We start from the raw sequence: 111094 nt of genomic DNA on the forward strand, positions 1-111094 counted from the left end.
TTGGCCAAGCCAGGCACGATCACCCCACACACAGGCTTTAGCGCTGAGGTGTATGTGTTGAGCAAAGAAGAAGGTGGTCGTCACACCCCATTCTTTAACAACTACCGTCCGCAGTTCTACTTCCGTACAACGGACGTGACAGGTTCCATCAGCTTGCCAGCGGACAAAGAAATGGTGCTGCCAGGCGACAACGTGTCGATCAATGTTGAACTGATCGCCCCGATTGCGATGGAAGAAGGTCTGCGTTTTGCGATCCGCGAAGGTGGTCGTACCGTAGGCGCCGGCGTGGTTGCCAAGATCACCAAGTAACTTGTGTTACTAGGGCAATAGCTCAACTGGCAGAGCGTCGGTCTCCAAAACCGAAGGTTGGGGGTTCGATTCCCTCTTGCCCTGCCAAATTTGGTAGGAGTGTCGCCGCTGAATACCCTCAGCGGCGGCTTACATTTTAAGAATATGGCTCAAAACGACATTCAAACCGTATCCACTGGTCAAGACAAGCTAATGCTTGCCTTGGCAGTTGTATTTGCAATTGGTGGTGCGGTGGCTTATCAGGTGCTGGCAAGCGAAGACTTCTTCATCCGTTTGGGTGTGGTGCTTGCGGGTGTTGTGCTCGCCTTGGTTAGTTTCCTGCTGTCGCAAACGGGCAAGCGGTTCGTGGCTTTCGCCAAAGACTCCGTCAACGAGGCCAAGCGTGTGGTTTGGCCAACACGAAAAGAGGCCACTCAAATGACTGGCGTGGTCTTCGTGTTTGTGCTGATCATGGCGATCTACCTGCTCGCAGTCGATAAAACGCTGGAGTGGGTGTTCTACGACCTGATTTTAGGGTGGACAATATAATGTCAAAACGCTGGTACGTGGTGCACGCCTACTCGGGTCTCGAGAAGAGTGTGCAGCGGGCACTACAGGAGCGCATTGACCGTTCCGAATTTTCCGATTTATTTGGCCAAATCCTTGTTCCCTCCGAAGAAGTGGTAGAGATCAAGGGTGGCCAAAAATCCATTTCAGAACGCAGGTTCTTCCCTGGGTATGTGTTGGTCGAAATGGAAATGACCGACGACTCTTGGCACCTTGTAAAAAACACCCCCAAGGTTACCGGCTTTGTGGGTGGTACGGGCAATCGTCCCACGCCGATTTCTCAAAAGGAAGTCGACAAAATCATGCAACAAATGCAAGAAGGCGCTGAAAAGCCGCGTCCCAAGGTGTTGTATGAGGTTGGTGAAATGGTGCGCGTTAAAGAGGGCCCATTTGCAGATTTCAACGGCAACGTCGAAGAAATCAACTACGAGAAAAGCAAATTGCGCGTGTCCGTGACCATTTTCGGTCGTGCCACGCCCGTTGAACTCGACTTCCATCAAGTCGAAAAAGTTTAAGTTTTTTGGCCCCTGTTTTAATTGCTGGCAGGATGCAGGTCAGGTAAGCAATACGAGGAGCAGCTTTCGGGCTGCGTTTGAACTCACGGAGAAATTCAATGGCAAAGAAAATCATCGGCTTTATCAAGCTGCAGGTGCCTGCAGGTAAAGCCAACCCGTCTCCCCCCATTGGCCCAGCGCTGGGTCAGCGTGGTTTGAACATCATGGAATTCTGCAAGGCCTTTAATGCCCAAACTCAGGGCATGGAACCTGGTCTGCCAATTCCTGTGGTGATCACTGCATTTGCGGACAAGTCTTTCACATTCATCATGAAGACGCCGCCTGCAACCACCTTGATCAAAAAGGCTGCCAAGATCACCAAGGGGTCTCCACGTCCTCACCTGGACAAAGTGGGCAAGATCACCCGTGAGCAGGCTGAAGAAATTGCAAAAACAAAAATGCCCGACCTGACTGCAGCCGACATGGAAGCCGCTGTGCGTACCATCGCTGGTTCCGCTCGCAGCATGGGTATCGTGGTGGAGGGTCTCTAATCATGGCTAAATTGTCCAAGCGCACTCAGGCACTGCGTGCAAAAATTGATCGCAATGCGGTGTATGCAGTAGATCAGGCTCTGTCTCTGGTCAAAGAAACCGCCACCGCCAAATTTGATGAGTCTGTAGATGCAGCCATCCAGCTCGGCGTAGATGCGCGCAAATCTGACCAAGTGGTTCGTGGTTCTGTAGTATTGCCCGCCGGCACCGGTAAAACTGTTCGTGTGGCTGTGTTTGCACAAGGTGCCAAGGCTGAGGAAGCCAAGGCCGCTGGCGCAGACATCGTGGGCATGGAAGACCTCGCCGCTGAAGTCAAGGCTGGCAACATCAACTTCGATGTGGTGATTGCCTCCCCTGACACCATGCGCATTGTGGGTACCTTGGGCCAAATCTTGGGCCCACGTGGTTTGATGCCCAACCCCAAGGTTGGCACCGTCACTCCCGATGTGGCCACTGCGGTCAAAAATGCCAAGGCTGGTCAGGTGCAGTATCGCACCGACAAGGCAGGCATCATCCACTGCACCATTGGTCGTGCCTCTTTTGACGTTGAAAAGCTGAAGACCAACCTTTCCGCCTTGGTGGAAGCGTTGAACAAATCCAAGCCAGCATCGTCCAAAGGCATTTACCTAAGAAAGATTGCCGTATCCAGCACGATGGGTGGTGGTGTACGGGTAGACTCCGCATCCGTGTTGGGTCAATAAGAACTTTGGGCTGTCGCCTCGGCCTTCGGGCCGTGGTGGCAGGTTGTCAAAGACCGTTGGAAACCTTGCAGCAGTAGGGCTGGTTTTAAAAAGTCATCCAACGTAGATGGCGGTCCCGAAGAAAAGTAATGAATGTGAGTTCAAAGCTTGATTTCGGTCGCCTGTTTTAAACAGTGCAATAAGCGCTTCTTTTTGGAGAAAGACCGTGGCTTTAAATCGCCAAGAAAAAGCAGCAGTCATTGAAGAGATCGCCAGCCAGTTGGCCGGTGCTCAAGCAGTGGTTGTTGCGGAATATCGTGGTCTGTCTGTAGAAAGTGTGACGCAGCTCCGCAAGGAAGCTCGTGCAGCAGGTGTTTATTTGCGTGTTCTAAAGAACACTTTGGCCAAACGAGCCATTGCCGGTACAGCCTTCGAGGGCTTGTCCGACAAAATGGCTGGCCCCCTCATCTACGCGATCAGTGCTGATCCCGTGGCTGCGGCCAAAGTGGTTGTTAACTTCGCGAAAAGCAACGACAAGCTCGTGCTGACCGGCGGTTCTCTGCCTGGTCAAGTCATGGGCGCCGATGGTGTGAAGGCCCTGGCCACCATGCCAAGTCGTGAAGAGCTGCTCTCGAAGTTGCTGGGCACGATGCAAGCACCGATCGCAACATTTGTTCGTACACTCAACGAAGTGCCTACGAAGTTTGTGCGTGGTCTGGCTGCTGTTCGTGATCAGAAAGAATCGCAAGCTGCTTAACTTTTTACCGATTAGCCGAATCAAACTTTTAACTGGAGAAATACCATGGCAACTAAAGCCGAAATCCTCGACGCCATCGCTGGCATGACCGTACTCGAATTGTCCGAACTGATCAAAGAAATGGAAGAGAAGTTTGGCGTTTCCGCAGCTGCTGCAGCCGTGGCTGTTGCTGCTCCTGCCGCCGCTGGTGGTGGTGCTGCTGCCGCTGAAGAGAAGACAGAGTTCGACGTAATCCTGTCTGCCGCTGGCGAAAGCAAAGTAAACGTCATTAAAGTTGTTCGTGCACTGACTGGTCTGGGCCTGAAAGAAGCCAAAGACCTGGTAGATGGCGCACCCAAGCCCGTGAAAGAAGGCGTGTCCAAAGCTGAAGCTGAAGACGTGAAGAAGCAACTTGAAGAAGCTGGTGCCAAAGTCGAAGTTAAGTAATTTCGATTTTTGAATTGCCCGGAGGTTTTTGCGCCTCCGGGCTTTTTGCGCTTCAGCATTGCTGTGTTTTTGCAGTGTAGAAACCTTTCGAAACCTGAGTGTTTTAAGCCATGTGTAGCCCACATGCATATCGCTTAATCCGCTCGACATCAGGACAGAAAATATGTCTTACTCTGCCACCGAGAAAAAACGCATACGCAAAAGCTTTGCGAAACGGCCTCCAGTTCTGGATGTTCCGTACCTTCTCACCACTCAACTAGACTCTTACACGGAATTTCTTCAACTGGGCACCTCAGTTGATAAGCGCCAAGACAAAGGGTTGCAGGCGGCATTTCAGTCTGTGTTCCCAATCGTGTCCCACAATGGGTATGCGCGTCTGGAATTTGTGCAGTATGCATTGGGCGAACCCGCCTTTGACGTCAAAGAATGTCAACAGCGTGGCCTGACCTTCTGCTCACCACTGCGTGCTCGCGTGCGCTTGGTGTTGCTCGACCGTGAGGCCAGCAAGCCCACCGTCAAGGAAGTCAAGGAGCAGGAAGTCTACATGGGCGAGTTGCCTCTGATGACTCAAAATGGCTCCTTTGTGATTAACGGCACCGAGCGCGTGATCGTGTCTCAGCTGCACCGCTCGCCCGGCGTGTTTTTTGAGCATGACCGTGGCAAAACACACAGCTCGGGCAAGCTGCTGTTTTCGGCGCGTATTATTCCCTACCGTGGCTCTTGGCTCGATTTCGAATTCGATCCCAAAGACATCTTGTATTTCCGCGTCGACCGCCGTCGCAAAATGCCAGTCACCATCCTGCTCAAGGCCATTGGCATGAACAATGAGCAAATTTTGCAAACCTTCTTTGATTTCGACCAGTTCGAAATCAAATCCGAGGGCGCGCAGATGGAGTTGGTGACAGCGCGATTGAAGGGTGAAGTGGCCAAGTTCGACATCGTCGACAAGGCTGGCAAGGTGTTGGTCCAGAAAGACAAGCGCATCAATGCCAAAAACATTCGCGACATCGAAGCTGCTGGCCTGAAGAAAATCTCTGTGCCAGAAGAGTTTTTGATTGGGCGTACATTGGCCAAGAACATCATCGACCCCAGCACAGGCGAAGTGGTGGCCAATGCCAATGACGAAATCACCGAAGAAATCATGGGCAAAATCCGTGACGCCGGTGTGAAGTCCATCGATACCATTTTCACCAACGAGCTCGACCACGGCGCCTACATCTCTCAAACGCTGAGAACCGACGAAACTGTGGATCAGACGGCCGCGCGCGTGGCCATCTACCGCATGATGCGCCCCGGGGAGCCGCCCACAGAAGAAGCTGTTGAAATGCTGTTCAACCGCCTGTTCTACAGCGAAGACTCTTACGATTTGTCTCGCGTGGGTCGCATGAAGTTTAACCGCCGCGTGGGTCGCCCCGAGGTAGAAGGCCCCATGGTCCTCACCGACGATGACATTCTTGCTGTCATTAAAATCCTGGTGGATTTGCGCAATGGCAACGGCGAAATCGACGACATCGATCACCTGGGTAACCGTCGTGTACGCTGCGTGGGCGAACTTGCAGAAAACCAGTTCCGTGCCGGTTTGGTGCGTGTTGAGCGTGCCGTTAAAGAGCGCCTGGGGCAGGCCGAGGCTGAGAACCTCATGCCTCACGACCTTATCAACTCCAAGCCCATTTCAGCGGCCATCAAAGAGTTCTTTGGTTCATCACAGCTCTCGCAGGTCATGGATCAAACCAACCCGCTGTCTGAAATCACGCACAAGCGCCGTGTGTCTGCCTTGGGCCCCGGTGGTCTTACCCGTGAACGTGCCGGCTTTGAAGTGCGTGACGTTCACACCACCCACTACGGTCGTGTGTGTCCAATCGAGACACCCGAAGGTCCGAACATTGGTCTGATCAACTCCATGGCCATGTACGCACGGTTGAACGAGTATGGCTTCCTTGAAACCCCATACCGCAAAGTAGACAGCGGCGTGGTGTCCGACGAAATCGTTTACCTGTCGGCCATTGAAGAGGGCCGCTATGTGATCGCTCAGGCCAACGCTGAAGTTGACGACAAAAAGCGACTGGTTGGTGACTTGGTGTCTTGCCGGGTGGCTGGTGAATTCGAACTCATCAACCCCGCTGAAGTCCAGCTCATGGACGTTGCTCCTGGTCAAATCGTGTCTGTGGCTGCCTCGCTCATTCCATTCCTTGAGCACGACGATGCGAACCGCGCCTTGATGGGTGCCAACATGCAGCGTCAGGCCGTGCCCTGTTTGCGCCCCGAGAAGCCGTTTGCTGGCACCGGCATCGAACGAACTGTGGCGGTCGACTCCGGCACTGTAATTGTTGCTGATCATGGCGGCGTGGTCGACTACGTCGATGCCAACCGTATTGTGATTCGCGTGAATGACAACGAAGTTGAAACTGGCTCTGTGGGTGTGGATATTTATAACCTCACCAAGTACACCCGTTCCAACCAGAACACCAACATCAACCAGCGTCCAATTGTTAACAAGGGCGATGTGATTGCCAAAGGCGATGTCATCGCCGACGGTGCATCCACCGACCTCGGCGAATTGGCTCTGGGTCAAAACATGTTGGTCGCTTTCATGCCTTGGAACGGCTACAACTTCGAAGACTCCATCCTCATTTCCGAGCGTGTGGTGGCCGAAGACCGTTACACCTCCATCCACATTGAAGAACTGTCGGTGGTGGCTCGCGACACCAAGCTCGGTTCCGAAGAAATTACCCGGGACATTTCCAACCTGTCTGAAGCACAGCTGTCTCGCTTGGATGAGTCTGGCATTGTGTACATCGGTGCTGAAGTACAAGCTGGCGATGTGTTGGTGGGCAAAGTGACGCCAAAAGGCGAAACCCAACTCACACCCGAAGAAAAACTGTTGCGTGCCATCTTTGGTGAAAAAGCCTCAGACGTCAAAGACACTTCCCTGCGCGTGCCCTCTGGCATGACAGGCACGGTCATCGATGTGCAGGTGTTCACCCGCGAAGGCATTGTGCGTGACAAGCGCGCGCAGTCCATCATTGACGATGAGCTCAAGCGCTACCGCTTAGACCTCAACGACCAAATGCGCATCGTGGAAGCCGACACATTCAGCCGTATCGAGCGCTTCCTGGTGGGCAAGGTGGCCAATGGTGGTCCGGCCAAGCTGGCCAAAGGCAGCAAGATCACAGCCGAATACCTCAAAGAAGTGGATCATCACCACTGGTTTGACATTCGTTTGGCCGAGGAAGATGCCGCTACTCAGCTTGAAACACTGAAGAAGTCCATTGAAGACAAGCGTCACCAGTTCGACCTTGCCTTCGAAGAGAAGCGGAAAAAGCTCACCCAGGGTGACGAGTTGCCTCCAGGCGTGTTGAAAATGGTCAAGGTGTATTTGGCCGTTAAACGTCGCTTGCAGCCGGGCGACAAAATGGCTGGTCGTCACGGTAACAAGGGTGTGGTTTCTAAGATCGTACCCGTGGAAGACCTGCCGCACATGGCCGATGGTCGCCCTGTGGACATCGTGCTCAACCCCCTGGGCGTGCCCTCGCGTATGAACGTGGGTCAGATCCTTGAAACCCACCTGGGTTGGGCGGCTCGCGGCATTGGTGATCGCATCAACGAGATGCTGCAACAGCAAAATGCTGTGGCTCGCCTTCGTGAGTACCTGGACCGTGTGTATAACCGCACTGGCACCCCAGTCGACCTGGCGTCACTCACCGATGACGAAATCATCAAAATGGCACGCAATTTGTCCAAAGGCATGCCCTTTGCAACGCCAGTGTTTGATGGTGCGAACGAGAAAGACATTCTCGACATGCTTGAGCTGGCGTACCCCAGCGACGATCCCCGCATGCAGGCGCTTGGTTTCAATGACCACAAAACACAGATCACGCTGTTCGATGGCCGCACCGGCGAAGCCTTCGACCGCAAGGTCACCGTCGGTTACATGCACGTACTCAAGCTGCACCACTTGGTGGACGACAAGATGCACGCACGTTCCACCGGCCCATACTCGCTGGTAACCCAGCAGCCATTGGGTGGTAAGGCGCAGTTTGGTGGCCAGCGTTTCGGTGAGATGGAGGTGTGGGCGCTGGAGGCGTATGGCGCATCCTACGTGCTGCAAGAAATGTTGACCGTGAAGTCCGATGATGTGAACGGCCGAACCAAAGTGTACGAAAACCTGGTCAAGGGTGATCACACCATTGATGCCGGTATGCCGGAGTCTTTCAACGTGTTGGTGAAAGAAATCCGCTCCTTGGGCATTGACATTGATCTGGACCGTTACTGATCGGTCGCGACGGAGGTATTGAAATGAAAGCACTATTAGATCTGTTTAAGCAGGTCCAGCAGGACGAGCAATTTGATGCAATCAAAATTGCGATTGCTTCGCCTGACAAAATCCGTTCGTGGTCATTCGGTGAGGTAAAAAAGCCCGAGACCATCAACTATCGAACCTTTAAGCCCGAGCGCGATGGTCTGTTCTGTGCCAAGATTTTTGGCCCAATCAAAGACTATGAATGCTTGTGTGGCAAATACAAGCGTTTGAAGCATCGCGGTGTCATTTGCGAGAAGTGCGGCGTTGAGGTTACTTTGGCGAAGGTGCGTCGTGAGCGCATGGGTCACATCGACCTGGCCTCGCCCGTGGCCCACATTTGGTTCTTGAAGTCCCTGCCCTCCCGCTTGGGCATGGTGCTTGACATGACCCTTCGCGACATCGAGCGTGTGTTGTACTTTGAAGGCTTTGTGGTCGTTGAGCCCGGCATGACGCCCTTGAAGCGCGGCCAATTGCTGACCGAAGAAGATTATCTGGCCAAACAAGAAGAATATGGCGACGACTTTGTGGCGTTCATGGGTGCTGAGGGCATCAAAGAATTGCTGAAGTCCATCGACATCGATCGCGAGGTGCAAACCCTGCGAGACGAACTATCCGCCACCAATTCTGAAGCCAAAATCAAGAAAATCGCCAAGCGCCTGAAGGTGCTGGAAGGCTTCCAGAAATCTGGTATCAAGCCGGAGTGGATGATTCTCGAGGTGTTGCCCGTGTTGCCACCCGAGTTGCGTCCTTTGGTGCCGCTGGATGGTGGTCGCTTCGCCACCTCCGTCCTGAACGACCTTTATCTTCGAGTGATCAACCGAAACAACCGCTTGAAGCGCCTGCTTGAGTTGAACGCTCCTGACATCATCGTGCGCAACGAAAAGCGCATGCTTCAGGAAGCAGTGGACTCCTTGTTGGACAACGGTCGTCGCGGCAAAGCCATGACCGGCGCCAACAAGCGCCCATTGAAGTCTTTGGCCGACATGATCAAAGGCAAGGGCGGTCGTTTCCGTCAAAACCTGTTGGGCAAGCGCGTCGACTACTCCGGTCGTTCCGTGATTGTGGTGGGTCCACAGCTCAAGCTGCACCAGTGCGGTTTGCCCAAGCTGATGGCGCTCGAGTTGTTTAAACCCTTCATTTTCAACCGCTTGGAAGTGATGGGCATTGCAACCACCATCAAGCAAGCCAAGAAATTCGTCGAAAACCAAGAACCCATCGTGTGGGATATCTTGGAAGAAGTGATTCGCGAGCATCCCGTGCTGTTGAACCGTGCGCCAACACTGCACCGTTTGGGCATTCAGGCTTTCGAACCTGTGCTCATCGAAGGCAAGGCCATCCAGCTTCACCCTCTGGTGTGTGCCGCTTTCAACGCCGACTTTGACGGCGACCAAATGGCTGTGCACGTTCCCTTGTCACTGGAAGCGCAAATTGAAGCTCGCACCCTGATGCTTGCTTCAAACAACGTGCTGTTCCCCGCCAACGGTGACCCGTCGATTGTGCCCTCCCAAGACATCGTGTTGGGCTTGTACTACACCACACGCGACAAGGTGAATGGCAAAAACGAAGGTCTGATTTTCGCCGATGTCGGTGAAGTCAACCGCGCCTACGACAACAAAGAAGTTGAGCTGGCCACGCGCATCACCGTTCGAATCACCGAATTTGATGTGAACCCCGAAACCGGCGAAAAGACGCCCAAAGTGACCCGTTACGACACCACCGTTGGGCGTGCTTTGTTGTCCGAAATTTTGCCACCGGGCCTGCCTTTCTCTTTCATTGATCGTCCTTTGAAAAAGAAAGAAATTTCTCGCCTCATCAACGCGTCGTTCCGCCGCTGCGGTCTGCGTGAAACCGTGATTTTTGCCGACAAATTGATGCAGACCGGTTTCCGCCTTGCCACTCGTGGGGGCATTTCAATTGCCATGGGCGACATGGTGGTGCCAGCTCAAAAGCACACCATCATTGCCGCTGCTGAAGCAGAAGTAAAAGAAATCCAGGCGCAATACACCTCGGGTTTGGTCACCCAGGGTGAGCGTTATAACAAAGTGGTTGACATCTGGGGTCGCGCAGGCGACCAGGTGGGCAAGGCCATGATGGAACAATTGGCCACCGAGCCAGTAATCGATCGCAACGGTAAAGAAGTTCGCCAGGAGTCGTTTAATGCCATTTACATGATGGCTGACTCCGGTGCGCGAGGTTCTGCAGCCCAAATTCGCCAATTGGCGGGTATGCGTGGCCTGATGGCCAAACCCGATGGCTCCATCATCGAGACGCCGATTATCGCGAACTTCCGCGAAGGTCTGAACGTGTTGCAGTACTTCATTTCAACCCACGGTGCCCGTAAGGGTCTGGCCGATACGGCGCTGAAAACAGCGAACTCGGGTTATCTCACACGCCGTTTGGTGGATGTGACCCAAGACCTCGTGGTTGTGGAAGACGATTGCGGCACCACCAATGGTGTGGCCATGAAGGCTCTCGTTGAGGGCGGTGAAGTAATTGAAGCCTTGCGTGACCGAATTTTGGGTCGCGTCGTGGTGGCCGATGTGGTCAACCCCGAAACCCAGGAAACTGTGTTCGAGCCAGGCAAGCTGCTGGATGAAGCCGCAGTCGAGTTGATCGACCAATTGGGCATCGACGAAGTGCGGGTACGCACGCCTCTGTCATGCGAAACCCGTTACGGCCTGTGCGCCAAGTGTTACGGTCGTGATCTTGGCCGCGGCACCTTGGTCAACAACGGTGAAGCGGTTGGTGTAATCGCTGCCCAGTCCATCGGCGAACCCGGCACTCAGCTGACCATGCGCACATTCCACATCGGTGGTGCGGCCTCTCGTGCAGCAGTGGTGTCGAGCATTGAAGCCAAGTCCAACGGCATCATTCGCTTCACAGCCACCATGCGCTACGTCACCAACGGCAAGGGCGAACAAATCGTCATCTCCCGTTCTGGCGAGGTTCTCATCACTGACGACTTCGGTCGTGAGCGCGAGCGTCACAAAGTGCCCTACGGCGCCACTTTGTCCGTGCTCGATGGCAATCAGGTCAAGGCGGGTGCGCTCATCGCCACCTGGGATCCATTGACTCGTCCAATCGTGACCGAATACGCTGGCAAGATCCGCTTCGAAAACATCGAAGAAGGCGTCACAGTGGCCAAGCAGATTGATGACGTCACTGGTTTGTCCACCTTGGTGGTCATCGACGCCAAGCGTCGTACCTCGGGTGGCAAAGGCGAGCGTCCTCAAGTGAAGCTGATCGATCCACAAGGCAATGAAGTCAAGATTGCAGGCTCGGATCACTCGGTGAACATCAGCTTCCCTGTGGGTGCACTGATCACCGTGCGCGACGGTCAGGATGTGTCTGTGGGCGAAGTGCTTGCTCGTATTCCTCAAGAAAGCCAGAAAACCCGCGACATTACCGGCGGTTTGCCCCGTGTGGCAGAGCTGTTCGAAGCCCGTTCACCCAAAGACGCCGGCATGTTGGCCGAAGTCACTGGCACGGTCTCTTTCGGTAAGGACACCAAGGGCAAGCAGCGCCTGGTGATCACCGATCTCGATGGCGTCTCACACGAATTCCTGATCCCCAAAGACAAACACGTGCTGGTGCACGATGGCCAGGTGGTCAACAAAGGCGAATCCATCGTGGATGGCCCGGCAGATCCTCACGACATCCTTCGACTCTTGGGCATCGAAGCTCTGGCTCGCTACATCGTGGACGAGGTGCAAGACGTTTACCGCCTGCAGGGTGTAAAAATCAACGACAAGCACATTGAAGTAATTGTTCGTCAAATGTTGCGTCGCGTCATTGTGGATGATCCAGGCGAGACCGGTTTCATCCCCGGTGAGCAAGTTGAGCGCTCCGAACTGTTGGATGCGAACGACAAAATGCGTGCGGAGAACAAGCGTGAGGCCTCCTACCAGAACATTCTGTTGGGCATCACCAAGGCCTCCCTGTCGACTGATTCGTTCATTTCTGCGGCTTCCTTCCAGGAAACCACCCGCGTGTTGACCGAAGCGGCCATCATGGGCAAACGCGACGATTTGCGCGGCTTAAAAGAAAACGTCATTGTGGGCCGCCTGATCCCTGCAGGCACAGGATTGGCCTATCACAAGGCGCGCAAAGAAAAAGAAGGTCGGGAAGCGGAAGAACTCCGCTTGCTGGAGGCCGAGCAGGACCCCCGCGCTCAAGCGGAAGCCCTGTTCAATATGCCCACTAGCGAGGGCACCGAAGAAGCCTAAGTTATTGCTTTCTTTGAACTAGGATTGACCTGCGATTGTATTTCAGAATACAATCGCGGGCTAAATGGGCTGCGGGCATGCCCGTAGCCCTTTTGTTTTTTCTAACACCGGAACTGGAACTCTGCCAACCATCAATCAACTCGTGCGTAAGCCACGCACCAGTGTGACCATGAAGAGCAAGAGCCCTGCGCTTGAGGATTGCCCTCAAAAGCGTGGCGTTTGCACCCGTGTTTACACCACAACTCCTAAAAAACCAAACTCTGCGCTGCGTAAAGTGGCCAAAGTTCGCCTCACGAACGGCTTCGAAGTGATTTCCTACATCGGTGGTGAAGGCCACAACCTGCAGGAACACTCCGTGGTGCTCATTCGTGGCGGTCGTGTAAAAGACTTGCCCGGTGTGCGTTACCACATCGTTCGCGGTTCGCTCGACCTGCAAGGCGTTAAAGACCGTAAGCAGGCGCGCTCCAAGTACGGTAGCAAGCGTCCCAAGGCCGGCGCCGCCGCTGGCAAGAAGTAATCAACAAACAGCATTCCGTGCGGCTCACATGGGTGGGTCGAGTAAGCAGATGCAATAGTGGAATAGTCCACGCTGAAGATAAGGAATATCAAGATGCCACGTCGTCGCGAAGTGCAGCGCAGAGAAGTGCTGCCAGATCCAAAGTTTCAAAGCACCGAAGTTGCCAAGTTCATGAACGTGATCATGCTCTCTGGTAAAAAAGCGGTTGCTGAGCGCATTATTTACGGTGCTTTTGACAGCATCGCAACCAAAGCTGGCAAAGACCCTCTCGAGGTGTTCAACAATGCCATCAACAACGTCAAGCCAGTGGTGGAAGTTAAATCCCGCCGCGTGGGTGGCGCGAACTACCAAGTTCCGGTGGAAGTTCGCCCCTCCCGTCGTCTGGCCCTGGCCATGCGTTGGGTTCGCGAAGCCGCCAAAAAGCGCAGCGAAAAATCCATGGATCTCCGTCTGGCAGGCGAACTGCTGGAAGCTGCGGAAGGTCGCGGTGGTGCGATGAAGAAGCGTGATGAAGTACACCGCATGGCCGAAGCCAACAAGGCCTTCTCGCATTTCCGTTTCTAAATTTTACTGGAGTAGCAAATGGCTCGTAAGACGCCCATTGAGCGATATCGAAACATTGGTATTTCCGCGCACATCGATGCCGGCAAAACCACGACGACTGAGCGTATTCTGTTTTACACAGGCGTAAGTCACAAAATTGGTGAAGTGCACGATGGTGCAGCCACCATGGACTGGATGGAGCAAGAGCAAGAGCGTGGTATTACCATCACCTCGGCGGCCACCACCTGTTTCTGGAAGGGCATGGACAACTCCTACCCTGAGCACCGCTTCAACATCATCGACACCCCGGGGCACGTGGACTTCACCATCGAAGTGGAGCGTTCCATGCGTGTTCTGGATGGCGCTTGCATGGTGTACTGTGCCGTGGGTGGTGTTCAGCCCCAGTCTGAAACCGTTTGGCGTCAGGCCAATAAGTACAAGGTGCCACGCCTGGCCTTTGTAAACAAAATGGACCGCACTGGCGCAAACTTCTTCAAAGTGGTTGAGCAGATGAAAACCCGTCTGCGCGCCAATCCTGTGCCCATCGTGATTCCAATCGGTGCCGAAGAAAAATTCGTGGGTGTGGTTGACCTCATCAAGATGAAGGCCATCTACTGGGACGAAGCCTCTCAGGGCATGAAGTTTGACTACCGCGACATTCCTGCTGACCTTCAGGCTGATGCTGAGAAGTGGCGCGAGCAAATGGTTGAGGCGGCTGCCGAAGCCAGCGAAGAGCTCATGAATAAGTACCTCGAAGAAGGCGACTTGTCCGAGGAAGAAATCAAGCTGGGTTTGCGCACTCGCACCATTTCAACTGAAATTCAACCAATGCTGTGCGGTACTGCCTTTAAAAACAAAGGTGTACAGCGCATGCTGGACGCTGTAATCGATTTCCTGCCATCGCCGGTGGACATTCCTCCTGTGGCTGGTACCGACGAAGACGAGCAGCCAGCTGTTCGCCAGGCGAGCGACGAAGAAAAACTGTCTGCCCTGGCATTCAAGTTGATGACCGATCCCTTTGTTGGTCAATTGACTTTCGTGCGCGTTTATTCTGGCGTGCTCACCAAGGGCGACTCTGTTTACAACCCTGTGAAAGGCAAGAAAGAGCGTATTGGTCGTATTGTGCAAATGCATGCGAACAATCGTCAGGAGGTCGAAGAAATTCGCGCCGGCGACATCGCCGCTTGCGTGGGTTTGAAGGAAGTGACCACTGGTGAGACCCTGTGCGATCCATCTGCCATCATTACCCTTGAGCGCATGGTGTTCCCTGAGCCTGTAATCGCGCAGGCCGTTGAGCCCAAAACCAAAACCGACCAAGAGAAAATGGGCATCGCCCTGGGTCGTCTGGCCGCAGAAGACCCGTCATTCCGTGTTCGCACAGACGAAGAGTCCGGTCAGACCATCATTGCAGGTATGGGTGAGCTACACCTTGAAATCATTATCGACCGCATGAAGCGAGAGTTTGGTGTAGAGGCCAACGTGGGTAAGCCACAGGTTGCTTACCGCGAAACTATTCGTTCAACCGTCAACGAAGTCGAGGGCAAGTTTGTTCGCCAGTCGGGTGGTCGCGGTCAGTACGGACACGTGGTTTTGCGCGTGGAACCCAACGAGCCTGGCAAAGGCTTTGAGTTCCTCGATGAAATCAAGGGTGGTGTGGTGCCTCGCGAATACATCCCGGCAGTACAAAAGGGTGTTGAAGAAGCACTCACCAGCGGTGTTATGGCCGGTTATCCAGTGGTTGATGTCAAAGTCGCGCTGCATTTCGGTTCGTACCACGACGTGGACTCCAACGAAACAGCATTTAAGATCGCTGCATCGATGGGTTTCAAAGAGGGCATGCGCCGCGCCAATCCCGTGCTGCTCGAGCCAACCATGGCTGTGGAAGTTGAAACACCGGAAGACTACGCCGGTACAGTGATGGGCGATTTGTCCTCACGTCGTGGTGTGGTGCAGGGCATGGACGACATCCCTGGTGGTGGAAAAACCATCAAGGCCGAGGTTCCGCTTGCAGAAATGTTTGGCTACTCCACCACGTTGCGTTCCCTCACACAGGGCCGCGCAACGTACACCATGGAGTTCAAGCATTACAGTGAAGCCCCCAAAAACGTTGCGGACGCAGTGATCAGCGCCCGCGCCAAGTAATTGAAATTCAAGAACTGAAGAGGTATTTGCAATGGCAAAAGAAAAGTTTGAGCGTAAGAAGCCGCACGTAAACGTTGGGACGATTGGTCACGTGGACCATGGCAAGACAACCCTGACAGCGGCGATCACCACTGTTCTGGCGCGCCTGATTGGTGGCGAGGCCAAGGGTTACGACCAGATTGACGCGGCGCCTGAAGAGAAGGCACGTGGTATTACGATTAACACAGCGCACGTGGAGTACGAGACTGAGACTCGCCACTACGCGCACGTGGACTGCCCAGGCCACGCTGACTACGTGAAGAACATGATCACGGGTGCGGCGCAGATGGATGGCGCCATTTTGGTGTGTTCGGCTGCTGACGGCCCCATGCCCCAGACCCGCGAGCACATTCTGTTGGCCCGTCAGGTTGGTGTGCCTTACATCATCGTGTTCCTGAACAAGTGCGACATGGTGGATGATGCCGAGCTGCTGGAACTGGTTGAAATGGAAGTGCGTGAATTGCTGTCTTCCTACGACTTCCCAGGCGATGACGTGCCCATCATCAAGGGTTCTGCGAAGCTGGCCCTGGAAGGCGATGCAGGCGAGTTGGGTGAGCAGGCCATCAAGGCGCTGGCCGCCGCACTGGACAGCTACATTCCCACGCCTGAGCGTGCGGTGGATGGCACCTTCCTGATGCCCATCGAAGACGTGTTCTCCATCTCTGGTCGCGGTACCGTGGTAACCGGTCGTATTGAGCGTGGTGTGGTGAAGGTTGGCGAAGAAATCGAAATCGTGGGTATCAAGGACACCGCCAAGACCACCTGCACGGGCGTGGAAATGTTCCGTAAGCTGCTCGACCAGGGTCAGGCTGGTGACAACGTTGGCGTGTTGCTGCGTGGTACCAAGCGTGAAGAAGTGGAGCGTGGTCAAGTGTTGGCCAAGCCAGGCACGATCACCCCACACACAGGCTTTAGCGCTGAGGTGTATGTGTTGAGCAAAGAAGAAGGTGGTCGTCACACCCCATTCTTTAACAACTACCGTCCGCAGTTCTATTTCCGTACAACGGACGTGACAGGTTCCATCAGCTTGCCAGCGGACAAAGAAATGGTGCTGCCAGGCGACAACGTGTCGATCAATGTTGAACTGATCGCCCCGATTGCGATGGCAGAAGGTCTGCGTTTTGCGATCCGCGAAGGTGGTCGTACCGTAGGCGCCGGCGTGGTTGCCAAGATCACCAAGTAATTGGTGTGGAACCCGTGGTGTTGTCAAAACACCACGGGCATCAACGAGGTGAGTTGGCGTGAAGGCTGATCACACTCATTTAGCTCTTTTGGAAATATCATGAATAATCAAAAAATTCGCATCCGCTTGAAGGCTTTTGACTACAAGTTGATTGACCAGTCTGCCCTGGAAATCGTTGAAACTGCCAAGCGAACTGGCGCTGTGGTCAAGGGTCCCGTCCCTCTGCCCACTCGCATGAAGCGTTTCGACATTCTTCGCTCGCCGCACGTGAACAAGACATCGCGCGACCAGTTTGAAATTCGCACTCACCAGCGCCTAATGGATATCGTGGACCCCACCGACAAAACTGTGGACGCACTGATGAAGTTGGATCTGCCTGCTGGTGTGGATGTAGAAATCAAGTTGCAATAAATTCGACTTAAGTCTATAATCGCTGGCTAACCTTTTCAAAGGTTAATCAGCGAATTTTATCATTCGGCCAATCGTAGCCGAAATTGGAGAAATCATGAGTCTAGGCCTTATTGGTCGCAAGATCGGCATGATGCGCATCTTTAACGAGGCGGGTGTTTCTATTCCCGTGACCGTTGTGGATGTGTCATCCAACCGTGTTGCGCAGCTCAAAACACTCGAAAAGGACGGCTACACGGCCGTCCAGTTGGCCTACGGTGCCCGCCGCGCTTCACGTGTGGCCAAAGCGCAGGCAGGTCACTTTGCCGCTGCTTCCATCGAAGCGGCTTCTTCCCTTGTTGAATTCCGCGTTGAAGCTGGCAAGTTGGCCGAGCTTCAAGTTGGCGCGCCTGTATCCGTGGAGATCTTCTCTGCTGGCCAAAAGGTCGATGTTAGTGGTGTAACCCAGGGTAAAGGGTTTGCTGGTTCCATCAAGCGCCATAATTTCAGCTCCCAGCGTGCCTCTCACGGTAACTCTGTGTCTCACAATGCGCCTGGTTCCATTGGTATGGCGCAAGATCCGGGTCGCGTGTTTCCAGGCAAGCGCATGGCTGGTCAGATGGGTAACGTTAATCGCACCACCCAAAACCTTGAGGTTGTTCGCGTGGACACCGAGCGTGGTCTGCTGCTGATCAAGGGTGCTGTTCCTGGCTCAAAAGGCGGGCAGTTGTTGGTCAAGCCGGCCGTTAAGGCAAAGGCATAAGGGGAACCAGATGGAATTGAAAGTCATTACAGATTCTGGGCAGTCCTCTCAAACTGTTCAGGTTTCCGACGTGGTGTTTGGTCGTGAGTACAATGAGCCGCTGATTCACCAGTTGGTTGTTGCTTACCAAGCCAATGCGCGTCAGGGTACACGTGCGCAGAAAGACCGCTCCGAAGTGCGTGCCTCCACACGCAAGCCATGGAAGCAAAAGGGCACCGGTCGTGCTCGTGCTGGCGCGGTTTCTAGCCCATTGTGGCGTGGGGGTGGTAAAACCTTCCCCAATTCTCCAGAAGAGAATTTCACTCAAAAGCTGAACAAAAAAATGTTCCGTGCGGGTGTGTGTTCCATTCTGTCCCAATTGGGTCGTGAGGATCGTCTTGTTGTGGTGGAGTCCATGCAGCTTGAGGCTCCCAAAACCAAATTGCTCGATCAGAAAATGAAGGGCATGGGTTTGGAGTCGGTGTTGATCATTGTTGACTCTCTCGACGAGAACCTTTACCTGGCCTCTCGTAACCTGCCCAATGTGGCTGTGGTTGAGCCCCGCTATGCCGACCCCCTCTCCTTGATCTATTTCAAGAAAGTGGTTGTTACACGCGCTGCGCTCGACAAACTGCAGGAGATGTACGCATGAACAACCAGCGTCTTATGAAGATTTTGTTGGCCCCTATCGTGTCCGAAAAAAGCACGATGCTGGCTGATAAGCACGAGCAAATTGCATTCAAGGTTTGCTCGACCGCCACCAAGCAGGAAATCAAGGCAGCTGTTGAACTGTTGTTCAAGGTTGAAGTTGAGTCCGTGCGCGTGATCAACCAGGCTGGCAAGCAGAAGCGCTTCGGCCGCACCATGGGTCGCCGTTCCGATACGCGCAAGGCCTATGTGGCGTTGAAGGCCGGTCAGGAAATTAATTTCTCGGAGGCTGCGTAACATGCCACTCGTTAAACTAAAACCAACTTCGCCCGGTCGCCGTGCGATGGTCAAGGTGGTTCATCCACACTTGCACAAGGGTGAGCCCTACGCACCGCTGCTGGAGAAAAAATCCAAGACCGCTGGTCGCAACAATAATGGTCATATCACCACCCGTCACATCGGTGGTGGTCACAAGCAGCACTATCGTGTGGTCGATTTCAAGCGAACCAAGGATGGAATTCCTGCCAAGGTAGAGCGCATCGAATACGATCCAAACAGAACCGCGCATATTGCGCTCATCTGTTACGCTGACGGCGAGCGCGCATACATCATCGCTCCTCGCGGTCTGCAGGTTGGTCAAACCTTGTTGAATGGTTCTGAGGCTCCCATTAAGGTGGGTAACACATTGCCAATTCGCAACATTCCTGTGGGCACCACTGTGCATTGCATCGAGCTGTTGCCTGGTAAGGGCGCGCAGTTGGCGCGTTCTGCTGGTGGTTCTGCCATGCTGATGGCCCGTGAAGGCACTTATGCCCAAATGCGCCTGCGTTCTGGTGAAATTCGCCGTGTGCACATTGAGTGCCGAGCTACCATTGGTGAAGTCAGTAACGAAGAAAACAGTCTGAAGAAAGTGGGTAAAGCCGGTGCCACCCGTTGGAAGGGCATTCGTCCAACCGTGCGCGGTACAGCCATGAACCCAGTGGATCACCCGCATGGTGGTGGCGAGGGCAAGACGGGCGAAGGTCGTGTGCCTGTCAGTCCATGGGGTCAGCCGACCAAGGGTTATCGCACTCGCAAGAACAAGCGCACCGATACCATGATTGTTCAGCGTCGTCACAAGCGTTAAGTGGGGTAAGCAAATATGTCTCGTTCATTGAAAAAAGGTCCTTTTTGCGACGCCCACTTGATCAAAAAAGTGGAGGCTGCTGTTGCTGCCAAGGACAAGCGCCCGATCAAAACCTGGTCACGTCGTTCTACCGTACTGCCAGAATTCATCGGTTTGACCATTGCTGTGCACAACGGCCGTCAGCACGTGCCTGTGTACATCAACGAAAACATGGTCGGTCACAAGCTCGGCGAATTTGCGTTGACTCGCACATTCAAAGGGCATGCGGCCGACAAGAAGGCCAAGCGATAAGGGGTAATAAATGGAAACTCGTGCAATTTTGAAGGGTGTTCGCTTGTCGCCTCAGCGTGGTCGTCAGGTTGCTGACCTGATCCGTGGCAAAAAAGTCGATCAAGCCCTGAACATTTTGGCTTTCTCTCCACAGAAGGCCGCATTCATCGTCAAGAAGGTTCTGGAGAGTGCAATCGCCAACGCGGAGCACAACGACGGCGCTGATGTCGATGAGTTGAAGGTGAAAACCATTCATGTGGAAGAAGGTCCCGTGCTCAAGCGCTTTACAGCGCGTGCCAAGGGTCGCGGCAACCGTATCGTTAAGAAAACCAGTCACATTTATGTGACGGTTGGCAATTAAGGGGGTTACATGGGTCAGAAGATTAACCCTACCGGATTCCGTCTGGCAGTTTCCCGCAATTGGGCCTCTCGTTGGTATGCATCCAATCGCGATTTCTCCAAGATGTTAATTGAGGACATTCAGGTCCGCGATTTTTTGAAGAAGAAGCTGAAGAATGCCTCCGTTGGTCGTGTGCTCATCGAGCGCCCAGCCAAAAATGCCCGTGTCACCATCTACTCGGCTCGTCCTGGTGTGGTAATTGGCAAGAAGGGTGAAGACATCGAGTTGTTGAAGGCTAGCCTTCAAAAGCTGGTGGGTGTGCCTGTGCATGTGAACATCGAAGAAGTTCGCAAGCCAGAGATCGACGCTCAGTTGATCGCAGATGGCATTGCACAGCAGCTTGAGCGCCGAATCATGTTCCGTCGAGCCATGAAGCGCGCAATGCAGAACGCGATGCGCATGGGGGCACAAGGGATCAAGATTATGTCTTCGGGTCGCTTGAACGGCATCGAGATCGCCCGCACAGAGTGGTACCGCGAGGGGCGTGTGCCCCTGCACACCCTGCGTGCCGATATCGATTACGCCACCAGCGAAGCCTCAACCACCTACGGCATCATCGGTATCAAGGTGTGGGTGTATAAGGGTGACAACCTGGGCCGCGGTGAAGTGGCTGCTCCAGCAGAAGTTGAAAAAGAAGAGCGTCGCCCACGTCGTCCTTCCACACGCCCCGCCGGTGCACGCAAGGCTCGTAAGTCTGACGGTGCAAGTGGTTCCAACAAAGAGGAAGCATCCGCTGGATCTTCCTCCGAACAGTAATTAGGAGCGCATGATGTTACAGCCATCACCTCGCAAATACAGAAAAGAGCACAAAGGCCGCAACACCGGCTTGGCCACTCGTGGTGCAAGCGTGTCGTTCGGTGTGTATGGGTTGAAGTCGACAGGTCGTGGTCGTTTGACTGCGCGTCAAATTGAATCCGCACGTCGCGCCATGGTCCGTCACATCAAGCGTGGCGGCAAGATCTGGATTCGCGTATTTCCGGACAAACCAATCACCAACAAGCCTGCTGAAGTCCGTATGGGTAACGGTAAGGGTAACGTGGAGTACTACGTGGCTGAAATTCAGCCAGGCAAGGTGCTTTACGAGATGGATGGTGTAAGCGAAGAGCTGGCACGTGAGGCTTTCCGCCTCGCAGCTGCCAAGTTGCCTCTTCCGTGTGTGTTCGTAACGCGCCAAATTGGGGGTTAACAATGAAAGCTTCTGAATTGCGCGGAAAGAGCGCAGCAGATTTAACAAAAGAATTGGAAGAGTTGCTGCGTGCGCAGTTTTCCTTGCGCATGCAGGCTGCCACCCAGCAATTGAGTAACAGTTCTCAGTTGGCCAAAGTCCGCAAAGACATCGCCCGCGTGAAAACTGTGATGACAGAATTGAAGAGGTCCGCATGAGCACCGAGGCGAAAGTAAGTTTGAAGCGCACCCTGGTTGGACGCGTTGTGAGCGACAAAATGACCAAGTCGGTGGTTGTTGCGGTTGAAAACCGCATCAAGCACCCGATTTACGGCAAATACATTGTGAAAACCCACAAGTACACCGCTCATGACGAAAGCAATGAAGTGGGTGAGGGCGATCTGGTTGAAATCAGCGAAGGCCGGCCAATTTCCAAGACGAAGTCTTGGAGTGTTACAAAAGTGTTGGAGAAAGCAAAAATCATCTGATTTTGCTTGATCAAGTGGTACAAGCCTGCTAATATAGCAGGCTATCTTTTCAACCCATGCGGGACCAAAACTGGTTACTCAGGTAATTAAGTTGGTTTGACAATCCATGATACAAATGCAATCACGGCTCGATGTGGCCGATAACACGGGTGCGCGTTCAGTAATGTGCATCAAGGTTCTTGGTGGGTCCAAGCGCCGCTACGCCGGCATTGGCGACATCATCAAGGTGTCAATTAAAGATGCGGCTCCGCGCGGCCGTGTCAAAAAGGGTGAGATTTATAACGCCGTGGTTGTTCGTACAGCCAAGGGCGTGCGTCGCCCCGATGGTGCTTTGATCAAGTTTGATGGCAATGCAGCAGTTTTGTTGAATGCCAAGCTTGAGCCGATCGGTACCCGTATTTTTGGGCCTGTTACACGCGAACTTCGTAACGAAAAGTTTATGAAGATTGTGTCGTTGGCACCAGAAGTTCTGTGAGGTCAATATGAACAAAATTCGCAAAGGCGATGAAGTCCTGGTGCTCAACGGCAAATTCAAGGGCAAAAAAGGTGTGGTGCTTTCTCGCGTGAACGACGAATACCTGTTGGTTGAAGGCGTAAACGTGGTTAAAAAGCATCAAAAGCCCAATCCCATGAAGGGCGAGGTTGGTGGTGTGGTCGATAAAACCATGCCCATTCACCAGTCCAATGTCAGCTTGTTTGACAAAGAGACCGGTAAGCCATCTCGCGTGGCCATCAAGGAAGTGGATGGCAAATCCGTGCGCGTGCTGGTGAAGACCGGCGCGCAGTTGGCAAACTAAGGGGGCCGTCGTGTCACGTTTTCAAGAATTTTATAAGTCTGAGGTGGTTGGTCAGTTGACCAAGCAGTTCGGTTACAAGTCGGTCATGGAAGTGCCTCGCATCACCAAAATCACTCTGAACATGGGTGTGGGTGAGGCAGTGAATGACAAAAAAATTATCGAGAACGCCGTTGGCGACCTCACCAAGATTGCTGGTCAAAAGCCGGTGGTAACACGCGCTAAAAAAGCCATTGCTGGTTTCAAAATCCGTGAGGGTTATCCGGTTGGTTGTATGGTTACGCTGCGCGGCGAGCGGATGTATGAATTTCTGGACCGTTTGGTGACCATTGCTTTCCCGCGCGTTCGGGATTTTCGCGGTGTTTCCGGCAAGTCCTTTGATGGCCGTGGTAACTACAACATCGGCATTAAAGAACAAATCATCTTCCCTGAAATCGAATACGACAAGATCGACACCCTGCGTGGTTTGAACATCAGCGTAACGACAACAGCGAAGACCAACGAGGAAGCGAAAGCGCTGTTGTCTGCTTTCAAATTCCCCTTCCGTAACTGAGGTGCAACGTGGCAAAACTAGCTTTGATTAACCGTGAGAAAAAGCGCGCAAGCCTGGTGAAGAAGTATGCCGCCAAGCGTGAGGCCCTCAACAAAATCGTGAAGGATCAGTCTGTGAGCGAAGCCGAGCGTTACGAAGCTCGCTTGAAGTTGCAGGCTCTGCCTCGTAACGCCAACCCAACCCGCATGCGTAATCGCTGTGAGTTGACAGGCCGTCCCCGTGGCACATTCCGTCTGTTTGGTCTGGCCCGTAACAAGATCCGTGAAATTGCCATGCGTGGTGAGATTCCTGGAATCACTAAGGCAAGCTGGTAAGGGGTTCGTAGAATGAGTATGAGTGATCCAATCGCCGATATGTTGACACGCATCCGCAATGCGCAGGGTGTCGACAAGGTTTCGGTTGAAATGCCTTCTTCGAAGGTGAAGGTTGCTATTGCGCAGGTGCTGAAGGATGAAGGCTACATCGAGAGCTTCTCGATTGTGGGTGAAACTGCGAAGCCTGTGTTGAGCATCGAATTGAAGTATTACGCTGGCAAGCCTGTGATTGAAAAAATCGAGCGCGTTTCAAAGCCTGGACTTCGTATTTACAAAGGTAAAAACGAGATTCCTCAGGTGATGAACGGTTTGGGCGTGGCCATTGTTTCAACATCCAAAGGCGTGATGACTGACCGCAAAGCCCGCTCCAGCGGCATTGGCGGTGAAGTGATCTGCTACGTGGCATAAGGGGCGAAGACATGTCTAGAGTAGGTAAGGCTCCCATTAAAGTGCCCGCTGGTGTTCAGGTTACGGTGACCGGCCAGCAAGTGGCTGTTAAAGGTTCCAGCGCCGAATTGAAGTTGAGCGTTAATTCCTTGGTTAAGCCCAAGTTTGAAGACGGCGTGTTGTCGGTTCAGCCTGTCAATGATTCGACCGATGCGAATGCGCAAAGCGGAACTGCCCGTGCACTATTGGCCAACATGGTCCAAGGTGTGAGCAAGGGCTTCGAGCGCAAGCTTCAGTTGGTTGGTGTGGGTTACAAAGCGGCCGTACAGGGCGACTCCCTCAACCTCGCCTTGGGCTTTTCTCACCCTGTGATCCACAAGCTTCCTGCTGGTGTGAAGGCTGAAACGCCGACGCCGACCGAGATTATTGTGAAGGGTGCCGACAAACAAGTGGTTGGTCAGACCGCTGCGGAAATCCGTGCTTACCGTCCGCCCGAGCCATACAAGGGCAAGGGTGTGCGTTACGCCGATGAGCGTGTGGTTATCAAAGAGACCAAGAAGAAATAAGGCGCCAAGAGGTAAATCATGGAAACTAAAAGAGAAGCACGTCTGCGTCGTGCAAAGCAAACAAGACGTCGCATCGCGCTTGCCCGCGCGACACGTCTGTGTGTGTTCCGTACCAACAGCCACATTTACGCTGCGGTTCATTCTGCTGATGGTTCGCAAGTTTTGGCTGCTGCCTCAACTGCTGACAAAGAGTTGCGCGCAAGCCTTGCAGGTAAGTCTGGGTCCAACAAAGCGGCCGCCGCTTTGGTGGGCGCAGAAATTGCGAAGCGTGCCTTGGCTGCCGGCATCACAGAAGTGGCATTTGACCGGTCTGGTTTTGCATACCACGGCCGCGTAAAAGAACTCGCTGACGCGGCCCGTGAAGCCGGTCTGAAATTCTAAGGAGTGATCATGGCAAGAATGCAAGGTAAGAATGCTGCACCTGAAGCGCGTGATGACGGCCTGAAGGAAAAGATGATTGCGGTAAACCGCGTAACCAAAGTGGTTAAGGGCGGTCGTATTCTGGGTTTTGCTGCCCTCACCGTGGTTGGTGATGGCGACGGTCGTGTCGGTATGGGCAAGGGTAAATCCCGTGAAGTGCCGGTGGCTGTTCAAAAGGCCATGGAGCAAGCCCGTCGTCAAATGGAACAGGTTTCTTTGCGGGATGGCACCATCCATCACACCGTTTTCGGTCGCCATGGTGCGTCGAAGGTGTTTTTGGCGCCAGCTCAGGAAGGTACCGGTATTATCGCAGGCGGCCCAATGCGTGCTGTTCTGGAAGTGGTGGGCGTTCGCAACATTGTGGCCAAGAGCCACGGTTCGTCCAATCCCTACAACTTGGTACGCGCCACATTGGATGCGTTGACCAAGCTGCAAACACCCGCTGAAATTGCTGCCAAGCGTGGCCTGTCAGTGGAAAAGCTTTTTGAGGCTTGATCATGAGCGGACAAGTAAAAGTAACACTGGTGAAAAGCATCATCGGCACCAAAGAATCACACCGCGCCACCGTGCGAGGTCTGGGTCTTCGTCGATTGAACCACACACGCGTGTTGGTGGATACACCCGAGGTGCGTGGAATGATTAACAAGGTTTCGTACCTGCTCAAAGTTGAGGCTGCATAATGGAACTCAATACAATTGCGCCAGCCCCAGGTAGTAAGTTTCCCAAGAAGCGCGTCGGTCGCGGCATCGGTTCTGGTTGGGGAAAAACTGCTGGTCGTGGTCACAAGGGTCAAAAGTCTCGCAGTGGTGGTTTCCACAAAGTGGGATTTGAAGGTGGCCAGATGCCAATGCATCGTCGTCTTCCGAAGCGTGGTTTTACCTCCCGCACAGCTCCTTTTAGCGCTCAGATTCGCCTAAGCGATCTTCAAGCGTTGGCTGTTGACACCGTGGACATTCTGACCCTGAAGCAGGCGGGTGTTGTTCCCGCTGGTACGCAGCAGGTCAAAGTTATTCTCGCTGGTGAAATCAAGCGCGCTGTTGTCCTAAATGGCATTAAGGCCACCAAGGGTGCAGCTGAGGCAATCGCCGCTGCTGGCGGCTCGATCAATGCTTAAGTGAGTGTAGAGCGTGGCATTTAACCCATCGACCCTGGCTTCTTCCAACAAATTCACCGACCTTCGCAAACGTCTGGTGTTTCTGTTGTTGGCCTTGATCGTGTATCGAATCGGTGCCCACATTCCCGTGCCAGGCATTGATCCGGTCCAGCTCAAGCAGCTCTTTGATTCGCAACAGGGCGGCATTCTTGGCATGTTTAACATGTTCTCGGGTGGTGCTCTGTCACGTTTCACGGTGTTTGCCTTGGGAATCATGCCTTACATTTCTGCATCCATCGTGATGCAGCTTGCTAGCGTGGTTGTGCCCCAGCTGGAGGCGTTGAAGAAGGAAGGCGAGGCAGGTCGGAGAAAGATCACCCAATACACCCGTTACGGCACATTTTTCCTGGCTACCTTTCAGGCGATCGGTATTTCGATCGCGCTGGAGTCACAGCAAGGCTTGGTGATTGACCCAGGCCTGGCATTCCGTTTCACAACGGCTGTTTCTCTGGTCACGGGTACCATGTTTTTGATGTGGTTGGGCGAGCAAATCACCGAGCGTGGTCTTGGTAACGGCATCTCGATCCTCATCTTTGCTGGCATTGCCGCTGGGTTGCCCGGTGCGATCGGTGGTTTGTTTGAGCTGGTTCGGACCGGTGCCATGAGTGCGCTCATTGCTGTGATGATCTGTGTTTTGGCTGTGGCTGTAACCTACCTGGTTGTGTTTGTTGAGCGTGGCCAGCGCAAGATTACGGTGAATTATGCCAAGCGGCAGGTCGGTAACCGCGTGTATGCTGGTCAAACATCGCATTTGCCCCTGAAGCTGAACATGGCAGGTGTTATTCCTCCCATTTTTGCTTCGAGCATCATCTTGTTGCCAGCCACGTTGACCAGTTGGTTTGGCTCGGGTGATGGTGCTGTGGTCGGATTTCTGAGAGAAGTGTCTCAGACTCTTTCTCCGGGGCATCCGCTGTACATGTTGTTGTATGCGGCGGCAATTGTGTTTTTCTGTTTTTTCTACACAGCTTTGGTGTTCAACAGCCGAGAAACTGCAGACAATCTCAAGAAGAGTGGGGCTTTTCTGCCTGGAATCCGCCCCGGCGAGCAGACTTCGCGTTACATCGACAAGGTGCTCACTCGCTTGACGCTCATCGGTGCTGCATACATCACGCTTGTGTGTTTATTGCCTGAATTCCTGGTCTTGGGTTTGAGTGTGCCCTTTTATTTCGGTGGCACGTCTTTATTGATTATTGTTGTGGTTGCCATGGATTTTATGGCGCAGGTGCAGGCCTACGTCATGTCCCAGCAGTACGACAGCCTCTTGAAGAAGTCAAGCTTCAAGGGTTCCGGTTTAACGAGGTAGTGATTGTCTAAAGACGACGTTATCCAGATGCAGGGTGAGGTTGTGGAAAACCTGCCCAACGCCACTTTCCGGGTGAAATTGGAAAATGGTCACGTGGTGCTTGGTCATATCTCTGGAAAGATGCGCATGAACTACATCCGTATTCTTCCCGGGGACAAAGTAACGGTTGAATTAACGCCCTACGATTTGTCCAGAGCACGAATTGTTTTTCGAGCCAAATAAGTTGGTTCTTTTTGGAGTTCGCCATGAAAGTTCAGGCTTCAGTAAAAAAGATTTGTAGAAAGTGCAAAGTGATCAAGCGCAACGGCGTGGTACGCGTCATTTGTTCAGATGCGCGTCACAAGCAGCGTCAAGGTTAATAAAAGGGGATTTCAATGGCTCGTATTGCCGGCATTAACATTCCAAGCCATCAGCACACCGTCATTGGTTTGACGGCCATCTACGGCATTGGTCGCTCCACAGCCAAAAAGATCTGCGCTGTAACATCCATCGCCGAAAACAAGAAGGTGAAGGATCTGGACGACACCGATCTGGAAAAGCTGCGTGATGAAGTGGCGAAGTATTTGACTGAAGGCGATTTGCGCCGTGAAGTTACCATGAACATCAAGCGTTTGATGGACCTTGGCTGCTACCGTGGCTTCCGTCATCGCAAGGGCTTGCCTGTTCGTGGTCAGCGTACCCGCACAAATGCTCGCACTCGCAAGGGTCCAAAGCGTGCCGGTATCGCACTGAAGAAATAATCAGGACATCATAGGAAGGTAGCCAAATGGCCAAAGCTCAAGCGAATAACCGTGGTCGCAAAAAAGTCAAAAAGAATATTTCTGACGGTATTGCGCACGTACACGCCTCGTTCAACAACACCATCATCACCATCACTGACCGTCAGGGCAACGCCTTGGCTTGGTCTACATCGGGTGCACAGGGTTTCAAGGGCTCTCGCAAGTCCACCCCCTTTGCTGCTCAGGTGGCGGCTGAAGTGGCTGGTAAGGCTGCTCAGGAATGTGGCATTAAAACTGTTGAAGTGCTCATCAAGGGACCTGGCCCAGGCCGTGAGTCCAGCGTTCGTGCACTGAACGCCCTCGGAATCAAGGTGACCAGTATTTCTGACATCACCCCAATTCCACACAACGGATGTCGTCCTCCCAAGCGTCGTCGCATCTAATTTTTTTAAGACCATTGTTCGTCGTTTTTGCGGCGGACTGAAGCGGTTTAACCCGCGTAATGAAAGAGGTTTCAAGTGGCTAGATATACAGGTCCAAAGTGTAAGCTTTCTCGCCGTGAAGGCACAGATCTCGGTCTGAAGAGCACACGTCGCAGTCTCGATTCCAAGTGCAAACTGGATTCAAAACCCGGCCAGCATGGCCGCACTTCTGGCGCACGCACGTCTGACTACGGTCAGCAGTTGCGCGAAAAACAGAAAGTGAAGCGCATGTACGGTGTGCTTGAAAAGCAATTCCGCCGTTATTTTGCTGAAGCGTCTCGTCGCAAGGGCAACACTGGTGAGACCCTGTTGCAATTGCTGGAGTCCCGCCTGGATAACGTGGTGTATCGCATGGGTTTTGGTGCCACACGCGCTGAAGCTCGTCAGCTGGTTAGCCACAAGGCAATTTTGGTCAACGGCAAGGCAGTGAATATTCCTTCCTACGCCGTGAAAGTGAACGATGTGATTTCCGTTCGCGAAAAGTCCAAGACACAAGCCCGTATTCTGGAAGCGGTTGGTTTGGCCGAGCAAAATGGTTTCCCCCTGTGGGTGTCTGTCGATGCCAAAAAACTGGAAGGTTCGCTCAAGAGCGTGCCAGACCGTGCAGACCTTTCCCAAGAGATCAACGAAAGCTTGATCGTGGAATTGTACTCACGCTGATTTTGTTCCACCAATCCACAGCCTTATCGGTGTAACGAGCCGAGGGTATTGAAAAGGATGTTGAATGTTTAATGCCAGTTTGTTGAAACCCCGCATTGTTGAAGTTGAAACAATCGGTCCCCACAGTGCAAAAGTGGTGATGGAGCCCTTCGAGCGTGGCTACGGCCACACCCTGGGCAATGCCTTGCGCCGCGTGTTGTTGTCCTCAATGATTGGTTACGCACCCACTGAGGTGTCCATAGCCGGTGTGGTGCATGAATACTCCACCCTCGATGGCGTTCAGGAAGACGTGGTTGATCTGTTGCTGAACCTCAAGGGGATCGTATTCAAGTTGGAGTCACGCGATGTGGTGACCGTCACCTTGAAGCGCGAGGTGGAAGGTGTTGTCACGGCCGGTGACATCGAGCTGCCGCACGACGTTGAGATCATCAACCCCGACCACGTGATTGCTCATTTGTCGCAGGGCGGCAAACTTGACATGCAAATCAAGGTGGAAAAAGGCCGTGGCTACGTGCCTGGTTCGGTTCGTCGTTTCCCCGATGAGCCAAGCAAGGCGATTGGTCGCATCGTGTTGGATGCCTCTTTCAGCCCTGTGAAGCGTGTGTCTTACGCCGTAGAAAGCGCCCGTGTTGAGCAGCGTACCGACTTGGACCGTTTGGTGATGTCGATTGAAACCAATGGCGTGTTGTCGCCAGAGGAATCGATTCGTCTGGCGGCCCGCATCTTGGTTGAGCAGCTGTCGGTGTTCGCGGCGTTGGAGAACACCGCTGAGCCCGAAGTGGCTTCGCGTGCGCCTCAGGTTGATCCAATCCTGCTGCGCCCCGTGGACGACTTGGAGTTGACCGTTCGTTCGGCCAACTGCTTGAAGGCAGAAAATATTTATTACATCGGTGATCTGATTCAGCGTACCGAAAATGAGTTGCTCAAGACCCCGAACCTGGGTCGCAAGTCACTCAATGAAATCAAGGAGGTGTTGGCCGCACGCGGTTTGACACTCGGCATGAAACTGGAAAACTGGCCACCCGCTGGTCTCGATAAGCCCTGAGCTTAGCGTTTGTTAGATTGAAGGATAATTAAAATGCGTCACCGTCACGGATTGCGTAAGCTGAATCGCACCAGCAGCCACCGTTTGGCAATGTTCAGAAACATGACCAACGCTTTGTTGCGTCATGAAGTGATCAAGACCACTCTGCCCAAAGCCAAGGAATTGCGCAAAATTGCAGAGCCCATTATCACCTTGGGCAAGACACCTTCCCTGGCCAACAAGCGCTTGGCGTTTGCCCGCCTGCGCGATCGCGACATGGTTGTGAAGTTGTTCGACGAAATCGGACCGCGCTACGCCACTCGTCCCGGTGGTTACATGCGTGTGTTGAAGTTTGGGTTCCGCAAGGGTGACAACGCGCCAATGGCGCTGGTTGAACTGGTCGATCGCCCAGAAACAGCCGAAGCAGTTGAGGTTGCTGAAGAGCAAGCTTAAATTCGGTTTTGCCCACGGTTTGCCCGGGCAAGATCTGCAAAGGACTTGCTCTTTTGCATTCAAACACTCAAGAAAGCCGTGGGAGCTTTGTGCTGCCTCGGCTTTTTTGTATGCTAGAAGGCCATTTGTCAAATAGGCGTCGGTTGTTGTGCGCTCTTTGTTTGCTTCGCCCCAGGCGGCCTCCCAAGATTCATCCGTGCTAACCCTCAAGGGTGTTGCCAAAACTTTCGGAGGGCGCGCTGTTCTGCAGGGCCTTGATTTCATACTCCAGGCCGGGGAGTGTGTGGCCCTGTTGGGGCCCAATGGTGCCGGTAAATCCACCACGATTTCCATTGCCTTGGGTCTTGATCACCCCACCGACGGCCAGGCAAGCCTACTTGGGCATGTGCTGCCTGCAGGTGGGCATTTGGCTCGGGCCAAGGTGGGCGTGGTGCCGCAGTACGACGCCCTAGATCCGGATTTTACGGTTCTTGAGAATCTTCTGGTGTTTGGGCGTTACTTCGGCATTCCGAAGTCCGTATTAGAGCGTCGTGCATCAGAGCTCCTGGAATTTACCTCCCTAGATGGCCGCGCGAAGGATTCCGTCTCTACTTTGTCGGGCGGTATGCGGCGCAGGCTGGTGCTTGCCCGCGCTCTGATTAATCAACCCACCGTTTTGTTTTTGGATGAACCCACCACTGGCCTGGACCCCCAGGCCAAACATGTGATGTGGGACCGTCTGCTGGATTTAAAACGTCAAGGCATGGCCATGCTGCTCACCACCCACTACATGGACGAGGCCCAGCGTTTGGCCGACCGCGTCGCCGTGTTGGACCACGGAAAATTGGTGGATTGCCAGCCACCGCAGGCCTTGATTGATGGGGTGGTTGGGCGCGCGGTGTTGGAGGTGTGGGGCGCTGGGGCCTCTACTTGGTTGTGCAGCCAAGGGGTGTTGGAGAGCATTGATCGGCGAGGAGATACTTTTTATTGCCGTTTGCCAGTGGCAGAGGCGTTGCTTAAAACTTTGCAAGCGCAAGCCGTGCCCGATGTGACCTATCTATATCGGCCTGGCAATTTGGAAGACGTGTATTTTGGATTAACAGGCAAGGCGCTGCGAGATGATTAGATGGCATGCAGTGTTGCAGGTGTGGCGGCGAAATTTGATGGTGTGGCGCAAGTTGGCCGTGGCGTCTTTGTTGGGCAACGTGGTGGATCCAGTAATGGCTTTGATGGCTTTCGGCTTGGGCTTGGGATCCATGTTGCCCAGCATACAGGGCCAGCCTTACCTCAATTACCTTGCGGTGGGCGCATTGTGTATTAGTGCCATGAACGCGCCAACCTTTGAGTCGCTGTACTCGGCTTTCTCGCGGATGCACACACAAAAAACCTGGCATGCCATCATGAATTCTCCGGTTCGCCTCAGGGAAATCGTGGTAGGCGAATGTTTGTGGGCCATGAGCAAAGGCATGATCAGCACTGCTGCGATGATGTTGGTGGTGGCCCTGCTGGGTATTGGGAGCTTTGGGTTTTGGGTTTCAGCCTGGCTGGTGCTGGCGCTGGTGTGCTTGATGTTTGCGGCCTTTGGATTGTGTATGAATGCCAGGGCGCCGAGTTATGATTTTTTTATGTTTTATTTCACGCTGGTGGTGACGCCGATGACTTTTTTGTCGGGGGCGTTTTTTCCGCGGAGCCAGTTGCCGTCCTGGCTTGAGAGGGTGGCAGACCATTTGCCTTTGTCCCTTGCGGTGGATGCTCTGCGGGGCATGTACATGGGGTCTTGGTCGCATTTGCCGGCACTTTTGCTACCGATGATGGTCTACGCAGGAGCGGCGTTAATTTGCGCAATCTGGATGACAGAGCGCCGTTTTAAGCACAAGGATTGAGCAGCCATGCAAGGTAAAGTGCCCACGGAGGTCTGGCTGGCTTACTGCACGTGGCCGGCACGAAATTTGGCAGATCAATTTGCCGCCAATCTGGTGGAACGTGGTTTGGCTGCCTGCGCGGCTGTGAGTGGGCCGATCAGTTCCCATTACTTGTGGCAAGGCCAGGTCGAGCAATCGGAGGAGTGGCTGGTGACCATCAAGTGTTGTTCCTCTCAACGTGAAGCCTTGAAAGCGTATACGCAGGAGTGTCACCCTTATGAGGTGCCTGAGTTGTTGATGGTGGAAGTTGGCGATGGTTTGCCGGAATACCTACAGTGGGTGCGCGACAGCGCGGGCAATGCGTAGGCACACATAATGACATTGGAAATGATGATGCGAGATGGATTAAGGAACCTAATTTTCGCGCTGGCCGCATGGTTGGTGGCAGGGGCGGCCATGGCTCAGGATTTCTTGCCGCCCGAGGAAGCCTTCCAGTTTGAGTTGCAGGTGCAGGACCCCGCATGCAAAGAGAATTGCTTGATGGATGTTCGAGCCAAGGTCGCGCCGGGTTACTACTTGTACCGGGAGCGATTCGGGTTGGAGAACAGCGGTGGCCTGGCTGAGTTGGCCTGGGTGGAGTTGCCCCGAGGGGAGCGAAAATTCGATGAGTTTCTGAACCAGGACATTGAGGCTTTGCGTGGCGAGCTGGCTTTTCAGATTCGTTACAGTTTGGGCAATCAGGCCCCTCACCTGGCCAGTGCGAAGATGATCTCTCAGGGATGTGCCGACGCAGGCCTTTGCTATCCACCCATGACCACGCCCTTGAAATTTGTCGAGGGCGGCACACTGGGCCGCCTGTTGCATGGCACGGGCTTGGGGGCGTTTTTTGAGAGCAAGTCTGCCAATGGCGCAGGCAATTCAAGCGCGCCTGGCATGGTCGAGGGGAGCATTGCTCTGGGAGGGGGGGCTACCGCGGCTCAGACCGGAGTGATTGATGAGGCGGCTGGGCTGGCGGGTCGTTTGAGTGGTCAATCGGCCTGGGTGGTGCTGCCTGTGTTTTTTGGTTTGGGGCTGCTGTTGGCCTTTACGCCTTGCACTTTGCCCATGCTTCCCATTGTCAGCAGTTTGGTTGTGGGGCAGCAGGGGCAAGGCGCCGCAGCCCACAGCAAAGCACGACCCATGGCGCTGGCCCTGGTGTATGTGTTGGGCATGGCGCTGACCTATGCGGTCTTGGGCGTGTTGGCCGGTTTAAGTGGGTCCAGCCTGGTGATGGCCATGCAGCAACCAGGCGTACTCTGGAGTTTTTCCGGGGTGTTGGCGCTGTTGGGTGTGGCCCTTTTGTTGGGCTATTCGCTTCAACTGCCCACTGGAATTCAAACCTGGCTGCAAAATAAAACGGGCCGTTTAAAAGGTGGCCAGTTTGCCCCAGTGCTGGTGATGGGCATGTTGTCGGCCCTGTTGTTGGGGCCCTGCGTAGCTCCGCCACTGGCTGGTGCATTGCTGTACATCGGGCAGACCGGGAATGCTGCAATCGGCGGTGCAGCCTTGTTTTTGCTTGCGCTGGGCATGGGTTTGCCGCTGGTGTTGTTTGCCGCCGGGGCTGGAACGCTGCTGCCCAAGGCTGGAGCCTGGATGCACTGGGTGTCGGCCACCTTTGGGTTTTTGTTGCTGGCTGTGGCCATTTGGATTGCAACGCCTGTGACACCAGTGTGGCTGGTGATGGCTCTGTGGGCGGTGTTGGCCTGTGCAGTGTCGGCCGCGCTGTTTCACGGTGCGAGCCACACCGTCGGCCTGGCTGAGCGTGGGCGGGTGCTTGGCAAGGCCTTGGGGTTGGTGTTTGCGATGTTAGCGGCGGTTTACACTGTGGGCGTATTTTCCGGAAGCGGTAGCCTGCTGCGACCCTTGGCTGGGTTGGCAGGCCAGGGCGTTGTGGTGGGTGCCGTGCAGCCCACGGCCCTCGCGGCCGGTAAAGCGCCATTTGAGCGCATGCCCAGCGCTCAGGTGGCTGGTATGTTGGCCACCAGCGGGCAACCGGTGATGCTTGATTTTTATGCAGACTGGTGTGTGAGCTGTAAAGAGTTCGAGCTGTTTACCTTGACTGACGACTCGGTCAAGAACAAATTGCAGGGCATACGTTTGGTGCAGGTGGATGTGACAGACAACACGCCGGAGGACCAAGCGCTATTGAAACGATACCGCTTGTTTGGCCCGCCTGCGATGCTGTTTTTCCCACCTCGAGCAGACGAGGAGGTGGCCCGTGTGATTGGCTTTGAAAACGCAGCAAAGTTTTCTAGCACCTTGGATACTGTTCGCCCGCGATTGGGTTTGTTGCCCTAGCGCTTGACGGATTGCCTGCCGCGGATCAACACAATAATCAGCGCCGAGATGCCAGCTGAAATCGCCATGAGGCCGACGCTAATCCAAAAGCCCGATGCGTGATGCAGAAAGGGCATGTTCTCGAAGTTCATGCCAAAAAGCCCGGTGATCAGGGTGAGTGGCATAAAAATGGCGGTGAGCATGGTCAGCACCGTCACAATTTCATTCGTTTTGTGCGCTGTGGCCGAAAAATGAAGTTGCACGGCGGCCTCGGTGTTGCTGCCCAAGCGTTGAGTTAGACCAATGATGCGCTCCAGATGCTCCATGGTGTCGCGAAGGTTCACCTGCAGGGCTGGGGAGAGTGAATGCTCTCGTTGCCGGTCGTCCTCAAAGTCAACCAGGGCGTCACGTTGGTCTTGGGCCACCGCTTCAAAACGGTTCAGTTCGTTGCGGGCCGCCAGCAAGGCATTCCAGTCTTCGAAGCGTTTGCGGGGGTTTAGCAGGTCTCGTTGCCAGCGGTCCAGCCGGTCAGAAATATCGGCTCGGGTTTCTAAAAAGCGGTCGACCAGGTTGCTGACAATTTGTACAGCCAGCTCGTCGGGGCAGGCTGGCAGTTTTTTGAAGTTCAGAAACTGTTCAAGGTCTGCCCGTGGGGCTTGGGTGCAACTTGCTGCAAATGCTCTGGCTTTCTCAAAGGTGCGGCTGTCCTTTGAGCGGTAGGTGACCAACAATCGGTCTGCAATCAAAAAATAGCAGGGGCGTGTGCGGATGTTCAGGCGGTTGAAGTCATCAAACAGCGGTTTGCTCGATAGCGATCGAATAATGAGCACACTGTAGCCATCCCCATTGTCAAAGTGGCTGGGGTGAAGCGGGTTGGCCAGGTCTTCAAGGTGCAACTCGTCGATGGGCTTGCCCAGCAGGCGTTCGACAGCTGGTGTCCAGGCCAGACCCTCGTCCAGTTGGGCGTCTACCCAAAGAAACCCTTCATCGGGGAGGGCGTTTGGGGCTTGTTCAAGCTCGCGAATTTCGGTGTTGCTCAGCAGTGTCCACCGGCTCATGGCCCCTCCTGTGTGGCTTGTCGGGTTTTATTGTTTCTTGAGCGCTCGTGCAGCATCCAGTGCAAAGTAGGTCAAAATGCCATCGGCACCCGCGCGTTTAAAGGCCAGTAAGGCTTCCAGCATGACCGCTTCCTCATTGAGCCAACCGTTTTGGGCGGCGGCTTTGATCATGGCGTATTCGCCGCTGACCTGATAGGCGAAGGTGGGTCTGGCATATTCTTGTTTGATGCGCCACAGGATATCGAGGTAAGGCATGCCGGGTTTGACCATGACCATGTCGGCGCCTTCTTCCAGATCGAGCCCCGCCTCCAGCAAGGCTTCATCGGTGTTGGCGGGGTTCATTTGGTAAACCTTTTTGTTGCTTTTGCCAAGGTTGCCACTTGAGCCCACTGCATCCCTGAAAGGACCGTAGAAAGCCGAGGCATATTTGGCCGAGTAAGCCATGATGCTGGTGTGGATGAGGCCGTTGGACTCCAGGGTGTTGCGGATGGCGCCAATTCGGCCATCCATCATGTCGCTGGGGGCCACGATGTCTACCCCAGCTTGCGCTTGAACCAGAGCCTGTTGCTGCAGAACTTCGACGGTTTCATCATTAAGCACATAGCCCGATTCGTCGATGAGGCCGTCTTGCCCATGGGTGGTAAAAGGGTCGAGTGCCACATCGGTGAGTAGCATCAGTTCGGGAAACCGCTGTTTGAGTGCTTGTACCACCGTAGGCACCAGACCCTCGGGGTTGGTGGCTTCATGGCCATTGGCGGTTTTTTTCTGCGCTTCAATGACTGGAAACAAGGCCATGACTGGCACCCCCAGCTTGACGCATTCTTCGGCTTTGTGCAGCAGCAGATCCAGTGACAATCGCTCGACCCCTGGCATGGAAGGCACCGATTGGCGTTGCTCTGAACCCGGCACCACAAACACGGGGTAGATGAGGTCACTGGGGCTTAAGGAAGACTCAGCCACCAGACGGCGCAGCGCCTCGGTTCGGCGGAGACGTCGGGGGCGAGTGGGCAGGTGTTGGCTCATGTTGTTTGACCCTCGGGCGGGTTGTCGGGCAAGGCGGGGCGAATCCACGCTTGCAGTTGGTTTTCAAGCTCGGGTAGGCCGGTTTTTTTAAGGGCTGACCACAGTTGAATGCTGATGTTATGGCCAGTTGCCCTGTGGTTTTCCACCGCTTTGTTGGCGGCTCGCAGAGCAAGCACTTGTTCCTGGCGGTTGAATTTGTCGGACTTGGAAAGCAGGATGTGCACAGGCAGCTTGCGTTTGCTCACCCATTCAATGAGAGCGTGGTCAAGCTCGAGCAGGCCGCGCCGGCTGTCCACAATCAGCACGCAGCCGCGAAGGCTGGGGCGTTCGGCCAGGTAGCCACCGAGTTCTTTGTCCCAGGTGCTTTGGCTGCTTTGGGCCAGTTGGGCAAAGCCGTAACCAGGCAGATCCACCAGGCGCGCGATCGGCTCGCCTTGTTCCAGAACATGGAAGAAGTTTAGCAACTGGGTGCGGCCTGGGGTTTTGCTGGCAAAAGCCAATTGGCGCTGCTTGCACAGGGTGTTGACCGCCGTGGACTTGCCGGCATTGGAGCGCCCGGCGAATACGATTTCGGGCACACTGGCCCCCGGGCATTCGATGAGCCGCGAGGCGGATATTTCGAAATGTGTGTTGTGGAAATTGATTGTCATCGCCACATTTTAGATGCATTGACCCGATTTGCGCGTTTATAATCTAGGGTTTGTGAAAATCTTTGTTTACACCTCGGTTTTCGACCGCCCTACAACTACTGGATGGGTTTGACCATGCTACGTGTTTCTTCTCTGTTTGCCGCGCTTATTTTGTCTGTTTCCGCCGTTCAGGCTGCCGAGCCCGGCAAAGCCCCCACCGTCGATCTGGCCAAGGGCAAGGAAATCATGCAGCAGTGTGTGGCGTGTCACGGTGCCGATGGCAATAGCTCGGCCACCATTTACCCCAAGATTGCGGGTCAGCATGCAGAGTATCTGTACAAGCAGTTGCAAAATTTCAAAGTGGCTCCAGGCGCTGACAAGGCCCTTCGCGAAAACGCAGTGATGGCTGGGTTTGCCGCTATGCTGTCTGACCAGGACATGCGCGATGTGTCCGCTTATCTGGCTGCCCAAAAACAAACACTGGGGCAGGCTCAAAATAAAGAAACCCTGGCCCTGGGCGAGCAGATTTACCGCGGTGGAATTGCCGAGAAGAAAATCCCCGCCTGTGCCGGTTGCCACAGCCCCAATGGCGCGGGCATTCCTGCGCAGTACCCCCGCTTGGGAGGTCAGCATGCCGACTACACGGCCGCGCAGTTGGTGGCCTTCCGCGATGGAGTGCGCCGCAACAGCGAGCAAATGACCGCCATTTCCCTGAAGATGTCAGACAAAGAAATGAAAGCCGTGGCCGATTACATCGCTGGCTTGCGTTGAACAAATCGCTGCGGGTGATGTCAAAAAGGGGCTCGGTGGGCCCCTTTTTTTTCGAGCCGCCAGCGCACAATAAATCTGGAGACAAAGCAATTGAGTAGTGCCATAGACCGCCTGAAATCCCGCACCCCGCCGGGCGGTGCTGCGGGCCAGTCGCTGTGGGCCAGTTGGCTGGAGCTGCTGGGCTCCATGCGATTTGCCATCAGCTTGCTCACCTTGATCTGTATTGCGTCGGCCATTGGTACCGTGGTTGGGCAAAACGATCCCTGGGTGAATTATGTGAACCAGTTTGGGCCGTTCTGGGCGTCTTTTTTTGAGCCCATGGGGCTGTTCAGGATATACAACGCCCCGTGGTTTATCGCTGTGATGGCCTTTTTGGTCGCCTCCACCTCCCTGTGCGTGTGGCGCAATACCCCAAAGATGATTCGCGAAATGCGGGTGTTTCGGGAGAACATTCGTGAGGGTAGCCTCAGGGCCTTCGGTCATCGCTGGGAAGGGGAGTTTGATGAAAAGCCTTCCAAGCTGCCCAACGTGATCACGGAGTGGCTGGAGCACAAGGGCTTTAAGGTTAAGCAGTCGGTGCGAAGCAATGGCACCATGGTGGCGGCCAAGGCGGGAAGCGCCAACCGGTTTGGTTACATTGCGACCCACTTGTCGATCGTGGTGATTTGCGTGGGTGGTTTGCTCGACAGTGGCGTGCCCCTGAAAGTTGCGGTGTGGGCCACAGGCAAGACGCCAGTCAATGGGGCGCAAATGGCCGACGGCATTCCCGAACAAGCTCGCTTGGCGGCCAGTAACCCAAGCTACCGGGCCAACTTGTTGCTGCCCGAGGGAGAGACGAGCCGCGTGGCAGTGTTAAACACCGACGATGGTTTGTTGGTGCAAGACTTGCCCTTCGAGCTTACTTTGAAGCAGTTCCGCATCGATTTTTACAGCACGGGCATGCCCAAGTTGTTTGCCAGCGACGTGCAGGTGTTTGACCCGGAAAGCGGTGAGCGGTTTGATGCCACCATTGAGGTGAACAAGCCGCTGATTTACAAAGGGGTGACGGTGTACCAGTCAAGCTTTGACGACGGCGGTACGCGCGTTCAGCTCAAAGGCATGCCGCTGAGCGGTGAGCGAGACTACCGGTTTGATTTTGATGGGGTGATCGGCGGCTCCAAAGACCTGGAACGGGTGGGGCAAAACCTGAAAATTGAATTCACCGGGTTCAAATCAATCAATGTGGAAGCCATGCCGGTTAACCGGGATGAGGCTGACGTGAGCGATTTGGCCTTGGGCAATGCCGATGAGTTGGGTGCCTTCCAAACCAACCTGGCCAGCGTGTTGGGCCCCGGGGTCAAAGAAAACAAAGACACCCGGTTCACCAACATTGGCCCGAGCATCACCTACAAGCTGCGCGATGAGGCAGGTCAGGCTCGGGAGTTTCACAACTACATGTTGCCCATTCGCCTGGATGGTGGCGTGTACTACCTGGCCGGGGTGCGCGACACCCCGGCCGACAGTTTTAAATATTTGCGCATCCCTGTGGATGAGAACGGGCAGATTGACGGTTTTATGCGCTACCGGGCTGCCTTGCAGAACGAGACCGTGCGAGCAGCGGCGGCTCAGCGATTTGCCCAGCAGGCCTTTGGTGATCGTGAAGACGGCGCCCAGTTGGTAAGCAGCGTGGCCGATAGCGCCAAGCGCGCTCTTGACCGGTTCGCTGGCACGGAAGGCCAGTTGTCTGGTTTGCCTGCCATTGCACAGTTTATTGAAGCCACTGTGCCAGAGGCAGAGCGTGAGCGCGCCAGCGATGTGGTGGTGCGTTTGTTGCAAGGGGCCATGTGGGAGGTTTACCAGTTCTCCCGGGAGGGGGCTGGCTTGCCACGCGCTCAGCCCGATGAGGTGCATGGCCGTTTTGTGCAAGATGCCCAGATCGCGCTGTCGGATTTGTCTTTGTACGCCGCTCCGGTGATGTTCCAGCTTGATCAGTTTGAGGAAGTGAAAGCCAGCGTGTTTCAATTGGCCAAGGCGCCGGGCCAGTGGGTGGTTTACTTGGGTTGTCTGTTTTTGTGCATCGGGGTATTTTCGATGTTCTACATTCGGGAACGCAGGGTATTCTTTTGGGTGACCGAATCCAACGGCGGCTCACGGGTGTTGATGGGCATGTCGACCACGCGTAAAACCATGGATTTTGAAAAAGAATACGCGCAGTTTGTTAGTGAATTGAACAGCAGGTCCCGCCCCGGGGGCGGCGCGCCAGCAGGAGAGCAAGCATGAGCAGCACTTGGGTGAATCAGGGGGCGAGCCCCGGCCAGTCTGGCCAAATTCCAAGCCGAAAGGCGGGCGTGTTTTCAAAGCCCATCACTTGGAAAGATGTGGTCTTCACGCTGCTGCTGGTGCTGGGCGCTGCTTATGCTTCGTCCGAGTATCACAGTTTCATGGACATCTACGAAATTTCTATTTTGTGGAGTTGTGTGCCGGTGACCGCCTACATGGCCTATCGTTGGGAGGCGCTCAAGTGGCTGCTGTTGGCGGTGGCTGGGCTGAGTTTGCTGTCCATTGCCTCGTATGGAGGCAATTTGCAGGCCGCTGAGCAAAAGTTTTTTCTGAAGTATTTGTTGTCCAGCCAATCGGCCATTTTGTGGATGGGCGTGATGTTTGTGGTGGCCACTCTGTCCTACTGGATCGGCTTGTTGGGCCGCTCGCCCACGTCCCTGTTTGTGGGCACGGCGCTCACTTGGGGGGCGGTGTTGATGGGCTTTGCCGGCATGATGATTCGCTGGTATGAGAGCTACTTGGTCGGCCCCGATGTGGGCCACATCCCCGTGTCCAATTTGTACGAAGTGTTTGTGCTGTTTGCCATCATCACAGGGATTTATTACCTGTACTACGAGCAGGTGTACAAAACCCGCCAGTTGGGTGCCTTTGTGATGCTGGTGGTGGTGGCTGCTGTGGGCTTTTTGGCCTGGTATGGCATTGAACGCGAGGCCTACGCCATTCAGCCCCTGGTGCCTGCCTTGCAAAGCTGGTGGATGAAAATCCATGTGCCAGCCAACTTCATTGGCTACGGCACCTTCTCGCTGGCGGCCATGGTGGCTTTTGCATACTTGCTCAAAGTGTATGCGCATGCGCCCAGCATCAAGGCTTTGCTGCCCACCGGTCTTTTGGGTGTGCTGATGTTCATGGAGCCACTGGTGTTTCGCACCGACCAAGTGAGCCTGTATTGGGCCCTGTATTTTGGAATTGGGTGCGTGGTGGTGGGAGCAATTTTGTTGGCCCGCAAACGCATCGCAGACGCCCTGCCAAGCCTGGAGGTTTTGGATGATGTGATGTACAAATCCATTGCTGTGGGTTTTGCGTTTTTTACAGTCGCCACCATTTTGGGCGCTTTGTGGGCGGCTGAAGCCTGGGGCGCGTATTGGCAGTGGGACCCCAAAGAGACCTGGGCCTTGGTGGTGTGGTTGAACTATGCAGCCTGGCTTCACATGCGTCTGGTCAAAGGGCTGCGTGGTGTTGTGGCCTCATACTGGGCGCTAGTGGGCCTGTTGGTCACTGGCTTTGCTTTCCTGGGTGTGAACATGTTTTTGTCGGGTTTGCATTCTTACGGCGAACTTTAATTGCACTTACAGGCCAAATTGGCCTGAACGATTTGGCCTTGTGCCAGACTAACCCTCAAGTTGGTTTTACTTGGGGGTTTTTTCATGGGCAAACGCGATTGGGATGTGTTGAAGGATTGTGACGTAACACCCGAGCCCTTGTTCATGCAGCGGCGCAAGATTATGAAAGCATTTGCCGCGGGGGCGCTCGCAGGGCCCACGCAGAGTGCCTCTGCTTTAATGCAGGCTGGGTTGAAGTTGGGCGCAGGGGCCGGGCTGGCAATTGCTGGCGGGCAGGCCTTGGCAACGCCGAATTCCACCAGTTCAACCTCCCTGGACAAAATGGCTTTGTTGCCAGCGCGTCGCTGGCGCGGTTCGGCCATTGAGCCGCCCACCGACCCTCAACTGGTGACCACCTACAATAATTTTTACGAGTTCGGCACCGACAAAAGCGATCCGCACCGCCATGCGGGCAGCCTGAAAACACGCCCCTGGACCGTGGTGGTGGAGGGCGAGTGCGCCAAGCCACGCAGTTTTGGCATTGAGGAGTTGCTCAAGTTGGCCCCCATGGAAGAGCGTATTTATCGATTCCGCTGTGTGGAGGCTTGGTCCATGGTGGTGCCATGGATCGGCTACCCTTTGAGTGCCTTGTTGAAAAAGGTGGAACCCACCTCGAAGGCGAAGTTTGTGGCTTTTGAAACCCTGGCCGACCCCGCTCAAATGCCGGGTCTGCGTAGCCCGGTGCTCGACTGGCCTTACAAAGAGGGCTTGCGCATGGATGAGGCCATGCACGATTTGACCCTGTTGACTTTTGGCCAGTATGGGCGCTTGTTGCCCAACCAGTCTGGCGCGCCAGTGCGCTTGATGGTGCCCTGGAAATACGGCTTTAAGAGCGCCAAGTCGATTGTGCGTATTCGGCTGACGGAACGACAGCCTGTGACCAGTTGGAATGAAAGCGCTCCCAGTGAATACGGGTTCTATAGCAATGTGAATCCCAATGTGAACCACCCGCGTTGGAGCCAAGGTAGTGAGCGGCGTTTGGGCGAGGGGGCTTTGGGGGGATTGTTTGCCCCGCGCCGCCGCACTGAACTGTTCAATGGCTACACCGAGGAGGTGCAAGCCTTGTATGCGGGAATGGACCTAAAAAAATGGTACTGAGCGCGTGGCGGTGAACATCACAGCCCAGCGGCTCAGGCAACTGGCGTGGCTGGCTTGCGCATTGCCTGCGGTGTATTTGACCCAACAGGCCTTGACCCTCAGTCTGGGTGCCAATCCGGTTGAAAAACTTGAGCATGAAACCGGCAGTTGGGCCTTGTTGCTGCTGTTGTGCTGCCTTGCGGTTACGCCCTTGAGGCAACTGACAGGCTGGAACACCCTGGCCCCCTTGCGCCGCACGTTTGGATTGTTTGCCTTTGCGTATGCCTGTGTGCATGTGCTGGTGTATGCAGTGCTGGACCGCAGCCTGCTGTGGAGCGAGTTGTTGCTTGACCTCACCAAGCGCCCGTATGTCATGCTGGGGGCTGCGGCCTTTCTGGCCTTGGCCGTGCTGGCCGCCACCTCCCCCAAGGTCATGGTCAAAAAACTGGGCGCATCCGCCTGGAAGCGTCTTCACACCCTGGTGTATGCAGCCGGGGTGCTGGCAGTTGCCCATTTTGCCTGGTTGAAATGGGACAAAAACCTGTTGGACCGCCCAGCCATGTACGGCGCTGTGCTTGCTTTGTTGCTGGCGTGGCGGCTTTGGTTTGTTTACAGGTCCAGTTCGGGGCGAAGTTGATCTTCGATGGTTTCTCGCCTGCGAATAAGGCGCGCCTTGCCCTGCTCAATGATGACTTCGGCGGCGCGCCCGCGGCTGTTGTAGTTTGAGGCCATGGTTTGCCCGTAGGCACCGGCTGACATGATGGCCAGTTTGTCGCCAGCCTGGATGCGCAATGCCCGGTCTTTGGCCAGCCAGTCCCCGGACTCACACACAGGTCCAACCACGTCATAATGTTGGGCCTGGCCTTGCGTGCGCTCCACCAAAGGCGCAATGGCATGAAACGCCTTGTACATGGCAGGACGCATGAGGTCGTTCATGGCCGCATTCACAATGGCAAAGTGTTTGCCTTCGTTCACCTTTAAAAACTCCACCTCGGTGAGCAGTACTCCGGCATTGCCCACAATGGAGCGGCCAGGCTCGAAGCTCAGGCTGGGCATGGCGCGTTTGCGTTGCTGTGCCCAATCTTTGACACGTCCGATCAGTTTGGGAAGTACATCGGCTGGGGTAGGGGGGGTTTCGTTCAAATAGCGAATGCCAATGCCGCCGCCAAGGTCGAGGTGGTTGATGTGTATGCCTTGTGAGGCAAGCTGGTCGAGCAGCGCTAACACGCGGTCAAGTGCGTCAAAATATGGGCTGGCGTCAGTCAATTGAGAGCCAATGTGACAGTCGATGCCGTGCACATCCAGCCAAGGGTGCTGGTTTGCAAAGGCATACACCTGTGGCGCCAACGTCATCGACACGCCAAATTTGTTTTCCTTCAGGCCCGTTGAAATATAGGGGTGGGTTTTGGCGTCCACATCGGGGTTGACGCGCAAGCTTACCTTGGCCTTGGTTTGAAGGCGCTGCGCCACGTCGGCAATGCGGGCCATTTCAGCCTCAGATTCGACGTTGAAACACCCCACACCCTGGCCCAGGGCGTATTCGATTTCTTGCACCGATTTGCCCACGCCTGCAAACACGGCTTTGCTGGCCAGGCCCCCTGCAGCAATGACGCGAGCCAGTTCGCCGGCCGATACGATGTCAAACCCGGCTCCAGCCTGAGCCAATTTACGCAGAATATGAATGTTGGAGTTGGCTTTGACTGCGTAGCAAATGGTTGTATTGGCCAGTCCCTCGCAGGCTTTGGCATAGGCATGGTAGGCCTCTAGTATGGCTGCACTGGAGTAAACGTACAGCGGTGTGCCAAACTCTTCAGCCAGTGCCTGCAGGTTGGCGCCTTCGAAGTACAAATGGCCATCATCGGTGTTGCGTTGCAGGTGGGCGCACAGGTCGCTGGGGTTCACGGTGGTGTTTTGCACGGTACAATCTTTCAAGGTTGGGGTTTTTTGTGGCCGGTGTCCTCATAGCCTTGCGGCTTGGGCATTGGCGCCGGGGGCTCTGGCAAATACAGGGGGCCGCGTTGCCCACATGCACTCAAGCCCAGCATCAACAGCATGGCGGTGGCCAGCATTTTAAGTGGTGTAATTTTCATGACGGACTCGGAATTTCATGCGGTGGTGGACGCCACCTTGGTTCAAGTAGAAGAGTATATTGAAACTCTGGTGGACTCACTGGATATTGATGCAGATTCAAGCCGCTCGGGCAATGTGCTTACGCTTGATTTTGAAGACAAAGGCAAGATGATCCTGAATAGCCAGGTGGCCAACCACGAGTTGTGGCTGGCCGCAAAATCGGGCGGATTTCACTATGTGCACAAAGATGGGCAGTGGGTGGACACCCGCAGCAAAACTCCTTTTGCTGACCATTTTGTGGCCTTGTTAAGCGGGCAATTGGGTGTCTCATGCCCGCCACTTCATAGCCAATAAAACCGGATTTGTTAATTGTTGCCAAACAGCCGCTCGATGTCGTCTTGTGGCGCTTCTCTGGGTCGGCTGTTGCCTCTTGGTGCCACATGACTGGTGCCATCGCCACTGCTAGTGGGGGCAGCCCCCTGTGATCCACCCTCAAGCATGCCGCCCAAGCCTTTCAAGAAGTTGAACAGGCTGGGAATGTCGTTGTTTGATCCGCCCACGTCGATTCGGGCAATGCCTTGCCCCGGGGTGTATTCCGTGTAGTAATAGTTGCCGTCGACGAAGTCAATGCCGGGTGGCACAGCCTGCGGCTTTTCAGGGCGATCAGCCAAGGCCACTCGCATGTAGTCTATCCAGATGGGCAAGGCCAAGCCGCCACCGGTTTCGCGTGCGCCCAAGTTGCGGGGCTGGTCGTAGCCCACCCACGCCACCGCAGAAATGTCGGGGTTGTAGCCGGCAAACCATGCATCGTGGCTGTCGTTCGTGGTGCCGGTTTTTCCAACAATATCGCCACGGTTGAGTACTTTGGCGCGGGTGGCCGTGCCACGCTCCACCACTTCGCGCAGGAGACGAGTGGTTAAAAACGCATTGCGAGCATCAATGACGCGGTTGGCCTCTTCGCCAGCCACAGCAGGCCGGGCTCGCGCCACAATTCGGCCGCTGCCGTCTTCAATTTTCTCGATCAGATAGGGCTTGATGCGATAGCCCCCGTTGGAAAACACAGCGTACGCGCTGGCCATTTGCAGGGGGTTGGTGGTGACAGCCCCCAGGGCCATGGTGAGGTAGGCGGGCACGTTCTCAACCGGGAAGCCAAACTGCGTGGCCCAGCGTTGGGCGAATTGGGGTGTAACCTCTTGCAGCACGCGGATGGAGACCATGTTTTTGGATTTGGCCAAACCCTCTTTGAGCACCATGGGGCCATCGTATTTGCCATCGTAGTTTTTGGGGCTCCAGTCTTTGCCACCCGGGGTGTCTGCAGGTACAAAAATTGGTTCGTCAGCCACCAGGGTGGTGGGGGTGACGCCTTTTTCAAGCGCAGCAGAGTACACAAAGGGCTTGAAGGCCGAACCCGGTTGCCGGGTGGCTTGGGTGACGTGGTTAAACTTGTTTCGAGAAAATTCAAACCCCCCCGCCAGGGCACGAATTGCACCATCGCTGGAGTTGATGGCCACGAAAGCCGCTTCCACCTCGGGCAATTGCGTGAGCATGGGGGGCTGGTCTTTGCGCTTTAATATGCGCACCACAGCACCGCGTTTGAGGCGCTTGTTGGCCGGTGCGCGTGGGTTGAGCCAGCTCTCAGCAGGCTTTAAGCTGGTGCCTGTGAGCACCAGTGGTTCGCCTGCGCCCTGTGAAACCACCACTTCTTTGTCGGTGGCAGACAATACCACAGCACTTTGCAAAAAGCCATAGTCGGGGTAGTCGGAGATGTTGTCCTGGATGACTTCTTCGGCCTTGGCGGGTTCGCTGGGCAGTTCAATGAAGCCTTCCGGGCCGCGGAAATACTGGCGCAATTCGTAGTCCATCACGCTGTTGCGCAGCGCGCGCTGGGCTGCACGCTGTTCGTTGGCGATCAGCGTGGTGGTGACTGTGATGCCCGACGTGTACGCTTCTTCGCCATACAGTTCCACGGCGGCCATGCGGGCCATTTCCGCTGCGTAGTCTGCGATGGCCAGCCCGCTGATGGTTTCAACTTCTTCGCCGTTGGCACGGCGGTTGCGGTAGACCAGTTCGGTGGTCAGCGCCTCGTCGAGTTCGTCTTTGGTGATGTAGTCGTTTTCGTACATGCGGCGAAGCACGTATTGTTGACGAACTTTGGCACGACTGGGGTTCACAATCGGATTGTAGGCCGAGGGGGCTTTGGGAAGGCCTGCCAACATGGCGGCTTCCGCGGCGTTCAGGTCGCGAAGCCGCTTGCCAAAATACACCTGCGCTGCAGATTGGAAGCCATAGGCGCGCTGACCAAGATAAATCTGGTTGATGTAGAGCTCAAGAATTTCGTCTTTGGTGAGCTTGTCCTCGATTTTGTAGGCCAATAGCACCTCGTACAGCTTACGCGTCCAGGTTTTGTCACGGGTTAAGAAGAAGTTGCGTGCCACCTGCATGGTGATGGTGCTGGCCCCCTGCGTGCGCCCGCCTGAGGTGATGTTGGTGACAAAAGCGCGGGCCACGCCCATGAAATCGACCCCGCCATGTTTGTAAAAACGGTCATCTTCAGCGGCCAGTATGGCCTGCTGCAGGACCAGGGGCACCTCGCTGATGTCCACGGGGCGGCGGCGCTCCTCACCAAACTCGCCAATCAGAACTCCATCGGATGTGAGCACCCGAAGGGGCACCTTGGGGCGGTAGTCCACCAGAGTGTCTAGCTCGGGCAGCTTGGGGAAGATTAGCGCCAGGGCAACACTGACCAGCAAGGCGCCAGAGACGGCCAAACCGGCCAACACCAGCAGTGCGGTTGCGATGAATCCCTTGTTCGATTGTTTGGACATGCGTTTTGATTGGCTCACAGGCTTGGGGATGGGGTTACGTTTGGCTACATTGTATCCGCCAACGCACCGCAAAACCTGAGCGTTGACTCCAGCCGGGGGGGCAAGACCTCCCCCTTGTGGTTAGACCCTCGAAAGAGGGTTAGCCACGGCTCTTGGAGCCCCTAATCTGAAGGTCTGCCAAACGGAGGGCGTATGAGCAAATTCAAATGGACTTGGCCAAGCTGGATGCGCGTCTACGCGCCTCGGGAACACGGTCTCTCCCTGGCCATTGGCGAGCATCACTGCAGTTGGGTTTACGGCGAGGTTCAGCGTGGTGCCTGTTTGCGCTTCAGCAGCATATTGGCCCACGGCGCAGTGCCGGTTGAGACGGCGTCTGACCGTCAGCAGTGGGTGACCCGTGAGGCGTTGTGTGGCTTGTATCGCCAGGCTGTCGCTACGCTGCCCGCAGGGTCGCCGCGCCCAAGATTGTGGGTGGTGTGTCTGCCTGCCAGGCATGCTTATATGGGTGAAATGGTGGTGCCTGAGGGCGAGGACGAGGCCCTTATTGAATTTCAGATTCAGGAAATGATGGAGGCGGCGGCAGGCAACTCGCAGCGCGAGGCCGCCTATGACTGGCAAGTGAAGTCTCGTTTGTCGGATGGCAATTTGACCCTGGCTGTGGCGGGGCTGGACCAAGCGCAAGTGGACGAAGTGCTGGCGGCCAGTCAAAGCCTGCGCTTGGCTTGTGGGGGCATCACCCTCGACAGTGTTGCTTCTCTCAATGGGTATTTGCAAATGCTTCCCCACGCCGACAGCTTAAATGGCGTTCGGTTTTTGTTGCATGGCGAAATGAATCGACATCGGATTCGCTTGGCGGTTTTTTCTCAAGGGGTGCTGTTTCACGAAAGTTCGGAACACAGCGAGGAAGGCTTTTCGCTGGTTCAGTCAATTTCTGCGCTGGAGCGTTTGGTGTCTTCCTGGGCCAGAGATGGCGCCATGGAGGAGGCTGGTTCGGTGCGGTTGGTGCTGGGCGGCGACACCATGAACGCCAAGGGCTGTGAGGCCACGGTGCGCCGAAGCCAGGTGTTGGCCAGCAGGTTGCTCGACGTGCGGCCCCGCCGCGAGTTGGCAGATGGGTGGCATCGCAGTGTGGTGGCCTACGGCGCACTGGAGGCCTTGCCATGCGCGTGATTCTATTCAACCTCTTTCCTTATCGCGAACGTCGCAATGAGGCTACGCGACGCATGGTGCTGTGCCAAATCGGCGTGAGTGCCGTCTTGGCCCTTGTGGTGGCTGGACTGGTCAATGCTGAGTTTCAACGTCGCTATTCGATTCAAGATGAGTATTTGATGCGCTTGGGGCGACTTGAAGAAGATTTGACGCGCAAGGTGGCCCAAGTGCAGCAGCAAAGAGACCGTGTGCTTGAGCTAAAGCGACAAATAAAGGCTTTGGAAGACGTTGAGGCCCAATCTGTGGTGGCCAGTGAGTTGATGGCCTTTCTGGACGAAAGCCTGCCCATGCCTGTGGGGCTGAACCGCCTCGTGCTGCGCGAGGGGGAACTGGCGGTCGAGGGCTACACCTCGAGCGTCTCGGAGTTGGCCGCGTGGGTGGCGCGCCTGGAGCTCGAGGACGAGCTGTTTCATACCGTGGATTTGGTGTACGTGCGGACCACGCCTTCAGAAGATCAAGATGGCAGGCCTTCAGGCATGCATCAATTTGAGATTAAGGCGGTGTTGAAGGGAGGGGCAAATGGCACTTCAACTGGACGAATTTGATTTGAAAAATCTGTGGGGTCGGCTGCACACCGTGCAACTGCGACACAAGGTGGCGATCGGCCTAGCCATCTGGGCGTTGGTTTTACTCGGCTTTTTTATGCTGTCTTGGCGGGGGCTGATCATGCAGATGCACACCAACCATGCGGAGATTGCTGACAGACACCAGCGCTTGGATGCCCAATCGGCTTTGTTGGTGAACCGAGTGGCGATACAGCAGGAGCTGCTGGCGTTAGAGGCTCGTCTGCCAGCCTTGCAGCGCGCCCTGCCGACTGATCGGGAGATGGCCTCACTGCTGGACAAAATCAATCAAATGCTGCGTAAGCAGAGTTTGGTCTTGAACGACTTCACTCCCAAATCGATGCAAGACCAAGAGGTGATGCGATTGCTGCCAGTGACCTTGAGCGCGGATGGTCGGGGGCCTGACATGGCCCGAGTGCCGCTGAACCTGGCCCGCTTGAGCCGCCAGGTTCGACTGGCCAATTTTGAAATGGTGGAGCAGCCAAACACAGGCCAGTGGCGATTAACAGGCGAGCTGCATGCCTTCGCCCAGCTTGGCCCTGTGGCAACAAAGCCCGCATCGCAGGAGGGAAATCCCGATGATTGAATGGTTGGTTTCGATGTTTTTGGTGCCTTTGTTCCCGGCGCTTGAGAGTCCGCAGGCGGTACACGGTGCAACGCTTGCTCAATTGATGGATCGTTTGGAGCAGTCGGACCTGCCAACAACGGCCCTGGAACGACCCGCAGACAGCCCGGTGAAACAGGTCAAGTTGCCAGCCGTGAGCGGGCGCGCCCTTGAGCGGCGAAGCGAGGCCCTGGCAAGTGTGGGCGGGGAATCCGCAACAGACGCGATAGCGGGCTTGTCATTAACGGGTGTTGTAGAAAGCGCTGGGCGACGGTTTGCGATCGTCACCCACGGACCCGATGACCATGTGGTGGCAGAAGGTAGCCATGTGCTGGGCGTGGCCAAAGTGATTCAGGTTAAAGAAGACAGCCTAACCCTGAAGACGCACACAGGGCCTGAGGCTGGAAAAACCATACAGCTTCATTTGAGAGGCACGCAGACTGAGGGTGCTCAACCATGATCCAAACGTTTTTCAACAATAGACGCGCGTGGCGGGCCCTTGGTGTGATGGTCATGCTGACGGTGAGCAGCGGCGCAGCCCAAGCCCTGTCGATTGTGGGGGGTGTGGTCAAAGATCAAGCCGATCAGTCGGTGCTTACGCTTACCCTCGACGAGCCCTTGGTCGCAAGGGTGCCGATGTTCAGAATGTCCGGGCCAGATCGACATGTGCTGGATTTTCCGGTGCGGCTGGAGGGGACTAACCTGGACTTGAATTTGCCCAAGGGCAGTCGCATACGCTCCGCGCAACTGATCCATGCCAGTGGCAAAAGTCGATTGGTGATCGGTTTGCATGGGCCTTATGAGGTCAGCCAGTCGCTTGATGGGCAGCAGGTCAAGCTGGTTTTTTCTGGGCCAGCTCCATATTTGCCAAGCAGCATCCTCGCTGCCAGAGCGTCTGCGGACAGTGCCCTTCAACATGACATCAAAAACAGCTTGGGCGGTGTGGTGCTGCAAGAGCAGTTTGCTCGATTGCAGTCAGTGAGTGTGCAGCAACAGGGGCGCAGTGAAATTATTCGCTTTTCTTTTGATGGCGCCAAACTGCTGGCCGATGCTCGGCTGGATGGCAACACCCTCACGCTGCGGTTTGGGCAGGCGGTGGCCAGCCCTGAGGTTCTGAAAAGTGCGGCCTTGGCAGGATTGAGTTTTGCCAGCGACCCACAACTGCAGTCTGGTGACCACACGGTGAGCCTTCGCCTAAACTTGCGCAATGCCACGCATACCATTCGCCAGAGTGGTGGGCAGGTTGATCTGGAGTTGCAGGGCCGCGATGCCCCTTTGGCGGTTCCGCGGGCGTTCGACACCAAAAGCGTCAAACCCCTCTCGCCCAGCGAGAGCAGCGCTGCCCGATATGCCGGCCGACCCATTTCATTGGATTTCAAGAATGCCGATATTCGCACCGTGATGCAGGTGTTCGCAGACTTCACCAAAATGAATCTTGTGCTGAGCGACAGTGTGCAGGGCAAGGTGACCGTTTACTTAAAGGATGTGCCTTGGGACCAGGCTTTGGACATCGTGATGCGATCCAAAGGCTTGGTGTCGAGCCAGTCTGGCAATGTGTTGTTGGTGTCCACGCTGGCGGATGTGATGAACGATCAATTGGAAAATGCCAAGCGCCAGGCTCAAGATGGGTTGGAGCCTTTGGTGTCGCGGGTGTTTCAGGTGAGTTACCAAAAAACAGCGGATCTGGTGGCCTTGATTAAAGCCGATGATGCGGGTTTGCTCTCCAGTCGTGGCACTTTGATTGCCGATGAGCGAACCAGCCAGATTTTTGTGCGCGATACGCCTTCCCGCCTGGAGCGTATTGAGGCCATTGTGACCGGGTTGGACAAACCTGTGAAGCAAGTGTTGATTGAGGCTCGGGTGGTGTTGGCAGACACCTCGGTGTCCAAGGAGCTGGGGGTTCGTCTACGTGGTTCATCGGCGCGTGGTGAGGCATTTGCCGAAATTGGTGACCAGTTTGGCAGTGGTGGTTTTGTTGACACAGGGGCAGGCGCTGCAGCCAATTTTGCCTACACCCTGTTTAATGCCAATTCAACGCGATTGATTAATTTGCAGTTACGTGCCCTGGAAACCAGCAATCGGATTCGTACGGTGTCCAATCCAAGGGTGATCACCTCCAACAAAGAGGCCGCAAGCATTGAGCAGGGCACGGAAATACCTTACCAAATGGCCACCAGCAGTGGCGCAACAGCCATTGAGTTTAAAGAGGCCAACCTGAAGCTGGATGTGACGCCTCAGATTACCCCCGACGGCACGGTGTTGTTGGAGGTGGATGTGGCCAAAGATTCGATCGGAATTACCACCGCCGCCGGGCCTGCGATTGACACACGCCGCGTTAAAACCAAAGTGTTGGTGGCCGATGGGGGCACCGTGGTGTTGGGCGGCATCTTTGAGGAAGGCGACAACCTGCGCGATGACAAAGTCCCCTTGCTGGGCGATGTGCCCGTGGTGGGGCACCTGTTCAAAGGCAAAACCGACAATCGGCGTCGCGCCGAGTTGCTAATCTTTCTGACGCCTGTGGTGCTTTCCAGCCTTTGATGAGCGCTTTACCGTACAATGCTTTGATTGTTCACAAGGTTTTACTTCAACGTGGTAAATCAATGCATTGTGCTGGTGGGCATGATGGGTGCCGGCAAAAGCACAGTCGGCAAGGCCTTGGCCAAGCATCTGTCCTGGGAATTTACAGACACTGACCACCTGATCGAACAGCAAACAGGGGTTAGCATACCGGTGATCTTCGAAATTGAAGGGGAGGCCGGCTTTCGTCGCCGCGAGTCCCAGGTGTTGGCCAACTTTGCCGGCAAGCAAGCCCAGGTGTTGGCCACCGGGGGCGGTATTGTGCTTCTTGAAGAAAACCGCAAGCTGCTCAAGCAAATTGGGCCGGTGGTGTACCTGAGTGCGTCGCCGGGCGAGCTTTACCAACGCACCAAGCTGGACAAAAACCGCCCCTTGCTGCGCGGCCCCAACCCCAGAAAAAAAATTGAAGAGCTGCTTCAGGCGCGTTTGCCCCTGTACAAAGCCTGTGCAGACCTTGTGGTTGAAACTGGCCGGCAGCCGGTCTATCAAATTGTTAATAAAATTGTGCAGTCCCTGCACCTGACCAATGTGCCGGGCCAAGCTGAGCACAATGCTTTGGGTTCATCATGAGTACATACGATCTGCAAGTTGATTTGGGTGAGCGCAGCTATGCCATCCACATTGGAAGCGGGCTGCTCGACCGGTCTGAGCTGTTTTCGCCCCACGTGAAGGGCAAGGTGGTCATGATTTGTACCAACACCACCGTGGGGCCACTGTACGCCGACAGGCTTCAACACACCCTGCTTGATGCCGGCGCCAAGCGCGTGCACACCGTGAACTTGCCCGATGGTGAAGAGTACAAAGACTGGCCCACCCTGCAGCGGGTCTTTGATGCACTGCTGCAAAACCACTGCGACCGCAAAACCGTGTTGGTGGCCTTGGGCGGTGGCGTGATCGGCGACATGGGTGGTTTTGCTGCTTCGGCCTTCATGCGAGGCATTCCCTTTATTCAGGTGCCCACCACCTTGTTGAGCCAGGTGGACAGTTCGGTGGGCGGTAAAACCGGCATCAATCACCCCTTGGGTAAAAATATGATCGGGGCGTTTTATCAGCCTCAAATGGTGGTGACCGACATTGCGACCCTGAACACCTTGCCAGATCGAGAACTGAGCTGTGGTCTGGCTGAGATCATCAAGCACGGCGCCATCGCCGACACCGCCTACCTTGACATGGTCGAGTCCAACATGGCGGCCTTGCTCAACCGTGATCCAGACCTGTTGGCCCTAGTGGTTAAGCGGTCTTGTGAGATCAAAGCCGAGGTGGTGAGCCAAGACGAGCGCGAGGGGGGTATACGCGCCATTTTGAATTTTGGTCACACCTTTGGCCACGCCATTGAAGCGGGCATGGGCTATGGCCAGTGGTTCCATGGTGAAGCGGTGGGTTGTGGCATGGTGATTGCAGCCGAGGTTTGCCGCAGAATGGGGCGCTTAAGCGCTGAAGAATCCGCGCGTCTTAAGAAAATCGTGATTGATGCCCGCTTGCCTGCCATTCCGCCACGCTTGGGCGTCGATCAATTCATGGCCCTGATGGCGCACGACAAAAAAGCAGATTCAGGCGCCATTAAGTACGTGTTGCTCAATGGTTTGGGCAGCGCCTCCACCTCGCCTGCAGACGAGGCGCTGGTGCGCCAGACCTTGCAAGAACTCGGGGCTGGGGAGTGATTTGATGCGGGACTTCGAAGCCAATTTGGTCCCGTACGCTGTGAGCAGCCGCAATACCCGCGGCAGAGTGCACCAAGAAGCCGCACCCTTGGGTCGAACACAGTTTGAGCGCGACCGCGACCGCATCATTCACAGTGCGGCTTTTCGCAGGTTGGAATACAAAACGCAGGTGTTTGTAAACACCGAGGGCGATCTGTACCGAACCCGCCTCACCCACAGCCTGGAGGTGGCTCAAATTGCGCGGAGTATTTCTCGCAACCTTGGCCTGAATGAAGAGCTAACCGAGGCGGTGGCCTTGGCGCATGATTTGGGCCACACCCCCTTTGGCCACGCTGGGCAAGATGCGCTGAACGAATGCATGGCGCCCCACGGTGGTTTTGAGCACAACCTTCAAAGCCTGCGGGTCGTCGATGAGCTTGAAGAAAAGTATGCCTCATTCAATGGTCTGAACCTTTGTTTTGAAACCCGCGAGAGCATCTTGAAACACTGTTCACGCCCCAATGCCGAAATGCTGGGCGAGGTGGCTGACCGGTTTTTGAGCAATCGACGCCCGGTGCTGGAGGCCCAGGTTACCAACCTGGCCGACGAGATCGCCTACAACAACCACGACATCGACGATGGTTTGCGCTCTGGCTTGATCACCCTGGAACAGGCTGCGGAGGTGCCTTTGTTTAAAATCCATCTGGATCGCGTGATGGCACGCCACCCCGGCATCGAGGGTCGACGGTTGATTCACGAAACCGTGCGCGGCATCATCAATGCGCTGATTCAAGACCTGCTTTGCGAGTCGGAGCGGCGCATTGCCAAGGCCAAGCCTGCCAGTGTGGGCGATGTGCAGCAGGCCCCTGCCTTGATTGGCTTCAGTGATGAAATGCGCGAACTTAACCACGCGCTCAAGGTGTTTTTGCGCAAAGACCTTTATCAACACTACCAGGTGTTGCGCGCCACCTTAAAAGCCCGGCGGGTGGTTCAAGAGTTGTTTGGCATTTTTATGAGCGACCCACGCCTGCTGCCCCCTCAGTTTTATCGCCGTGCAGAAAACAACGTGCCCCGCGCCATTGCAGACTACATTGCCGGCATGACCGATCGCTACGCCATGAAAGAGCACCAGCGCCTTACCGTGCCCGGCGTCTCCACCTAAGGCAGGCCGTCATGGCTCGGCAGGCAAGGCTGTTTATACCCGATTGCCCCATGTTGCTGGCACTGCAGGGCTTGGCGGGCCAGCGCGTTTTCAAAACCCGCGAGGCGTTTGCGCTGTTTCATCGTTTGTTACCAGAAAGTGCCCAAGCCGAGGGGGTGGCTTTGCATGCATACTGCCTGGTGCCCGACTCTGTGATGTTGCTGCTCTCGGCGGGTGAGGCCAACCAAGCGGGGCGTTTTGTGCAACACCTGAACCGGCATTTTTCCCCGGCGGTGCGGGCCTTGCAAACCATTGAGTACAACGCGCTGTGGGAAGCGCGTTTTAAATCGACCGTGGTTCAACCGGGCCCCAGGGCGCTGAAGGCATGCCTGTACGTGGAGCAATTGGCGATTCGGCAGGCGGGTGCGCACGACTTGGCCACTTACCCTTGGAGCAGTTTTGCTGCCCATGCAGGCGTCGTGAACGAGCCATGGCTGAGCGATCTTCCCCTGTACTGGCAACTGGGCAATACGCCGTTTGAACGGCAAACCCGATACCGCCAATTCAGTGAGCATGGTCTGGGTCAAGACGAGCAAATCGAATTGCAAGCCTGCCTCAACAAAGGTTGGTTGTGGAGCGACGATGCCTTTTGTGCTCAGGTTCAAGACCTGGCCAACCGCCCGGTTCGTCCACGGCCTCGCGGCAGACCTTCTTCAAAATCAAACAATTGCACTGCTTAGGTGCATTTGTTGTTGGTGTGTCCCTATTTATTGTCCCCGCCAAACCTGGGGCTTTTGAAAATAGGGTCAGACCCCTTTTATTTTTCTTGAGTCCATCGCCGCAGTGCAGTAAAGTGTGCAACGACCTGAAATCGGGGGTTTGTTGCGCCTTGTTGGCTTGCCGCCCCCTCATTGGAGAATGCAGATGCAAGACATTCGAACACTGGCCGAACAAAAAGGCATGTACTCCGCCGCCAACGAACACGACGCTTGCGGCGTGGGTTTTGTGGCGCACATCAAGGGCAAGCGTACTCACGAAATCGTCGAGGGCGGCCTAAAGATTCTTGAAAACCTGGACCACCGGGGTGCTGTCGGTGCAGACCCCTTGATGGGCGACGGTGCCGGTATCCTGATTCAGATTCCCGACGCATTTTTCCGCGAAGAAATGGCCAAGCAGGGCGTGGCGTTGCCGCCGGCTGGTGAATATGGCGTGGGCATGTTGTTCCTGCCCAAAGAAACCGCTTCGCGTATTGCCTGCGAGCAGGAAATTGAGCGTGCAATCAAAGCCGAAGGCCAGGTGTTGCTGGGCTGGCGCGATGTGCCTGTAAACCGCGACATGCCCATGAGCCCCACGGTGCGCGCCAAAGAGCCCGTGATTCGCCAGGTGTTTGTGGGCCGTGGTCGCGACATCATGGTGACCGATGCCCTGGAGCGCAAGCTGTACGTCATCCGCAAGCGCGCAGTGCACGCCATCAAAAACCTGAACCTGGCGCACGGCACCGAATATTTCAGCCCCTCCATGAGCGCCCGCACCATTGTGTACAAAGGCCTGTTGCTGGCCAACCAGGTGGGCGAATACTACATGGACCTGCAAGACAAGCGCTGCGTGTCCGCTCTGGCCTTGGTGCACCAGCGTTTTTCGACCAACACCTTCCCAGAGTGGCCTTTGGCCCACCCCTACCGCATGCTGGCCCACAACGGCGAAATCAACACCGTGAAGGGCAACTTTAACTGGATGCGCGCGCGTGAAGGCGTCATGAAGAGCGCCGTGCTGGGCGACGATCTTCAAAAACTCTACCCCTTGATTTTCGAAGGCCAGTCCGACACGGCCTGTTTCGACAACTGTCTGGAATTGCTGGTGATGGCCGGCTACCCCATTGCACAGGCCATGATGATGATGGTGCCTGAGGCCTGGGAACAGCACACCCTGATGGACGACAACCGCCGCGCCTTCTACGAGTACCACGCTGCGATGATGGAGCCCTGGGATGGCCCCGCCGCCATGGCATTCACTGACGGCAAACAGATTGGTGCCACGCTGGACCGAAACGGTTTGCGCCCAGCCCGTTACATCGTGACCGAGGACGACCTGGTTGTGATGGCATCGGAATCTGGCACCTTGCCCATTCCCGAAAGCAAGATTGTGAAGAAGTGGCGTCTGCAGCCAGGCAAAATGTTCCTGATCGACATGGAAGCTGGCCGCATCATCAACGACGACGAGCTGAAGAGCCAACTGGCCAACGCCAAGCCTTACAAGCAGTGGATCGACACCATTCGCATCAAGCTCGATGAAGTGGATGGTCAGCCCGAGCCTGTGCAGCCCACCGAGACCTTGCTGGACCGCCAGCAGGCCTTTGGTTACACCCAGGAAGACCTGAAGTTTTTGATGGCCCCCATGCTGCAAAACGGCGAAGAGGCCACGGGCTCCATGGGCAACGACAGCCCATTGGCGGTGATGTCCAACAAGCTCAAGCCCCTGTATAACTACTTCAAACAGTTGTTTGCCCAGGTAACCAACCCACCGATCGACCCGATCCGTGAAAACCTGGTGATGAGCCTGAACAGCTTTATTGGCCCCAAGCCCAACTTGCTGGATTTGAACAACATCAACCCGCCCATGCGCCTTGAAGTGGCACAGCCCGTGCTCACCTCCAAAGACATGGCCAAGATCCGCAACATTGAAGAATTCACGGGTGGCAAGTTCAAGAGCCACGAGCTGAACATTTGTTACCCCGTGGCCTGGGGCAAAGAAGGCATTGAGGCCCGCATTGCCTCCCTGTGTGCCGAAGCTCGCGATGCTGTCAAGAACGGTGTGAACATTTTGATCATCACCGACCGCCACATGAACCGCGACAACGTGGCCATTCCTGCTTTGTTGGCCCTGTCGGCCATTCACCAGCACCTGGTGAAAGTGGGCCTGCGCACCAGCACTGGCTTGGTGGTAGAAACCGGCTCTGCCCGTGAAGTGCATCACTTTGCCTTGCTGGCGGGTTATGGTGCCGAGGCAGTGCACCCCTACCTGGCCATGGAAACCATTGCCGACATGAGCAAAGGCCTGCCAGGCGAGTTGAGCCCCGAGAAGGCGGTGTACAACTACATCAAGGCTGTGGGCAAAGGCCTCATGAAAGTGATGTCCAAAATGGGCATCTCCACTTACATGAGCTACACCGGCGCGCAAATTTTTGAAGCCGTGGGCCTGAACCAATCGTTTGTAGACGCCTACTTTGGCGGCACTCCCACCAAGGTGGAAGGCATTGGCGTGTTTGAAGTGGCTGACGAAGCCATTCGCATTCACCAAGCTGCATTCAGCCCCGACCCTGTGTTGGCCGGTGCCCTGGATGCAGGTGGCGAGTACGCTTGGCGCACCCGCGGTGAAGAGCACATGTGGACCCCCGATGCGATTGCAAAGTTGCAGCACTCCACACGCAGCGGCACCTACAACACCTACAAAGAGTACGCGCAGATCATCAACGACCAAAGCAAGCGCCACATGACCCTGCGCGGCTTGTTTGAATTCAAGATTGACCCCAGCAAGGCCATTCCCATTGAGGAAGTAGAGCCCGCTGAAGAAATCGTGAAGCGCTTTGCAACGGGTGCAATGTCTTTGGGTTCCATTTCAACCGAAGCACACTCCACCCTGGCCGTGGCCATGAACCGCATTGGCGGCAAGAGCAACACCGGTGAAGGTGGCGAAGACCAAAAGCGCTACGTCACCGAACTGCGGGCTGGCTTGGACAAATTTGGTCCCGGCAACGGCCCCATCAAAGAAGGCGCCACACTCAAGAGCGAGCTGGGCGATGTGGTGGTGGCAGACTTCCCCCTGAAAAAGGGCGACAGCCTGCGTTCCCGCATCAAACAAGTGGCCTCAGGCCGCTTTGGTGTAACCGCTGAATACCTCACCTCGGCCGATCAAATCCAGATCAAAATGGCCCAAGGTGCCAAGCCCGGTGAGGGCGGTCAGCTGCCCGGTGGCAAGGTGTCTGAGTACATTGGCAAGTTGCGTTACTCCGTGCCTGGCGTGGGCCTCATCTCCCCACCCCCGCACCACGACATCTACTCCATCGAAGACCTGGCCCAACTGATTCACGACCTGAAAAACGTGAACAGCCAGGCATCGATTTCGGTCAAGCTGGTGTCTGAAGTGGGTGTGGGCACCATTGCTGCCGGTGTGTCCAAGGCCAAGGCCGATCACCTGGTGATCGCTGGGCAAGACGGTGGTACAGGTGCATCGCCTGTGTCTTCCATCAAGCACGCAGGCACCAACTGGGAACTCGGCTTGGCCGAAACCCAGCAAACCCTGGTATTGAACGGCTTGCGTGGTCGCATCCGCGTTCAAGTGGATGGTCAAATGAAGACCGGCCGCGACGTGGTGATTGGTGCCATGTTGGGTGCAGATGAATTTGGCTTTGCCACCGCACCGCTGGTGGTTGAGGGCTGCATCATGATGCGCAAGTGCCACTTGAACACCTGCCCCGTCGGTGTGGCCACCCAAAACCCAGAGCTTCGCAAGAAGTTCACCGGCAAGCCAGAACATGTGGTGAACTACTTCTTCTTCGTGGCCAATGAAGTGCGTGAAATCATGGCGCAGCTGGGCATTCGCAGCTTCAACGAGCTGGTGGGCCGCGCCGACCTGCTGGACATGAAGAAAGGCATCACCCACTGGAAAGCCAAGGGCCTGGACTTCAGCCGTCTGCTGTGGGTGCCCACCGGCACCACCGAGCCGCTGTACCACACCGGTGAGCAAGACCACGGCTTGGACAAAGCCCTTGACCAGAAGCTCATCAGCATGGCCAAGCCAGCGCTGGACAAAGGCGAGCGCGTGTCCTTCATTACCCCAATCAAGAACGTGAACCGCACCGTGGGTGCCATGTTGTCGGGCGAAGTGGCCAAGAAATATGGCCACGAAGGTTTGCCAGACGACACCATCCACATTCAGTTCACCGGCACGGCCGGACAATCGTTTGGTGCCTTCCTGGCCCACGGCATCACGGCCGATTTGGTGGGCGAAGGCAACGACTATGTGGGCAAGGGTTTGAGTGGTGGCCGAATTATTGTGCGACCCACCAACGACTTCCGTGGCGCAGCCGAAGAAAACATGATCGTGGGCAACACCGTGCTGTACGGCGCGATTGCCGGTGAGGCATTTTTGAGCGGCGTGGCTGGAGAGCGTTTTGCCGTGCGCAACTCGGGTGCTGCAGCCGTGATCGAGGGCACTGGTGACCACGGATGTGAATACATGACCGGCGGCACCGTGGTGGTGCTGGGTGAAACCGGCCGTAACTTTGCCGCAGGCATGAGCGGCGGCATTGCCTATGTGTACGACATCGATGGCCTGTTTGCCAAGCGCTGCAACCTGGCGCAGGTGGAGCTGGAGGCCGTGGTGCCCGCCAACGAGCAAGAAGCCCTGGGCAATAAAGAAATTTGGCACAGCCTGGCCCGTGGCAGTGAACGCCAGCCTGATGAAGTGATTCTGAAAGGTTTGGTCGAACGCCATGCCCGCTACACCGGTAGCGAGCGTGCCAAGGAAATTCTTGAAAACTGGTCAACCGAACGCAAAAAGTTTGTGAAGGTGTTCCCAAGTGAATACCGCCGCGCACTGAAAGAACTGTACGTGGCCGCACAAACCAAAGCAGAAGTTGCAGCCTGATCACAACCTGGCACATCGCCTGAGTATGAGGATTTAAGAAATGGGAAAAGTCACAGGTTTTATGGAATTTGAACGCTTGAAGGAGGCCAGCGAGGCCCCCGAAAAGCGCGTAAAACATTACAAAGAGTTCGTGATCACGCTGAGCGACGACGAAGCGAAGATACAAGGTGCACGTTGCATGGACTGCGGCATTCCGTTTTGCAACAACGGCTGCCCGGTCAACAACATCATCCCTGACTTCAATGACCTGGTGTACAAGCAAGACTGGAAAAATGCCCTGGCCACGCTGCACAGCACCAACAACTTCCCGGAGTTCACCGGCCGCATTTGCCCGGCACCCTGCGAAGCCGCTTGCACCTTGGGCATTCACGAAGAGCCCGTTGGCATCAAAAGCATTGAGCACGCCATCATCGACAAAGGCTGGGAAAACAACTGGGTGGTGCCTCAAGTACCAGCCCAAAAAACCGGCAAGAAAGTGGCCATTGTGGGCTCTGGCCCTGCAGGCATGGCCGCTGCGCAACAGTTGGCCCGCGTGGGGCACGATGTGACCGTGTTCGAAAAGAACGACCGCATCGGTGGCCTGCTGCGCTACGGCATCCCCGATTTCAAGATGGAAAAGCATCACATCGACCGCCGCGTTGAGCAAATGCAAGCCGAGGGCGTGACCTTTAAAACGGGCGTGTTTGTGGGCGAAAAACTGGCCGAAGGCGGCATCACCAACCTGGCCAAAGAAACAGTGACCCCCAAAGAATTGCTCAAGCAGTTTGATGCGGTCATTTTGACCGGTGGGTCTGAAGTGCCGCGTGATTTGCCCGTGCCTGGTCGCGAGCTGAAAGGCGTGCACTTTGCCATGGAGTTTTTGCCCCTGCAAAACCGGGTGAATGCGGGTGACAAGCTGAAAGATCAAATTCTGGCCACCAAGAAGAATGTGCTGGTGATCGGTGGTGGTGACACAGGTTCTGACTGCGTGGGCACCTCCAACCGCCACGGTGCCAAGCAAGTGGTGCAAATTGAACTCATGCCCCAGCCGCCCGAGCAAGAAAACAAGCCTTTGGTTTGGCCCTACTGGCCCATGAAGATGCGCACTTCTTCTTCTCATGAGGAAGGCGTGGAACGCGATTGGGCGGTGACCACCAAGAAGTTCATCGACGATGGCAAGGGCAATGTAAAAGCTGCCCTGTGTGCCAGAGTGGAATGGGTCAAAGACGACGCCACCGGTCAAATGAAGATGCAAGAAATTGCAGGTTCTGAGTTTGAGATCCCTGCGGACCTGGTTTTGTTTGCCATGGGCTTTACCAACCCAGCCAAGAGCGTTCTGGACGCTTTTGGGGTGGAAAAAGACAACCGCGGCAACGCCAAGGCCACCACCGATGGTGAGGGCTGCTACCGCACCAACGTTGACAAAGTATTTGCTGCAGGCGACATGCGTCGTGGGCAATCTTTGGTGGTGTGGGCCATTCGCGAAGGCCGCCAGGCTGCGCGCGAAGTGGACGAGTACCTGATGGGTGCCACGGTGCTGCCGCGTTAAACAGCAGCACCGACGTGTCTGGAGCAACTGCCCAGACACAAAAAAGCCGCTGTAAATACAGCGGCTTTTTTTATGGGTACAACCCAGGTTTTACGCCTTGCTGCCCTCGATTTTGGCGGGCTCTGCATCACCTCGATACAGCGTGAGGTGGGGGAAGGGGATTTCAATGCCCACTTTGTCAAACGCAGCTTTAATTCGTTTGAAGTATTCGCGGCGCAAGGCCCACTGGTCACCCGGAGTGGTTTTGAAACGCACGCGAAGCGTCACAGCCGAGTCGGCGAGCGCTTGAACGCCCATCACGGAGATCGGCTCCAGGATCTTGGATTTCAATTCTTCATCCTCCGCCATTTGCTCGCCAACGGTTTGCATCACTTTGAGCGCTGAATCCACATCTTCTTTGTAGGCGATGCCAACCTCAATCAAAGCGTAAGCAAAATCCATGGTGGAGTTTGTCACAGAGCTGATTTGACCGTTGGGTACAAAATGCACATTGCCCTGTGCATCACGCAGACGAACGTAGCGAAGCGTCACGTTTTCCACGGTGCCGGACTTACCACCGATTTCAACAAAGTCCCCAGCGCGAATTTGGTTTTCAATCAGCAGCACCACACCGGTGAAGTAATCCTTCACCAGGCTTTGTGCACCAAAACCCACAGCCAAACCGACCACACCGGCAGCAGCCAGCACGGGTGCAATCGAAATTCCAATCGTACCCAGCGCAATCAAAGCACCCAGCAGCAAAATCACCACGTTGGCAATGTATTTCAGCACGCGGGTGAGCGTTTCAACACGCTTCTGGTCGTCCAGTGTTTTGCCACGGCTTTGCATGCGGCCGCCCACGCGGTCGATGGCCGCTTTAACAATGCGCAACACCACAAGGGCAGCAATGATCACCACAACGAATTTGGTGGCTTGCAGGCCCAGCTCCAACAATTTGGATGGTTCGATGTACTTAAAGAGTGTTTCGAGTTGTTCGTTCATGGTACTCCCACAGCTATGATGAACCCCCTATTGTACACGACCCAATTTTTAGGCTCTTTTCGACGGTTTTTCGCGCGGTTTGGCTGGTTTTTCGTCGTTAATAAAACGAGCCAAAAATTTGCCTGTGTGGCTTTCGGGGTTGCCTGCAATGTCGGCCGGGGTGCCCTGTGCAATCAGTTGGCCTCCGTTGTCGCCACCCTCGGGGCCCATGTCCAAAATCCAGTCGGCACATTTGATCACATCCAGGTTGTGTTCAATCACCAGCACGGTGTTGCCTTGTTCCACCAGTGGGTTGAGCACTTTTAGAAGCATGGCAATGTCGTGGAAATGCAGGCCCGTGGTGGGCTCATCCAAAATGTAGAGGGTTTTGCCGGTGTCGCGCTTGGACAGTTCAAGCGACAGCTTCACCCGTTGCGCTTCCCCGCCAGACAAGGTCGTCGCGGATTGGCCCAGGCGAATGTAGCCCAGCCCAACATCGATCAAGGTTTGAAGTTTTCGGGCAATCGTGGGCACCGCGGCAAACACGGCCAAGGCTTGTTCCACTGTGAGCTCAAGCACCTCGGCGATGTTTTTTCCGCGGTATTGAATCTCCAGGGTTTCGCGGTTGTAGCGTTTGCCATGGCACACGTCGCAGGGCACGTACAGATCGGGCAAGAAGTGCATTTCCACCTTGACCACGCCATCGCCCTGGCAGGCTTCGCAGCGGCCACCCTTCACATTGAAGGAGAAGCGCCCCACGTCGTAGCCTCGCTCGCGGGCGGCAGGCACGCCGGCAAACAATTCTCGAATGGGGGTGAACAAACCTGTGTAGGTGGCCGGGTTGCTGCGTGGGGTGCGGCCAATCGGGCTTTGGTCCACTGCGATCACCTTGTCGAAGTGCTCCAGGCCACTGATGTGGCTGTGAGGGGCGGCTTCGCTGTGGGCGCGGTTCAATTGCCGGGCGGCCTCGGCCAGCAGCGTGTCATTGATCAGAGTGGACTTGCCCGAACCAGACACGCCCGTGACGCATACAAACAGCCCCACAGGGATACTCGCTGTGACGTCTTTCAGGTTGTTGCCTGTGGCATGGTGAATGGTCAACATTCGCGCGGGGTCAGCTTGGCGCAGCGGGCTTAAGCGTTCAATGCGACGCTTGCCACTGAGGTATTGGCCGGTCAGGGATTCCGGGCTGGCCAGTATTTCTGCCGGCGTGCCCTGTGCCACCACCAAACCCCCATGCTCGCCCGCGCCAGGCCCCATGTCGACCACGTAATCCGCGCAGCGTATGGCGTCCTCATCGTGCTCCACCACCAGCACCGTGTTACCCAATTGCTTGAGCCGCAACAGCGTGTGTATCAGCCGATCATTGTCGCGTTGATGCAGGCCAATTGAGGGCTCATCCAGCACATACATCACGCCGGTCAGGCCCGAGCCTATTTGGCTGGCCAGGCGAATGCGCTGGCTTTCCCCGCCGCTGAGCGTATCTGCGCTGCGGTTCAAGGTGAGGTAATTCAGGCCCACATCGTTCAAAAACTGAAGCCGGGCTTTGATTTCGCTCACGATTTTTTCTGCAATTTGCCCCTTGGCCCCTTGCATGTGAAGAGTGCTGAAATACTCCAGGGCCTTTTGAATGGGCAGCTCGGTGATGTGGTGCAGGGCTTTGCGCTGCTCACCGTCACCCACAAACACATGGCGCGCGCCTGGCTTCAAGCGTGATCCACCACAGGCCTGGCATGGCCGCACCGACAGCATTTTGCCCAGCTCCTCGCGCACCGCTTGTGAATCGGTGTCGCGGTGGCGGCGGGCCAGGTTGTTGGCGATGCCCTCAAAGGCGTGGGTTTTGGCCACCGGTTTGCTGCGTTCGCTCAGGTAGGTGAATGTAATTTCTTCACTCCCCGAGCCATAAAGCACCACCTGTTGCACGTCTTCAGGCAATTCCTTCCAGGGCGTTTCGAGGTCGAAGCCATAGTGCGCCGCCAGGCTTTGCATCATTTGGTGGTAAAGGGCGTTGCGCCTGTCCCAACCACTGATGGCGCCTGCCGCCAGTGACACATCCGGGTGGGCGACCACCTTGTGGGGGTCAAAAAAACTTTCATGGCCAAGGCCATCGCACACCGGGCAGGCCCCGGCCGGGTTGTTGAACGAAAACAAGCGCGGCTCAAGTTCAGTCAGGCTGTAGTCACACACAGGGCAGGCAAATCGGCTAGAGAACACCGTCTCCACGCCGGTGTCCATGTTCACCGCCACGGCCTTGCCATCGCTTAAGCGAAGCGCGGTCTCAAAGCTTTCAGCCAGGCGTTGCCGAGCATCGGGGCGCACCTTCAGGCGGTCGATGACCACATCCAGACTGTGCTTGTGGTGTTTATCCAAGCCCTGTAGCCGGTCAAGTTCCATTACCTGGGCCTCGCTTTGGCCAGATGCTTTCAGACGAATCCGCACAAAGCCTTGGGCGCGCAGGTCGTTGAGCAGCTCGCTGTGTTCGCCTTTGCGTTGGTTAAGCACAGGGGCCAGCACCATCACCTTGCTTTCCTCGGGCCAGGCCAGCACCGTGTCCACCATTTGGCTCACGGTTTGAACACTCAGTTCTTCGTCATGTTCCGGGCAGCGTGGCGTACCAGCCCGCGCAAACAGCAAACGCAGGTAGTCATGAATTTCGGTCACCGTGCCCACGGTGGAGCGCGGGTTGTGGCTGGTGGCCTTTTGCTCGATCGAAATTGCGGGAGACAGGCCCTCGATCAAATCCACATCCGGTTTTTCCATGAGCTGCAAAAACTGGCGGGCGTAGGCCGACAGGCTCTCGACATAGCGGCGCTGGCCTTCAGCGTAGAGTGTGTCAAAGGCCAAGCTGGATTTGCCCGAGCCAGACAAACCGGTGAGCACCACCAAGCTGTCTCGAGGCAGGTCCAGAGAAATGTTTTTCAGGTTGTGCGTGCGTGCGCCACGAATGCGAATGGAGTTCATGCGGTGCTACTTCGGTTAACTGCGGCCAACCTGATACTATAGACGGTTTCCGGTTTTCACGCATTTGGTTTGGCCTAAGCTTGGCCAACGCTTGCCCGTACAGTCTTCAGCCCATGCGCAGTTCCACCAACCCAGCCAACCCCTTTGCCATGCTGCCCGCCGAGCGGCGAGCCGCTGGCTGGCTGGCCAGCATTTACGCGCTTCGCATGTTCGGCATGTTCATGATCCTGCCCGTGTTTGCCTTGCATGCGGCTGGCATGCCCGGGGGCGACAACCTCAGCCTGGTGGGCTTGGCCATGGGCATTTACGGGTTGGCGCAGGCCTGCATGCAAATTCCACTGGGCTGGGCCTCCGATCGCGTGGGGCGCAAACCCATCATTGTGGCTGGTTTGTTGCTGTTTGCTGCAGGGTGTTGGTTGGGTTATGTGGCCACCACCGTGGAGCAGTTGGTGTGGGCCCGGGCGCTTCAAGGGGCAGGGGCCATTTCGGCGGCTTTGTCGGCGCTGCTGGCCGATGTCACCCGCGATGAAGTGCGCTCAAAAGGCATGGCCATGATTGGTGCATCCATTGGGGTCACGTTTGCTTTGTCGCTGGTGCTGGCGCCGGTGCTTTACCAGTGGCTTGGTTTGAGCGGTTTGTTTGGCATCACCGGCGTGCTCAGTTTGCTGGCCATTGCCGTGGTGTTGCGTTTGTTGCCCACGCCCGCCTTGCATGCCCAAGTGCCCAAGTTGCAAGGGGGATGGCAGGCCACGCGCGCGGTGTTGCTTCAGCCTGATTTGCTGCGGCTTAATTTGGGCATTTTTACTTTGCACCTCACGCAGATGGCCTTGTTTGTGGTCGTGCCCAGCCTCTTGGTCAGCGGCTTGGGCTTGCCTTTGGCCCAGCACTGGAAGGTGTATTTGCCCGTGGTGGTGGGGTCATTTGTGCTCATGGTGCCCCTCATGGTGTGGGCCGAAAAGCAAGCCAAAACAAAGCTCGTAAAATTGGGCGCCATCGCTTTGATGGCCTTGGTGATGTTGGGTTTGGTGCTCGCCAACCAGCATGGCTGGGCCGTGGTGGCGCTGCTGTTGGCCTACTTCGTGGGGTTCAATCTCCTGGAGGCCACGCTTCCCTCGTGGGTGTCACGAGTGGCACCCCTCACTCACCGGGGTTTGGCGCTCGGTGTATATAATACTTCTCAAGCGTTGGGGCTTTTTGCCGGTGGCGCCCTGGGTGGTTTGGCATACCGCCATTTGGGTGCGCAAGGCGTGTTCGAAGGCGTGCTGCTGCTGGTGGTGTTGTGGTTTTTGCTGGTGCGTGGCATTGCCGCGTTGCCGCCCCGCAGCGCCAACACCCCGCCCGCGTCCCCCAGCCCCACTTCAACCCAACACAGCATTTAGGAGCAATTCACACATGGCCTCTGTTAACAAAGTCATTCTGGTCGGCAATCTCGGTAAAGACCCAGACGTGCGTTACCTGCCCGATGGTGGCGCCGTGGTCAATTTGGCCTTGGCCACCTCCAGCAACTGGAAAGACAAAAACACAGGCGAGAAGCGCGAAGAAACCGAATGGCACCGCATCGTGATGTACGGGCGATTGGCTGAAATCGCAGGCGAATACTGCAAAAAAGGCCGCTCCATTTATGTGGAAGGCCGCTTAAAAACCCGCAAGTGGCAAGACCAGCAAGGTGTAGACCGTTACACCACCGAGATTGTGGCCGACCAAATGCAACTGCTGGGCGGCCGCGATAGCGGCGGAAGCGGTGGCGGTGGCGGTTCTTATGGTGGTGGCGACGATTTTGAGTCTTCTCCAGCCCCGGCCCGTTCCTCGGGTGGTGGCATGCGTTCTACGCCACAGCGCCAGGCGCCCCAAAGCGTGGCCGACTTGGATGACGACATTCCGTTCTGATTTAATTCGCTTGTTTTTTGGTGTCCCTCAAAAGCAGCCCCATTTTTAGGCTAACCCCAACAAGCCCGCCACTTTTTAAGTGATGCATCTTCCCTTTTGAATCTGGAACTCTTTGAGTAATGGCATTCAAAAGGAGCTCATCATGGACGATGCTGAATGTCGCCAAATTTCAGCCAGCGAGCTTGAAATGGTCAAGGCCATTGCCCGCAAAGTGGCTTGGTGCACGGGGTTTGCAGACCTGAAAGAAGATTTTATTCAAGAGGGGCTGATGGGGCTTCTGGAGGCCAAAGCCCGCTATTCGCCCAAACAAGGGTGCCTTTTTGAAACCTACGCATCCCATCGAGTGCGGGGCGCCATGTTTGACTATCTTCGTCACCAAGACCACTTAAGCCGGGGTGCGCGGTGCGTCCTTAAACAGGTCGATCGGGCTCGAAGCAAGCTTCAGCACACAGCGCTTAGAAGTGCAACATCCAAAGAAATAGCGGCGGCCTTGGGGGTTTCTGTTAACTCTCTTGGCAGGTCACTGTCGCAAACGTCCATTCACCTGGTTTCAAAAGATCAACAAGACTTTGATCAACTCGGCGATGTTGATTTTGACGGGTCGCCAGATACCTTGGATTCGGTGGAGTGCCAGATGTTGAAGACCGAAATTCAGCGCAAAATAAAGCTCTTGGACAACCGAGAACAACAGGTGCTGGCCTTACGCTACTGGGAAGACATCAGCTACGTTGCAATGTCGGAAAAGCTCAACATAAGCCCATCGAAATGCCAGCAATTGCACAACCGGGCTTTGGGTAAAATACGCCAGTCAGTCAACCACTGCGACGCTGGTGCACCCGTTTTGTCAATCAATGATGGCAGCAATTCAAAGCGTGTAGCACACTAGGGGCGTTGCATTCTTTGGAGCTCATTCATGGCCCACGTTGCCTTGCATGCCAGCCAGACCCGCGCCGTTGAAGTGCGCAACATTTATTGCATCGGTCGCAATTACGCGGCTCACATTGCCGAGTTGGGCAATCGCCCCGAGGAAGACCCGGTGGTGTTCATCAAACCCACGTCGGCCCTGCACATTCCCGGGCATCCCATCCGTTTGCCCAAACATTCTAATGAGGTGCATTACGAGGCCGAGTTGGTGCTGCTGATTGGGCAGGGCGGCAAGCATATTGCTGAGGAAGATGCTTTGGCCCACGTGGCGGGGTATGGGCTGGGGCTAGACCTCACTGCGCGTGACCTGCAAACCAAGGCCAAAAAAGGCGGCCTGCCATGGGCTGTGGCCAAGGGTTTTGATTGTGCCGCCACAGTGACCTCGTTTGTGGCCACAGATCACATTGGTCAGCCGCAGCACATGGAGTTTCAGATGTATTTGAATGGGCAGCTAAAGCAACATGGCGACATTCGCAAAATGTTGTTTCCCATCCCGTTCATTGTGCGTTACTTAAGCGAGGTGTTTACCTTACAGCCGGGTGATTTGATTTTTACGGGAACACCCGAGGGTGTGGGCCCTCTAAGCCCCAAAGATGTGGTGCGCCTGGTCTTGCCCGGGCACATTGATACCAGTTTTGATGTTGAAGGATGATGCTTTTGAAAACCCGATTTAAACCAATACTCAAGCCCACCGCTTTGGCGTTGTGCCTAAGCGCAGCAAGCTTGCTGGCCGCGTGCAGCAAAGAAACCGCCGTGATCGACGGGGCCTCCCTGGTGCAGGCCAGCCAGCAGATTGAAGTGTGGAAAACCCCCACCTGCGGCTGCTGTGCCGATTGGGTTGAACACCTTCGTGCCAACGGCTTTGAGGTCAAGGTGAACGACGTGCAAGACACCGGCTCCTTCAGGGCTGCCTTGGGCATGCCACAAGACTACGGCAGTTGCCACAGTGCCAAAGTGGGTGACTATGCCATCGAAGGCCATGTGCCCGCAGATGACATCAAAAAGCTGCTTGCCCAACAACCCGATGCTGTGGGGCTGGCCGTGCCTGGCATGCCCTTGGGGTCCCCGGGCATGGAACACCCGGACATGCCCAACAAGCGCCATGCCTATGATGTGTTGCTGGTGGGCAAATCTGGAGAAGTAAGCTCTTATACCCACTACACCGCGCAGTAAAAAATACACGGCGCTGCGCACCACGGTGATGCGCCGCGCCTTTGGTTTTATTTTCTGCGGTTAAACCACAGGCAGGCTGCCAGACCCAGAAGACCCAGCAGGTTGAGTGATCCACCACCGGCTGGGTTTGCCAAAGTGCTGGTGCCGCCCGCATTGGGATCTTCCGCCGGGTTCAGTGGGGTGCCACCGCCGCCGCCCGAGCCGTCGCCAGAACCGTCTCCAGAACCATCGCCCGGCGTGCCACCACCTGTGTCGCCATCATCCGCGGGTGGCAACACCAGTTCGCCAGCCAGGGCCTGAAACTGCACATCGGTCATTTGCATTTTTACCAGCCCAGTGCTGGCAATGCTCACGCTTTGAATGTGCTCAAAGTCCACGCCCGCAAAGGCTTTTAGGGGTAGTTTCACCATGTTCAACAAGGTTTTTGCACCTTCGGTGTTGCCCGCATCGCCCGGTGGCAAGTACAGCGCTTTGGAGTAAGCGGCCACGGGCAAGGTTTTTGACACACCCGCCGTGTCTTTCAGGGTTACCAGTAGCGTGGGCGGTTCGGTGAGCGCTGCTGCGCCATTGAACACGGGTAGGCCTGCGCGGAAAGTGAGGCTGTCGTAGGCCTTCACGTTTTTGTCGCCCAGTGCAAAGGTCAGTGAAGACTCCGCATTATCCGATTCTAAATACAACTGCCCAGCGGTGGCCCAGGTTCGAATGCTGGGGCAAGCGGCTGAAGCCACCGTGCCATTGGCGTTGGTGGTGTTGCAAAACTCAAATCGGTCGAGGTCTTTGGGGGTGTTGCTGCCTTGCAGGTTGTTGGTAGTCAATGAGCTGGCATCGAGTACGTCGTCAATCACCAGCCGCTTGGAGGCGGGGGCTTGAATGCTGAGGTGAACACGGTCGTTGCAAGACATTCCAGCCTTGGCCGTGGCCACAGGGCAGGCGTCGCTGGGCAGACCAGCATTGCCGCTCCAGTAGCTTGCAAACTGCTGTTCGTTGCCCAAAAACAGGCGGAAAAATGAGGACATTAAAAACTCACCATGCCGGCGTTGGTCCAGCGGGGCATCGCGCCCATTGCCCTCGCGGCCAAGGTCGCAGTGGCTGTCGGCGTTGGAGTAATCGTCACTGGTCCAGATGGTGTTGTAAAAGTTGTGGTTGGCGCCCATGGTCACCACCTGGAATTTGGGTGTTTCAGTGGCCTCGGTGATGTAGCGGCTTTTGTCGTACATAAACGCGCCTTGAAGGTTGGACACATCGCCGTCGCAATAGGGCAGCAGCACGGCAAAGTTCACATCGGGCGCGGCGATGTAGTCAAAGTTGGTGGGGGCCAGGGCAAACACCGCTTTGATGGCATGGGGTGCAATGAAGGGGTCGCCAGCCTGATAAATATTGCCGCCCACTTCAATGGTGGCGGGCCGTGCTTTGTTGACCGACAACACATGGGTTACACCCTGACCACCGCGTGAGTGGCCCATCAGCCCGATGTTGTTCATGTCGATTTTGCCTTGCAGGCCAGCCAGCAAGTAGGGGTCGCTCAAACCGCTGTACAAGCCGCTGCGGTTGATTTCTCGCAAAATATCCAGGTGGTGCAATATCAGTTGCGAGCGTTCGTTCACGCCTGCGTTGCCCACCAGGTCTTTGTCGTTCACGTCGTTGGCATTGATCGAAATCACCACATAGCCCTGGGCCGCCAGGTTTTGCGCCATGTAGTCGTAGCCTTTGTAACTGTCAACGCTTTTGAGCACCTGCACAGGCCGGCCCACCACCCCGGGCACCTCCAGTTCGCATTCGCCAGAGCTTAAAAATTCAGTGCCCAAGTAACTGCAGGTCACGTGCCGGCCGTGCAAATACAGCACCACGGGAAAGGGGCCATCGCCATCCAGCGGGTAACGCACTTGTGCTTCCACATCGCCGGCGTACTTCACGCCTTCGGGGTCGTTGAGCAATATTTGTGGCGCTGTGTAATTCAGAGGGGCCGATACCCGGCTGGACTGCGACAGGTCCCGCACGCTGGGGGCGGGCGGCGTTTTGTCGATGGGCAGTTGGTTTGCACCAAAAGTCACCGCACTCACCAGGGCGGCGCTTGCGAACAGTGCGCGGGTTAGGAATTTTTTGTAAGTAAAGTTATGCTGCATTGCACCATCTCCAGGCAAATGTAGTCACATTGCCGGCGGGTGCCGAGCAGTTGAATGTGACTTTGCCTGTTCAGTGCAAGAGTTGTACCCCAGCGCTAGATGAAATGCTCTAGCCGGGGCCTTGTGGGGCGCTAAGAGGATTCGCGCAGGGTGGATGGGCTTTGCCCAAACCATCGCTTGCAGGCGCGGCTGAAGGCCGAGGCGTCTGAAAAGCCAAGGTCCAAGGCGATGGCGGTGAGGGGGGCTTTGCTTTGCACCAGCAAACGCCTGGCCTCTTCCCGGCGGACTTCGTCAACAATGTCGGCCAGGCTGGTGCCCTCGTCGGCCAGTTTGCGCTGCAGGTTGCGGGTGCTCATGGCCAGCGGCTTGGCCACGTCTTCCAGGTTGGGTGCGCCGTGCTGAAGGGTGTTGAGCACAATCTCGCGCACGGCTTTGGTCAGTGTGGGGGCAGGGCGCAAGCGTTCGATGGCGGCCTGGCTGGCCTGGTCCAGATGCTCTGCAATCAGCCGGTTGGCGCCCTTTAAGCGGGTTTTAACCGTGTGCATGGCATACACAATTTGAAGGGTGGGTTGCTGGTACAGCAGGGGTGCGCCAAACGATTTTTCAAAAAACTCAAGGTGCACGGGCGCTGGTTGAGGGCGGGTGAGGGCAACTCGCAAGGGCACCAGTGTTGGGTCGCCCAGGCCTTTGCCTGCGTTGGCCAGCAAACATGCAAACCCGTCGATGGATTGTTGGGCTGGTTGTGCGCCGTCACGCAAGGCAAGCTCCACCACAAATTCATCGTGGTGCGTGCGCAAGCTCATTTCACTGGCGTCGGTCACCAGGTCCACAAACCGGCTCATGCGGCCAAATGCCTCCTCCAGGGTTTCGCTGGCCATCACGCTCAAGCCCACCGCATGGAAAGTGGCCGGGGTGATGTGGCGTATGGCTTTCAACCCGAGGGTTTCATCCTGGGTCAACTCAAGCGCTTTTTGCCACAGCGCGGTGGTGTTGCTCACCGGGTAGCGGGCCTCAGGGTGTTCCAGCAAGGTGGGGTCCAGGCCTGCCTGCTGAAACAGGTGGGCAGCATCCAGGCCACGCTGGTTTAGCTCTTGGGCCAGGCCTCGCATCCAGCTGGCCAGGGCGGTTGGCGGTGGGGTTGTTGGCGTTTTAAACACGGGTTGGCGTGCAAAGTCATGTGCTTGTCGTGTAAAAACAAGCGGGTTGGCATGTCCTAAAGCATACTTCAATCAACAAAAGCCAAATCACAAGGGGACTTCGCAATGTCAAATTTGAGTGAAAAATTGCTGGGGCAGGGCGGGCAAGGGGCCCAAGGCTCGCGCATCAAGCAAAACCACATCAATGCCCAGGACCAGCAGCGCATCGCAGTAATCAAGAGTGCCATTTTGGCCGAGGGCGATCGCATTCGTGCCAAATACCCGATCCTGAAGCACCAAGACGCCATTGGCATGGCTATTTTGCTGGTGTCTATGGCCGGGGCAATGGCCACGGGTTGGGCCTACTTGGAGGGCATGCTGGCGTGGTACATCACCATTCCCGTGATCGCGATTTTCTTGAGCTTCACCCACGAGCTTGAGCATGACCTGATCCACTACATGTACTTCCGCAAGAACAAGTTCATGCACAACCTGATGATGGCATTGGTGTGGCTATGCCGGCCGAGCACCATCAACCCATGGGCGCGCAGGCATTTGCACTTGCACCACCACAAACATTCCGGCACTGAAACCGACATTGAAGAGCGCGCCATCACCAACGGCGAGCGTTTTACGCCGCTGCGCCTGTTGATGATGCTTGACCTTGAGTTGAGCGTGGTGCTTCGTGTGTTCAGGATTCCAAAAAATCGCCGCCTGAAAATGTTGATGATGGGCGCTGCGGGCAATTTCCCCTTGGCCTCGGCTTTTTGGGTGAGCTTCCATGCGTATGTCGCTTACTGGGCCATTGAGGCGGCGGCATGGACGGTAGGGTATTCCGTGCCATGGCCTGCATTCATCGACGCTGAATTTGTGGCTGCAGCCAACACGGTGGCCGTGCTTATTTTTGCACCCAACTTGTTGCGCTCTTTCAGCATCAACTTCATCAGCTCAAACATGCATTATTTCGGCGACATTGAAGACGGCAATTTTGTGCAGCAGTGCCAGGTGCTGAACAGCAAGTGGTTCATCATTCCCCACCTGTTCTGTTTCAATTTCGGATCTACCCACGGCATTCATCACTTTGTGGTGCGCGACCCGTTCTACATTCGCCAAATGACCGCTAAGAAGGCCCATGCGGTGATGCGAGAAAACGGTGTGCGTTTCAACGACCTGGGCACTTTCAAGCGGGCCAACCGCTGGAGCATGAAAGAAAAGCCACAACAAGAGGCGGGTTACCAGGCCGCTTAAGAGCCTGTTGATCCCAAATTCCGCCCTTGGCTAGAGGAGGGCGGAAGCAGTCTTCGTGTCATTGGGCCACATTCTCATGCGATGGCCCACTCCGTCGACACAAAGAGCGTTTTTCCCCAGGGAAAAGCGCTCTTTTTTTATGCCCACACCAGCCGATCTTGGAGAAAAAGCCATTGGCAGCATATAATTAGGGGTTTTTTGTTGCCTTTTTGCGGGTGAGGTTCAAATGCCAATTTATGCTTATCGTTGTGGGGCCTGTGGCTTTGAAAAAGATGTGTTGCAAAAGCTCAGTGATGCACCGCTTACCGAGTGCCCAAGCTGCAAACAGCCCCAATTTTCCAAACAAGTCACGGCAGCAGGTTTTCAGTTAAAAGGTTCGGGTTGGTACGTCACCGATTTCCGCAATGGCGGGGGAGCGTCCAAGGCAAGCAGCAAGCCAGCAGAAGCCCCTGCGGCCGCTTGCCCAGTGGCCGGTTGCGGCGCTCCGGCGGGTGCGGGTTGTGCCTCCACTTCAGCCGACGCCAGTTAAGGGGGCGCATTGCAACACCAGTCCTCCCTGCGCAAATACCTGTTCACAGGCCTTTTGATCTGGATCCCCCTGGCCATCACCATTTGGGTGCTGTACACCGTGGTGGGTCTTATGGATCAAACCCTGTTGCTGCTGCCCCAGGCGCTTCAGCCCACGCTCTGGCTTGGGTTTAACATCCCGGGCCTGGGCGTGTTGCTCACGGTGGCTGTGCTGTTGGGCACCGGCGTGTTGGCGGCCAATTTTGTGGGTGCCTGGCTATTCAGGTTGGGCGACGGCATTTTGTCGCGCATTCCGCTGCTCAAGGTGGTTTACACCAGCGTCAAGCAGGTGTCCGACACCTTGTTGACCTCATCGGGCAAAGCATTTTCGGAATCCGTGCTGGTGCCGTACCCCCATGCGGGCGTGTGGGCCCTGGGTTTTGTCACTGGTCAACCGCCAGCGGCTTTGCGCCAGCAACTGGGCGAAGAAGACGTGGTGTCGGTGTATGTGCCCACCTCGCCCAGCCCGGCCTCGGGCTATGTCATCATGGTGCCCAAAAATTTATTGCGCCCGTCTGGCCTAAGCGTGGACGAGGCCTTGAAATACATCGTGTCTTTGGGGGTGGTTGCACCCGCAGAGGCCCCCTTGGATCAACCCCATCATTTGCAGAAAAATACCCATGAAAATGCGCACTGATTACTGTGGCAATGTGTCACAGGCCCACCTTGGCCAAACTGTCTCCCTGTGTGGCTGGGTGCAGCGCCGCCGCGACCACGGTGGTGTAATTTTCATCGACCTTCGCGACCGCGAAGGGCTGGTGCAAGTGGTTTGCGACCCCGACCGTCCTGAAATGTTTGCCTTGGCCGAAACCTTGCGCAACGAGTTTTGTGTGCGTGTCGAAGGCCTGGTGCGCGCCCGCCCGGCCGGTACCGAAAACAGCAACCTGAAAAGCGGTGGTGTAGAAGTGTTGTGCCGCGGCCTGGAGGTGCTGAATGCATCGGTCACCCCACCTTTCCAGCTGGATGACGAAAACCTGTCCGAAACCACACGCTTGACCCATCGCGTGCTGGATTTGCGCCGCCCGCAAATGCAAAAAAACCTCATGCTTCGCTACAAGGTGGCCATGGCCATCCGCAAATACCTCGACAAGGAAGGGTTTGTGGACATCGAAACACCCATGCTCACCAAGAGCACACCCGAGGGCGCGCGCGACTACCTTGTGCCCTCACGCGTGCATTCCGGGGAGTTTTTTGCGCTGCCCCAATCGCCCCAGTTGTTCAAGCAAATGCTGATGGTTTCGGGCTTCGATCGTTATTATCAAATCACCAAGTGTTTCCGCGACGAAGACTTGCGCGCAGACCGTCAGCCCGAATTCACCCAGGTCGATATTGAAACTTCTTTCCTCACCGAGCAGGAAATACGTGACCTCTTTGAGCACATGATCCGCCAGGTGTTCAAAGAAACCATGAACGTGGATCTGGCCGACCCCTTCCCGGTGATGGCCTACAGCGAAGCCATGGCGCGGTTTGGTTCCGACAAGCCCGATCTGCGGGTCAAAATGGAATTCACCGAGTTGACCGACGTCATGAAAGACGTTGATTTCAAGGTGTTCTCTGGCCCAGCCAACATGGACAATGGCCGCGTGGTGGCCCTGCGTGTGCCGGGCGGTGCCGAAATTTCACGTTCTGACATTGATGACTACACCAAGTTTGTGGCCATTTACGGTGCCAAAGGTTTGGCCTGGATCAAAGTAAACGATCTCTCCAAGGGGCGCGATGGTTTGCAATCGCCCATCGTAAAAAACATTCACGACGCCGCCTTGAACGAGCTGCTCAAGCGCAGTGGTGCCCAGAATGGCGATCTGCTGTTTTTTGGTGCCGACAAGGCCAAAGTGGTCAACGACGCCATCGGTGCTTTGCGCCTGAAGGTGGGTCACAGTGATTTTGGTCAGTCCAAAGGCCTGGTGCAGGGTCAGTGGGAGCCTTTGTGGGTGATCGATTTCCCCATGTTCGAGCTCGACGAGGAGGCGGGTCGCTGGGTGGCTTGCCACCACCCCTTCACCAGCCCCAAAGACGGCCACGAAGACTACCTGACCACCGACCCCGGCAAGTGCCTGGCCAAGGCCTACGACATGGTGTTGAACGGCTGGGAGTTGGGCGGTGGTTCGGTGCGTATTCACAAAGAGTCGGTGCAAAGCAAGGTGTTCCGGGCGCTGAACATTGCAGAAGACGAAGCGCGTTTGAAATTCGGCTTCCTGCTAGATGCCCTGCAATACGGCGCGCCGCCCCACGGTGGCTTGGCGTTCGGCTTGGACCGAATTGTGACCATGATGAGTGGTGCAGAAAGCATTCGCGACGTGATTGCTTTCCCCAAAACCCAACGCGCACAGTGTTTGCTGACCCAGGCGCCAAGCCCTGTGGACGAAAAGCAGTTGCGCGAGTTGCATATTCGTTTGCGCCAGCCCGAAGTAAAACCCCAGGCCTGAGGTGTTCCGAAGGTGAGCGGTGACAAAATCCCTGTCTCGGTGCTGGTTGTGATGTACAGCGCCGACGGGGATTTTTTATTGATCGAGCGGGCTGATCGGGCCGGGTATTGGCAATCGGTCACTGGCAGCCTGGATTGGGCTGAGGAGCCGCCCCTGCAGGCGGCTGCGCGTGAGTTGCTGGAAGAAACCGGTTTGCAGGCACAGCCCTGCGAGGCCCCCCCTGTGTTGGGTTGCAGTGTTGAGCAATTGTGCGAGCCCATGCGCTTGCGGCCTTGGCCTCACCAACTTCAGTACGAAATTTTCAGCCATTGGCGGCACCGCTACCCACCAGGCGTGACCCACAACACCGAGCATTGGTTTGCCGTGTGCTTGCCATCGGGCACCCTACCCAACTTGAGCGCCAAAGAGCATGTGGCCTACGCTTGGCTGGGCGCCGAAGAGGCGGCAGCGCGCTGCTTTTCACCCAACAATGCGCAGGCCATATTGGCCCTGGCAAAACGCTTGATCAAAAAATAAAAGGGGCTCGCGCAATGGGAGCCCCTTTTTTCATATACCGTGTTTAGAAACAGCAGAAAACGTTTTAAGACTGCGTAGCAATGTTATGAATACTTACATCGCCAGTTTAGGGGTAACCCTAATGAGGGGCAATACCCTTCACGTGTGACATGTCTTGAATTGATATAGAAAACGAACGGTATTTTTTCTATATAAAATACGTAAAAATGGAGGCCCAATGCGCTTGAGGGTTGCAAGCTACAACATTCATAAGGGTGTGATGGGGCTGCGCAAGCCCGTGCTGACCATTCACGCCCTGCGAGAACAGTTGCATGCACTGGATGCCGATCTGATTTTTTTGCAAGAAGTACAAGGCCGCCACGACAAACATGCCACCCGGTTTGAGCAATGGCCCTTGCATGGGCAACATGAATTTTTGGCCCAAGGTCCCTCGGCCATTGATGATCTGTTGGGCCACGCCAGCCAGCGTTATTTCAGTGCCTACGGCATGAATGCCGTGTACCCCCATGGCCACCATGGCAATGCTTTATTGTCGCGCCATGCCATCGAGTGGAGTCTCAATGAAGATGTGTCAGACCATCGGCTGGAGCAACGGGGGTTGCTGCATTGCCGTGTGGCCACCCCGGCTGGCCCGGTGCATGCCCTGGTTGCTCATTTTGGCTTGCTGTACCGCAGCCGCATACGGCAGGCCGACAAGCTCATTGAGCATGTTCGCAACCACGTACCCAGCCAGGCTGCCATGGTGGTGGCAGGCGATTTCAACGATTGGCAGCGCAGGTTGGGACCCGTGTTACAGGCCGGCTTGAATGCCAGCGAGGTCATGCCATTGAAAGGGGCCAAACGCATTGAACGATTGCTTCATGTGGGCAGCTTTCCGAGTCGGTTTCCCATCCTGGGCCTGGACCGCGTGTTTGCAAGGGGGTTTCGTGTCACCAAGGCCGAAGTGTTGCGGGGGGGCTTGTGGGGTAAGTTGTCCGACCATGCACCCTTTGTGGTCGATCTGGAATACAACAACCCATGACTACGCCTCGCCAAGGCCAACCTTTGAAGCAGGTGATACGCGATTTCAATGCGCAAGTGGATCGCTTGCTGCCGCCACCCACGCCCGAGCGTGATGGCAACCAGGTGCAGTTGCTGCTTGGGGGAGGGGAGTATTTTCCATTGGCGCTGCAGGCCATTGAGCAGGCCAGCGAACTGGTCCAGATGGAAACCTATATTTTTGCCAACGACGCCACAGGACGCGCCTTTGCAGAAGCCTTGGCCGATGCCGCCATGCGCGGCGTGAATGTGCAATTGGTGTTGGATGGTTTTGGGGGGCAAGAGGGCATCAAAACCCTGGTGCCTGGTTTGCGGGCTGCGGGGGTGAGCGTGCGGGTGTTTCGCCCAGAGCGCTGGAAGCTCAAGCCCAGTCCACGACGCTTGCGACGCATGCACCGAAAAATGCTGACAGTGGATGGTCAGGTTGCGTTTGTGGGCGGCATCAATGTGCTGGATGACATGAACCACAGCGGCGAGCGGGGCGAGCTGTTGCCAGTTGAAGGCCACACCCAAGTCAACAGCGATTTGGTGAATCATCCCTTGGGGCCGCGTTACGATTTTGCTGTGCAGTTACACGGCCCCGTGGTGATGGATGTGCAGCACGCCATGCAGTGGCTGTGGATGCAAATTGGTCCAGGGGGCATGGTCACCGACACACTGACCTCCGCTTGGTGGCGCGAGCGCGCAGAGCAATGGGTGCAATTGTTGGCTGCGCAAAGCGAGCAGGCTCCCCCCAGGCCTGTGGGGGAGGTGCGCGTGCAATTGGCCCTGCGCGACAATTTTCGATTGCGCCGGCGAATTGAGCGTGCCTACATTCAAGCCATCGGCAAAGCTCACACCTCGGTGATTTTGGCCAACGCTTATTTTTTGCCAGGCCGCAAAATGCGCAATGCCATCGCGGGGGCGCGCCATCGGGGCGTGGTGGTTAAACTGCTGTTGCAAGGGCGAGTGGAATACAAGTTGCAGCATTACGCCACACAGCACCTTTACCACCACCTGCTTGCGCAAGGCGTGGAGGTGTACGAATACCTGCCTGGTTTTTTACATGCCAAAGTGGGTGTGGTGGATTCCTTCTGGGCCACGGTGGGCTCATCCAACCTGGACCCCTTGAGTTGCCTGTTTGCGCGCGAGGCCAATGTGCTGGTGCAACACCGGCCTTTTGCACAACAGTTAAAAGCCGAGCTTGTTCGCGCCATGGAGCAGCACAGCCGCCGTGTGCTGCTTCAAAGCCATGCAGCACGCCCCTGGCGGGAAAGGGCATTTAGCTGGTTGTGTTATAAACTCATGGTGTTGGCGGTGTTTGTAGGCGGTTTTGGCAGCCGTTATTAGCATGGATTTGGTGGTTAGTCGTCCCGAAGGTTTGTATTGTCCCCCAGGTGATTTTTATATCGACCCGTGGCGCAAGGTGGATCGGGCTGTGATCACCCATGCACACGCAGACCACGCCCGCACGGGGCACAACCATTATTTGTGTGCCGCGCCTGGCGAGGGAGTGCTGCGCGCCCGCTTGGGCAATATTCAACTGGACACTTTGCCTTACGGTGCCAGCACTGTTCACAATGGCGTAAAAATTTCCTTGCACCCGGCTGGCCATGTGTTGGGTTCATGCCAGGTTCGTTTGGAGTATCGCGGCCAGGTGTGGGTGGCCAGTGGTGACTACAAGGTGATGCCCGACCTCACCTGCACCCCGTTTGAGCCGGTTCGCTGCCACACCTTTATCACCGAATCCACTTTCGGTTTGCCGGTTTACCGGTGGCGAAGCGATGCCGACATTTACGCTGAAATCAATGCCTGGTGGGCTGCCAACGCGGCCCAAGGCAAGGCCAGCGTGTTGTACGGTTATTCGTTTGGCAAGGCGCAGCGCATGATTGCCGGAGTCGACCCCAGCATCGGTCCCATTGTGTGCCACAGCGCCTGCGAGGCCTTGAATGTGGCGTATCGGCAGGCCGGGGTGGCTTTGCCGCCGACCCATTTGGTCAGCAGCATAGAAGACAAAGCCCTCTACAAAACATGCCTGGCCATTGCACCGCCTGCAGCACAAGGCGCCAGTTGGATGAAGCGGTTCGGCTCGGCATATTCGGATGCTTTTGCATCGGGTTGGATGCAATTGCGCGGCTCGCGCAGGCGCAGCAATGTGGATCGCGGATTTGTGATGTCTGACCATGCCGACTGGCCTGGGCTCATGAAAGCAATTGGCGAGACCGGGGCCGAGCAGGTGATCGTGACCCACGGTTATGTGTCGGTGATGGTGCGCTGGTTACAAGACCAGGGCTTGAACGCCCGCGCTTTTGTGACCGAGTATGGCGGTGAGCAAGGTGCTGAGGAACCCGTTGATACCGGTGCAGTGGCATGAAAGAATTTGCAAAACTGTTTGCTCAACTGGACGCCAGCACCTCCACCAACAACAAGTTGCATGCGTTATGCCAATACTTTGAAAATGCCCCTGCCGACGATGCCGCATGGGCGGTTTACTTTTTGGCGGGCGGCAAACCCAAACGAACTGTGCCCACAGCCACTTTGCGTGAGGTGGCTTTGAGAGAAAGCGGCCTGCCCGCCTGGTTGTTTGAGGAAAGTTATCAGGCTGTGGGCGATTTGGCTGAAACCATTGCCCATGTGCTGCCCCTGCCCAGGCAAACCGAAACCACTGTGCAGCATGGCCTGGCGTGGTGGATGCAAGAGCGAATATTGCCGTTGCGAAGCCTGGCTGACGAAGACCGCATTGCAGCTGTTCAGCGGTGCTGGCAGATCCTGCAGCCCAATGAGCGCTTTTTGTTTGTGAAGCTGGTGGGCGGAGGTTTTCGGGTGGGGGTGTCAAAGTTGTTGCTCACCCGTGCCCTGGCCACCCTGGCCAAGCTAGATGCCAAGCTGGTGGCCACACGCATGATGGGTTACACCGATGCCAGCGCTGTGCCCACCCCGCAGCAATATCTTGCATTGATTGAACCGCCGGTGGATGGCTCTGGCCTTCATGCCCCGGCCAGGCTGGGGCAACCCCAGCCTTTCTTTTTGGCGCACCCCTTGCAGCAAGCCCCCGATTCCCTGGGCGACTTGCACCACTGGCTGGTGGAGTGGAAATACGATGGCATTCGCGCCCAGGTGGTTAAAGACGACGGGCAGGTTTGGATTTGGTCACGCGGCGAAGAATTGGTCAGCGAGCAATTCCCCGAGTTACAACACGCCTTGGCTGCATTGCCCGATGGCAGCACGCTGGATGGCGAGGTCTTGGTGTGGCCGTTGGGCAGCGAGGCGCCTGCAGGTTTTAATGCATTGCAGGGGCGGCTCAATCGCAAAGTCGTGAGTAAAAAGTTGATGGCCGATTCCCCCGTGGTGTTTATGGCTTACGACCTGTTGCGTTGGCAGGGCCAGTTACAAACACTGCACCCACAACACGAACGCCGTACTTTGCTTGAGCAGTGCGTGGGTCTATGTGCCCCACAGGCTGAGTTCACTGGCATGCAGCGGCTTCGCCTGTCGCCTTTGGTACTTGCCTCCAGCTGGTCTGCTTTGCACACGCTGCAGGCCCAGAGCCGCGAGCTTGGCGTCGAGGGCTTCATGCTGAAGCACCGGGATTCCCGCTATGGCGTGGGCCGCACCAAGGTTGATGGTTTGTGGTGGAAATGGAAAATCGACCCCATGACCATTGATTGCGTCCTGGTGTATGCCCAACGAGGGCATGGTCGGCGGGCCAGCTTGTACACCGACTACACCTTCGCTGTGTGGGAGCGCGCCCCGCAGAACGCCCAGGAAGCCCATGCTGTGGCGCAAGCCATTGCCAAAGGGGAGTCGGTAGAAGACAGCACAGCCAAGGGTTTGCCGCGCTTGGTGCCCTTTGCAAAAGCCTATTCGGGCCTCACCGATGAAGAGTTCAAGCACGTGGATCGCGAAATTCGCAAACACACTGTAAACAAGTTTGGCCCAGTGCGCACCGTGGTGCCCACGCTGGTGTTTGAGTTGGGTTTCGAGGCCATTGCCCGGTCCAATCGCCACAAAAGCGGCGTGGCCGTGCGTTTTCCGCGTATGCTTCGTATTCGCCACGACAAACCCCTTCACCAAGCCGACACCTTGGCCCAGCTTGAAAGCCTGTTGCCAACCCACACCCCATGAGCCCCATCAACCCACGCCTTTTTGGCATCGATTTTTCAAGTAGCCCCAGCAAGAGAAAACCCATCGCGGTGGCCGTGGCCCAGTGGAATGGCGCTGTGCTTCAAGTCGATGAGTTGTGGTCCTTGCCCACGCTGAACGAATTTTTGCACCTGCTAAACACCGGCGAGCCCGCCCATGCCACTGGAAGATCCGCAGATCAAATTCATCAATTGGGGTTGCCCTTCGTGGCGGCCATCGACATGCCTTTCGGTTTACCGCGAAAGCTGGTTGATGGCCTGCAGTGGCCTGGCGCTGGGCGCACCGACTTCTCGGCTTGGTGTGATTTGATGCAGCATTATTGCGCCATGAGCCGCGAGCAAATACGCGCCACCTTCAAAGCGTGGTGTGATGCACGTCCCGCCGGGCACAAGTTTGCTCACCGGGCTTGCGATGGGCCCGCCGGCTCTTCGCCCTCCATGAAATGGGTCAACCCCCCTGTGGCTTACATGTTGCATGCAGGCGCACCGCTGTTGATGCGGTCGGGGGTGCACATTCCGGGGATGCAAAAAGGCGACGCCGCGCGAGTGGCCCTGGAGGCTTACCCCGGCTACCTGGCTCGTCAAATCCTGAACCGTGCCAGTTACAAAAGCGACGATAAAAACAAAGACACACCCGACCGTCGGCAGGCCCGCACCGAGTTGCTCAATGCCGTGGAAGAGGGCATGTTGCTGGGTATTCGCGTGCAGGTGCGCCCCTATTTGCGACCCAAGTTGCTTGAGGATGCCAAGGCCGACCACCTTGATGCCCTGTTGTGTTGCCTGCTGGCCGCATGGGCGTTCAAGCAGCGTCAACTCCGCCAGGACATGCATTACGGCATGCCTGCCCGCATCGACCCAGTCGAAGGCTGGATTGTGGGTGTGCCGCCGCTATAATGGTGAGCCTTCTCCCTTTGGCCAGCCTGTGAAACACCCAGACATCGTTACCCTCGACAGCCTTGCCGAGTTTTCGGACATCATTGATGTTCGCTCGCCTGCAGAGTTTGAAGAGGATCACATTCCGGGCGCCATCAATTGCCCGGTGCTCAGCAATGAAGAGCGCATCACCGTGGGCACGCTATACAAGCAAGTTTCCCCGTTTGAAGCCAAAAAAGTGGGTGCTGCCCTGGTGGCCAAAAATATTGCGCACCATTTGCAAAGCCGCTTTCAGCAGCATGGCAAAGGTTGGAAACCCCTGGTGTATTGCTGGCGGGGAGGCAGCCGTTCAGGGGCCATGACCCACATTCTTCGGCAGGTGGGGTGGCCCGCCAGCCAGTTGCAAGGCGGGTACAAAGTGTTCCGCACCCATGTGTTGGGTCAGTTGGCCGAGTTGCCCAAGTTGTTTCACTACCATGTGTTGTGCGGCGAAACCGGCAGTGCCAAAAGCAGGGTACTGGAAGCCATGGCCCGCATGGGCGCGCAAGTGCTCGACCTGGAGGGCATGGCTTGCCACAAAGGCTCGGTGCTCGGGGTGCTGCCCAATGTGCCACAGCCCTCACAAAAATGGTTTGAAACACAGGTGTGGCACACGCTGCGCAATATGGACCCCGCCAGGCCAGTGTGGGTCGAGGCCGAAAGCAAAAAGATCGGTAGTCTGCGCGTGCCCGAGGCCCTGTTTGACACCATGACCCACCGGGGTAGCGTGGTTCGCCTGGACGTGCCCGTGCAGGCCCGTGTTGAGTTTTTGTTGCGCGATTACGATTATTTTTTAAAAGACCCCTCGCGCTTGCAAATTCAATTGAACTACCTGCGCAGCCTGCATGGCCAAGCGGTGATCGATCGCTGGCACGCAATGGCGCAGCATGGGGCTTGGGCAGAGTTGGTTGAAGCGCTGCTTACCCAACACTATGACCCGGCTTACCGGAAGTCTACCCCGCGCAATTTGCAAGGTTTTGCAAAAGCGCATGTCGTACACAGTGAGTCCTTAAGCGACGCAGGAATTCAGCAAATGGCCTCTCAAATGTTGGCTTTGTTGCAACAGCAAGACGGAAGTTAACGCCGAAATTTCAAGGCAAGGGCTTTTCAAACGCCCTCATCAAGCGCACACTAAATCAACAAACTCTCGCCGTTGGCAGGAGGTGTGCTTGAAATTTGCTTTCAATGCCAAGTTGTCTCAATCGTTCAGTGCAGGCCATTTCACTGACCGGCCCGTTTTTCCTCCAAAGTTCTACCCTCCCACCTTGCAGTTGATTGGCGCCCCCACCGATGTGGGCACCACAGCCAGTGGCGCATGCAGCGGCCCCATGGCTTTGCGGCAAGCTGGTCTTGTAAAAGGTTTGCTGGCCACCGGTCGCCCTGTGCTGGATGCAGGGGATGTGCAGGGCCCGCAGGGCTTCGATCACAAAGCCCACGCAGGGTATCGCAATTTGTTTGAAGTGGCCCGCTGGAATCGACTGGTTGACCAAGCGGTGTGGCAGGCCTTGCAGTGTAACCGTGTGCCAGTGTTGCTTGGCGGTGACCATTGCTTGGCGGTGGGCTCCATCAGTGCAGTGGTGCGCCACTGCAGGCAGCGTGATCGCCGCTTGCGGGTGCTGTGGTTTGACGCGCATGCCGATTTCAACACCGCACGCACGTCTCCATCCGGCAATTTGCACGGCATGCCCTTGGCTTGCCTTGTGGGGCTTGGGCCAGACTCTCTGGTTCGCCTAAGTGGTCATCAACCTGCGCTTAAACCCAGGCAAGTGCGTTTGTTGGGCGTGCGTTCAGTCGATCCTGACGAGTCGTCTGCCTTAAGCGACGCCGGGGTGCCTGTGCTGCACATGCAAGCGATGGCAGGCATGGCTTTGAGCGACATCATGGCCTTTGCTTTGGAGGGCACCGCAGTGGGCGACCATGTGCATGTGAGCTTTGATGTGGACTGCCTGGACCCCACTGAGGCGCCTGCCGTGGGCACGCCTGTGGCCGACGGTGTGCCGGTTCAGCAACTGCGGGCCTGTTTTGAGTACTTGGCCAAAACCGGCTTGGTGCACTCGGTGGACGTGATGGAACTTAACCCACAGTACGACACCCGGCAGCAAACCACTCAAACGGTGCTTGAGCTTCTAAAAACCCTATTGGCGGGGCCTGTGGCAAAATAGGGCGCATTGCAGCACCCCTCTTTTGTTTTATGTCGGCATTTCGAGGCATTCCCCCAGGGCCCAATGTGGGTACGCAGCTTAAGGCCTTGCGTCGCAAGCGCAAGCAGGCGCAGCCTCAAACGGTTCGGCCCGAAGCTGTGCCCTACATGCAGCACGAAGAGGCGAGTATTGGGTCGCCGGCCGTGCCTCTGGCTCAGTTGCTTCCTCGCCATGTCGAGCAGTGGTTTGCAGAGCAGGGCTGGTCCCCCTTTGATTTCCAGCGTGAGGTGTGGAGCGCCATGGCTCAAGGCGAAAGTGGCATGTTGCATGCCACCACCGGCGCTGGTAAAACTTTGGCGGTTTGGTTGGGTGCGCTTTTGTACCTGGCCAGTCAAGCTCCACCAAGGGGGGCTTGCACCCAAGTGATGTGGATCACCCCCATGCGTGCCCTGGCGGCCGACAGCACCCGCGCATTGCAAAGCGCAGCGGCGAACCTGGTGCAGGGGTGTAGTGTGGGCATGCTCACTGGGGATACCGATTCAGCAGCTCGTGCCGCCATTCAAAAAAAACCTCCCACCGGGCTGGTGACCACCCCCGAAAGCCTCACCCTGATGCTCACACGTTCCTCCGGCACGCAAGCGCTCACCAAACTGCGCGTGTTGGTGGTTGATGAATGGCATGAATTGATGGGCAACAAGCGGGGGGTACAACTGCAACTGGCCATTGCACGCCTGGTGCAACTCAATCCCGATTTGGTGGTCTGGGGGCTCAGTGCAACCCTGGGGAATCTTCAAGCCGCCATGGATGTGTTGTTATACCCAGTGCGGCGTGGAGGCCGACCACGGTTGGTGCAGGGAGCCCTGCCCAAGCGTCTCCAAATCGACAGTCTGGTACCAGCGCAATTCGAACGCTTCCCTTGGGGTGGACACTTGGGGCTGGTGCAGGTGCAGGCAGTGGCCGCAGAGCTGGATGCCTCAGCGTCAACCCTCGTGTTCACCAACACCCGATCACAGGCCGAAATTTGGTACAACGCGCTGCTGGAGGCCAGGCCCGACTATGCTGGCGCCATGGCCCTGCATCACGGATCGCTGGATAAGTCGGTGCGCGATTGGGTGGAGCAGGGCTTAAAGCAGGGCTTGCTCAAGGCGGTTGTGTGCACATCTTCGCTGGATTTGGGCGTTGATTTTTTGCCAGTCGAACGGGTTATTCAAGTGGGATCGCCCAAGGGGGTGGCGCGCTTGCTGCAGCGGGCCGGGCGTTCAGGTCATGCACCGGGCCGGCCCTCGCGCATCACCATTGTGCCCACCCATGCGCTTGAACTGGTGGAGGCAGCGGCTGCAAGGCATGCCGTCGAACAAAAAACAATTGAGCCCCGGCACAGCCCCAAAGCGCCGCTGGATGTGTTGGTGCAACATTTGGTCACTGTGGCCATGGGCACCGGGTTTAAGGCCGATGCACTGTACAGCGAGGTGTGTACCAGCTATGCCTACAAAGATTTAACGCGCGCCCAGTTTGATTGGGCGCTGGCATTTGTGGAACGCGGGGGCGAGAGCCTGAGCGCCTACCCCGACTATCAACGCGTGGCGTTGGCCGATGATGGCTTTTACCGAGTGCTTCGCAAGGACATTGCACGCCGCCATGCCATGTCGGTGGGCACCATTGTGTCCGACTCGGCCATGCATGTGGCCTGGATGAGCGGTGGGCGTTTGGGCACCATAGAAGAGAGTTTTATTGCACGGTTAAAAGCGGGCGATTGTTTCAGTTTTGCAGGCCGCGTGCTTGAATTGGTGAAGGTGCGCGACATGACTGCTTATGTGCGCAAAGCCGCGCGCAACAAAGCGGCTGTGCCTCAATGGCAAGGCGGCAAAATGCCACTGAGCAGCGAGTTGGCATACGCCTCCCTGATGATGCTCGATCAAGCTCAGCATTTTTTAACCCAAGGGCTTGAACCCAAGGCCCCCGAGTTGCGGGCCTTGGTGCCGCTGCTGCAATTGCAAATGCGCTGGAGTGGTTTGCCAGGCCCCAACCACCTGTTAATTGAGGAGTTGCATAGCAAAGAAGGGCATCACTTGTTTGTGTACCCCTTTGAGGGCCGAACCGTGCACATTGGTTTGGCCAGTTTGCTGGCTTGGCGCGCGTCGCAGCACCAGCCGGGCACATTTTCGATTGCCATGAACGACTATGGATTCGAGCTGCTCAGCGCCGAGCCTGTGGATTGGGCCAGTTGGATTCACAGCGATTTGAACACATCGCCCTTGTTTGCCGAGGGCGATTTGCTGCAAGACGTGTTGGCCTGTTTGAATGCGTCGGAATTGGCACAACGTCGCTTCCGTGAAATAGCCCGAATTTCTGGCCTGGTGTTTCAGGGATACCCCGGTGCGGGCAAAAGCACCAAACAGTTGCAAGCTTCCAGCTCGCTTTTTTTCGATGTGTTCAAAAAGCACGATCAAGGCAATTTGCTGCTGGCGCAGGCCCAGCGCGAAGCGCTAGAGCAGGAGTTGGACATTGAGCGCATGGCCATGGCGCTAGCCGAAATTCGCAAAAAAACATTGGTGTATAAGCACGTGCAGCGCCCAACCCCTTTTGCATTTCCGCTGCTGATTGAACGCTTGCGAGAGATGGTGAGTACAGAAAAACTCAGTGACCGAGTGGCACGCATGGTTGCTGAATTGGAAAAAGCAGCCTTGCGTGCCTAAGCTCAGAATTTACTGAAAGCGGAAATTCATGCCAGGTAAATTGAGTCCTGCTTGGTTGGCATTGCCCTGGTTGAGCACGGTGTCGGCGCGGTCAATGGTTTGGACACTTCGCACGATGTCTGGTCGGCTGTTTTGCTCAAGCACAAGCAAATTGGCCAGCACAAGGGAGGTGTCATGCACGGCAACCCGAGCGATGTCTCGGCCAGAGGCATTGATCGTGCGCGCGCCCCTGGGCACATCAAATTGTTGAATCAGCAGTTCCATGTTGTGGCACAACTGGCCTAGTTCGTCGAGTTGTTGGCTGGTATTGGTTTTTAATGCCCCCAGCGAGCCGATTGCTGCCTGCAATTCGCGGCCGAGCTGGCTGCCTGCACCTTGTACGGAAAAGGCCTGAGCCGAAAGTTGCTGCCCGCGATTAATCTGATTGCTGGCAAATGTATTGACTTCGTTGAGCACTTGCCCGTTGGCCTCAAGAAGCGCCACACAAGCGGCGATTGTGTTGGTGTTCTGAATTCGGTTGGCGGTGGGCGCGTTGCTGAACCATCCCATGATGTAGACCCTCGATTTGGTTGAAAGGGCTGTGTGGTGGTCAATCCAAATTAGTTCACAGGCCTTTGCCAAATCATCTTGCTAAACTTCTGTCTGCATAAATCAAGGAGTATTCATGGGGCTTGTAAAGGTTTTGCAAACACCTGCGCACACGCACACCATGGTGGTGGCCGGCGAGGCTTTGCAATTAACCAGCCATCGCACAGCCTACAGCGCACAGCACAAATCCATGTTTGTGGCAGATGTGCACTTGGGCAAGGCCGCCAGTTTTCGTGCGCTGGGGGTGCCGGTGCCCAGTGGCACCACCCAGGCCAATTTGAACCGCTTGAGTGCGGCCATGGCGCAGTTCGATGTGCAGGCGTTATATTTTTTGGGAGACCTGTTGCATGCCAAGGCCGCCCACAACGCCACCTTGCTTGGCAGTTTGGCACAGTGGCGCACCCAGCACGCCCAAGTGCGCATGGTTCTGGTGCGAGGCAATCACGACAGCAAAGCGGGCGACCCGCCGGCCTACCTCAACATTGAGGTGGTGGAAGAGCCCCATCGGCTGGGTCACTTGGCACTGTGCCATCACCCGCAACACATTTCTGGTGCGTTTGCCTTGGCCGGGCATGAACACCCCGTGGTGTATTTGGGTGGAAAAGGTCGGGATCGCGCGCGCTTGCCGTGCTTTGTTCGGCATGGTGAGCTGTTGGTGTTGCCCTCGTTTGGTGAATTCACGGGTGGGCATGTGGTGGATACAAATCAGGGGGATGAAATCATCCCCCTGGTGCCTTTTTAAACTGCTCGGGCTGATTGAGCCGTTGAATGTTTAGTGTTTGCTCACCGCCCAGCGACCGCCGCCCAAAGCAGCGACCAGCAAAAGGCCACCTGCAATGCTCAGGTTTTTCATGAACATCAATTGCTGTACATACGCTTGCTCGGCAGGCATGGCCCAATAGTTGTGAAACAGCACTGAGGCGGCCAGAGTAAAACCAGCCAGGGCCAGGGCTGCCAGACGGGTTTGAAAACCGAGTATCAAGGCCAGCCCTGCCACAATTTCAACCGCGATGGTGAGCACTGTCAGCAATTCAGCCATGGGCAAACCCACGGAGGCGATGTAGCCCGCGGTGCCTTCAAAGCCCCCGATTTTGTCGAAGCCGGCCAGTACAAACATAGAAGCTAGCAAAACGCGGCCCAACAAGGCCAGAGGGTTGGTCAGCGAGGAAAAAGTTACTTCGATTTGTTGAACAAAGGTACTGCGTTGGTTCACATTGGCATTCATCTTGATTCTCCCTTTAAATTGGCGATTCATCGAATCGATGGGAGAATCATGCGCCGCTGTGTCTCTTCAGTCGATGGCTTTGATCTGTATGAGTTGTTCAAAAAAATTGAACAGGATGCGGGCCTGTTCACTCAAGCATGCAATGCGATTGCCAAATTTTCGAAGAAATAGCGTACACTCATAAAAAAACGAACGTTCGGTCTATTTTTCTATGCGCAAAGGTGAACAAACCCGCGCCGCCATCGTGGAGGCGGCCCTCGACATCGCGTCCACCCAGGGGCTCGAGGGCTTAACCATTGGCTCGATTGCCGACAAAATGGCCATGAGCAAAAGCGGCGTATTTGCCCATTTTGGTTCCCGGGAAGAATTGCAAATCGCCGTGCTCAAAGAGTACGAAACCCAGTTCATCGAGGCGGTTCTCTTCCCCTGCTTGAAAGAAACCCGCGGTCTTCCTCGCCTGCGTGCCATTTTCATGCGCTGGTTAGACCGCATCGGCAAAGAAATCGACAGCGGCTGTATCTACATTTCGGGCGCAACCGAGTACGATGACAGACCGGGGGCCGTGCGCGATGTTTTGGTGAAGATGCACCGCGACTGGCAAAAAGAAATGCACCGCGCCACCACCCAGGCGATCGAAGAAAAACATTTACCAGTGGACCGCGCCATGGCCGATCAGCTGGTGTTTGAAATGGTGGGGCTGATTCTTGCCGCACACCAACAGGGGCGCCTCATGGGCGACACCCTGTCCATCCAGCGGGCCCGCAATGGTTTTGACCGGATGATCCAGCATTACCAAAGCAGCACCGCTCAGCATTTTGAAGCATTGAGCTAACACACTGACCCAAGTTGTACCAGGAGACACCATGAGCCAATACACGCCCCCCCTTCGCGACATGCAGTTTGTACTGCACGAACTGTTCAACGCTGAGGCCACCTTCAAAGGCATTCCAGCATTTGAAGACATGGATGCCGACACCATCAACCAAATTCTGGAAGAGGGCGGCAAATTCTGTTCTGAAATTCTGCAACCGCTGAACGCCGTGGGCGACTCTGAAGGTTGTACCCTGAACAAGGCCGACCACAGCCTGAAAACCCCCACCGGTTTTAAAGAGGCGTACAAGCAGTTCGTGGAGGCCGGTTGGCCTGCCCTGAGTTGCGACCCCGAGTATGGCGGCCAGGGCCTGCCCGTCACCGAGAACCAGGCGTTCTACGACATGATGAACAGCGCCAACCAAGCTTGGACCATGTACCCCGGCCTGACCCACGGCGCATACGACTGCCTGCATGCGCATGGCACGCCTGAACAAAAAGCACTCTACCTGCCCAAGCTCACCAGCGGTGAATGGACTGGCACCATGTGTTTGACCGAGCCCCACTGTGGCACCGACCTGGGCATGCTGCGCAGCAAAGCCGAGCCGCAGGCCGATGGCTCCTACAAGATCACAGGCGCAAAAATTTTCATCAGCTCTGGTGAACACGACATGGCCGAAAACATCAGTCACCTGGTGTTGGCCCGCTTGCCTGATGCGCCAGCCGGCACCAAGGGTATATCGCTCTTCCTCGTGCCGAAGTTCGTCCCCAATGCCGACGGCACCCTCGGTGAGCGCAACCCGATTTTCTGCGGCGCCATTGAGCACAAAATGGGCATCCACGGCAACGCCACCTGCCAAATGAACCTCGACGGTGCAAAAGGGTGGATCATCGGCCAGCCGCACAAAGGTCTGGCGGCCATGTTTGTGATGATGAACGCAGCCCGTCTGGGCGTGGGCATGCAGTCCCTTGGCCTGACAGAAGTGGCCTATCAAAATGCGGTGGTGTACGCCAAAGACCGCATTCAGAGCCGCTCATTGAGTGGCCCCAAAGCGACAGACAAACCCGCCGATCCCATCATCGTGCATCCCGATGTGCGCAAAATGTTGCTCACGGCCCGCGCCTACGCCGAAGGTGCGCGTGCACTTTGCATGTGGACCTCGCTGGAGCTTGACAAAGAGCTGAGCCATCCCGACGAGGCCGTTCGCAAAGAGGCGTCTGAACTGGTTGCCTTGGCCACTCCGATTGTTAAGGCATTCATCACCGACAACGCTTGGGAAGCCACTTCCCATTGCATGCAGGTGTACGGTGGCCACGGTTACATCGCCGAGTGGGGCATGGAGCAATATGTGCGCGACAGCCGAATCAACATGATTTACGAAGGCACCAACACCATTCAATCCTTGGACTTGCTGGGTCGCAAAGTGCTGTCCGATGGTGGCGCCAAGCTCATGAAGTTTGGCAAGAAGGTGCGCGCCCTGTGCGAAGCAGAAGCTGGCAACGAGGCCATGAAAGAGTTCATCGAGCCTTTGGCTGACCTGGGCGAAAAAGTGAGCAAGCTCACCATGGAAATCGGCGGCAAGGCCATGCAAAACCCAGACGAAGTGGGCGCTGCTGCCGTGGACTACCTGCGTGTGGTTGGGCATTTGTTCTATGGCTACTTCTTTGCCCAGTCCGCCAAAATCGCGCTTGAAAAACAAAACAGCGGCGACAAGTTCTACACCGCCAAGCTGCACACTGCCCGTTTTTACTTCCAGAAGCTCCTGCCCGAAACCGCGATGCTGATCCGCAAGGCTCGCGCAGGTTCCAGCAGCCTGATGGAAATGGAAGCAGACCTGTTCTAAGCAAACCTGTCCCGTAGTACCCCGCAACCGCCAAGGTTGCGGGTGTTGAATCCAATTAACTCGAAGGAGACACGCGTGTCCAATTTCATCGTTCGCAAAGTCGCTGTGCTCGGCGCTGGCGTGATGGGTGCTCAAATTGCCGCCCACTGCGCCAATGCCAAAGTGCCCGTGGTGCTGTTTGACCTGCCCGCCAAGGAAGGCCCAAAGAATGGCATCGTCGACAAAGCCGTTGCCAACCTCATCAAGCTGAAGCCTGCGCCCTTTGGTGTCAAAGACGTGGCCCAGTATGTACAGGCCGCCAACTACGAAGAGCATCTTGAATTGCTCAAAGATTGCGACCTCGTGATCGAGGCCATTGCCGAGCGCATGGATTGGAAACACGACCTGTATAAAAAAGTGGCCCCCCACATCAATGCCAACGCCATTTTTGCAACCAACACCTCGGGCTTAAGCATCTCCAAGTTGAGCGAAGGGTTTGATGCCGATCTCAAGAGCCGCTTCTGTGGCGTGCACTTTTTCAACCCCCCCCGATACATGCACCTGTGCGAGCTCATTCCATTGAGCACCACCCGTCAGGATATCCTGGACAATCTGGAAACCTTCCTGACCACCACGCTGGGCAAGGGCATCATCACTGCCAAAGACACGCCCAACTTTGTGGCCAACCGCGTGGGTGTGGCTGGCATGCTGGCCACCATGGCCGAAGCCAAAAAATATGGCATCCCGTTTGACATCGTGGATCAGCTCACAGGCTCCAAACTGGGCCGTGCCAAGTCCGCCACCTTCCGCACCGCTGACGTGGTCGGCCTGGACACCATGGGCCATGTGATTGCAACCATGCAAAACACCCTGCCCAACGACCCCTTTGCTTCCAGCTATGCCACCCCCGAGGTGTTGAAGGTGCTGGTTGACAAAGGCGCTTTGGGTCAAAAAACCAAAGGTGGCTTTTTCAAAAAAGAAGGCAAGCAAATCATGGTGTTCGACGCCAACACCAGCAGCTACGTGCCGTCTGAGGGCAAGGCCGATGAAGGCGTGCTCAAAATTCTGAAAAACAAAAATGTGGCAGAGCGCATGTCACAACTGCGCAACAGCGATCACCCCCAGGCGAAATTCCTTTGGGCGATTTTCCGTGATGCGTTCCACTACATCGCCTTCCACTTGCAAGACATTGCCGACACCGCTCGCGATGTGGACTTTAGCTTGCGTTGGGGTTATGGCTGGACCGAAGGCCCATTCGAAACATGGCAAGCCGCGGGTTGGAAGCAAATTGCAGAATGGGTAAAGGCTGACATTGATGCAGGTGAAGCCCTCTGTAACGCACCGTTGCCCGCCTGGGTATTTGAAGGCCCCGTGGCCGCCAACGGTGGCGTATACAGCACCGAGGGCGCATTTAGCCCTGCAGCCAACGGCTTTGTGGCACGCAAAGATCTGCCTGTTTACAAGCGCCAAATTTTCCGCGCCAAAGTGTTGGGCGAAACCACAGTCACCGGTCACAACGGTGGCACCACCCTGAAAGAAACCGATGCCGCCCGCATCTGGACTGCCCCCGGTCACGATGACGTGGTCATCCTGTCCATTAAAACAAAAATGCATGCCATTGGCCCCGGCGTGATTGAAGCCACCCACGAAGCCATTGCATTGGCCGAGAAGCAATACAAGGGCTTGGTGATTTGGTCGCCCGACGAACCGTTCTCTGCAGGTGCCGACCTGCAGGCCATGTTGCCCGCATTCATGCAGGGTGGCGGCAAAGCCATCGAACCGATGGTGGCCGAGTTCCAGAAGGCGACCATGGCCCTCAAATACGCCCAAGTGCCCACCGTGGCGGCGGTGACGGGCTTGGCTTTGGGAGGTGGTTGCGAATTCGCCATTCACTGCGCAAGCCGAGTGGCAAACCTCGAAAGCTACATGGGCCTGGTGGAAGTGGGCGTGGGTCTTATCCCCGGTGGCGGCGGTTTGAAAGAAATTGCCGTAAATGCTGGCCTGGCTGCCCAAAAGGCTGGCTCTTCCGACGTGCTTGCTTTTGTCAAAGACGGTTTCCTGACAGCGGCCACGGCCAAGGTGGGCACCTCGGCGATGGAATGTCGTCAGTTGGGCTTCATCAAAGACTCCGACACCATTGTGTTCAATAGCCACGAATTGTTGTATGTGGCCATCAACCAGGCTCGCAGCATGTTCGAGGCCGGCTACCGTCCACCCCACAAGCTCAAGGGCGTGCCCGTGGCAGGCAAGAGCGGCATTGCCACCATCAAGGCCCAGTTGGTCAACATGCGCGACGGAGGTTTTATTTCCGCTTACGACTTCCACTTGGGCTGCGTGATCGCCGACGTGGTGTGTGGTGGCGAAATTGAAACCGGCTCGCTGGTGGATGAAGAGTGGCTGCTTAACCTGGAGCGCAAGCACTTCGTGAAGCTGCTGGACAACCCCAAAACACAAGAACGAATCATGGGCATGCTGCAAACCGGCAAGCCTGTGCGTAACTGAGGAGACTCACATGTCCCGTGCAATGAAAGACGTTTATATCGTAGCCGCCACCCGCACACCCATTGGCAAAGCCCCCCGTGGGGTGTTCAAAGACGTGCGTCCAGATGACCTGCTGGTGCACGCCATTTCCAGCGCCATGGCACAAGTGCCATCGCTCGATCCAGCCGCCATCAATGACGCCATCGTGGGTTGTGCTTTCCCCGAAGGCGAGCAGGGCATGAACATGGCCCGCATTGCCGTCTTGCTGGCTGGTTTGCCCAACACCGTGGGTGGGGTCACCATCAACCGTTTCTGTGCATCTGGCATCACTGCGGTGAGCATGGCTGCCAATGCGATTGCCACCGGCGAAGCCGAAGTGATGATTGCTGCAGGCGCAGAGAGCATGAGCATGGTGCCCATGAGCGGCAACAAACCAAGCTTCAACAACAGCATTTTTGCCAAAGACGAAAACCTGGGCATCGCCTACGGCATGGGCATGACCGCTGAAAAGGTGGCCCAGCAGTGGGGCATCAGCCGTGATGCTCAAGACGAGTTCGCTTTGAACAGCCACAAAAAAGCCATTGCAGCCCAACAAAAAGGCGAGTTCAAAGACGAAATCACCCCATTCACGGTGGTGAAAGCTTCTCCCGATTTGGCCACTGGCGAAATTAAAACGGGCAGCAAAGAGGTCAGCCTGGACGAAGGCCCTCGTGCAGATTCGTCCGCAGAAGGCTTGGCCAAACTCAAGCCTGTGTTCGCAGCCAAGGGCTCTGTAACCGCGGGTAACAGCTCACAAATGAGCGACGGCGCTGGTGCGCTTATTTTGGCCTCCGAAGACGCTGTCAAGCAGTTCAACCTGGTGCCGCTGGCCAAATGGCGTGGCTTCGCAGTGCGCGGCGTGCCACCAGAAATCATGGGCATTGGCCCCAAAGAAGCCATTCCTGCCGCTCTGAAAACTGCTGGTTTGAAGCAGAGCGACATCGACTGGTTCGAGCTGAACGAAGCGTTTGCTGCACAGTCCCTGGCCGTGATGAAAGACCTGGACATGGACCCCAGCAAAGTGAACCCCATGGGCGGCGCCATTGCCTTGGGCCACCCCCTGGGCGCCACGGGTGCCATCCGCGCTGCCACGGTGGTGCATGCGCTGCGTCGCCACAACCTGAAGTACGGCATGGTGACCATGTGCATTGGCACTGGCATGGGCGCAGCCGGTATTTTTGAGCGTGTGTAATTGCTGTCGGTTTTGTAGATGTAAAAACAGCCTCTGGACAAGAGGCTGTTTTTTTATTCAGACAGCCGAAAAATTTTCATTTCATTTTCCACATCGTCTACCGAACGACATAGCTTCTTTACAGTGTTCCACCGATACTGCGACTTAGACACACCTGCACGGCAGGCTAAACCAACACATCTCCAAACCAATGACCAGATTAGGGGGGGGTTCACTGTTCAATTCAGGAAGAGGGGAACCAATCTTTGTTACCACTGGGTCACTTAGTTGGTAAGTCTGTGTAATATGGTGGGAAATCAAATATCTCCCAAATTGCCATGGATATTCAGACTCAAATCAGCAACGGCTTGATGACCATCACCATCAACCGCCCCGACCGCAAAAATTCTTTCACCAATGCCATGTACACGGCCATTGGCGATGCCTTTCGCGATGCCACACACAGCAGCGCCGTGAAGGTGGTGCTCATCAAAGGCCACGAGGGTTGCTTTTCGGCTGGCAATGATTTGGGCGATTTTTTAAATGCCCCCCCAAAAGACCTTGATGCGCCTGTGTTTCGGTTTTTGCGCTTGTTGAGCAATTTCCCCAAACCGGTGGTGGCGCAGGTGCAGGGCGTGGCTGTGGGCATTGGCACCACCATGCTTTTACACTGCGATCTGGTGTATGCCTCCAACACAGCCAAGTTCTCCATGCCATTTACCAAGCTGGGTCTGTGCCCCGAGGCCGCCAGCAGCTTGCTATTGCCCCAGCTCGCGGGCTACCAGAAGGCTGCCGAGCTACTGCTGCTAGGCGATATGTTTTCTGCACTGAAAGCCTATGACAGCGGCATCGTCAGCGACGTGTTGGAACCTGAAAAACTGGAGGCCCACGTGCAGGCCCAGGTGGAAAAACTACTGGCCTTGCCTTTGCCCAGTTTGCTCACCAGCAAGCGTTTGATGAAGTCTGCCAACAAGGCGGTCGTGGCCAGCAAAATGGTCGAAGAAGGCGGTTTGTTTGTTGCGATGCTTTCTCAGCCGCAAGCACGTGAAGCCTTTGCGGCATTTGCGGAAAAGCGCTCACCCAACTTTCAGCAATTCGAGCGCCAGTAAGGCGCAACCCTTGGGGCACCGATTCAGTTCGGTGCAAGTATTCTCTTTTAGTGTGCAGGTTTGCACCGCGCGCAAAGGCTTTGTATGACCACCGCTTTGTCCTCAATTCTTTCTGGCCGCCGTTTGGATGGCGACACCGTGACCTTCACCGCCACTGAAGACTGGGCGCAGGGGCGCACCATGTTTGGTGGCTTTTTGTCTGCATTGGCCGTGGTCGCCATGCGCGACACCTTGGGGCTGGACATCCCCTTGCGCGCTTTGCAGACCAACTTCGTGGGGCCGGTCGCACCGGGCGAAGTCGTGTTTCGTACACGTTTGCTGCGCCAGGGCAAAAGCGTAAGCCAAGTGCATTGCGAAATTTTTAGTCAAGACGTGTTGGCTGGGCTGGTGGTGGGTGTGTTTGGCAGCGCGCGCGAAACCCAGTTGACCAGCCGAACTCCTTCCCGCATGCAACTGCCCAAAGCGGCAGACGACATTCAACGTTTGCCATTTATCCCAAAGATCACCCCCAACTTTTTGCAGCACATCGACATGCGCTGGGCTGTGGGCAGCCTGCCTTACATGGGCAATGGCAGTTGGGAAAGCGGTATTCACATTCGCTGTGCCGACACCAATCTCAGCCCCGAGGTGTTGATCGTGATGTTGAGCGATGGGCCGCCTACGCCTTGTTTAAGCTACTTCAAGGGCCCTGTGATGGCCAGCTCGGTGAGCTGGTCACTGGAATTGCCGCCCCTGCCCCAAGAAGCCCTGGAAGACGGGTGGTTCCAAATTGACATGGACACCGTGGGCGCCGCCGATGGCTATGTGAACCAGACGGCCAAATTGTGGACTCCCGGCGGTCAGTTGGCTTCGCTGGGCTACCAGGTGGTGGCTGTTTACGGCTAAGCGCCTGCAGTGGATGTGCAAGCCCGTGTTGGCGGTTTATAGTAGGGCGTTGACCCTCTGCCAAAAGGTGCCCCATGCACTTGGTTTTTCAGGCTGATAATTTAATTGAGGCTCACATTGTGGCCGGCGTGTTGCGGTCTTGCGAGTTGTCTGTCCACGTGGGTGGGCATTACCTGCAAGGCGGGGTGGGGGATCTTTCCCCCGCCGGTATGGTCTGTGTTTACGTGATCCACAGCGAACACATTGAATTGGCCCAGCAGTTGTTGACTCAGTACCTCGAACAGCCAGTTGATCCAACTAGCCCGATTGAACAAAGTGAATCAGGCCAAAGTTTTTGGCAGGGCAAGCCCGCTTAATCTCGCTCTACCAGCCTTCTGCTGTATTTTTTCTCCGGAGTAATTCATGTTGCTTAAATTTGTTGCCGCGCTGTTGATTGGTGTGCTGTGGGGCACCCTGGCGCAGAGCCAAATCAATTTGCAGGCCTTGTCGGTCTTGGGTGTGCCCATCGACATGAATACGCGTTTGCAGGTGACTTTGCATGATCTCTGGAACTTTGGGCCTGTGTATGCAGTCATTTTCGGGGGCAGTTTTGTGGCGTCACAGGCCGTTGCACTGCTCATCACCCGTTTTGTGGGCGCCGCATTCCGAACTGCCTTATGCACTGTGGGTGGCGCCGTGGGCCTGTGGGTTACATTTTTAGTGGTAGACATGATTGCACCAATGCCAACCCTGATCGCCGCCACCCGTGGAGCGGGTGGCACCCTGTTGATGCTTGCAGGCGCTGCGTTTGCAGGGCATGTGTTTTCCCGAACAACCTCCAAGGCAGCAACAAGCAAGGGCGCTTCATCTATAAGCGCACTGGGGGCAGCCGCGCTGTTCGCGCTGGCGGCATGGTTGCCTGCTCAGCCCGCCCAAGCGCAAGGCAAAACCGCATACCAAGTCAATACATTCGTAGATAACTTGCAAAACCCGTGGGGCATGGCATTTTTGCCCGACGGTCGGGCCTTGGTCACCGAAAAGGCGGGCCGCCTGCGCCTTATCCAGGCCGATGGCAAGCTCAACCCCCAACCTGTGCAAGGCGTGCCTCAAGTGTATTTTGGCGGCCAGGCTGGTTTGTTCGATGTGTTGCCAGCCACCGACTTTACCCAATCCAGGCGCATCTTTCTGAGTTATGCCTGCGGCACCCGGGCGGCCAACCATCTGTGTGTCTCCAGCGCTGTTCTGGGCGAGGGTACACTCACGCAGGTCAAAGAGATCTTCCGCTCCCAGGGGGCAAAGTCTGGCAACGCCCATTACGGTGGCCGCATGGATTGGCTGCCCGACAACACCCTCATCATCACCCTCGGTGATGGCTATGATTATCGGGAAGAGGCCCAAAACCTGGGCAACCACTTGGGCAAAATTGTGCGCATCAATGCCGACGGCACTGTGCCAGCCAACAATCCCTTTGCCAAACAAGCTGGCGCAAAGCCTGAAATTTACTCCCTGGGCCACCGCAATGTTCAAGGCTTGGTATACGACCCGGTCGGCAAGCGCTTGTTGGCCCATGAACATGGCCCGCGCGGTGGAGACGAAATCAATGTCATCGAGCCAGGTAAAAACTACGGCTGGCCCAAGGCCACCTATGGCATCGATTACAGCGGCGCGCAAATTTCGCCCTTCAAAACATTTGAAGGCACCGAACAACCCGCGATTTACTGGGTACCGTCCATTGCCCCGTCAGGCATGGCTGTGTATCAAGGAGACCTGTTCCCTGCCTGGCGAGGCGATGTATTGGTGGGGGCCTTGCGTGCCATGCAGGTTAGCCGAGTCACGGTGACCGGTAACAAGGGCATTGAAAAAGAGGTGTTGTTCAAAGAGGTCGGTGAACGCATCCGCGATGTACGGGTTGGACCAGACGGCGCGGTTTACCTGCTCACCGACAACCCCGATGGGCGAGTGTTAAAAGTGACGCCCAAGTGACCGAAATGTAATTCTCTGGATGTTGTCGACTAAGTAGTTTCCACATTTGTCTGCAGGCCGGGCCATCGGTGCCCGGCTTTTTTGTGCACCCCCTGAGTTACCTCTCTCGTTATTTTGTTAAACATCTTTACATTTTTTGATTCATATTAAGAATCAAACCGCAGCAATTTTTTAAAAAATAGCGATCTTTTGTCGTTTGGTCTTCAGTGTTTGTTCATTGAATAAACGATGTTTGTCTGGTTCAACTGTTTTGCCCGCACTTTGGGTTTCCCGGGCCGCTTCGGATTGCCGCCAAACCGCTTCAACAGCGGCTTTCCACAATATGGATAACCACAATTGCCGCTTTCTTGGCCACTTTTGATACTGCTGCAACCTGTGTCATCGCACAGAAAAAACACATTCAGTGCAGTTCAATCAAAGGAGGTTTCCCAGTGAAAAAATCCATCAAGTCCATCATCGCCGTGGCCCTGCTCGGCCTGGTTGGTGCAGCGCAGGCCAACGATGCCTATCCCAGCAAAACCATCACCATGCTGATTCCGTTTGCAGCAGGCGGCCCCACCGACACGGTGGGTCGCCTGATTGCCCAATCCATGTCCAAAGACCTGGGTCAGCAGGTGATCGTCGAAAACCTGGGTGGCGCTGGTGGTACCCTGGCCGCTGCCAAGGCCGCTCGCTCGCCTGCCGATGGTTACAACATTTTCCTGCACCACATTGGCCAGTCCACAGCGCCCTCTTTGTACCGCAAGTTGTCCTACAACGCTTCCACCGACTTCGAAACCATTGGCCTGGTCACCGACGTGCCCATGACCATCGTGGCCCGTTCCAACTTCCCCGCCGCCAACATGGCTGAGTTGATTTCTTACGTGAAAGCCAACAAAGACAAAGTGACCTACGCCAACGCAGGCATCGGTTCTGCCTCTCACCTGTGCGGCATGTTGTTCCAGCAAGCTTTGGGGACCGACCTTACCACGGTGCCCTACAAGGGCACCGGCCCGGCCATGAACGACCTTTTGGGCGGCCAGGTGGACCTCATGTGCGACCAAACCACCAACACCACCAGCCAGATCAAGGCCGGTAAAATCAAGGCCTACGCTGTCACCACCAAAACACCGGTGAAGTCTTTGTCTGACCTGCCCACACTCGACAAGTCTGGTTTGCCCGGCTTCGAAGTGGCTGTGTGGCACGGCCTGTATGCCCCCAAAGGCACACCCAAGCCTATCATCGATCGCCTCACCAAGTCTTTGCAAGTGGCACTGAAAGACCCCAATGTGGTGGCCCGTTTTGCTGAGTTGGGCACTGAGCCCGTGTCGGCTGATCGTGCAACATCTGACGCCCTGCGCAAGCACCTGGATTCCGAGATTGCCCGCTGGAAGCCGGTGATTGAAAAGGCTGGACAGTACGCCGACTAAACTTTCATCGAGAAAAAAATGCCAAAAGATTTAAGGGACTTTTGGGCGGGGCTGCTGTACTTGATCGCAGGCGCAGCAGCCTTTTACATCGCCATTGATTATGAAATGGGCAGTGCTGTCAGCATGGGTCCAGGTTATTTTCCCAAAGTATTGAGTGTGTTGCTCATGGCCATCGGGGCCATTTCTTTGGTTCGTTCTTTCCTTGTTGAAGGTGAGCCCGTGGTTGGCTTTGCCTTTGGCAAATCTTTGTACATCGCATTGTCTGTATTGGTTTTTGCTCTGCTTGCAGAAGGTGCTGGCATGGCCGTGGCGGTGGCTGCCGTATTCATGGTTTCGGCTGTGGCAAGTAGCTTTTTTAATTGGAAACAAGCTGCATTAATCGCCGGTGGGGCCGCTTTATTTTGCAGCCTTGTGTTTGTTAAGGGCTTGGGTGTGCCTCTACCCATCTTTGGGCCTTGGCTGGGAATGTAATCATGGAATTACTCGGTAATTTGGGTTTGGGGCTTGAAACGGCCTTCACCCTACAAAATTTGATGTTCTGCCTGATCGGCGTCTTTTTAGGCACCGCAATCGGAGTGTTGCCAGGGCTTGGGCCCACAGCCACCATTGCCATGCTGCTGCCTATCACCTTTGGTTTGCCGCCAGTGTCCTCGCTCATCATGCTCGCAGGTATTTATTACGGCGCACAGTACGGTGGCTCAACCACAGCCATTTTGGTCAATTTGCCCGGGGAGTCGTCCTCGGTGGTCACTGCCCTGGATGGCTATCAAATGGCACGCCAAGGGCGGGCAGGCAAGGCTTTGGCCACAGCAGCCATTGGTTCTTTCGTGGCAGGCACGTTTGCGACTGTGTTGTTGGTGCTGTTTGCTCCGCCATTGGCCGACATCGCCCTGCAATTTGGCGCTGCTGAATACTTCTCGCTCATGGTGCTGGGTTTGGTGGCTTCTGTGGTGTTGGCCAGCGGCTCCCTGCTTCAAGCCTTGGGCATGATTGTTCTCGGTCTTTTGCTGGGTCTGGCGGGTACCGACGTCAATTCAGGATTGGAGCGCTACACCTTCGATTCCCCGTACATGGCGGAGGGCATCAACTTTGTGATTTTGGCGATGGGCATGTTTGGCTTGGGCGAAATCATCAAAAACCTGGAAGAAGAGCACATGCGCTCGGCCATGGTGAGCAAAGTCAAGGGCCTCTGGCCCAACAAAGAAGACTTCAAACGCATGGCCTGGCCCATTGTGCGTGGTACGGGCTTGGGTTCCTTGTTGGGCATTTTGCCCGGTGGTGGAGCTATGCTGGCTTCGTTTGCCTCTTACTCCATCGAGAAAAAAATCTCAAAAACTCCCGAGGAGTTTGGCAAAGGTGCCATTGAAGGCGTGGCTGGGCCGGAATCCGCCAACAATGCGGGTGCCCAAACATCTTTTATTCCACTGCTCACCCTGGGTATTCCATCCAATCCGGTGATGGCGCTCATGATTGGCGCCATGATCATTCAAGGCATCACACCCGGTCCATCGGTCATGGCCGAGCAGCCCGCCCTGTTCTGGGGGCTGATTGTGTCCATGTGGATTGGCAACCTGTTTCTGGTCATTCTTAACCTGCCTCTGATTGGCATGTGGGTAAAAATGATCTCGGTGCCCTACCATTTCCTGTACCCAGCCATCATGGTGTTCTGTTGCATTGGTGTGTTTAGCCTCGGCAACAAAATTTTCGATTTGTACCTGTTGGCTGGTTTTGGCGTGTTGGGTTATGTGTTTGCCAAACTGAAGTGCGAGCCTGCGCCTTTGTTGTTGGGCTTTATTCTTGGGCCTATGATGGAAGAGTATCTACGCCGCGCCCTGTTGCTGTCGCGCGGCGATTATTCAGTGCTGGTCACCCGGCCCATCAGTGCGGTCATGCTGGCCATCGCCGTGTTGGCTCTCATCGTGGTGCTCAGCCCCGCGGTGCGCAAAAAGCGTGAAGAGGCCTTCCACGAGGAGTAAGCACGTTGCCTTGAAAGAGGGCGGGATGCGTTGCCCCAGCAAAAAACCGGTGCCTCGTCACCGGTTTTTTGTTGTTTGTCTTGCATTGTGTTGTATTATCAAGGCCAGTAGCACCTGCAGCACTGGACCACACATGGACACCGAATTCCCCCCTGCAGCCCCTGGCGAGGCTGCAAGCGCAGACAACAAGCTCGACCCCAATCAGGTTGTGCCGCTGTACCACCAAATCTATTTAATCCTTCGCGAAAAGATCATTGAAGGTCATTACGATGCCAAACCCCTGCCGGGCGAGCTCGTTCTGGCAGAGCAATTCAATGTGTCGCGCGTCACCATGCGAAGGGCCTTGCAAGATCTGGTCAAAGAGGGCTTGGTGGCCCGTGGGCGAGGCAAGGGCACCTTTGTCAAACCCCGTCCCGAATCGCGAAGTGGTTCGGTGGGGCACAGCCAATTGCTCAGTGCATCGGCCATGCGGCTGCAAGCCAGCGGAGATTCCTCCGATCTTCAACTCATCACCTCCAAGCGCATCATTCCCCCGGCCGACATTGCCACCTTGCTGCATTTGCCCAGCGATGCGATTGTTGAAAAGCTGATTCGAATTCGCCAACTGAATGGTCAGCCGGTGGCTCACCTCACCAGTTTTATTCCTCAGGATTTGTCTGGCCGCATTTGCAGACGCCGCCTGCGCGAATTTCCCATCCTGGTCTTGCTTGAAGAGGCCGGGGTCAAGGTGGCCAAGGCGCGCCAAACCATTTCAGCCCGCTTGGCCGATGCATCCGTGGCCTATGCTCTGGGCGTGCCCGTGGGGGCACCCTTGCTGGCCATCTCGCGGGTGGCCTACGACGAAAACGGCCGACCCGTGCAGGTGCTTAAAGGCTTGTACAGGCCCGACCGCTACGACTACCGCATTGAGTTGTCACGCAAACAGGCCAAAGGCCAGAGCAGTTGGCAGCATGTCAACGAGGTTGAATTTGCCTTCGAGATGCACCAACAAGACCTGTCCCACTTTTAAAGCGAGGCAGCTTTACTTCAAAGGGTCGACGGGCCGGGGGTTGCGGTTTTCGTCCACGGCCACATAAGTGATGTAGGCCTCGGTCACTTTGGCCACTGCATCAGGTTGCAGGCGGCGTTGCGCAAACACTTCCACATACACTTGCATGGACGTGCGGCCCACCTTCACCACCTCGGCATAGAAGCTGCACAGGTCGCCCACAAACACAGGCTCCTTGAAAATAAATTCATTGACGGCCACCGTCACGATGCGGCCTTTGGCATGCGCTGCGGCAGGCACGGAGCCGGCCAAATCCACTTGCGCCATGATCCAGCCGCCAAACACATCGCCGGCAGCGTTGGAGTCTTTGGGCATGGGAATCACGCGGATGGTGGGCTCGCGGTCAACGGGCAGCAGCAGCTTGGTGCTTGTGTTGGTCATGGCAGGTGGTTTGTAGGTTGTTGGAATGTGCTCAATTGTACGTCAGCGGCCTAGAGTACGCATTTTAGAGTGCAATGCTCTGGCACCCCAAGGGGCATTCGGTTAACCTTCGGGCAAGATCAAATTGCAGGAGTTGCACAATGGCAGCAGGCTGGGTCACGGTTTTGCAAATGGTGCCTTGGACCGAGGTAATTAAAAACGCGCCCAAAGTGGCCGAGGGGGCTGTGAAACTTTGGAACACCGTGTCCAAAAAAACTCCAGTCACTGATGCAGAGGCCACCGACGAATTGGTGGTGTTGGATGAGCAAAGCGAAATGGAAGCGCTGACCGAGCGGCTCGTTCGGTCAGAGCAAGCCCTTGCTGATGTGCAAGAAGAGCTAGTGCAGTCCACGCAGGTCATTAAGGACCTGGCGGCTCAAAATGCTCAATTGGTTAAGCAGGTGGAAGCCAATCGCAAAGCGCTCACCGTGCTTGGCGTGGTGGTTGTGTTGTTGGCTGTTGGCCTGGTGACCCAGGCCGTCGCGCTGTTTGCTGCCTAGCCCACGGGTTCTCTCAGTGTTGGGGGCCACCGTGCTCCTCGTCCAAAGCATCGCGGGCCATTTTGTCGATCACTCCGGGAACAAAAGGCTTAAGCTTTAGGCCCAAGCGACCTTTGCCGGTCATCACCCACTCGCGCTTGCGCTTGTCCATGGCGTCTACCATTTCGGCCACGCATTGCTCAACGGTCATGGCACCTTTTTCCCGCAGCCCCGACACGCCTGCACGCTGGCCTTTCGCATTCAAGCCGTTGCGGCGAATGTCGGTATCCACCACGCCGGGGAAGATGGCGCACACGTCCACTCCCGTGCCCATGAGCTCAATGCGCAGGGCTTCCATAAAGCCGCTCATGGCAAATTTGCTGGTGCAGTAGGTGGTGCGTGCAGGCACGCCCGTTTTGCCGGCCAGGCTGGACACACCCACAATCAAACCACGGGTTTTTTTAAGGTGCGGCAGCGCTTTGTGTGTAATCCACACCATGCTCATGACATTGACGCGGAACAGCTGTTCAAAGGTACTCAGGTCAGTAATGTCTTCAAACCAAGCGTGCATGGACACGCCCGCATTGTTCACCACGCTGTCAATGCGTCCAAAGGTTTGCAGCGCTTCGTCGACCAGGGTCTCGCATTGGGCCTGCACTGTGACATCACACGCCACGCAGTGGGCCTGCCCGCCAGCGGCTTTGACCTGAGCCGCCACATCCTGAAGTTTTTCAATTCGCCGGGCAGCCAGCACCAGTTGGTTGCCAGGGGCCAAGGCAATGGCAAGGGCGGCGCCAATGCCCTCTGAGGCGCCGGTGATTACAATCACTTGGTTTTGAATGGCCATATTGAATCGTCTCCATTTTTATAAGCCGGGGGCTGGTGGTAGCATCCACCATCATTGTGTTGTGAAAGAAGTATCGCATGCGCCGAACTGCCGCGGTGGAGGCCGCCCCTCCAAGACCCCGAAAACGAAGTGACTGGGGCACGGTTCAACAACTGTTGCCTTACCTGTGGCGTTACAAGTGGCGCGTGGTGTTTGCCATGGCATGCCTGGTGTTGGCCAAGGTGGCCAACGTGGGTGTGCCCCTCTTGCTCAAAGAGCTTATCGACGAACTCACGCCGCTGCTCACATCGAACGCACTGCTTGCGGCTGCGTCCATGCCAGTGGCCCTGCTGGTCGCCTATGGCTTGTTGCGGTTATCCACCACGGTGTTCACTGAGCTGAGGGAATTTCTGTTTGCCCGGGTCACCCAAAATGCCGTGCGTGCCATCGCCATTCAAGTGTTTGATTACCTGCACGCCTTGTCTTTGCGCTTTCACCTCAATCGGCAAACGGGTGGGGTAACCCGCGACATTGAGCGCGGGTCTCGCGCCATTTCCAGCTTGGTGAGTTACACCCTGTACAGCATTCTGCCCACTTTGATTGAAATCACCTTGGTGGTGGGCTACCTGTTCTTGAATTACGACATCTGGTTTTCGGCCATCACCGCAGTGGCACTCACGCTGTACATTTATTTCACCGTGCGTATCACCGAGTGGCGCTTGCATTTTCGCCGCACCATGAACGATCTGGATTCCAAGGCCAATGTGCGAGCCGTGGATTCGCTGATCAACTACGAAACAGTCAAGTACTTTGGCAATGAGGCCTTTGAGTCTGCCCGCTACAACAAAAGCATGGTGGCCTGGCAGGAGGCCGCCATTCGGTCGCAAAAATCACTCACCCTGCTGAACACTGGGCAAAGCGCGATCATTGCCCTGGCTGTTACCGCTGTATTGTGGCGCGCCACGGCGGGTGTGCTGGATGGCAGCATGACCCTGGGCGATCTGGTGCTTGTAAATGCGTTCATGATCCAGCTGTACATTCCCTTGAACTTTTTGGGGGTGATTTACCGAGAAATCAAACAAAGCCTGGCCGACATTGAACGCATGTTTGGTCTGCTCGACGAAAACCAGGAGGTGCAAGACAAACCCAACGCCCCCGATTTAAAAATACGGGGCGGCGCCATTGAGTTTCGTCAGGTTGGTTTCTCTTACGATGAACGCCGCCCCGTGTTAAAAAACATGAGCTTCAGCGTGCCAGCAGGCCACACCGTGGCGGTGGTTGGGCACAGTGGCGCCGGCAAGTCCACCTTGTCACGCTTGTTGTACCGCTTCTATGAGGTGAGCAGCGGCAGCATCCTGATCGACGGTCAAGACATTCGGGATGTGTCGCAAATTTCGCTGCGCAGAAGTATCGGCATCGTGCCCCAAGACACGGTGTTGTTCAATGACACCATCGCATACAACATTGCCTACGGGCGGCCCGACGCCAGCCAGGCCGACATTGAACGTGCAGCCAAGGCGGCCCATATTCATGACTTTATCGTGGCCCAACCCGATGGATACAACACGGCGGTGGGCGAGCGAGGGCTCAAGTTGTCTGGCGGTGAAAAGCAGCGCGTGGCCATCGCCCGAACCATCTTGAAAAACCCCGCCATCCTGATTTTCGATGAGGCCACATCGGCCCTGGACTCACGATCTGAACGGGCCATTCAGGCCGAGCTGCGGGAGTTGTCCAAAAATCGCACCACGCTCATCATTGCCCACCGACTCAGCACGGTGGTGCATGCCGATCAAATCCTGGTGATTAATCAGGGTGAGGTGGTCGAGGCAGGCACGCATGAGTCACTACTTGACAAGCAAGGGGAATACGCCCGAATGTGGACAATTCAACAGCATTCTCAACCCGGTGCGTCCAACCATGGAAACCAAATGGCTTGAAGATTTTATTACCCTGGCTCAAACCAAAAATTTTTCCAAGGCAGCCAGTTTAAGATTTGTCACCCAGCCAGCATTTTCCAGGCGAATCCAAGCCTTGGAAGCTTGGTTGGGCTGCGAACTGATCGACCGCGGCAGCTACCCAACCCGCTTGAGCCCACAGGGCGAAGTGTTTTACGAACAAGCCATCACCATGTTGGGGCAAATACGCCAGGCCCGCACCATTGTGCGTGGCGGCAGCATGCAGAGCAAACAGCCCGTTCGTCTGGTGGTGCCTCACACCCTGGCTTGCAGCAAAATGCCCAACTGGTTAAGCCAGGTGCGGACCCGGCTGGAGGGGCGGGTCAATGAACTGAGTTTTCAGCTCACCGCCAGCAATGTGCACGATGCCGTGCTGCATTTCACCGATGGCGCCTGTGATTTCCTGATTTGTTACCACCACAGCCGCGAGCCCATCGAGCTGGATCCCTCCCGCTTTGAGGTTCGCACCCTGGGGTTAGAGCGCTTTGCGCCCTTCGCCTTGGCCGGTGAGCACGGCCAGACAATTTTCCAGCTCGATCCACTGGCGCCATTGCCGGTGCCGCTCTTGTCGTATTCCAAACATGCCTATTTGTCCAAAATGACCGATATTGCGCTGGAGGGTGGCCCGGCTTTCCTCAAAAAAACGGTGTACGAAACCGACATGTCTGAAAGCCTGAAATCCATGTGCGAGGCGGGCATGGGCGTGGCTTGGTTGCCAGAGAGTGCGGTGGGAGATGAGTCCGTGCTGCGCCAGGTGCCAGGGCCTTATTTCACCGAGATGGAGGTTCGCATGTATCGCAGGGCGCAACGTGGGCGCGATGCTTTGGTTGGCCCCGATCAGGCCGACCTGGTTTGGCATTATTGGCCCGATTGATCGCGCAGGGCAGCCTTCGAATGTAGCCAGTTGACCTCATCCTCTTGGTATAACCCCTAATAGGGTTTGTTTGGATATGCAAGGTTTGCATGGTTTAATGCTCATTATGAATTGGAGTGTTGGCCAGCCTTGGTATTAGCATGGCCGACATTCAAAATCCCTAGAGGACGGTCATGGTCAAAGCCACAGCAGAGTATCGCGTTGAAAAAGATCTTCTTGGCGAAAAGAAGATCCCCGCCGATGCTTATTGGGGTGTGCACACC

Annotated in this window: 110 protein-coding genes, 1 tRNA gene and 1 pseudogene; 98 read left to right on the forward strand and 14 right to left on the reverse strand. The window is 55.9% G+C overall.

The features are described from left to right. From tuf (ACEQU8_RS07835) to dsbD, 47 genes and pseudogenes are all read left to right on the forward strand, one after another. A pseudogene (tuf, locus tag ACEQU8_RS07835) lies at positions 1-309 on the forward strand (elongation factor Tu); the annotation flags it as partial. 11 nt (positions 310-320) lie between these two features. Continuing rightward, positions 321-396, forward strand: a tRNA-Trp gene (locus ACEQU8_RS07840). A gap of 57 nt (positions 397-453) precedes the next feature. Beyond that, a complete protein-coding gene (secE, locus tag ACEQU8_RS07845) occupies positions 454-837 on the forward strand; it encodes a preprotein translocase subunit SecE (RefSeq protein WP_370262903.1) in 384 nt (127 codons plus the stop codon). Further along, complete coding sequence (nusG, locus tag ACEQU8_RS07850) at positions 837-1370, forward strand: transcription termination/antitermination protein NusG (protein WP_008248014.1); 534 nt, start codon at positions 837-839, stop codon at positions 1368-1370. The genes secE and nusG overlap by 1 nt, the downstream gene beginning before the upstream one ends. A 98-nt stretch (positions 1371-1468) precedes the next feature. After that, positions 1469-1900, forward strand: a complete 432-nt coding sequence (gene rplK, locus ACEQU8_RS07855) for a 50S ribosomal protein L11 (protein WP_370262750.1) — start codon at positions 1469-1471, stop codon at positions 1898-1900. A gap of 2 nt (positions 1901-1902) precedes the next feature. Beyond that, a complete protein-coding gene (gene rplA / locus ACEQU8_RS07860) occupies positions 1903-2601 on the forward strand; it encodes a 50S ribosomal protein L1 (protein ID WP_370262751.1) in 699 nt (232 codons plus the stop codon). 205 nt (positions 2602-2806) lie between these two features. Further along, entirely contained in the window at positions 2807-3337 is a 531-nt protein-coding gene (rplJ, locus tag ACEQU8_RS07865) for a 50S ribosomal protein L10 (protein WP_370262753.1), read from the forward strand. A 45-nt stretch (positions 3338-3382) separates the two neighbouring features. Next, positions 3383-3763, forward strand: a complete 381-nt coding sequence (gene rplL / locus ACEQU8_RS07870; protein WP_370262754.1) for a 50S ribosomal protein L7/L12 — start codon at positions 3383-3385, stop codon at positions 3761-3763. 163 nt (positions 3764-3926) lie between these two features. Beyond that, a complete protein-coding gene (gene rpoB, locus ACEQU8_RS07875) occupies positions 3927-8036 on the forward strand; it encodes a DNA-directed RNA polymerase subunit beta (protein WP_370262755.1) in 4110 nt (1369 codons plus the stop codon). Between the two features lie 23 nt (positions 8037-8059). After that, positions 8060-12289 carry a DNA-directed RNA polymerase subunit beta' gene (rpoC, locus tag ACEQU8_RS07880; protein ID WP_370262757.1) on the forward strand — a complete coding sequence of 1410 codons (4230 nt, stop codon included), beginning with the start codon at positions 8060-8062 and terminating at the stop codon, positions 12287-12289. Between the two features lie 121 nt (positions 12290-12410). Beyond that, on the forward strand, positions 12411-12806 hold the full coding sequence (rpsL, locus tag ACEQU8_RS07885; protein ID WP_370262905.1) for a 30S ribosomal protein S12: 396 nt from the start codon (positions 12411-12413) through the stop codon (positions 12804-12806). Positions 12807-12899: 93 nt separating this feature from the next. Beyond that, entirely contained in the window at positions 12900-13370 is a 471-nt protein-coding gene (gene rpsG / locus ACEQU8_RS07890; protein ID WP_370262758.1) for a 30S ribosomal protein S7, read from the forward strand. A gap of 18 nt (positions 13371-13388) precedes the next feature. Then, positions 13389-15491 (forward strand): elongation factor G, encoded by a 2103-nt coding sequence (gene fusA, locus ACEQU8_RS07895; protein WP_370262759.1) that lies wholly within the window; start codon positions 13389-13391, stop codon positions 15489-15491. Positions 15492-15522: 31 nt separating this feature from the next. After that, a complete protein-coding gene (gene tuf, locus ACEQU8_RS07900) occupies positions 15523-16713 on the forward strand; it encodes an elongation factor Tu (RefSeq protein ID WP_370262761.1) in 1191 nt (396 codons plus the stop codon). Between the two features lie 99 nt (positions 16714-16812). Then, complete coding sequence (rpsJ, locus tag ACEQU8_RS07905; protein ID WP_256763036.1) at positions 16813-17124, forward strand: 30S ribosomal protein S10; 312 nt, start codon at positions 16813-16815, stop codon at positions 17122-17124. Between the two features lie 94 nt (positions 17125-17218). Beyond that, the gene (gene rplC, locus ACEQU8_RS07910) at positions 17219-17863 is read left to right on the forward strand and encodes a 50S ribosomal protein L3 (protein ID WP_370262763.1); all 645 of its coding nucleotides are present in this window, start codon (positions 17219-17221) and stop codon (positions 17861-17863) included. Positions 17864-17873: 10 nt separating this feature from the next. Continuing rightward, positions 17874-18494: a 50S ribosomal protein L4 gene (gene rplD / locus ACEQU8_RS07915; protein ID WP_370262765.1), complete on the forward strand. Its 621-nt coding sequence runs from the start codon at positions 17874-17876 to the stop codon at positions 18492-18494. Continuing rightward, entirely contained in the window at positions 18491-18787 is a 297-nt protein-coding gene (gene rplW, locus ACEQU8_RS07920) for a 50S ribosomal protein L23 (protein ID WP_370262767.1), read from the forward strand. Before rplD ends, rplW begins: the two co-directional genes overlap by 4 nt. 1 nt (position 18788) lies before the next feature. Then, a complete protein-coding gene (gene rplB / locus ACEQU8_RS07925) occupies positions 18789-19616 on the forward strand; it encodes a 50S ribosomal protein L2 (RefSeq protein WP_370262769.1) in 828 nt (275 codons plus the stop codon). A gap of 15 nt (positions 19617-19631) precedes the next feature. Further along, on the forward strand, positions 19632-19907 hold the full coding sequence (rpsS, locus tag ACEQU8_RS07930) for a 30S ribosomal protein S19 (protein ID WP_370262771.1): 276 nt from the start codon (positions 19632-19634) through the stop codon (positions 19905-19907). 10 nt (positions 19908-19917) lie between these two features. Next, positions 19918-20247 (forward strand): 50S ribosomal protein L22, encoded by a 330-nt coding sequence (gene rplV / locus ACEQU8_RS07935; RefSeq protein ID WP_370262773.1) that lies wholly within the window; start codon positions 19918-19920, stop codon positions 20245-20247. A 9-nt stretch (positions 20248-20256) separates the two neighbouring features. Then, positions 20257-21042 carry a 30S ribosomal protein S3 gene (rpsC, locus tag ACEQU8_RS07940; protein WP_370262775.1) on the forward strand — a complete coding sequence of 262 codons (786 nt, stop codon included), beginning with the start codon at positions 20257-20259 and terminating at the stop codon, positions 21040-21042. 13 nt (positions 21043-21055) lie between these two features. Next, positions 21056-21472 carry a 50S ribosomal protein L16 gene (gene rplP / locus ACEQU8_RS07945; protein ID WP_370262777.1) on the forward strand — a complete coding sequence of 139 codons (417 nt, stop codon included), beginning with the start codon at positions 21056-21058 and terminating at the stop codon, positions 21470-21472. Between the two features lie 2 nt (positions 21473-21474). Then, on the forward strand, positions 21475-21669 hold the full coding sequence (gene rpmC, locus ACEQU8_RS07950; protein ID WP_370262779.1) for a 50S ribosomal protein L29: 195 nt from the start codon (positions 21475-21477) through the stop codon (positions 21667-21669). Next, complete coding sequence (gene rpsQ / locus ACEQU8_RS07955) at positions 21666-21938, forward strand: 30S ribosomal protein S17 (protein ID WP_370262781.1); 273 nt, start codon at positions 21666-21668, stop codon at positions 21936-21938. Before rpmC ends, rpsQ begins: the two co-directional genes overlap by 4 nt. A gap of 106 nt (positions 21939-22044) precedes the next feature. Then, entirely contained in the window at positions 22045-22413 is a 369-nt protein-coding gene (gene rplN, locus ACEQU8_RS07960; protein ID WP_159569029.1) for a 50S ribosomal protein L14, read from the forward strand. A gap of 7 nt (positions 22414-22420) precedes the next feature. Then, the gene (rplX, locus tag ACEQU8_RS07965; protein ID WP_370262783.1) at positions 22421-22735 is read left to right on the forward strand and encodes a 50S ribosomal protein L24; all 315 of its coding nucleotides are present in this window, start codon (positions 22421-22423) and stop codon (positions 22733-22735) included. Positions 22736-22745: 10 nt separating this feature from the next. Continuing rightward, positions 22746-23285: a 50S ribosomal protein L5 gene (gene rplE, locus ACEQU8_RS07970; protein WP_370262785.1), complete on the forward strand. Its 540-nt coding sequence runs from the start codon at positions 22746-22748 to the stop codon at positions 23283-23285. An 8-nt stretch (positions 23286-23293) separates the two neighbouring features. Beyond that, positions 23294-23599 (forward strand): 30S ribosomal protein S14, encoded by a 306-nt coding sequence (gene rpsN / locus ACEQU8_RS07975; protein ID WP_370262787.1) that lies wholly within the window; start codon positions 23294-23296, stop codon positions 23597-23599. A gap of 12 nt (positions 23600-23611) precedes the next feature. After that, complete coding sequence (rpsH, locus tag ACEQU8_RS07980; RefSeq protein WP_370262789.1) at positions 23612-24007, forward strand: 30S ribosomal protein S8; 396 nt, start codon at positions 23612-23614, stop codon at positions 24005-24007. A gap of 11 nt (positions 24008-24018) precedes the next feature. Next, entirely contained in the window at positions 24019-24552 is a 534-nt protein-coding gene (gene rplF, locus ACEQU8_RS07985) for a 50S ribosomal protein L6 (protein WP_370262791.1), read from the forward strand. A gap of 18 nt (positions 24553-24570) precedes the next feature. Beyond that, a complete protein-coding gene (rplR, locus tag ACEQU8_RS07990; protein WP_370262792.1) occupies positions 24571-24933 on the forward strand; it encodes a 50S ribosomal protein L18 in 363 nt (120 codons plus the stop codon). Between the two features lie 9 nt (positions 24934-24942). Next, entirely contained in the window at positions 24943-25467 is a 525-nt protein-coding gene (rpsE, locus tag ACEQU8_RS07995) for a 30S ribosomal protein S5 (RefSeq protein WP_370262794.1), read from the forward strand. Positions 25468-25469: 2 nt separating this feature from the next. Further along, entirely contained in the window at positions 25470-25652 is a 183-nt protein-coding gene (gene rpmD / locus ACEQU8_RS08000) for a 50S ribosomal protein L30 (RefSeq protein WP_370262796.1), read from the forward strand. Continuing rightward, a complete protein-coding gene (rplO, locus tag ACEQU8_RS08005; protein WP_370262798.1) occupies positions 25652-26086 on the forward strand; it encodes a 50S ribosomal protein L15 in 435 nt (144 codons plus the stop codon). The genes rpmD and rplO overlap by 1 nt, the downstream gene beginning before the upstream one ends. Positions 26087-26099: 13 nt before the next feature. Next, the gene (secY, locus tag ACEQU8_RS08010) at positions 26100-27428 is read left to right on the forward strand and encodes a preprotein translocase subunit SecY (RefSeq protein ID WP_370262799.1); all 1329 of its coding nucleotides are present in this window, start codon (positions 26100-26102) and stop codon (positions 27426-27428) included. 3 nt (positions 27429-27431) lie between these two features. Beyond that, positions 27432-27650 (forward strand): translation initiation factor IF-1, encoded by a 219-nt coding sequence (gene infA, locus ACEQU8_RS08015; protein WP_008249415.1) that lies wholly within the window; start codon positions 27432-27434, stop codon positions 27648-27650. A 23-nt stretch (positions 27651-27673) separates the two neighbouring features. Further along, the gene (gene rpmJ / locus ACEQU8_RS08020) at positions 27674-27787 is read left to right on the forward strand and encodes a 50S ribosomal protein L36 (RefSeq protein WP_370262801.1); all 114 of its coding nucleotides are present in this window, start codon (positions 27674-27676) and stop codon (positions 27785-27787) included. A gap of 15 nt (positions 27788-27802) precedes the next feature. Further along, positions 27803-28168, forward strand: coding sequence for a 30S ribosomal protein S13 (gene rpsM / locus ACEQU8_RS08025; RefSeq protein ID WP_370262803.1), 366 nt, complete (start codon positions 27803-27805; stop codon positions 28166-28168). 26 nt (positions 28169-28194) lie between these two features. Beyond that, a complete protein-coding gene (gene rpsK / locus ACEQU8_RS08030; protein ID WP_370262805.1) occupies positions 28195-28590 on the forward strand; it encodes a 30S ribosomal protein S11 in 396 nt (131 codons plus the stop codon). A gap of 75 nt (positions 28591-28665) precedes the next feature. Beyond that, positions 28666-29289: a 30S ribosomal protein S4 gene (gene rpsD, locus ACEQU8_RS08035; protein WP_370262806.1), complete on the forward strand. Its 624-nt coding sequence runs from the start codon at positions 28666-28668 to the stop codon at positions 29287-29289. 64 nt (positions 29290-29353) lie between these two features. Further along, positions 29354-30334, forward strand: a complete 981-nt coding sequence (gene rpoA / locus ACEQU8_RS08040) for a DNA-directed RNA polymerase subunit alpha (RefSeq protein ID WP_370262807.1) — start codon at positions 29354-29356, stop codon at positions 30332-30334. Positions 30335-30367: 33 nt separating this feature from the next. Then, positions 30368-30766 (forward strand): 50S ribosomal protein L17, encoded by a 399-nt coding sequence (gene rplQ, locus ACEQU8_RS08045; protein WP_370262808.1) that lies wholly within the window; start codon positions 30368-30370, stop codon positions 30764-30766. Positions 30767-30914: 148 nt separating this feature from the next. After that, the gene (locus ACEQU8_RS08050; RefSeq protein ID WP_370262809.1) at positions 30915-31871 is read left to right on the forward strand and encodes an ATP-binding cassette domain-containing protein; all 957 of its coding nucleotides are present in this window, start codon (positions 30915-30917) and stop codon (positions 31869-31871) included. Next, positions 31864-32628 (forward strand): ABC transporter permease, encoded by a 765-nt coding sequence (locus ACEQU8_RS08055; protein ID WP_370262811.1) that lies wholly within the window; start codon positions 31864-31866, stop codon positions 32626-32628. Before ACEQU8_RS08050 ends, ACEQU8_RS08055 begins: the two co-directional genes overlap by 8 nt. 6 nt (positions 32629-32634) lie before the next feature. Continuing rightward, a complete protein-coding gene (gene cutA / locus ACEQU8_RS08060) occupies positions 32635-32973 on the forward strand; it encodes a divalent-cation tolerance protein CutA (RefSeq protein WP_370262813.1) in 339 nt (112 codons plus the stop codon). 9 nt (positions 32974-32982) lie between these two features. Next, the gene (gene dsbD, locus ACEQU8_RS08065) at positions 32983-34944 is read left to right on the forward strand and encodes a protein-disulfide reductase DsbD (protein WP_370262814.1); all 1962 of its coding nucleotides are present in this window, start codon (positions 32983-32985) and stop codon (positions 34942-34944) included. Here dsbD and ACEQU8_RS08070 read toward each other — a convergent pair. From ACEQU8_RS08070 to yihA, 3 genes are read right to left on the reverse strand one after another with little or no spacing between them, the layout of a single operon-like run. Beyond that, positions 34941-35981 (reverse strand): magnesium transporter CorA family protein, encoded by a 1041-nt coding sequence (locus tag ACEQU8_RS08070; protein ID WP_370262816.1) that lies wholly within the window; start codon positions 35979-35981, stop codon positions 34941-34943. The two genes, dsbD and ACEQU8_RS08070, sit on opposite strands and share 4 nt — an antisense overlap. A gap of 27 nt (positions 35982-36008) precedes the next feature. Beyond that, positions 36009-37004 carry a porphobilinogen synthase gene (gene hemB / locus ACEQU8_RS08075; RefSeq protein WP_370262817.1) on the reverse strand — a complete coding sequence of 332 codons (996 nt, stop codon included), beginning with the start codon at positions 37002-37004 and terminating at the stop codon, positions 36009-36011. Then, positions 37001-37654: a ribosome biogenesis GTP-binding protein YihA/YsxC gene (gene yihA, locus ACEQU8_RS08080; protein WP_370262819.1), complete on the reverse strand. Its 654-nt coding sequence runs from the start codon at positions 37652-37654 to the stop codon at positions 37001-37003. The genes hemB and yihA overlap by 4 nt, the downstream gene beginning before the upstream one ends. 114 nt (positions 37655-37768) lie before the next feature. On the opposite strand from yihA, the gene ACEQU8_RS08085 reads away from it, so the two are divergent. From ACEQU8_RS08085 to ACEQU8_RS08105, 5 genes are all read left to right on the forward strand, one after another. Then, a complete protein-coding gene (locus ACEQU8_RS08085) occupies positions 37769-38404 on the forward strand; it encodes a cytochrome c (RefSeq protein WP_370262820.1) in 636 nt (211 codons plus the stop codon). A gap of 90 nt (positions 38405-38494) precedes the next feature. Continuing rightward, positions 38495-40663, forward strand: a complete 2169-nt coding sequence (locus tag ACEQU8_RS08090) for a cytochrome c biogenesis protein ResB (RefSeq protein WP_370262822.1) — start codon at positions 38495-38497, stop codon at positions 40661-40663. Next, a complete protein-coding gene (ccsB, locus tag ACEQU8_RS08095) occupies positions 40660-42003 on the forward strand; it encodes a c-type cytochrome biogenesis protein CcsB (protein WP_370262824.1) in 1344 nt (447 codons plus the stop codon). Before ACEQU8_RS08090 ends, ccsB begins: the two co-directional genes overlap by 4 nt. An 84-nt stretch (positions 42004-42087) precedes the next feature. Beyond that, positions 42088-43140 (forward strand): protein-methionine-sulfoxide reductase catalytic subunit MsrP, encoded by a 1053-nt coding sequence (gene msrP / locus ACEQU8_RS08100; RefSeq protein ID WP_370262825.1) that lies wholly within the window; start codon positions 42088-42090, stop codon positions 43138-43140. A 10-nt stretch (positions 43141-43150) separates the two neighbouring features. Further along, positions 43151-43756, forward strand: coding sequence for a sulfite oxidase heme-binding subunit YedZ (locus ACEQU8_RS08105; RefSeq protein WP_370262826.1), 606 nt, complete (start codon positions 43151-43153; stop codon positions 43754-43756). Here ACEQU8_RS08105 and lysA read toward each other — a convergent pair. Together lysA and ACEQU8_RS08115 are read right to left on the reverse strand one after the other, a co-directional pair. Continuing rightward, positions 43729-45036 carry a diaminopimelate decarboxylase gene (lysA, locus tag ACEQU8_RS08110; protein ID WP_370262828.1) on the reverse strand — a complete coding sequence of 436 codons (1308 nt, stop codon included), beginning with the start codon at positions 45034-45036 and terminating at the stop codon, positions 43729-43731. The two genes, ACEQU8_RS08105 and lysA, sit on opposite strands and share 28 nt — an antisense overlap. Positions 45037-45047: 11 nt before the next feature. Beyond that, complete coding sequence (locus ACEQU8_RS08115) at positions 45048-45209, reverse strand: lipoprotein (RefSeq protein WP_370262829.1); 162 nt, start codon at positions 45207-45209, stop codon at positions 45048-45050. Here ACEQU8_RS08115 and cyaY point away from each other — a divergent pair. Further along, positions 45208-45543 carry an iron donor protein CyaY gene (gene cyaY, locus ACEQU8_RS08120; RefSeq protein ID WP_370262830.1) on the forward strand — a complete coding sequence of 112 codons (336 nt, stop codon included), beginning with the start codon at positions 45208-45210 and terminating at the stop codon, positions 45541-45543. The genes ACEQU8_RS08115 and cyaY overlap by 2 nt on opposite strands. A gap of 11 nt (positions 45544-45554) precedes the next feature. On the opposite strand, the gene ACEQU8_RS08125 is transcribed toward cyaY, so the two are convergent. After that, positions 45555-48014, reverse strand: a complete 2460-nt coding sequence (locus ACEQU8_RS08125) for a penicillin-binding protein 1A (protein ID WP_370262832.1) — start codon at positions 48012-48014, stop codon at positions 45555-45557. 192 nt (positions 48015-48206) lie between these two features. Here ACEQU8_RS08125 and ACEQU8_RS08130 point away from each other — a divergent pair, with 192 nt between their 5' ends. The 11 genes from ACEQU8_RS08130 (at position 48207) to ACEQU8_RS08180 (ending at position 62922) form a co-directional block, all read left to right on the forward strand. Continuing rightward, positions 48207-49184, forward strand: coding sequence for a hypothetical protein (locus ACEQU8_RS08130; RefSeq protein ID WP_370262833.1), 978 nt, complete (start codon positions 48207-48209; stop codon positions 49182-49184). Then, the gene (locus tag ACEQU8_RS08135; RefSeq protein ID WP_370262834.1) at positions 49175-49768 is read left to right on the forward strand and encodes a PilN domain-containing protein; all 594 of its coding nucleotides are present in this window, start codon (positions 49175-49177) and stop codon (positions 49766-49768) included. Before ACEQU8_RS08130 ends, ACEQU8_RS08135 begins: the two co-directional genes overlap by 10 nt. Next, positions 49743-50372 carry a type 4a pilus biogenesis protein PilO gene (locus ACEQU8_RS08140; protein WP_370262835.1) on the forward strand — a complete coding sequence of 210 codons (630 nt, stop codon included), beginning with the start codon at positions 49743-49745 and terminating at the stop codon, positions 50370-50372. Before ACEQU8_RS08135 ends, ACEQU8_RS08140 begins: the two co-directional genes overlap by 26 nt. Further along, positions 50365-50850 (forward strand): hypothetical protein, encoded by a 486-nt coding sequence (locus ACEQU8_RS08145; RefSeq protein WP_370262837.1) that lies wholly within the window; start codon positions 50365-50367, stop codon positions 50848-50850. The genes ACEQU8_RS08140 and ACEQU8_RS08145 overlap by 8 nt, the downstream gene beginning before the upstream one ends. Further along, positions 50847-52928: a type IV pilus secretin PilQ gene (locus tag ACEQU8_RS08150; RefSeq protein ID WP_370262838.1), complete on the forward strand. Its 2082-nt coding sequence runs from the start codon at positions 50847-50849 to the stop codon at positions 52926-52928. Before ACEQU8_RS08145 ends, ACEQU8_RS08150 begins: the two co-directional genes overlap by 4 nt. Before the next feature lie 51 nt (positions 52929-52979). Further along, positions 52980-53537: a shikimate kinase gene (locus ACEQU8_RS08155; protein WP_370262839.1), complete on the forward strand. Its 558-nt coding sequence runs from the start codon at positions 52980-52982 to the stop codon at positions 53535-53537. Then, positions 53534-54628 (forward strand): 3-dehydroquinate synthase, encoded by a 1095-nt coding sequence (gene aroB, locus ACEQU8_RS08160; RefSeq protein ID WP_370262841.1) that lies wholly within the window; start codon positions 53534-53536, stop codon positions 54626-54628. Before ACEQU8_RS08155 ends, aroB begins: the two co-directional genes overlap by 4 nt. Before the next feature lie 4 nt (positions 54629-54632). Further along, positions 54633-55769, forward strand: coding sequence for a deoxyguanosinetriphosphate triphosphohydrolase (locus ACEQU8_RS08165; protein ID WP_370262843.1), 1137 nt, complete (start codon positions 54633-54635; stop codon positions 55767-55769). 11 nt (positions 55770-55780) lie between these two features. Then, entirely contained in the window at positions 55781-56488 is a 708-nt protein-coding gene (locus ACEQU8_RS08170) for a transposase (protein WP_370262844.1), read from the forward strand. 184 nt (positions 56489-56672) lie between these two features. After that, positions 56673-61394 (forward strand): glutamate synthase-related protein, encoded by a 4722-nt coding sequence (locus ACEQU8_RS08175; protein ID WP_370262845.1) that lies wholly within the window; start codon positions 56673-56675, stop codon positions 61392-61394. A 40-nt stretch (positions 61395-61434) separates the two neighbouring features. Further along, positions 61435-62922 (forward strand): glutamate synthase subunit beta, encoded by a 1488-nt coding sequence (locus ACEQU8_RS08180; protein ID WP_370262846.1) that lies wholly within the window; start codon positions 61435-61437, stop codon positions 62920-62922. A gap of 90 nt (positions 62923-63012) precedes the next feature. Here ACEQU8_RS08180 and ACEQU8_RS08185 read toward each other — a convergent pair whose 3' ends face one another. Together ACEQU8_RS08185 and uvrA are read right to left on the reverse strand one after the other, a co-directional pair. Then, positions 63013-63903 carry a mechanosensitive ion channel family protein gene (locus ACEQU8_RS08185; RefSeq protein WP_370262848.1) on the reverse strand — a complete coding sequence of 297 codons (891 nt, stop codon included), beginning with the start codon at positions 63901-63903 and terminating at the stop codon, positions 63013-63015. A 48-nt stretch (positions 63904-63951) separates the two neighbouring features. Further along, positions 63952-66843 (reverse strand): excinuclease ABC subunit UvrA, encoded by a 2892-nt coding sequence (uvrA, locus tag ACEQU8_RS08190; protein WP_370262849.1) that lies wholly within the window; start codon positions 66841-66843, stop codon positions 63952-63954. Positions 66844-66956: 113 nt separating this feature from the next. Here uvrA and ACEQU8_RS08195 point away from each other — a divergent pair, with 113 nt between their 5' ends. The 5 genes from ACEQU8_RS08195 (at position 66957) to ACEQU8_RS08215 (ending at position 70827) form a co-directional block, all read left to right on the forward strand. Next, a complete protein-coding gene (locus tag ACEQU8_RS08195; protein ID WP_370262851.1) occupies positions 66957-68222 on the forward strand; it encodes an MFS transporter in 1266 nt (421 codons plus the stop codon). Positions 68223-68235: 13 nt separating this feature from the next. Continuing rightward, on the forward strand, positions 68236-68730 hold the full coding sequence (gene ssb, locus ACEQU8_RS08200; protein WP_370262852.1) for a single-stranded DNA-binding protein: 495 nt from the start codon (positions 68236-68238) through the stop codon (positions 68728-68730). A gap of 142 nt (positions 68731-68872) precedes the next feature. After that, positions 68873-69616: a sigma-70 family RNA polymerase sigma factor gene (locus ACEQU8_RS08205; RefSeq protein WP_370262853.1), complete on the forward strand. Its 744-nt coding sequence runs from the start codon at positions 68873-68875 to the stop codon at positions 69614-69616. Between the two features lie 27 nt (positions 69617-69643). Next, entirely contained in the window at positions 69644-70306 is a 663-nt protein-coding gene (locus ACEQU8_RS08210; RefSeq protein WP_370262854.1) for a fumarylacetoacetate hydrolase family protein, read from the forward strand. Further along, positions 70306-70827, forward strand: a complete 522-nt coding sequence (locus tag ACEQU8_RS08215; protein WP_370262906.1) for a DUF411 domain-containing protein — start codon at positions 70306-70308, stop codon at positions 70825-70827. The genes ACEQU8_RS08210 and ACEQU8_RS08215 overlap by 1 nt, the downstream gene beginning before the upstream one ends. A gap of 47 nt (positions 70828-70874) precedes the next feature. Here ACEQU8_RS08215 and ACEQU8_RS08220 read toward each other — a convergent pair whose 3' ends face one another. Further along, a complete protein-coding gene (locus ACEQU8_RS08220; protein WP_370262855.1) occupies positions 70875-72950 on the reverse strand; it encodes a hypothetical protein in 2076 nt (691 codons plus the stop codon). 131 nt (positions 72951-73081) lie between these two features. Further along, positions 73082-74107: an AraC family transcriptional regulator gene (locus ACEQU8_RS08225; protein ID WP_370262856.1), complete on the reverse strand. Its 1026-nt coding sequence runs from the start codon at positions 74105-74107 to the stop codon at positions 73082-73084. Between the two features lie 105 nt (positions 74108-74212). On the opposite strand from ACEQU8_RS08225, the gene ACEQU8_RS08230 reads away from it, so the two are divergent. The 13 genes from ACEQU8_RS08230 (at position 74213) to ACEQU8_RS08290 (ending at position 89751) form a co-directional block, all read left to right on the forward strand. Next, positions 74213-75334 carry a fatty acid desaturase gene (locus ACEQU8_RS08230; protein ID WP_370262857.1) on the forward strand — a complete coding sequence of 374 codons (1122 nt, stop codon included), beginning with the start codon at positions 74213-74215 and terminating at the stop codon, positions 75332-75334. Positions 75335-75560: 226 nt separating this feature from the next. Then, entirely contained in the window at positions 75561-75863 is a 303-nt protein-coding gene (locus tag ACEQU8_RS08235) for an FmdB family zinc ribbon protein (RefSeq protein WP_370262858.1), read from the forward strand. Between the two features lie 9 nt (positions 75864-75872). Then, positions 75873-76538, forward strand: coding sequence for a DUF502 domain-containing protein (locus ACEQU8_RS08240; RefSeq protein ID WP_370262859.1), 666 nt, complete (start codon positions 75873-75875; stop codon positions 76536-76538). Next, the gene (aspS, locus tag ACEQU8_RS08245; RefSeq protein WP_370262861.1) at positions 76522-78327 is read left to right on the forward strand and encodes an aspartate--tRNA ligase; all 1806 of its coding nucleotides are present in this window, start codon (positions 76522-76524) and stop codon (positions 78325-78327) included. The genes ACEQU8_RS08240 and aspS overlap by 17 nt, the downstream gene beginning before the upstream one ends. Positions 78328-78339: 12 nt before the next feature. Beyond that, complete coding sequence (gene nudB, locus ACEQU8_RS08250; protein ID WP_370262862.1) at positions 78340-78843, forward strand: dihydroneopterin triphosphate diphosphatase; 504 nt, start codon at positions 78340-78342, stop codon at positions 78841-78843. 217 nt (positions 78844-79060) lie between these two features. Beyond that, entirely contained in the window at positions 79061-79864 is an 804-nt protein-coding gene (locus ACEQU8_RS08255; RefSeq protein WP_370262863.1) for an endonuclease/exonuclease/phosphatase family protein, read from the forward strand. Further along, a complete protein-coding gene (locus ACEQU8_RS08260) occupies positions 79861-81210 on the forward strand; it encodes a phosphatidylserine/phosphatidylglycerophosphate/cardiolipin synthase family protein (protein ID WP_370262865.1) in 1350 nt (449 codons plus the stop codon). Before ACEQU8_RS08255 ends, ACEQU8_RS08260 begins: the two co-directional genes overlap by 4 nt. A gap of 1 nt (position 81211) precedes the next feature. Then, entirely contained in the window at positions 81212-82234 is a 1023-nt protein-coding gene (locus tag ACEQU8_RS08265; RefSeq protein WP_370262866.1) for a ligase-associated DNA damage response exonuclease, read from the forward strand. After that, positions 82231-83985: a cisplatin damage response ATP-dependent DNA ligase gene (locus tag ACEQU8_RS08270; RefSeq protein WP_370262867.1), complete on the forward strand. Its 1755-nt coding sequence runs from the start codon at positions 82231-82233 to the stop codon at positions 83983-83985. The genes ACEQU8_RS08265 and ACEQU8_RS08270 overlap by 4 nt, the downstream gene beginning before the upstream one ends. Then, positions 83982-84896, forward strand: coding sequence for a DUF429 domain-containing protein (locus ACEQU8_RS08275; RefSeq protein WP_370262869.1), 915 nt, complete (start codon positions 83982-83984; stop codon positions 84894-84896). Before ACEQU8_RS08270 ends, ACEQU8_RS08275 begins: the two co-directional genes overlap by 4 nt. A gap of 28 nt (positions 84897-84924) precedes the next feature. Beyond that, a complete protein-coding gene (gene mnmH / locus ACEQU8_RS08280; RefSeq protein ID WP_370262870.1) occupies positions 84925-85995 on the forward strand; it encodes a tRNA 2-selenouridine(34) synthase MnmH in 1071 nt (356 codons plus the stop codon). A gap of 88 nt (positions 85996-86083) precedes the next feature. Beyond that, positions 86084-87076: an arginase gene (gene rocF, locus ACEQU8_RS08285; RefSeq protein ID WP_370262872.1), complete on the forward strand. Its 993-nt coding sequence runs from the start codon at positions 86084-86086 to the stop codon at positions 87074-87076. 29 nt (positions 87077-87105) lie between these two features. Beyond that, the gene (locus ACEQU8_RS08290) at positions 87106-89751 is read left to right on the forward strand and encodes a ligase-associated DNA damage response DEXH box helicase (protein ID WP_370262874.1); all 2646 of its coding nucleotides are present in this window, start codon (positions 87106-87108) and stop codon (positions 89749-89751) included. 9 nt (positions 89752-89760) lie between these two features. On the opposite strand, the gene ACEQU8_RS08295 is transcribed toward ACEQU8_RS08290, so the two are convergent. Further along, positions 89761-90300 (reverse strand): hypothetical protein, encoded by a 540-nt coding sequence (locus ACEQU8_RS08295; protein WP_370262876.1) that lies wholly within the window; start codon positions 90298-90300, stop codon positions 89761-89763. A 115-nt stretch (positions 90301-90415) separates the two neighbouring features. On the opposite strand from ACEQU8_RS08295, the gene pdeM reads away from it, so the two are divergent. Then, positions 90416-91081, forward strand: coding sequence for a ligase-associated DNA damage response endonuclease PdeM (gene pdeM / locus ACEQU8_RS08300; protein ID WP_370262877.1), 666 nt, complete (start codon positions 90416-90418; stop codon positions 91079-91081). A gap of 30 nt (positions 91082-91111) precedes the next feature. On the opposite strand, the gene ACEQU8_RS08305 is transcribed toward pdeM, so the two are convergent. After that, positions 91112-91564 (reverse strand): DoxX family protein, encoded by a 453-nt coding sequence (locus ACEQU8_RS08305; protein ID WP_370262878.1) that lies wholly within the window; start codon positions 91562-91564, stop codon positions 91112-91114. Positions 91565-91775: 211 nt separating this feature from the next. On the opposite strand from ACEQU8_RS08305, the gene ACEQU8_RS08310 reads away from it, so the two are divergent. The 12 genes from ACEQU8_RS08310 (at position 91776) to ACEQU8_RS08365 (ending at position 106238) form a co-directional block, all read left to right on the forward strand. After that, complete coding sequence (locus tag ACEQU8_RS08310; protein ID WP_370262879.1) at positions 91776-92396, forward strand: TetR/AcrR family transcriptional regulator; 621 nt, start codon at positions 91776-91778, stop codon at positions 92394-92396. 31 nt (positions 92397-92427) lie between these two features. Beyond that, on the forward strand, positions 92428-94218 hold the full coding sequence (locus ACEQU8_RS08315; RefSeq protein ID WP_370262881.1) for an acyl-CoA dehydrogenase C-terminal domain-containing protein: 1791 nt from the start codon (positions 92428-92430) through the stop codon (positions 94216-94218). 75 nt (positions 94219-94293) lie between these two features. Further along, positions 94294-96699 carry a 3-hydroxyacyl-CoA dehydrogenase/enoyl-CoA hydratase family protein gene (locus ACEQU8_RS08320; RefSeq protein ID WP_370262882.1) on the forward strand — a complete coding sequence of 802 codons (2406 nt, stop codon included), beginning with the start codon at positions 94294-94296 and terminating at the stop codon, positions 96697-96699. A gap of 10 nt (positions 96700-96709) precedes the next feature. Further along, positions 96710-97909 (forward strand): acetyl-CoA C-acyltransferase, encoded by a 1200-nt coding sequence (locus ACEQU8_RS08325; protein ID WP_370262883.1) that lies wholly within the window; start codon positions 96710-96712, stop codon positions 97907-97909. Between the two features lie 317 nt (positions 97910-98226). Next, positions 98227-98997 carry an enoyl-CoA hydratase gene (locus ACEQU8_RS08330; RefSeq protein ID WP_370262885.1) on the forward strand — a complete coding sequence of 257 codons (771 nt, stop codon included), beginning with the start codon at positions 98227-98229 and terminating at the stop codon, positions 98995-98997. Between the two features lie 84 nt (positions 98998-99081). Beyond that, positions 99082-99882 (forward strand): acyl-CoA thioesterase, encoded by an 801-nt coding sequence (locus tag ACEQU8_RS08335; protein ID WP_370262886.1) that lies wholly within the window; start codon positions 99082-99084, stop codon positions 99880-99882. Between the two features lie 74 nt (positions 99883-99956). Beyond that, a complete protein-coding gene (locus tag ACEQU8_RS08340) occupies positions 99957-100238 on the forward strand; it encodes a putative signal transducing protein (RefSeq protein WP_370262887.1) in 282 nt (93 codons plus the stop codon). A gap of 46 nt (positions 100239-100284) precedes the next feature. Next, positions 100285-101844, forward strand: coding sequence for a PQQ-dependent sugar dehydrogenase (locus ACEQU8_RS08345; protein WP_370262889.1), 1560 nt, complete (start codon positions 100285-100287; stop codon positions 101842-101844). Between the two features lie 431 nt (positions 101845-102275). Continuing rightward, positions 102276-103253 carry a tripartite tricarboxylate transporter substrate binding protein BugD gene (locus tag ACEQU8_RS08350; protein ID WP_370262890.1) on the forward strand — a complete coding sequence of 326 codons (978 nt, stop codon included), beginning with the start codon at positions 102276-102278 and terminating at the stop codon, positions 103251-103253. An 18-nt stretch (positions 103254-103271) separates the two neighbouring features. Then, on the forward strand, positions 103272-103724 hold the full coding sequence (locus ACEQU8_RS08355) for a tripartite tricarboxylate transporter TctB family protein (protein WP_370262892.1): 453 nt from the start codon (positions 103272-103274) through the stop codon (positions 103722-103724). A 2-nt stretch (positions 103725-103726) separates the two neighbouring features. Then, positions 103727-105229, forward strand: a complete 1503-nt coding sequence (locus ACEQU8_RS08360) for a tripartite tricarboxylate transporter permease (protein WP_370262893.1) — start codon at positions 103727-103729, stop codon at positions 105227-105229. Positions 105230-105362: 133 nt separating this feature from the next. Continuing rightward, positions 105363-106238, forward strand: a complete 876-nt coding sequence (locus ACEQU8_RS08365; RefSeq protein ID WP_370262894.1) for a GntR family transcriptional regulator — start codon at positions 105363-105365, stop codon at positions 106236-106238. A gap of 12 nt (positions 106239-106250) precedes the next feature. Here the strand turns inward: ACEQU8_RS08365 and ACEQU8_RS08370 are convergent, their stop codons facing one another. Beyond that, positions 106251-106658 (reverse strand): acyl-CoA thioesterase, encoded by a 408-nt coding sequence (locus ACEQU8_RS08370; protein ID WP_370262896.1) that lies wholly within the window; start codon positions 106656-106658, stop codon positions 106251-106253. A 140-nt stretch (positions 106659-106798) separates the two neighbouring features. On the opposite strand from ACEQU8_RS08370, the gene ACEQU8_RS08375 reads away from it, so the two are divergent. Then, positions 106799-107197 carry a hypothetical protein gene (locus ACEQU8_RS08375; protein WP_370262897.1) on the forward strand — a complete coding sequence of 133 codons (399 nt, stop codon included), beginning with the start codon at positions 106799-106801 and terminating at the stop codon, positions 107195-107197. 13 nt (positions 107198-107210) lie between these two features. On the opposite strand, the gene ACEQU8_RS08380 is transcribed toward ACEQU8_RS08375, so the two are convergent. Next, positions 107211-108023, reverse strand: a complete 813-nt coding sequence (locus ACEQU8_RS08380; RefSeq protein ID WP_370262898.1) for an SDR family oxidoreductase — start codon at positions 108021-108023, stop codon at positions 107211-107213. Positions 108024-108100: 77 nt separating this feature from the next. On the opposite strand from ACEQU8_RS08380, the gene ACEQU8_RS08385 reads away from it, so the two are divergent. Both ACEQU8_RS08385 and ACEQU8_RS08390 read left to right on the forward strand, forming a co-directional pair. Further along, a complete protein-coding gene (locus ACEQU8_RS08385) occupies positions 108101-109939 on the forward strand; it encodes an ABC transporter ATP-binding protein/permease (RefSeq protein ID WP_370262900.1) in 1839 nt (612 codons plus the stop codon). Beyond that, entirely contained in the window at positions 109920-110831 is a 912-nt protein-coding gene (locus ACEQU8_RS08390; protein WP_370262901.1) for a LysR substrate-binding domain-containing protein, read from the forward strand. The genes ACEQU8_RS08385 and ACEQU8_RS08390 overlap by 20 nt, the downstream gene beginning before the upstream one ends. The last annotated feature ends 263 nt before the right edge of the window (positions 110832-111094 follow it).

Origin of the sequence: Limnobacter sp. (genome assembly GCF_964228395.1) — a bacterium.
Classification (GTDB): Bacteria; Pseudomonadota; Gammaproteobacteria; order Burkholderiales; family Burkholderiaceae_B; genus Limnobacter.

What these genes read in the sequence shown, in the direction of transcription:
- cyaY (WP_370262830.1), top strand. Translation starts at nt 45,208, where the DNA reads ATGACGGACTCGGAATTTCATGCGGTGGTGGACGCCACCTTGGTTCAA.
- ACEQU8_RS08365 (WP_370262894.1), top strand. Translation starts at nt 105,363, where the DNA reads ATGGACACCGAATTCCCCCCTGCAGCCCCTGGCGAGGCTGCAAGCGCA.
- rpmJ (WP_370262801.1), top strand. Translation starts at nt 27,674, where the DNA reads ATGAAAGTTCAGGCTTCAGTAAAAAAGATTTGTAGAAAGTGCAAAGTG.
- ACEQU8_RS08260 (WP_370262865.1), top strand. Translation starts at nt 79,861, where the DNA reads ATGACTACGCCTCGCCAAGGCCAACCTTTGAAGCAGGTGATACGCGAT.
- ACEQU8_RS08135 (WP_370262834.1), top strand. Translation starts at nt 49,175, where the DNA reads ATGCGCGTGATTCTATTCAACCTCTTTCCTTATCGCGAACGTCGCAAT.
- rpmD (WP_370262796.1), top strand. Translation starts at nt 25,470, where the DNA reads ATGAGCGGACAAGTAAAAGTAACACTGGTGAAAAGCATCATCGGCACC.
- rplX (WP_370262783.1), top strand. Translation starts at nt 22,421, where the DNA reads ATGAACAAAATTCGCAAAGGCGATGAAGTCCTGGTGCTCAACGGCAAA.
- rpsM (WP_370262803.1), top strand. Translation starts at nt 27,803, where the DNA reads ATGGCTCGTATTGCCGGCATTAACATTCCAAGCCATCAGCACACCGTC.
- ACEQU8_RS08275 (WP_370262869.1), top strand. Translation starts at nt 83,982, where the DNA reads ATGAGCCCCATCAACCCACGCCTTTTTGGCATCGATTTTTCAAGTAGC.
- ACEQU8_RS08170 (WP_370262844.1), top strand. Translation starts at nt 55,781, where the DNA reads ATGGCTCGGCAGGCAAGGCTGTTTATACCCGATTGCCCCATGTTGCTG.
- rpsS (WP_370262771.1), top strand. Translation starts at nt 19,632, where the DNA reads ATGTCTCGTTCATTGAAAAAAGGTCCTTTTTGCGACGCCCACTTGATC.
- ACEQU8_RS08380 (WP_370262898.1), bottom strand. Translation starts at nt 108,023, where the DNA reads ATGGCCATTCAAAACCAAGTGATTGTAATCACCGGCGCCTCAGAGGGC.
- ACEQU8_RS08140 (WP_370262835.1), top strand. Translation starts at nt 49,743, where the DNA reads ATGGCACTTCAACTGGACGAATTTGATTTGAAAAATCTGTGGGGTCGG.
- ACEQU8_RS08310 (WP_370262879.1), top strand. Translation starts at nt 91,776, where the DNA reads ATGCGCAAAGGTGAACAAACCCGCGCCGCCATCGTGGAGGCGGCCCTC.
- rplD (WP_370262765.1), top strand. Translation starts at nt 17,874, where the DNA reads ATGGAATTGAAAGTCATTACAGATTCTGGGCAGTCCTCTCAAACTGTT.
- aspS (WP_370262861.1), top strand. Translation starts at nt 76,522, where the DNA reads ATGAAAATGCGCACTGATTACTGTGGCAATGTGTCACAGGCCCACCTT.
- rplL (WP_370262754.1), top strand. Translation starts at nt 3,383, where the DNA reads ATGGCAACTAAAGCCGAAATCCTCGACGCCATCGCTGGCATGACCGTA.
- dsbD (WP_370262814.1), top strand. Translation starts at nt 32,983, where the DNA reads ATGACATTGGAAATGATGATGCGAGATGGATTAAGGAACCTAATTTTC.
- cutA (WP_370262813.1), top strand. Translation starts at nt 32,635, where the DNA reads ATGCAAGGTAAAGTGCCCACGGAGGTCTGGCTGGCTTACTGCACGTGG.
- ACEQU8_RS08255 (WP_370262863.1), top strand. Translation starts at nt 79,061, where the DNA reads ATGCGCTTGAGGGTTGCAAGCTACAACATTCATAAGGGTGTGATGGGG.
- ACEQU8_RS08335 (WP_370262886.1), top strand. Translation starts at nt 99,082, where the DNA reads ATGACCACCGCTTTGTCCTCAATTCTTTCTGGCCGCCGTTTGGATGGC.
- rplQ (WP_370262808.1), top strand. Translation starts at nt 30,368, where the DNA reads ATGCGTCACCGTCACGGATTGCGTAAGCTGAATCGCACCAGCAGCCAC.
- ACEQU8_RS08205 (WP_370262853.1), top strand. Translation starts at nt 68,873, where the DNA reads ATGGACGATGCTGAATGTCGCCAAATTTCAGCCAGCGAGCTTGAAATG.
- ssb (WP_370262852.1), top strand. Translation starts at nt 68,236, where the DNA reads ATGGCCTCTGTTAACAAAGTCATTCTGGTCGGCAATCTCGGTAAAGAC.
- rplO (WP_370262798.1), top strand. Translation starts at nt 25,652, where the DNA reads ATGGAACTCAATACAATTGCGCCAGCCCCAGGTAGTAAGTTTCCCAAG.
- ACEQU8_RS08180 (WP_370262846.1), top strand. Translation starts at nt 61,435, where the DNA reads ATGGGAAAAGTCACAGGTTTTATGGAATTTGAACGCTTGAAGGAGGCC.
- rplK (WP_370262750.1), top strand. Translation starts at nt 1,469, where the DNA reads ATGGCAAAGAAAATCATCGGCTTTATCAAGCTGCAGGTGCCTGCAGGT.
- ACEQU8_RS08325 (WP_370262883.1), top strand. Translation starts at nt 96,710, where the DNA reads ATGTCCCGTGCAATGAAAGACGTTTATATCGTAGCCGCCACCCGCACA.
- ACEQU8_RS08295 (WP_370262876.1), bottom strand. Translation starts at nt 90,300, where the DNA reads ATGGGATGGTTCAGCAACGCGCCCACCGCCAACCGAATTCAGAACACC.
- rpsC (WP_370262775.1), top strand. Translation starts at nt 20,257, where the DNA reads ATGGGTCAGAAGATTAACCCTACCGGATTCCGTCTGGCAGTTTCCCGC.
- rplF (WP_370262791.1), top strand. Translation starts at nt 24,019, where the DNA reads ATGTCTAGAGTAGGTAAGGCTCCCATTAAAGTGCCCGCTGGTGTTCAG.
- aroB (WP_370262841.1), top strand. Translation starts at nt 53,534, where the DNA reads ATGAGTACATACGATCTGCAAGTTGATTTGGGTGAGCGCAGCTATGCC.
- ACEQU8_RS08145 (WP_370262837.1), top strand. Translation starts at nt 50,365, where the DNA reads ATGATTGAATGGTTGGTTTCGATGTTTTTGGTGCCTTTGTTCCCGGCG.
- ACEQU8_RS08305 (WP_370262878.1), bottom strand. Translation starts at nt 91,564, where the DNA reads ATGAATGCCAATGTGAACCAACGCAGTACCTTTGTTCAACAAATCGAA.
- ACEQU8_RS08265 (WP_370262866.1), top strand. Translation starts at nt 81,212, where the DNA reads ATGGATTTGGTGGTTAGTCGTCCCGAAGGTTTGTATTGTCCCCCAGGT.
- ACEQU8_RS08125 (WP_370262832.1), bottom strand. Translation starts at nt 48,014, where the DNA reads ATGTCCAAACAATCGAACAAGGGATTCATCGCAACCGCACTGCTGGTG.
- ACEQU8_RS08210 (WP_370262854.1), top strand. Translation starts at nt 69,644, where the DNA reads ATGGCCCACGTTGCCTTGCATGCCAGCCAGACCCGCGCCGTTGAAGTG.
- ACEQU8_RS08055 (WP_370262811.1), top strand. Translation starts at nt 31,864, where the DNA reads ATGATTAGATGGCATGCAGTGTTGCAGGTGTGGCGGCGAAATTTGATG.
- rpoA (WP_370262807.1), top strand. Translation starts at nt 29,354, where the DNA reads ATGTTTAATGCCAGTTTGTTGAAACCCCGCATTGTTGAAGTTGAAACA.
- rplW (WP_370262767.1), top strand. Translation starts at nt 18,491, where the DNA reads ATGAACAACCAGCGTCTTATGAAGATTTTGTTGGCCCCTATCGTGTCC.
- rplV (WP_370262773.1), top strand. Translation starts at nt 19,918, where the DNA reads ATGGAAACTCGTGCAATTTTGAAGGGTGTTCGCTTGTCGCCTCAGCGT.
- yihA (WP_370262819.1), bottom strand. Translation starts at nt 37,654, where the DNA reads ATGACAATCAATTTCCACAACACACATTTCGAAATATCCGCCTCGCGG.
- ACEQU8_RS08270 (WP_370262867.1), top strand. Translation starts at nt 82,231, where the DNA reads ATGAAAGAATTTGCAAAACTGTTTGCTCAACTGGACGCCAGCACCTCC.
- rpmC (WP_370262779.1), top strand. Translation starts at nt 21,475, where the DNA reads ATGAAAGCTTCTGAATTGCGCGGAAAGAGCGCAGCAGATTTAACAAAA.
- ccsB (WP_370262824.1), top strand. Translation starts at nt 40,660, where the DNA reads ATGAGCAGCACTTGGGTGAATCAGGGGGCGAGCCCCGGCCAGTCTGGC.
- rpoB (WP_370262755.1), top strand. Translation starts at nt 3,927, where the DNA reads ATGTCTTACTCTGCCACCGAGAAAAAACGCATACGCAAAAGCTTTGCG.
- ACEQU8_RS08330 (WP_370262885.1), top strand. Translation starts at nt 98,227, where the DNA reads ATGGATATTCAGACTCAAATCAGCAACGGCTTGATGACCATCACCATC.
- nusG (WP_008248014.1), top strand. Translation starts at nt 837, where the DNA reads ATGTCAAAACGCTGGTACGTGGTGCACGCCTACTCGGGTCTCGAGAAG.
- rpsQ (WP_370262781.1), top strand. Translation starts at nt 21,666, where the DNA reads ATGAGCACCGAGGCGAAAGTAAGTTTGAAGCGCACCCTGGTTGGACGC.
- rplR (WP_370262792.1), top strand. Translation starts at nt 24,571, where the DNA reads ATGGAAACTAAAAGAGAAGCACGTCTGCGTCGTGCAAAGCAAACAAGA.
- ACEQU8_RS08115 (WP_370262829.1), bottom strand. Translation starts at nt 45,209, where the DNA reads ATGAAAATTACACCACTTAAAATGCTGGCCACCGCCATGCTGTTGATG.
- ACEQU8_RS08290 (WP_370262874.1), top strand. Translation starts at nt 87,106, where the DNA reads ATGTCGGCATTTCGAGGCATTCCCCCAGGGCCCAATGTGGGTACGCAG.
- rplN (WP_159569029.1), top strand. Translation starts at nt 22,045, where the DNA reads ATGATACAAATGCAATCACGGCTCGATGTGGCCGATAACACGGGTGCG.
- ACEQU8_RS08370 (WP_370262896.1), bottom strand. Translation starts at nt 106,658, where the DNA reads ATGACCAACACAAGCACCAAGCTGCTGCTGCCCGTTGACCGCGAGCCC.
- secE (WP_370262903.1), top strand. Translation starts at nt 454, where the DNA reads ATGGCTCAAAACGACATTCAAACCGTATCCACTGGTCAAGACAAGCTA.
- ACEQU8_RS08375 (WP_370262897.1), top strand. Translation starts at nt 106,799, where the DNA reads ATGGCAGCAGGCTGGGTCACGGTTTTGCAAATGGTGCCTTGGACCGAG.
- rplA (WP_370262751.1), top strand. Translation starts at nt 1,903, where the DNA reads ATGGCTAAATTGTCCAAGCGCACTCAGGCACTGCGTGCAAAAATTGAT.
- ACEQU8_RS08070 (WP_370262816.1), bottom strand. Translation starts at nt 35,981, where the DNA reads ATGAGCCGGTGGACACTGCTGAGCAACACCGAAATTCGCGAGCTTGAA.
- ACEQU8_RS08185 (WP_370262848.1), bottom strand. Translation starts at nt 63,903, where the DNA reads ATGAACGAACAACTCGAAACACTCTTTAAGTACATCGAACCATCCAAA.
- hemB (WP_370262817.1), bottom strand. Translation starts at nt 37,004, where the DNA reads ATGAGCCAACACCTGCCCACTCGCCCCCGACGTCTCCGCCGAACCGAG.
- rpsG (WP_370262758.1), top strand. Translation starts at nt 12,900, where the DNA reads ATGCCACGTCGTCGCGAAGTGCAGCGCAGAGAAGTGCTGCCAGATCCA.
- tuf (WP_370262761.1), top strand. Translation starts at nt 15,523, where the DNA reads ATGGCAAAAGAAAAGTTTGAGCGTAAGAAGCCGCACGTAAACGTTGGG.
- rpsJ (WP_256763036.1), top strand. Translation starts at nt 16,813, where the DNA reads ATGAATAATCAAAAAATTCGCATCCGCTTGAAGGCTTTTGACTACAAG.
- ACEQU8_RS08340 (WP_370262887.1), top strand. Translation starts at nt 99,957, where the DNA reads ATGCACTTGGTTTTTCAGGCTGATAATTTAATTGAGGCTCACATTGTG.
- ACEQU8_RS08235 (WP_370262858.1), top strand. Translation starts at nt 75,561, where the DNA reads ATGCCAATTTATGCTTATCGTTGTGGGGCCTGTGGCTTTGAAAAAGAT.
- rpsE (WP_370262794.1), top strand. Translation starts at nt 24,943, where the DNA reads ATGGCAAGAATGCAAGGTAAGAATGCTGCACCTGAAGCGCGTGATGAC.
- rpsK (WP_370262805.1), top strand. Translation starts at nt 28,195, where the DNA reads ATGGCCAAAGCTCAAGCGAATAACCGTGGTCGCAAAAAAGTCAAAAAG.
- ACEQU8_RS08345 (WP_370262889.1), top strand. Translation starts at nt 100,285, where the DNA reads ATGTTGCTTAAATTTGTTGCCGCGCTGTTGATTGGTGTGCTGTGGGGC.
- ACEQU8_RS08385 (WP_370262900.1), top strand. Translation starts at nt 108,101, where the DNA reads ATGCGCCGAACTGCCGCGGTGGAGGCCGCCCCTCCAAGACCCCGAAAA.
- uvrA (WP_370262849.1), bottom strand. Translation starts at nt 66,843, where the DNA reads ATGAACTCCATTCGCATTCGTGGCGCACGCACGCACAACCTGAAAAAC.
- fusA (WP_370262759.1), top strand. Translation starts at nt 13,389, where the DNA reads ATGGCTCGTAAGACGCCCATTGAGCGATATCGAAACATTGGTATTTCC.
- ACEQU8_RS08085 (WP_370262820.1), top strand. Translation starts at nt 37,769, where the DNA reads ATGCTACGTGTTTCTTCTCTGTTTGCCGCGCTTATTTTGTCTGTTTCC.
- ACEQU8_RS08175 (WP_370262845.1), top strand. Translation starts at nt 56,673, where the DNA reads ATGCAAGACATTCGAACACTGGCCGAACAAAAAGGCATGTACTCCGCC.
- ACEQU8_RS08130 (WP_370262833.1), top strand. Translation starts at nt 48,207, where the DNA reads ATGAGCAAATTCAAATGGACTTGGCCAAGCTGGATGCGCGTCTACGCG.
- rpsH (WP_370262789.1), top strand. Translation starts at nt 23,612, where the DNA reads ATGAGTATGAGTGATCCAATCGCCGATATGTTGACACGCATCCGCAAT.
- rplC (WP_370262763.1), top strand. Translation starts at nt 17,219, where the DNA reads ATGAGTCTAGGCCTTATTGGTCGCAAGATCGGCATGATGCGCATCTTT.
- ACEQU8_RS08150 (WP_370262838.1), top strand. Translation starts at nt 50,847, where the DNA reads ATGATCCAAACGTTTTTCAACAATAGACGCGCGTGGCGGGCCCTTGGT.
- ACEQU8_RS08230 (WP_370262857.1), top strand. Translation starts at nt 74,213, where the DNA reads ATGTCAAATTTGAGTGAAAAATTGCTGGGGCAGGGCGGGCAAGGGGCC.
- ACEQU8_RS08390 (WP_370262901.1), top strand. Translation starts at nt 109,920, where the DNA reads ATGGAAACCAAATGGCTTGAAGATTTTATTACCCTGGCTCAAACCAAA.
- ACEQU8_RS08220 (WP_370262855.1), bottom strand. Translation starts at nt 72,950, where the DNA reads ATGCAGCATAACTTTACTTACAAAAAATTCCTAACCCGCGCACTGTTC.
- ACEQU8_RS08165 (WP_370262843.1), top strand. Translation starts at nt 54,633, where the DNA reads ATGCGGGACTTCGAAGCCAATTTGGTCCCGTACGCTGTGAGCAGCCGC.
- pdeM (WP_370262877.1), top strand. Translation starts at nt 90,416, where the DNA reads ATGGGGCTTGTAAAGGTTTTGCAAACACCTGCGCACACGCACACCATG.
- ACEQU8_RS08355 (WP_370262892.1), top strand. Translation starts at nt 103,272, where the DNA reads ATGCCAAAAGATTTAAGGGACTTTTGGGCGGGGCTGCTGTACTTGATC.
- ACEQU8_RS08195 (WP_370262851.1), top strand. Translation starts at nt 66,957, where the DNA reads ATGCGCAGTTCCACCAACCCAGCCAACCCCTTTGCCATGCTGCCCGCC.
- ACEQU8_RS08360 (WP_370262893.1), top strand. Translation starts at nt 103,727, where the DNA reads ATGGAATTACTCGGTAATTTGGGTTTGGGGCTTGAAACGGCCTTCACC.
- rpoC (WP_370262757.1), top strand. Translation starts at nt 8,060, where the DNA reads ATGAAAGCACTATTAGATCTGTTTAAGCAGGTCCAGCAGGACGAGCAA.
- rplB (WP_370262769.1), top strand. Translation starts at nt 18,789, where the DNA reads ATGCCACTCGTTAAACTAAAACCAACTTCGCCCGGTCGCCGTGCGATG.
- ACEQU8_RS08215 (WP_370262906.1), top strand. Translation starts at nt 70,306, where the DNA reads ATGCTTTTGAAAACCCGATTTAAACCAATACTCAAGCCCACCGCTTTG.
- ACEQU8_RS08315 (WP_370262881.1), top strand. Translation starts at nt 92,428, where the DNA reads ATGAGCCAATACACGCCCCCCCTTCGCGACATGCAGTTTGTACTGCAC.
- msrP (WP_370262825.1), top strand. Translation starts at nt 42,088, where the DNA reads ATGGGCAAACGCGATTGGGATGTGTTGAAGGATTGTGACGTAACACCC.
- rplP (WP_370262777.1), top strand. Translation starts at nt 21,056, where the DNA reads ATGTTACAGCCATCACCTCGCAAATACAGAAAAGAGCACAAAGGCCGC.